The organism is Nocardia spongicola (assembly GCF_047200775.1).
Taxonomy (GTDB): domain Bacteria; phylum Actinomycetota; class Actinomycetes; order Mycobacteriales; family Mycobacteriaceae; genus Nocardia.
This window is the reverse complement of sequence record NZ_JBJZOO010000009.1, coordinates 1-115,343: the sequence shown is the minus strand read 5'-3', so window position 1 is coordinate 115,343 and position 115,343 is coordinate 1. Positions and strand designations below refer to the sequence as shown.

78 protein-coding genes and 1 pseudogene (1 of these 79 running past the window's edge) are annotated in these 115,343 nt (G+C 64.4%); 41 read left to right on the top strand and 38 right to left on the bottom strand.

Annotated elements, in window-relative coordinates:
- The 3 genes from ACL02S_RS17350 to ACL02S_RS17340 form a co-directional block, all read right to left on the bottom strand.
- Positions 1 to 1,961 carry the 5' portion of a thioester reductase domain-containing protein gene (locus ACL02S_RS17350; protein WP_412803475.1) on the bottom strand. The gene continues 301 nt to the left of window position 1, outside the view, so only the first 1,961 of its 2,262 coding nucleotides appear in the window; the start codon lies at positions 1,959 to 1,961; the stop codon falls past the left edge of the window.
- Positions 1,962 to 2,034: 73 nt separating this feature from the next.
- Positions 2,035 to 17,367, bottom strand: a complete 15,333-nt coding sequence (locus ACL02S_RS17345) for an SDR family NAD(P)-dependent oxidoreductase (RefSeq protein WP_412803474.1) — start codon at positions 17,365 to 17,367, stop codon at positions 2,035 to 2,037.
- 717 nt (positions 17,368 to 18,084) lie between these two features.
- The gene (locus ACL02S_RS17340; RefSeq protein WP_412803473.1) at positions 18,085 to 18,225 is read right to left on the bottom strand and encodes a hypothetical protein; all 141 of its coding nucleotides are present in this window, start codon (positions 18,223 to 18,225) and stop codon (positions 18,085 to 18,087) included.
- A 180-nt stretch (positions 18,226 to 18,405) separates the two neighbouring features.
- Here ACL02S_RS17340 and ACL02S_RS17335 point away from each other — a divergent pair, with 180 nt between their 5' ends.
- The gene (locus tag ACL02S_RS17335) at positions 18,406 to 18,747 is read left to right on the top strand and encodes an alpha/beta hydrolase family protein (RefSeq protein WP_412803472.1); all 342 of its coding nucleotides are present in this window, start codon (positions 18,406 to 18,408) and stop codon (positions 18,745 to 18,747) included.
- Positions 18,748 to 19,029: 282 nt separating this feature from the next.
- A complete protein-coding gene (locus ACL02S_RS17330; RefSeq protein ID WP_412803471.1) occupies positions 19,030 to 19,536 on the top strand; it encodes a hypothetical protein in 507 nt (168 codons plus the stop codon).
- A 506-nt stretch (positions 19,537 to 20,042) separates the two neighbouring features.
- Here ACL02S_RS17330 and ACL02S_RS17325 read toward each other — a convergent pair.
- The 4 genes from ACL02S_RS17325 to ACL02S_RS17310 all read right to left on the bottom strand — a co-directional run bounded on the left by ACL02S_RS17325 (position 20,043) and on the right by ACL02S_RS17310 (position 24,328).
- Positions 20,043 to 21,077, bottom strand: a complete 1,035-nt coding sequence (locus ACL02S_RS17325) for an alpha/beta hydrolase (RefSeq protein ID WP_412803470.1) — start codon at positions 21,075 to 21,077, stop codon at positions 20,043 to 20,045.
- A 323-nt stretch (positions 21,078 to 21,400) separates the two neighbouring features.
- Positions 21,401 to 22,480, bottom strand: a complete 1,080-nt coding sequence (locus ACL02S_RS17320) for an alpha/beta hydrolase (protein WP_412803469.1) — start codon at positions 22,478 to 22,480, stop codon at positions 21,401 to 21,403.
- Between the two features lie 172 nt (positions 22,481 to 22,652).
- Positions 22,653 to 23,528: a helix-turn-helix domain-containing protein gene (locus ACL02S_RS17315; RefSeq protein ID WP_412803468.1), complete on the bottom strand. Its 876-nt coding sequence runs from the start codon at positions 23,526 to 23,528 to the stop codon at positions 22,653 to 22,655.
- 203 nt (positions 23,529 to 23,731) lie between these two features.
- Entirely contained in the window at positions 23,732 to 24,328 is a 597-nt protein-coding gene (locus ACL02S_RS17310) for a DUF4282 domain-containing protein (RefSeq protein ID WP_412803467.1), read from the bottom strand.
- A gap of 487 nt (positions 24,329 to 24,815) precedes the next feature.
- On the opposite strand from ACL02S_RS17310, the gene ACL02S_RS17305 reads away from it, so the two are divergent.
- The 4 genes from ACL02S_RS17305 to ACL02S_RS17290 all read left to right on the top strand — a co-directional run bounded on the left by ACL02S_RS17305 (position 24,816) and on the right by ACL02S_RS17290 (position 30,242).
- The gene (locus ACL02S_RS17305) at positions 24,816 to 25,292 is read left to right on the top strand and encodes a hypothetical protein (protein WP_412803466.1); all 477 of its coding nucleotides are present in this window, start codon (positions 24,816 to 24,818) and stop codon (positions 25,290 to 25,292) included.
- 200 nt (positions 25,293 to 25,492) lie between these two features.
- Positions 25,493 to 27,679 (top strand): molybdopterin-dependent oxidoreductase, encoded by a 2,187-nt coding sequence (locus ACL02S_RS17300; protein ID WP_412803465.1) that lies wholly within the window; start codon positions 25,493 to 25,495, stop codon positions 27,677 to 27,679.
- A 617-nt stretch (positions 27,680 to 28,296) separates the two neighbouring features.
- Positions 28,297 to 28,608 carry a hypothetical protein gene (locus ACL02S_RS17295; RefSeq protein WP_412803464.1) on the top strand — a complete coding sequence of 104 codons (312 nt, stop codon included), beginning with the start codon at positions 28,297 to 28,299 and terminating at the stop codon, positions 28,606 to 28,608.
- Positions 28,605 to 30,242 (top strand): superantigen-like protein SSL4, encoded by a 1,638-nt coding sequence (locus ACL02S_RS17290; RefSeq protein ID WP_412803463.1) that lies wholly within the window; start codon positions 28,605 to 28,607, stop codon positions 30,240 to 30,242. The genes ACL02S_RS17295 and ACL02S_RS17290 overlap by 4 nt, the downstream gene beginning before the upstream one ends.
- Positions 30,243 to 30,356: 114 nt before the next feature.
- On the opposite strand, the gene ACL02S_RS17285 is transcribed toward ACL02S_RS17290, so the two are convergent.
- The gene (locus tag ACL02S_RS17285; protein ID WP_412803462.1) at positions 30,357 to 30,554 is read right to left on the bottom strand and encodes a hypothetical protein; all 198 of its coding nucleotides are present in this window, start codon (positions 30,552 to 30,554) and stop codon (positions 30,357 to 30,359) included.
- Positions 30,555 to 30,920: 366 nt separating this feature from the next.
- Between ACL02S_RS17285 and ACL02S_RS17280 the strand changes: the two genes are divergently transcribed.
- Positions 30,921 to 31,214, top strand: coding sequence for a hypothetical protein (locus ACL02S_RS17280; RefSeq protein WP_412803461.1), 294 nt, complete (start codon positions 30,921 to 30,923; stop codon positions 31,212 to 31,214).
- Positions 31,215 to 31,403: 189 nt separating this feature from the next.
- Positions 31,404 to 31,733 carry a DUF4288 domain-containing protein gene (locus tag ACL02S_RS17275; RefSeq protein ID WP_412803460.1) on the top strand — a complete coding sequence of 110 codons (330 nt, stop codon included), beginning with the start codon at positions 31,404 to 31,406 and terminating at the stop codon, positions 31,731 to 31,733.
- A 303-nt stretch (positions 31,734 to 32,036) separates the two neighbouring features.
- On the opposite strand, the gene ACL02S_RS17270 is transcribed toward ACL02S_RS17275, so the two are convergent.
- The gene (locus tag ACL02S_RS17270; RefSeq protein ID WP_412803511.1) at positions 32,037 to 32,492 is read right to left on the bottom strand and encodes a GtrA family protein; all 456 of its coding nucleotides are present in this window, start codon (positions 32,490 to 32,492) and stop codon (positions 32,037 to 32,039) included.
- 130 nt (positions 32,493 to 32,622) lie between these two features.
- Between ACL02S_RS17270 and dprE1 the strand changes: the two genes are divergently transcribed.
- The 11 genes and pseudogenes from dprE1 to ACL02S_RS17215 all read left to right on the top strand — a co-directional run bounded on the left by dprE1 (position 32,623) and on the right by ACL02S_RS17215 (position 46,613).
- Positions 32,623 to 34,104, top strand: a complete 1,482-nt coding sequence (gene dprE1, locus ACL02S_RS17265) for a decaprenylphosphoryl-beta-D-ribose oxidase (RefSeq protein WP_412803510.1) — start codon at positions 32,623 to 32,625, stop codon at positions 34,102 to 34,104.
- A gap of 16 nt (positions 34,105 to 34,120) precedes the next feature.
- Complete coding sequence (gene dprE2, locus ACL02S_RS17260; protein WP_412803459.1) at positions 34,121 to 34,882, top strand: decaprenylphospho-beta-D-erythro-pentofuranosid-2-ulose 2-reductase; 762 nt, start codon at positions 34,121 to 34,123, stop codon at positions 34,880 to 34,882.
- A 219-nt stretch (positions 34,883 to 35,101) separates the two neighbouring features.
- On the top strand, positions 35,102 to 37,096 hold the full coding sequence (locus ACL02S_RS17255) for a galactan 5-O-arabinofuranosyltransferase (protein ID WP_412803509.1): 1,995 nt from the start codon (positions 35,102 to 35,104) through the stop codon (positions 37,094 to 37,096).
- A 131-nt stretch (positions 37,097 to 37,227) separates the two neighbouring features.
- Positions 37,228 to 40,515: an arabinosyltransferase domain-containing protein gene (locus tag ACL02S_RS17250; RefSeq protein ID WP_412803458.1), complete on the top strand. Its 3,288-nt coding sequence runs from the start codon at positions 37,228 to 37,230 to the stop codon at positions 40,513 to 40,515.
- 178 nt (positions 40,516 to 40,693) lie between these two features.
- Complete coding sequence (locus ACL02S_RS17245) at positions 40,694 to 41,038, top strand: hypothetical protein (RefSeq protein WP_412803457.1); 345 nt, start codon at positions 40,694 to 40,696, stop codon at positions 41,036 to 41,038.
- Positions 41,039 to 41,166: 128 nt separating this feature from the next.
- Positions 41,167 to 42,306 carry a hypothetical protein gene (locus tag ACL02S_RS17240; RefSeq protein ID WP_412803456.1) on the top strand — a complete coding sequence of 380 codons (1,140 nt, stop codon included), beginning with the start codon at positions 41,167 to 41,169 and terminating at the stop codon, positions 42,304 to 42,306.
- Positions 42,299 to 42,940, top strand: a complete 642-nt coding sequence (locus ACL02S_RS17235; protein ID WP_412803455.1) for a hypothetical protein — start codon at positions 42,299 to 42,301, stop codon at positions 42,938 to 42,940. The genes ACL02S_RS17240 and ACL02S_RS17235 overlap by 8 nt, the downstream gene beginning before the upstream one ends.
- A 120-nt stretch (positions 42,941 to 43,060) precedes the next feature.
- Positions 43,061 to 43,915 (top strand): RDD family protein, encoded by an 855-nt coding sequence (locus ACL02S_RS17230; RefSeq protein ID WP_412803454.1) that lies wholly within the window; start codon positions 43,061 to 43,063, stop codon positions 43,913 to 43,915.
- A gap of 467 nt (positions 43,916 to 44,382) precedes the next feature.
- A complete protein-coding gene (locus tag ACL02S_RS17225; protein WP_412803453.1) occupies positions 44,383 to 44,778 on the top strand; it encodes a restriction system modified-DNA reader domain-containing protein in 396 nt (131 codons plus the stop codon).
- 160 nt (positions 44,779 to 44,938) lie between these two features.
- A pseudogene (locus tag ACL02S_RS17220) lies at positions 44,939 to 46,360 on the top strand (Abi family protein).
- Between the two features lie 94 nt (positions 46,361 to 46,454).
- Entirely contained in the window at positions 46,455 to 46,613 is a 159-nt protein-coding gene (locus ACL02S_RS17215) for a hypothetical protein (protein WP_412803452.1), read from the top strand.
- Positions 46,614 to 47,012: 399 nt separating this feature from the next.
- Here the strand turns inward: ACL02S_RS17215 and ACL02S_RS17210 are convergent, their stop codons facing one another.
- Positions 47,013 to 50,378 carry an arabinosyltransferase domain-containing protein gene (locus tag ACL02S_RS17210; protein ID WP_412803451.1) on the bottom strand — a complete coding sequence of 1,122 codons (3,366 nt, stop codon included), beginning with the start codon at positions 50,376 to 50,378 and terminating at the stop codon, positions 47,013 to 47,015.
- Between the two features lie 196 nt (positions 50,379 to 50,574).
- Here ACL02S_RS17210 and ACL02S_RS17205 point away from each other — a divergent pair, with 196 nt between their 5' ends.
- The gene (locus ACL02S_RS17205; RefSeq protein WP_412803450.1) at positions 50,575 to 51,072 is read left to right on the top strand and encodes a peptidylprolyl isomerase; all 498 of its coding nucleotides are present in this window, start codon (positions 50,575 to 50,577) and stop codon (positions 51,070 to 51,072) included.
- A 91-nt stretch (positions 51,073 to 51,163) separates the two neighbouring features.
- Here the strand turns inward: ACL02S_RS17205 and ACL02S_RS17200 are convergent, their stop codons facing one another.
- The 15 genes from ACL02S_RS17200 to ACL02S_RS17130 form a co-directional block, all read right to left on the bottom strand.
- Positions 51,164 to 52,708: an acyl-CoA carboxylase subunit beta gene (locus ACL02S_RS17200; protein WP_412803449.1), complete on the bottom strand. Its 1,545-nt coding sequence runs from the start codon at positions 52,706 to 52,708 to the stop codon at positions 51,164 to 51,166.
- Positions 52,705 to 58,044 carry a polyketide synthase Pks13 gene (gene pks13, locus ACL02S_RS17195; RefSeq protein ID WP_412803448.1) on the bottom strand — a complete coding sequence of 1,780 codons (5,340 nt, stop codon included), beginning with the start codon at positions 58,042 to 58,044 and terminating at the stop codon, positions 52,705 to 52,707. Before pks13 ends, ACL02S_RS17200 begins: the two co-directional genes overlap by 4 nt.
- A gap of 108 nt (positions 58,045 to 58,152) precedes the next feature.
- Complete coding sequence (gene fadD32 / locus ACL02S_RS17190) at positions 58,153 to 60,069, bottom strand: long-chain-fatty-acid--AMP ligase FadD32 (RefSeq protein WP_412803447.1); 1,917 nt, start codon at positions 60,067 to 60,069, stop codon at positions 58,153 to 58,155.
- Between the two features lie 188 nt (positions 60,070 to 60,257).
- Positions 60,258 to 61,301 carry an LLM class F420-dependent oxidoreductase gene (locus tag ACL02S_RS17185; protein ID WP_412803446.1) on the bottom strand — a complete coding sequence of 348 codons (1,044 nt, stop codon included), beginning with the start codon at positions 61,299 to 61,301 and terminating at the stop codon, positions 60,258 to 60,260.
- Positions 61,302 to 61,468: 167 nt separating this feature from the next.
- A complete protein-coding gene (locus ACL02S_RS17180; protein ID WP_412803508.1) occupies positions 61,469 to 62,434 on the bottom strand; it encodes a cutinase family protein in 966 nt (321 codons plus the stop codon).
- A gap of 17 nt (positions 62,435 to 62,451) precedes the next feature.
- Positions 62,452 to 62,997 (bottom strand): DUF732 domain-containing protein, encoded by a 546-nt coding sequence (locus tag ACL02S_RS17175; RefSeq protein ID WP_412803445.1) that lies wholly within the window; start codon positions 62,995 to 62,997, stop codon positions 62,452 to 62,454.
- A gap of 177 nt (positions 62,998 to 63,174) precedes the next feature.
- Positions 63,175 to 64,974, bottom strand: a complete 1,800-nt coding sequence (locus ACL02S_RS17170) for an alpha/beta hydrolase-fold protein (protein ID WP_412803507.1) — start codon at positions 64,972 to 64,974, stop codon at positions 63,175 to 63,177.
- Positions 64,975 to 65,265: 291 nt separating this feature from the next.
- A complete protein-coding gene (locus ACL02S_RS17165; RefSeq protein ID WP_412803444.1) occupies positions 65,266 to 66,318 on the bottom strand; it encodes an alpha/beta hydrolase in 1,053 nt (350 codons plus the stop codon).
- Between the two features lie 284 nt (positions 66,319 to 66,602).
- Positions 66,603 to 67,673 carry an alpha/beta hydrolase gene (locus tag ACL02S_RS17160; RefSeq protein ID WP_412803443.1) on the bottom strand — a complete coding sequence of 357 codons (1,071 nt, stop codon included), beginning with the start codon at positions 67,671 to 67,673 and terminating at the stop codon, positions 66,603 to 66,605.
- A gap of 115 nt (positions 67,674 to 67,788) precedes the next feature.
- Positions 67,789 to 69,666 carry an arabinofuranosyltransferase AftB family protein gene (locus ACL02S_RS17155; protein WP_412803506.1) on the bottom strand — a complete coding sequence of 626 codons (1,878 nt, stop codon included), beginning with the start codon at positions 69,664 to 69,666 and terminating at the stop codon, positions 67,789 to 67,791.
- A gap of 67 nt (positions 69,667 to 69,733) precedes the next feature.
- Positions 69,734 to 70,660, bottom strand: a complete 927-nt coding sequence (locus ACL02S_RS17150) for a decaprenyl-phosphate phosphoribosyltransferase (RefSeq protein ID WP_412803442.1) — start codon at positions 70,658 to 70,660, stop codon at positions 69,734 to 69,736.
- 1 nt (position 70,661) lies between these two features.
- Complete coding sequence (locus ACL02S_RS17145; RefSeq protein WP_412803505.1) at positions 70,662 to 71,201, bottom strand: phosphatase PAP2 family protein; 540 nt, start codon at positions 71,199 to 71,201, stop codon at positions 70,662 to 70,664.
- Between the two features lie 104 nt (positions 71,202 to 71,305).
- Positions 71,306 to 73,315 (bottom strand): glycosyltransferase, encoded by a 2,010-nt coding sequence (locus tag ACL02S_RS17140; RefSeq protein ID WP_412803441.1) that lies wholly within the window; start codon positions 73,313 to 73,315, stop codon positions 71,306 to 71,308.
- Positions 73,316 to 73,322: 7 nt separating this feature from the next.
- Positions 73,323 to 74,552, bottom strand: a complete 1,230-nt coding sequence (gene glf, locus ACL02S_RS17135) for a UDP-galactopyranose mutase (RefSeq protein ID WP_412803440.1) — start codon at positions 74,550 to 74,552, stop codon at positions 73,323 to 73,325.
- 162 nt (positions 74,553 to 74,714) lie between these two features.
- A complete protein-coding gene (locus ACL02S_RS17130; protein WP_412803439.1) occupies positions 74,715 to 75,479 on the bottom strand; it encodes a MerR family transcriptional regulator in 765 nt (254 codons plus the stop codon).
- Between the two features lie 299 nt (positions 75,480 to 75,778).
- On the opposite strand from ACL02S_RS17130, the gene ACL02S_RS17125 reads away from it, so the two are divergent.
- The gene (locus ACL02S_RS17125; RefSeq protein WP_412803438.1) at positions 75,779 to 77,866 is read left to right on the top strand and encodes an N-acetylmuramoyl-L-alanine amidase; all 2,088 of its coding nucleotides are present in this window, start codon (positions 75,779 to 75,781) and stop codon (positions 77,864 to 77,866) included.
- Positions 77,867 to 77,926: 60 nt separating this feature from the next.
- Here ACL02S_RS17125 and ACL02S_RS17120 read toward each other — a convergent pair whose 3' ends face one another.
- A complete protein-coding gene (locus tag ACL02S_RS17120; RefSeq protein WP_412803504.1) occupies positions 77,927 to 78,727 on the bottom strand; it encodes an HAD family hydrolase in 801 nt (266 codons plus the stop codon).
- Positions 78,728 to 78,936: 209 nt separating this feature from the next.
- Between ACL02S_RS17120 and ACL02S_RS17115 the strand changes: the two genes are divergently transcribed.
- The 5 genes from ACL02S_RS17115 to ACL02S_RS17095 all read left to right on the top strand — a co-directional run bounded on the left by ACL02S_RS17115 (position 78,937) and on the right by ACL02S_RS17095 (position 85,272).
- Positions 78,937 to 79,914, top strand: a complete 978-nt coding sequence (locus ACL02S_RS17115) for an ABC transporter permease (protein ID WP_412803437.1) — start codon at positions 78,937 to 78,939, stop codon at positions 79,912 to 79,914.
- Between the two features lie 70 nt (positions 79,915 to 79,984).
- On the top strand, positions 79,985 to 80,905 hold the full coding sequence (locus tag ACL02S_RS17110; RefSeq protein WP_412803436.1) for an ABC transporter permease: 921 nt from the start codon (positions 79,985 to 79,987) through the stop codon (positions 80,903 to 80,905).
- Positions 80,902 to 82,779 carry an ABC transporter ATP-binding protein gene (locus ACL02S_RS17105; protein ID WP_412803435.1) on the top strand — a complete coding sequence of 626 codons (1,878 nt, stop codon included), beginning with the start codon at positions 80,902 to 80,904 and terminating at the stop codon, positions 82,777 to 82,779. The genes ACL02S_RS17110 and ACL02S_RS17105 overlap by 4 nt, the downstream gene beginning before the upstream one ends.
- Before the next feature lie 154 nt (positions 82,780 to 82,933).
- Positions 82,934 to 84,613 carry an ABC transporter family substrate-binding protein gene (locus ACL02S_RS17100; protein ID WP_412803434.1) on the top strand — a complete coding sequence of 560 codons (1,680 nt, stop codon included), beginning with the start codon at positions 82,934 to 82,936 and terminating at the stop codon, positions 84,611 to 84,613.
- Positions 84,614 to 84,615: 2 nt separating this feature from the next.
- Positions 84,616 to 85,272 carry a hypothetical protein gene (locus tag ACL02S_RS17095; protein ID WP_412803503.1) on the top strand — a complete coding sequence of 219 codons (657 nt, stop codon included), beginning with the start codon at positions 84,616 to 84,618 and terminating at the stop codon, positions 85,270 to 85,272.
- Between the two features lie 261 nt (positions 85,273 to 85,533).
- Here the strand turns inward: ACL02S_RS17095 and ACL02S_RS17090 are convergent, their stop codons facing one another.
- Positions 85,534 to 86,949: an Ig-like domain-containing protein gene (locus tag ACL02S_RS17090; RefSeq protein WP_412803433.1), complete on the bottom strand. Its 1,416-nt coding sequence runs from the start codon at positions 86,947 to 86,949 to the stop codon at positions 85,534 to 85,536.
- Between the two features lie 599 nt (positions 86,950 to 87,548).
- Between ACL02S_RS17090 and ACL02S_RS17085 the strand changes: the two genes are divergently transcribed.
- The 3 genes from ACL02S_RS17085 to ACL02S_RS17075 all read left to right on the top strand — a co-directional run bounded on the left by ACL02S_RS17085 (position 87,549) and on the right by ACL02S_RS17075 (position 91,065).
- A complete protein-coding gene (locus ACL02S_RS17085) occupies positions 87,549 to 87,758 on the top strand; it encodes a heavy-metal-associated domain-containing protein (RefSeq protein WP_412803432.1) in 210 nt (69 codons plus the stop codon).
- 19 nt (positions 87,759 to 87,777) lie between these two features.
- The gene (locus tag ACL02S_RS17080) at positions 87,778 to 88,716 is read left to right on the top strand and encodes a DUF8832 domain-containing protein (protein ID WP_412803431.1); all 939 of its coding nucleotides are present in this window, start codon (positions 87,778 to 87,780) and stop codon (positions 88,714 to 88,716) included.
- 66 nt (positions 88,717 to 88,782) lie between these two features.
- A complete protein-coding gene (locus ACL02S_RS17075; RefSeq protein WP_412803430.1) occupies positions 88,783 to 91,065 on the top strand; it encodes a heavy metal translocating P-type ATPase in 2,283 nt (760 codons plus the stop codon).
- A gap of 5 nt (positions 91,066 to 91,070) precedes the next feature.
- On the opposite strand, the gene ACL02S_RS17070 is transcribed toward ACL02S_RS17075, so the two are convergent.
- Positions 91,071 to 91,823, bottom strand: a complete 753-nt coding sequence (locus ACL02S_RS17070; protein WP_412803429.1) for a lysophospholipid acyltransferase family protein — start codon at positions 91,821 to 91,823, stop codon at positions 91,071 to 91,073.
- 198 nt (positions 91,824 to 92,021) lie between these two features.
- Between ACL02S_RS17070 and ACL02S_RS17065 the strand changes: the two genes are divergently transcribed.
- On the top strand, positions 92,022 to 93,560 hold the full coding sequence (locus ACL02S_RS17065) for a Rieske 2Fe-2S domain-containing protein (protein WP_412803428.1): 1,539 nt from the start codon (positions 92,022 to 92,024) through the stop codon (positions 93,558 to 93,560).
- An 84-nt stretch (positions 93,561 to 93,644) separates the two neighbouring features.
- Here the strand turns inward: ACL02S_RS17065 and ACL02S_RS17060 are convergent, their stop codons facing one another.
- The 3 genes from ACL02S_RS17060 to serS all read right to left on the bottom strand — a co-directional run bounded on the left by ACL02S_RS17060 (position 93,645) and on the right by serS (position 98,323).
- Complete coding sequence (locus tag ACL02S_RS17060; protein ID WP_412803427.1) at positions 93,645 to 94,979, bottom strand: MFS transporter; 1,335 nt, start codon at positions 94,977 to 94,979, stop codon at positions 93,645 to 93,647.
- A 144-nt stretch (positions 94,980 to 95,123) separates the two neighbouring features.
- Positions 95,124 to 96,887, bottom strand: coding sequence for a putative bifunctional diguanylate cyclase/phosphodiesterase (locus ACL02S_RS17055; RefSeq protein ID WP_412803426.1), 1,764 nt, complete (start codon positions 96,885 to 96,887; stop codon positions 95,124 to 95,126).
- Positions 96,888 to 97,060: 173 nt separating this feature from the next.
- Positions 97,061 to 98,323, bottom strand: coding sequence for a serine--tRNA ligase (gene serS / locus ACL02S_RS17050; protein ID WP_412803425.1), 1,263 nt, complete (start codon positions 98,321 to 98,323; stop codon positions 97,061 to 97,063).
- A 91-nt stretch (positions 98,324 to 98,414) separates the two neighbouring features.
- Here serS and ACL02S_RS17045 point away from each other — a divergent pair, with 91 nt between their 5' ends.
- The 6 genes from ACL02S_RS17045 (at position 98,415) to ACL02S_RS17020 (ending at position 104,209) form a co-directional block, all read left to right on the top strand.
- Positions 98,415 to 100,115, top strand: coding sequence for an aldehyde dehydrogenase family protein (locus tag ACL02S_RS17045; RefSeq protein ID WP_412803424.1), 1,701 nt, complete (start codon positions 98,415 to 98,417; stop codon positions 100,113 to 100,115).
- A 75-nt stretch (positions 100,116 to 100,190) separates the two neighbouring features.
- On the top strand, positions 100,191 to 101,297 hold the full coding sequence (locus tag ACL02S_RS17040) for a septum formation family protein (protein ID WP_412803423.1): 1,107 nt from the start codon (positions 100,191 to 100,193) through the stop codon (positions 101,295 to 101,297).
- Positions 101,298 to 101,307: 10 nt separating this feature from the next.
- Entirely contained in the window at positions 101,308 to 101,658 is a 351-nt protein-coding gene (locus tag ACL02S_RS17035; protein WP_412803422.1) for a metallopeptidase family protein, read from the top strand.
- A gap of 165 nt (positions 101,659 to 101,823) precedes the next feature.
- On the top strand, positions 101,824 to 102,135 hold the full coding sequence (locus ACL02S_RS17030) for a PE domain-containing protein (RefSeq protein ID WP_412803421.1): 312 nt from the start codon (positions 101,824 to 101,826) through the stop codon (positions 102,133 to 102,135).
- 50 nt (positions 102,136 to 102,185) lie between these two features.
- A complete protein-coding gene (locus ACL02S_RS17025) occupies positions 102,186 to 103,385 on the top strand; it encodes a PPE domain-containing protein (protein WP_412803420.1) in 1,200 nt (399 codons plus the stop codon).
- Positions 103,382 to 104,209 (top strand): ESX secretion-associated protein EspG, encoded by an 828-nt coding sequence (locus ACL02S_RS17020; RefSeq protein ID WP_412803419.1) that lies wholly within the window; start codon positions 103,382 to 103,384, stop codon positions 104,207 to 104,209. The genes ACL02S_RS17025 and ACL02S_RS17020 overlap by 4 nt, the downstream gene beginning before the upstream one ends.
- Positions 104,210 to 104,249: 40 nt before the next feature.
- Here the strand turns inward: ACL02S_RS17020 and ACL02S_RS17015 are convergent, their stop codons facing one another.
- From ACL02S_RS17015 to ACL02S_RS17005, 3 genes are all read right to left on the bottom strand, one after another.
- Positions 104,250 to 104,915: a histidine phosphatase family protein gene (locus ACL02S_RS17015; protein WP_412803418.1), complete on the bottom strand. Its 666-nt coding sequence runs from the start codon at positions 104,913 to 104,915 to the stop codon at positions 104,250 to 104,252.
- The gene (gene pheA, locus ACL02S_RS17010; RefSeq protein WP_412803417.1) at positions 104,912 to 105,826 is read right to left on the bottom strand and encodes a prephenate dehydratase; all 915 of its coding nucleotides are present in this window, start codon (positions 105,824 to 105,826) and stop codon (positions 104,912 to 104,914) included. Before pheA ends, ACL02S_RS17015 begins: the two co-directional genes overlap by 4 nt.
- A gap of 94 nt (positions 105,827 to 105,920) precedes the next feature.
- Positions 105,921 to 106,334, bottom strand: a complete 414-nt coding sequence (locus ACL02S_RS17005) for a hypothetical protein (protein ID WP_412803416.1) — start codon at positions 106,332 to 106,334, stop codon at positions 105,921 to 105,923.
- Between the two features lie 138 nt (positions 106,335 to 106,472).
- On the opposite strand from ACL02S_RS17005, the gene ACL02S_RS17000 reads away from it, so the two are divergent.
- From ACL02S_RS17000 to ACL02S_RS16980, 5 genes are all read left to right on the top strand, one after another.
- A complete protein-coding gene (locus tag ACL02S_RS17000; protein ID WP_412803415.1) occupies positions 106,473 to 107,240 on the top strand; it encodes a DUF2470 domain-containing protein in 768 nt (255 codons plus the stop codon).
- Between the two features lie 69 nt (positions 107,241 to 107,309).
- The gene (locus ACL02S_RS16995; RefSeq protein ID WP_412803414.1) at positions 107,310 to 108,104 is read left to right on the top strand and encodes a CPBP family intramembrane glutamic endopeptidase; all 795 of its coding nucleotides are present in this window, start codon (positions 107,310 to 107,312) and stop codon (positions 108,102 to 108,104) included.
- 114 nt (positions 108,105 to 108,218) lie between these two features.
- Complete coding sequence (locus ACL02S_RS16990) at positions 108,219 to 109,574, top strand: LCP family protein (RefSeq protein ID WP_412803413.1); 1,356 nt, start codon at positions 108,219 to 108,221, stop codon at positions 109,572 to 109,574.
- A 10-nt stretch (positions 109,575 to 109,584) separates the two neighbouring features.
- Complete coding sequence (locus tag ACL02S_RS16985; RefSeq protein ID WP_412803412.1) at positions 109,585 to 110,136, top strand: ferritin; 552 nt, start codon at positions 109,585 to 109,587, stop codon at positions 110,134 to 110,136.
- A gap of 127 nt (positions 110,137 to 110,263) precedes the next feature.
- Positions 110,264 to 110,812 carry a ferritin gene (locus ACL02S_RS16980; protein ID WP_412803411.1) on the top strand — a complete coding sequence of 183 codons (549 nt, stop codon included), beginning with the start codon at positions 110,264 to 110,266 and terminating at the stop codon, positions 110,810 to 110,812.
- A gap of 1,187 nt (positions 110,813 to 111,999) precedes the next feature.
- Here the strand turns inward: ACL02S_RS16980 and ACL02S_RS16975 are convergent.
- The 4 genes from ACL02S_RS16975 to ACL02S_RS16960 form a co-directional block, all read right to left on the bottom strand.
- Positions 112,000 to 112,920: a DUF5926 family protein gene (locus tag ACL02S_RS16975; protein ID WP_412803410.1), complete on the bottom strand. Its 921-nt coding sequence runs from the start codon at positions 112,918 to 112,920 to the stop codon at positions 112,000 to 112,002.
- Between the two features lie 109 nt (positions 112,921 to 113,029).
- The gene (locus ACL02S_RS16970) at positions 113,030 to 113,797 is read right to left on the bottom strand and encodes a glycerophosphodiester phosphodiesterase (protein ID WP_412803409.1); all 768 of its coding nucleotides are present in this window, start codon (positions 113,795 to 113,797) and stop codon (positions 113,030 to 113,032) included.
- A complete protein-coding gene (locus ACL02S_RS16965; protein WP_412803408.1) occupies positions 113,794 to 114,852 on the bottom strand; it encodes a DUF4328 domain-containing protein in 1,059 nt (352 codons plus the stop codon). Before ACL02S_RS16965 ends, ACL02S_RS16970 begins: the two co-directional genes overlap by 4 nt.
- Positions 114,853 to 114,872: 20 nt before the next feature.
- On the bottom strand, positions 114,873 to 115,241 hold the full coding sequence (locus tag ACL02S_RS16960; RefSeq protein WP_412803407.1) for a rhodanese-like domain-containing protein: 369 nt from the start codon (positions 115,239 to 115,241) through the stop codon (positions 114,873 to 114,875).
- Positions 115,242 to 115,343 lie beyond the last annotated feature (102 nt).

Here is a 115,343-nt window from a genome sequence, read left to right as displayed (position 1 = left end):
CGCCATAGATTCCAGCGGGCTCGTGCGGTCTTCTGCCCTTCCAGCCACCACGATCCGCCATCGGCGTCACGCAGCCGCAGCCGATACCGCAGCAGCGGGTGACGCAACTCGGCTGACGGCGGAATCCCGTCCTGCGGCCGGATGACGATTTCGCCTGATTCGACAATCAGTGGATCGGGATGCACTCGCACACAGGTCATTTCGCCGGCGACGTCTACTCTGCGTTCATCCAGCAGCTGGTACATGCTTGTGATCGAGAGGGTCAACGACAACGAGCACGGGGTGTCGGCAGCGCCGTCCGGAATGCCGACGGAGCCTTCCATCGTCTCGGCGAACCAGAGGTAGGGCTGATCGGTGCGGTGCGGCAGCTTGGCGATACCGTTCGCGGCCAGTCGTTCCAGGGTCTTCTGCTGCTGCCGCGCATCGTAGCGGCGCGGTGCGGGCAGATTGTGCGCCCGGACGAAGGCTTCGGTGCGCGCACCGGTCGCGGCCGGGCCGAGCAGTGAGGCCTCGGCGAGCAGACTGGCCGTATCGGATTCCATCATCCGCGCCAGGAACTCGAGTTCGGGAACATTCTCGGTCCGGATGCGCCGCACCACATCGGTACGCCACTGCGTCCATGGCTGCACCCGTGCGTGCATGCCCGCGAGTGCCATCTCGCCGAGTACATCGTCCAGAGTGGACGGTACGCCGGTGAGGTTGTAGTTATAGCCCCAGGCGCTGGGGGCGCAGATGATCTCGACAGCGATCCGGCTGACCCAGTCCACCGGAGCGGCGTTGACATGGCGGAAGGCGGGCACAGTACGGAAGCGCGACAGCGCGCCGAGCAGAGCGCTGCTCAAGTCGTGCGGGTTGTGCGCACCGGTCTGGGTGTGTCCGCCGATACCGCCGGGCCGCAGGAACGTCACTGTCAGTCCGTGTTCTCGCGCCCGGCGAAGCGCCGCTTCGGCAGCCCATTTCGTCTTGTCGTAGCCGGCGGAGAGACGATCGATATGGGCGACCGGATCGTCTTCGCCCATCGACGCGATACCAACCTCGTTGAACACCGCGATGGACGAGATGTGGTGCAGTGGTTTGATCCGGCCGGTTACCGCGAGATCCGCCATGGTCAGAGCGCCGAGCACATTGCTGTGCCGCAGCGAGGCATAGCCCCGCAGGAAGTCGACTGTCGCGGCGACATTGACGATCGAGTCGACCTCGAGGGTCAGCCGATCCCACTGCTCGCCCGTCAGGCCGAGCGCGGGTTTACGCAGGTCCCCGGCCAATACCGTGACCCGCCGCTGCACCTCCGGCGACCAGGGCAAGGCGAAACCGGCCAATGCGTCGGCCAGCCGCTGTTGTGCCGCCGTATCGTTCTCGGCCCGGACCAGGCACACCACGTGCGCATCACTGCGGCGCAACAGATCGAGCAGCATATGACTACCGAGAAAGCCGGTCGCGCCGGTCAGCAGCACCCGGCGTGGCGCGGTCTGCTCAGGAGCCGCGACGAACGGCAGCCTGTCGGCCTGCGCGATATCAGCCATGATCTCGCGCAGTTCCTCATCATCGACAGCGAGCTCGATCTGCGTGGGCGCCACGGCCTGTCGCTCGGGTACGGCGGCGGGCGCGACACCGTTGCGGGTCGCCCAGCGCCGGGCCAACCGGCGCGGCCTTGCGTCGACGAATACATCGTCGAGCTCGAGTTCGATATCGTAATCGCGGGCCAGAGTCGCGACGATCTCGACGACGGCTACCGAGGTGGCTCCGCCTTCGAAGATATCGGTATCCGCATCGATCGGATCACCGGAAACGAATCTGTTCGCCACAGTGGTGATGATCTCGGTGACGAATTCGGCGTCCCGGACAGCAGGAGCCGCCGCCGACGCGACGGCCGAGTCGGTACCACCGGCATCGGCCAATAATTGCGCGATATCGAGTCCAGCGCCGTGTTCTATGGCTTCTGCCTGACCCCGCTGATCCACGCCAGGCGACCTGACCGATCCGGAGCCGTTCGTATCAGTAACGGACATAACCTTGTTCAACTCTCTCGATCGCCTACTGCTCCCATGACCGGAACGCGCGAACACGATCCAGCGTGACCTGGATATCCAGATCCTGGTCATGGGAATCGACATCGCCGAGTGCGGCGAGCAACCGTCGCACCGGCACATTTCGGGGGGTGCGCTGCGCGCGGAAACGCACCGTCGCGCAGCCGAGCGCTTCCGCGCGATCGGCCAGCCAGGCCAGCAATCGCTCTTCGACGCCGCGCCCGAGGGCCCGGCAGCTCAACTGCCAGCCGAGCACGTGCAGAACGTCGCCCTCGGCACGTATCGCCAGCACACCGATCAGCCCGTAGTCGCCGAAACGGTCCTTGGCATCGGCGGTCCATACCTCGCCGATCTGCTGCCACTGGTCGAATTCGGCTGGGCTGACCTTCCACAGCGTGAACTGGTTGGTGCGGCGGGTGAGCTGGGTGGCCCGCTCCAGGGTCGCCGCACTCAGCGGCGACACCTCGAGCCGCAGCTCCAGCTGCTCCAGGAATTCTGCGAAATCGCTTTGTTCCCTGACTGATTCGCGATCCCGCTCTTGTTCGTAGAACACCGCGCGTGCGGCGTCCTCCGCCGTGGCCGCCCTAGGTGTCAGCGGCCAGAGCCGGGTCAGGAACTGCGGTAGCTGCGCTTCGGTCGGGCAGGTGACGCTGAGTACCTCCGGAAGCGCCGAGCGGACCTCAGCGACAACGACCGGATTGTCGTCCAGAAAGACGAAGCTGTCCAAGCCGAGCCGCAGCGTGCGGGCCGCGGCCTCGATGCGCTGGGACTTCGGGCCCCAGTCCGCGGAGATCACGCTGAAATGCTCCGGGCCGAGCACGCTATCGGGCCGCTGCAGCACAGCGCGCACGGTCGCTTCGTCATTGTTGCTGACCAACACCAGCAGCGTGCCCGCGGCACGCCATTGCAGCAGCTTGCGCGCCAGCATGGCCCTCGCGCCACCCACTGCGACCTGATCAGGGCCGATTTCGGCAGCTACCCCGCTCCAGAGCGTGTCATCACCGTCGACCACGACGACCTTGGGTGGCGTCGTGACCGCGGCCCTGGTCACCTCGGCCAGCGTCAGCGCGATCACCGCTTGGAACTCTTGCCGGAAGGGCAAATGCGCCAACGCGTCGGTCTGTGGATCGAAGGGGTGCTCGATGTGATGCCGGTAGCTCCAGTCTGCGCCGGAAACAACGGCTACGCCGGGCACCTCCCGGATCTGGTCGATCACCGCTGTTTCCCATCGGCGCAGCCGATCATCCACCTCGGCAGCGGGCAGGAAAGCGACAATAAGCGGGCTCGGGCACCGCTGCACCGCCGCACGCACCGCCGCCGGATATTCGGTGGCCAGCTCCACGAGCAGCTCATCGGACACCGGGCCGAAGCGTTCCAGGTCGGTGGCGCGCACCAAGGCGATCCTGGCGAGCGCGGCATTGTCGGCGAATGCTCCTGCCGGATCACGCAAGCTCGTCAAGACCTGGTGGTACGGCGCCTCGATGAACTCCGTGCCGAGCTCCCCACCGAGCCCGCAGTTGCGGAAGGCGACACGCGCAAGATCCGGCAGCTTGCCCAACGCGAAGGTAGCGGCGAGAGCGAAACGCTGTGGCTGTTGCGGCTGCGCTGGAATTTGCGCCACCACAGGCACTTTCGCTGGTGTCGTGGTGTCGGCGACAGCCGATTCCAGCAGTGTGAGGTACGCGGCGCCGAGATCCGCACACGCTTGTTCGTCGATGATGTCGGAGTTGAAGCTCACCGCGATATGACCGAGATCGGCCATCACCGTGACCATCAGGTCGAGATCGGAATACCCTACTCCCGCCGGTACCAGCTCGACCTGTTCGAATACCGAGCCGGAACGTAGGTAGTTGAAGTAGGCCTCGACCAGTGGCGCGTTCGGGCGGTACAACCCCTCCTTGGCGAGCGTGGCAAGGGTATCGGCGAAACCGACTCCCTTGGTCAGCAACGAACGCATCCTGGTGCTGGTGCGAGCCAAGACGTCAGCGATCGAATCATCTGGTTCGACCGCGACGGGGAACGGCACCGGCACACCGAAGTAGCCCACTGCCCTGGCCGCCTCGACATGCATCCGGGTATCCACCGGCACCGCGAGCACGAACCGTGCTACATCCTGCGTCCGCGCCAACAGCACACTGAGCGTGCCGAGGAAGAACGCCGCCGGGGTGATACTCAGCTCCCGCGCCTGCTGTGCCACCCGGTCCAGCAGACCGTCGGGCAATTCCAGCACCAGCGCGCCCGCGCGGTAGGAACGCGTCGGCGGACGCGGATTCGACAGTGTCAGATCCAATCGTTCGACGCCACGGAACTCACCGCGCCAAGCATCACGCTCCGGTCCGGACGCAGCGGGCACATCCTCCTGTTGCGCCGCGAGCAGCAGGTCGATATCGCGGTTGGTCGGATCGGCCGATAGTTCGGTACCCGCCAGTGCCGCATCGATATCCGCGGCAACGAGCAAGAGCGATTGGAGATCGCAGACACTGTGATGGGCGCCGAAGAGCAGCACCTGATCACCATCCACGCAATCGAGGAGCTCGAAACGCCACAGTGGCGCGGTGTCCAGATCGAAGGACGGTTCCATCAGTGCCGGGAGTCGTTCCCCTGCCAGTGCAACGCTGTCACCATCGGCGCGGTTCCAGCGCAACAACGTACCGGCCGCTCTGTGCACCTCTAGTTGCCGTCCGTGCTCGACGCTCGGGGTGATCGCGGTACGCAGTGCCGCATGCCGATGCGCTACCCCCACGAGGATGGCGGTCAGCTCCGGTTCTGTGGTCCGGCCGCGCAGTCGCAGGGCCAACCCTAAGGTGTGCGCTGCGGTCGGGACCCCTTTGGTAGCGCTGCGGAGCAGGCGAAGGACATCACGCGTCGCGGGTCGTACCTCGACTTCAGGCACGTCAGGGACCTCGACGACCTCGGGGACGCCTGCATGTGCCGCCCGCTCGGTCTGCGCCGCCGCATCGACCAGATAGCGAGCCAGCGCCCGCGGTGTCGGATGCTCGAACACCGCGCTCAAGGCGATCGAGATGCCGGTGGCCTCTCGGATGGCGTTGCGCAGCTCCACCCCCATGAGCGAGTCGAAACCGAGAGCTTGGAAGGACTGCTCCGGCTCGATGCGCTCGACCTCCTTATGCCCGAGCACCGCGGCCACCTGAGCTCGCACCACGTCCAATGCGTAGCTGACCGCCTCCGGTCCTGCTGATCCGGCGATGACCGCGGCGAACTCGGTACGCGCGGCCGGATCGCCTGCGGGAACATCGGCCACCACCCGTCGAGTGCGGCCCGGTACCAGCTGGTCGAACAACGAGGGCAGCAGCGACGCTGACCGTAGCGCATCGATATCGATAGCGACCGGAGCCAGCACTGGCGTCGGCTGGGCGATGGCGGCATCGAAGAGGGTAAGAGCGTGCCGAACCGACATCGGCCGCAAACCCGACCTGGCCATCCTGGCTCGCTCGCCGGAGTTCAGTGTGGTGGCCATACCGGTGTCCCACAGCCCCCAGGCGAGGGAATGCGCGGGCAGGCCCTGCGCGGCTCGGTAGGAGGCGAACGCGTCGAGGAACGCGTTGGCCGCGGCATAGTTCGCCTGGCCCGGTGAGCCGAGCGTGCCCGCGACCGAGGAGAACAGCACGAACAACGACAAGTTCATCTGGGCGGTCAGCTGGTGCAGGTGCAGGGCCGCGTCCACCTTCGGCCGCAGCACCGTGTCCAGCTGCTCCTCGGTCAAGGTGGTCACCGTGCCGTCGTCGAGCACTCCGGCGACATGCACCACGCCGGTCAACGGAACAGAGTTCACCACCTCGGCGAGACTGTCGTAATCGGTGACATCGCAGGATGCCAGGATGACCTCGGCGCCGAGATCGGTGAGTTCCCTGTGCAACTGCGCGGCGCCGGGGGCCGCACTGCCACGACGGCTGACCAGCAGCAGCCGCTTGACCCCGTAGGCACTGACGAGGTGCCTGGCGATCACAGATCCGATCCCCCCCGGAGCGCCGGTGACCAACACCGTGCCGCCCTCCAGCTCACCTGCCACCGCTGCTGTCTGTTGCGCCGGTACCGCTCTGGTCAACCGGGCCGCGTAGCAGGCGCCGTCCCGGACCATGAGCTGAGGTTCGGTACTGTGCAGCAGCGCCGAGACCGGAAGCGATCCGTCGGTATCCACCAAGAGGATGCGGTCAGGGTGCTCGAGCTGCGCCGACCGGACCATACCCCAGACCGCGGCGGCGGCTGGATCGGAAACTCGCTCGTTGTCGCGGGCGAGCGCACCCTCGGTCACTACCATCAGGGTGGTCGAGCCGAAACGTTGCTCGGTGAGTAGCGACTGCAGCACCGCCAGCGTGCGCTGGGTCACGGTATGGACCGCAGCGCGGTCCTCGCCCCCGGAAATCTCCAACAGCACCGCATCGGCAGTGGTGTCGTCCAGATCCGACCAGCGGACCAGCGGTACGGTCTGCTGCCGTGGTGGCACCGCGATCCGAACCCATCGCATCTGGAACAGATCCCGAGGCGGCGCCCCGGCCCCGGCGAGCGCGAGTTGCTCTACCGATACCGGATGAACCAGCACGGAATCTACCGAGACAACAGGTTCTCCGGTGTGATCGGCAGCGGTGATCGAGATCGTGTCCGGTCCGGTCCGGACTATGCGGACCCGCAGCGATCTGGCCGCGTCCGCGGATAGCCGCACGCCGGTCCAGGCTATCGGGACCACCGTCGGATCAGCATCGGTGCCGCATATCAGCATCGCGTGCAATGCGGCATCGGCCAGCGCGGGGTGCAGCACATACCGGCCCGCATCCTGGTGTAGCGATTCCGGAAGCGCGACGTCGGCGAAGATCTCCTCGCCGTGCCGCCAGACGCGACGCAGACCGCGGAATGCCGGGCCATAGACATAACCGCGCTGGTGGAGATCGGCGTAGGCCGCCTCGATATCGGGCATCTGTTCGGCGCCGACCGGCGGCCACTGGATGAGACTCGGGGCCTGCGCCGCGGACGGCTGCGCACTCAGCGTGCCACCGGCATGGCAGACCCATTCGGCGCCCGGCGCACCTGTGCTGGAATGAATCGACACCGCGCGTTCCTGCGCGGCATCGGGCGACCCGACCACAACCTGGATCAGGAGCTGCTCCTCCTCGCGCAACACCAGAGGGGCGTGCAGCACCAGTTCGCGCAGGATCGGGGCAGCCACCTCGTCACCTGCCCGAATAGCCAGCTCGACCAGCCCGGTTCCGGGGAACAGCACCACACCGGCGACAGCGTGGTCGGCCAGCCACGGATGCGTCCGCAGCGATACCCGGCCGGTCAGCAGTACACCACCGGAATCGGCTTGCCGTACCACGGCGCCGAGTAGGCCGTGATCAGTGTCGGCGAGCCCGAAGCTTGTCGCGCTATCGCGGATCTCGGTGGCGTCCAGCCAGTATCTCGTGCGCTGGAACGCGTAGGTCGGCAGCTCCACACGGCGCGCACCGAACGGAGAGAAGTATTCGGCCCACGCGATGTCACCGCCGCATACGTGATAACGCGCCGCCGAGCGCAGGAATTGATCGAGCCCGGCGTCATTGCGCCGCAAGGTTTCCCCGACGAAAACCTCTCTCGCTTCGGCCCCGATGGCGTCCAGGTTCTCCTCGATCACCGCGGTAAGCACCGGATGCGGGCTCAGTTCAACGAAATTCCGGAAACCGTGCTCGTAGGCGGCGCGTATCGCTTGGTCGAAGCGCACCGTCTGCCTGGCATTGCGGTACCAGTAGTCACCGTCCAATGTGCCGGTGTCGAGCACATCGCCCTGCATTGCCGAGAAGTACCTGATGCCGGTGACACTGGTGGCCCGCACATCCAGTGCTGCGGCGAGTTCGGCACGCAGCGTATCGATCTGCGGCGAATGCGATGCGTAGTGAATGGCTACCCGGCGCGCGGCGATCCCTTCCGCTTCCAGCTCGGCAACGAATTCCGCCAGCGCGGCACTCTCTCCTGATACCACAGCAGCGGTCGGGCTGTTCACCACTCCGACCACGAGCAGGCCTCTCCAGCGAGTCAGCCGCTCGGCCAGCTGTTCGGCCTGCATCGGTACCGACACCATGCCGCCATGGCCTGCCAGCGGTGCGAGTGCGCGGGCCCGCGCCGCGATGAGCCCCGCCGCATCCCGCAACGAGAGCGCGCCAGCGGCATAGGCGGCGGCGATCTCACCCTGGGAATGCCCGAGCACAGCGGCAGGCCGCACACCGACCGAATCCCACAGTGCGAGCAGACCGACCTGGATAGCGAACAGCACGGGCTGCACCACATCGAGCCGGTCCACCTCGGGTGCGCCATCGACGCCGCGCAGCACATCGAGCAATGACCAGTCGACGAATTCGCTGAGCACGGCACCGCACTCAGCGATCCGCGCGGCGAACACCGGTGCGGTGTCCAGCAGCTCGACGGCCATCCCGGCCCATTGGGCGCCGTGCCCGGAGAATACGAAAACCGTTTCCCCCGATGTCGCCGCCCGGCCGCGCACCACTGCCACGTCGGGTTGCTCCGCGGCCAGCGCCCGCAGTCCGGACAGCAGCTCGGCCCGATCGGCACCGATGACAACAGCCCGTTCCGCGAAACCGGAACGAGTGGTCACCAGCGAGTAGCCGATATCGACCGGATCCGCGGCGGGGATGCGGCCGATATGCTCGGCGAGCCGTTCGGCTTGTGCGGTCAGCGCCGCGGCGGTAGCGCCGGACAGCACCAACGGCAGCGCACTCGGAGCTGTTCGCGGCAGCTGCTCCACGGCTGCTTCCTGTGCCTCGGCAGGCTGCTCGAGAATGACGTGCGCGTTGGTTCCGCTGATCCCGAACGACGAGACACCGGCGCGGCGGACCCCATGCCGCACCGGCCACTGCCTGGCTTCGGTCAGCACCTCCACCGATCCGGCCGACCAGTCGACATGGCTGCTCGGCGCGTCGACGTGCAAGGTCGCCGGCATGGTGCCGTGCCGCATCGCCGCGATCATCTTGATCACCCCGGCCACCCCGGCAGCCGCCTGAGTATGGCCGATATTGGATTTGATCGACCCGAGCCACAACGGCTGTCCCGCTGTACCTCGCTCGTGACCGTACGTCGCCAGTAGGGCCTGCGCTTCGATCGGGTCACCCAAAGTGGTTCCGGTGCCGTGCGCTTCGACAACATCTACCTCAGCACCCGACAACCCGGCATTCGCCAGCGCGGACTGGATCACCCGCTGCTGCGCAGGCCCGTTCGGTGCGGTGAATCCGTTACTCGCACCGTCCTGGTTCACCGCCGATCCGGCCACCACCGCCAGCACCTGATGGTTGTTGCGCCGCGCATCCGACAGCCGTTCCAGCACCAGTACCCCGGCACCTTCGGCGAAGCCGGTGCCATCGGCGGCATCGGCGAAAGCCTTACAGCGCCCATCCGGCGCCAATCCTTGCTTCCTGGCGAAACTGACCAATACCCCGGGGGAGGCCATCACGGTGACCCCACCGGCCAAAGCCATGGAACATTCGCCTGCCCGCAATGCCTGGGCGGCCATATGCAGCGCTACCAGCGATGAACTGCACGCCGTATCGACAGTGACCGCAGGCCCTTCCACCCCGAGCGCGTACGCGACGCGACCGGACACCACACTTCCCGTGCTGCTCTCACCGAGGTGCAACTCCACCTCGTCGGGCGCCCGGCCGTACAGCCTGGCGGCGTAATCGGTGTAGGTCACACCGCAGAAGACCCCGGTCGCGGCCCCCCGCAATGATGTGGGGGCGATACCAGCGTGTTCCAGTGCCTCCCAGGAAACTTCCAACATCAACCGCTGCTGCGGGTCCATCGCGAGCGCCTCACGCGGACTGATATGGAAGAACGCGGCGTCGAAATCGGCGACATCGTCGAGGAACCCGCCCGCCCTTGCATAGGTGGTTCCTGGACGAGTGGGATCGGGGTTGTACAGCCGCTCCAGATCCCAGCCTCGATCCGAGGGGAAATCCGACAGCACATCGCGACCCTCGCGCACCACCTGCCACAGATCCGCCATAGAACCCACCCCACCCGGATACCGGCACCCCACACCGACGATCACGATGGGGTCGGTATCCGATGCTCGGCGCGTTCCGGCCACCGAAGTGGTGACCGCCGCTGGCACGAGCCGGTCTCGAATATGCGCGGCCAGCGCCGCGGGTGTCGGATAGTCGAAGACCGCGGTAGCCGCGAGCGTGATCCCGGTGGCCTGCTGCATCCGGTTACGGAACTCGACACCACTCAATGAGGTGAATCCGAGTTCGGAGAAGGTCCGTTCGGTATCGATGCGGGTGCCGTGGCCGAGTACGCCTGCGGCATGCTCGGCGATCACCGCGAGCACCAGCCGCTCTTGTTCGGCTCGGCTCGATCCGGCCAGCCGCGCGGCCAATCCGGATGCCGGAGCGCTGCGGACCGTCCCCACAGTGCGCCGCCTCCTAGGCAGCAACCCGGTGAACAACGCGGGCACATCCGGCCGCTGCGCCACTGCGGCGAGGTCCAACCGAACCGGTACCAGCACCGCGTGTTCGCTACCGAGCGCGGCGTCGAACAGAGACAATCCCTCGGCGACGCCGAGCGGAACCACCCCGCCCCGCGCCAGGCGCTTGCGCTCGGACTCATCCAGCTGCGCGGTCATCCCGCTCGGCTGCTCCCACAAACCCCAGGCCAGCGAGGTACCGGGCAGCCCTCGGTGCTGCCGTGACCGCACCAGCGCATCGAGGAAAACGTTCGCGGCGGCGTAGTTCGCTTGCCCCGGCGACCCCACCGTGCCCGCCACCGAGGAGAACACGATGAAGGCAGCCAGATCGAGGTCGGAGGTCAGCTGGTGCAGATGCCACGCGCCGGCCACCTTGGGCCGGAACACCGTATCGAGATGCCCACTGGTCTGTTGCGTGAACAACGCATCATCGAGCACACCCGCCAGATGGACAACCGCCGTCAGCGGATGCTCCGGGGGCACTGCGGCGATCACCTCCGCCACGGCGTCGCGATCAGCCACATCGCACGCCACCGCACTCGCGTGCGCTCCGAGCGCGGCCAGCTCGGCGACCAGCGGCTCAGCGGTAGCTGCCGGGACATGCCGCCCGAGCAACACCAGATGCCTGACCCCGTGTGCCGTTACGAGGTGCCTGGCGACCTGCCCACCGAGTGTCCCGAGCCCACCGGTGAGCAGGACGGTGCCGGACGGATCCAGCGGACGTGGCGCGACAGACCCCTCCGCGCCGAGCTGTGGCGGCTGCCCAGCAGCGCCTGCCCCGCCTGCGGCGACTCGCGCCAGCCGAGGGACATACAGTTCACCCCGGCGCACCGCCAGCTGCGGTTCGCTGCCTTGTGCCGCGAGGCGGACAGCGAACTCCGTATCGGTGTGCTCGTCGAGGTCGAGCAGCACAATGCGTCCGGGGTGCTCGGTCTGCGCGGACCGCAGCAGCCCCCAGATCGGAGCGTGGCACAGATCGGTGATGTCGTCGGCAGCGCCGACCGCGACCGCACCGGTAGTGCGCACGACCAGAACCGACTCATCATGCCCAGCGGCCAGCCACTGCTGCACGCGGTGCAGCACCTCGGCGGTAGCCGCGGCAGCGGCGGCGGGCAGATCATCGGCCTGCTCCTCGGCCGCGGGCACGATCAGTACCGGCTGTTCGGCCGCGGCCCGTTCCAGCGCCGTATCGATATCGAGCGCCGCGAGATCGAACCAGGAGGTTCGGCTTTCCCGGTCGAGCGGACCGAGCGCAGTCCATTCGACCAGAAACAGCGGATCGGATGCCTGCGCGACGGCCGAACGCAACTGCGCGGTATCGATTTCCCGCAGGCGTAATGCGGCGATATCGGCTACCGGCGCGCCAACGCTATCGGACAGTGCCACGTTGAGCCGCGCACCGTCCTCGCCGGCGAGCCGGACCCGCAACACCGCGGCCTGTGTCGCGTACAAAGCGACACCGCTCCAGGCGAACGGCAGCGCGACCGTGCCGGAGTCCGAATGCCCTTCGAGGAAGGCACAGGCGTGCAGGGCCGCGTCGAGGAGTGCGGGATGGATGCCGAATCCTCTGGTATCGAGCTGTTCAGGCAGGGCTACCTCGGCGAAGATCTCCCCATTCAGTGCCCATGCCGCCTGTAGCCCCTGGAACACCGGGCCGTATTCATAGCCCCGCTCGGCAGCGCGATCGTAGTAGTCGTCGACATCGATCGCCACGGCACCTGCAGGCGGCCACTGGTCCGGATCGGTCCGCGCCGGTGGCGCCCCCGCTGCCACCAGCGCACCCTCGGCGTGCAGCGTCCACGGCTCGTCGACGCCTTCCTTACACGAATGAATCGCCACCGAGCGCGCCGCGGAATCGTCCGGCTCGCCCACACTCACCCTGATCCACAGCCCGGTATCGGCGGGGATGATCATCGGAGCCTGCAGCACCAGCTCCCGCACGGTCGAGCAGCCGACCTCATCACCCGCGCGGATCGCAAGCTCCACGAATCCGGTGCCCGGCATCAGTACGGTGCCCCGCACCGCGTGGTCGGCCAGCCATGGATGGGTGCGCAACGATACTCGGCCGGTCAGCTCCACCGCGGTGGAATCGGTCTGCGGCACCACAGCGCCGAGCATGGCGTGGTGCACCGGGGCGATACCGAGTGCCGTAGGCGATGCCGGTTCCGGTGCACTCCAATACGACTGGAGCTCCCAGGCATAGGTCGGCAACTCCATACTGCCGTGGGAAACCACCAACCGGTGCCAGTCCAATGGGTAGCCGCTCACGTACAACTGCGCCCGAGCGTGATCGAGGCAGCGCTGGCCGTCCTCGTCCCGCCGCAAGGACCCGGTGACCACCACCGGATGGGACGTATCGTCGGCGATAGTCTCTATCGCAGTGGTCAACCCGGGATGCGGGCTCAATTCGACAAAGAATCGGTACCCTTCCGCGAGCATGCGTTCGACGGTGCCCGCGAAGCCGACCTGCTCCCGCAGATTGCGATACCAGTAGTCCGCTCCGCTGGATTGCGCGACGATCTCCCCGGAGACCGTCGAATACCAGGGGATCGCTCCCGGCCTCGTCGTGATGTCACCGAGCTCGGCGAGCAGCGAAGTGCGGATCTTCTCGACTTCGCGGCTGTGCGAGGCGTAGTCGACGGCGAGCCTGCGAACGAAGACCTGGTCGGATTCCAGCTCGGCCAGCACATCCGCCACAGCGTCCCGCCTACCCGACAGCACGGTGGAACGACCACTGTTGACCGCCGCGATCGATACCGCACCGCGATAGGCGACCAGACGCGGCTCCAGCTCGGCGACCGACATCGCCACCACTGCCATCGCCCCGCTACCGGCGAGCTCGGCAAGGGCCCTACTCCGAATCGCCACAATGGCCGCCGCATCGGACAGCTCGAGCGCACCCGCGACGTACGCGGCCGCGATCTCACCTTGGCTGTGTCCGATCACCGCGTCGGGCTCCACCCCGGCCGCCCGCCACACTGCGGCCAGCGACACCATCACCGCGAAGAGCATGGGCTGGATCACCGCATCACGATCCAGCGTCGGGCTGCCCTCGGCGCCGCGCAGCACCTCGATCGCCGACCACCCGGTGTGCACCTGCAATGCGGTATCGCAGCGCTCGAATTCCGCACCGAACTCCGCCGAAGTATCCAGCAGATCGCGGGCCATCCCCACCCATTGCGCACCTTGTCCTGGGAAAACGAAGGCCAGCTTCCCCGAAACAAGCCCAGGCGCCGCGTCCGCGCCCGCGTGAATTCGCTCGACCACATCGGCGCAGAGCCGATCACCGGCCAGCGCGCCGAGTCCGTCGAGCAGCTCGTCACGGTCCTGCGCGACAATCACGGCGCGCTGCTCGAAATGCGTCCGGTGCAGCGCCAAGGAGCGGGCCAGCACCGGTAGATCGGTATCCGGCCGCGCTGCCACCACCCGTCTGAGCCGCTCGGCCTGCGCGCGCAGCGACCCCGTGGTCCGGGCCGAGACCGGGAACATATTCGCTGCGCGGTCCTGCTCCGCGCTGTCCGGCAGCGGCTCGGCGGCCTCGCTCGGCGCCTCCTCCAGAATCACATGCGCATTGGTTCCGCTGATCCCGAAGGCACTCACCCCGGCTCGGCGCACGCTGCCATCGGTGCGCCACGGCATCGGGGCACCGGCTATCCGCAGACCACTCGATGCCCAGTCCAGGTGTGGGGTCGGCTCCTGCGCATACAAGGAGGCCGGAAGCAGTTCGTGCCGCAGCGCGAGAACGGTTTTGATCACGCCCGCGATACCCGCAGCCGCCTGCGCGTGGCCGATATTCGATTTGACCGATCCGATAGCCAATGGCCGGTCGGCAGCCCGGTGCGCGCCGAAAACCCTTGCCAAAGCGCGGGCCTCGATCGGGTCACCCAATGTCGTTCCGGTGCCGTGGGCTTCGACATAGTCCAGATCCTCCGGACTCAACTCCGCCGCAGCGAGCGCCTGACGGATCACCTGCTCCTGCGCCAGACCATTGGGAGCGGTCAATCCTTGGCTTCGACCATCTTGATTGACTGCCGATGAACGCAGCACGGCCAGCACTCGGTCGCCGTCACGACGAGCATCGTCGAGCCGTTTGAGCACCACAACTCCGCAGCCCTCTGCCCACACGATGCCGTCCGCGGTAGCCGAGAAGGGCTTACATCCACCGGAAGGCGAGAGCACCCGCAGGCGGCTGAACTCCACATGCGCGCTTGGATCTACCAGGAGACTCGCCCCACCGGCGAGGGCGGCATCGCATTCCCCCGCACGCAACGCCTGCGCCGCCTGGTGCAGGGCGACCAACGAGGATGAACATGCGGTATCGACCGAGACCGCAGGCCCGTGCAACCCAAGCGCATAAGCGATCCGACCGGAAGCCACGCTCGTCGCCGAACCCGTACCGACATACCCGTTCAACTGACCGAGACCGGCACCGGCTAAATAACCGCTGCCATAGAGCCCCAGGTAGACGCCCGTCGAGCTGCCCTGCAAACGGCGCGGATCCCAACCGGCCCGCTCGATGGCTTCCCAGCTCACCTGCAGCAGCAAGCGCTGCTGCGGATCCATCGCCGCGGCTTCTTCAGCACTGATTCCGAAAAAGACGGCATCGAACTTGTCGATACCGTCGAGGAAACCACCCCGCATCGTGTAGGTCTTGCCCGGTGCGTCGGGATCAGCGTCGTAGAGCCCGTTGGTGTCCCACCGGCCGGTGGGAACCTCGGTAATCGCATCGTGCCCCTCGGCCAACAGCTGCCAAAGCTGCTCCGGATCATCAGCTCCGCCGGGAAAGCGACACGCCATCGATACGATCGCGATATCACCGGAGGCCTCCTGGTGTACGCGGGGGGCGGTGACCTGTTCCTCGGTGGCTATGGCGGTGCGGATCGCCCCGATCGATGGGTGTTCGAAGAACAAGCTCGGCTCGATCTGACGTCCGATATGTTCCGAGAGATCCGCCGCCAGCTCCACCACACCGCGAGAGCCGAGCCCGAATTCCGCGAGCGGGCGCTCGATATCGATTCGAACGCTCGCCAAACCGGTCCGGGTAGCTACCGCGTCGACAAGCCAGGCCTCGATTTCCGCCGCGGAGAGCTGAACCGGCTGCCCGGCAACGGGTGATACCGCACTCGCGTTCGTCTCATCCGCACGGTCCGTAACCGGTGCGATGGATTCCGAAGCCGCTGCGGCGATATCGAGTTCGCCGTGCACAAAAGCGGCCCGGCACGCCTGTCGCTGGATCTTGCCGCTGCTGGTCTTGAAGATGCTGCGCGGCTTGATCAGCACAACCTGTCGCAATGCCAAACCGTGCGTCATACTCACCGCACCGCGCACCGCGTCCTCGATCGCGGCCAACTCCGCCGGATCTTCGGTTTTCACCTCGGCCACAACCACCGGCTGCTCACCGGTACTGTCGGCATCGACCGAGAACGCCGCGACGCAGCCCGCGCGAATACCAGGATCGGCGGCCTCCACCGTGAGCTCGATATCTTGCGGATAGTGGTTCTTACCGTCGATAACCAGCAGATCTTTGTGTCGTCCGGTAATGAACAGCTCACCGTCGCGCAGAAAGCCCAGATCACCGGTACGCAGGAAGCCCGTCCGCCCGTCCGCCAGCTCGGCGTGGAAGGTCTCGCGTGACTTCTGTGCATCTCCGAGGTAACCGCCCGCGACACTGTCGCCTGCTACCCAGATCTCGCCGATCTCCTCCGGTGCGCACTCGACGCATGATCGCGGGTCAACGATCAGCACCGTGAGACCATCTCCAGGGGTGCCTGAGCTGACGATCTCGGCGCTCTCTGTCTCCTGCCCGGCCGGGCGTGGGGCGAATGTCGGCTCGGCATCCGTATCCACACCGGTCACGAGCAAAGTCGCTTCCGCCAATCCGTACACCGGCTGGAAGGATTTCGGGCGAAAACCTGTCGGCGCGAAGGCTTCCGCGAAGCGGCGCAATGTGCCCGCGCGTACCGGCTCGGCACCGTTGAATGCCACCCGCCAGCCGCTCAGGTCGATATCCGCCAGCAGATCCGGCGTGGCGGCACGCCGAATGCACAACTCGTAGGCGAAGTTCGGTCCGCCGCTGGTATCGACGCGATACTCCGAGACCGCGCGTAACCATCGCTGCGGCCGCTGCAGGAAATGCAGCGGGGACATCAGTACCGAGCTTCCCCCGGAGTACAGCGTGGCCAGCACCGGGCCGATCAGGCCCATATCGTGGAACATCGGCAACCAGCTCGCCATGAACCAGTCGCCTGCCTGCGCGAGTCGCTCCGGAGTATGCCCCATGACCTCGGCGATTACGCGCTCGTTGTGCAGCAGATTGCCGTGGCTGACCACAACACCACGTGGTGCGCTGGTCGAGCCGGAGGTGTACTGCAGGAAGGCCGTAGTGTCGGGACCGAGAACGGGCTCGCGCCACGATGCGGCCAATTCTCCCGGGATCTCTTCTGTAGCAAGCCAAGTCAACCGAGACAGCTCCGGGATCCGCTCGGTCACCACCTGGAGCATGTCGAGCACCGGCCGAGTGGTCAACACCAAGTCGATCTGCGCGTCGGCGATCATCTGGTGGAGGCGGCGTAGTGCGCGCTCCAACATATGCGGCTCCGGAAGCGGCGCGGGCACGGCCGCCACCTCCGCGGATAAACAGCCGAGGAAACCACTGATGAATTCCAGGCCGGGGGGATAAAGCAACATCGCATTGCGACGCGCGTATCCGTTTTCCTGTAACCAAGCACCGATCGTTCTGGCGTGATACCAGAGATCGTTGTAGGTCAGATCGCGCACCGGGCCGTCGACGTCACCTGTCTCCAGGAATCGATAGGCAATAGAATCCTGCTTTTCCTGCTGCTGCGAGACCAAGACGTCGACAAATGAGTGGAACACTTACAAACCAACCTTTTACCCAGCGCGGTATGAATAGATGCCGAATCTGCATGTACGTGAATTCGGATATTCTTCTCTATATGCCTCGACCATCGGCCTTCGACCCGAAGTCGAATTCATATGGAGCACGATCTCTATAGTATTATTTATGACAATCGCTCGACCGCCACTACAGAAGCAGTCTCGGAAGTCATCCTTCGCGCATACCGCTTCATGAGCCGGATCATTTCGAACACTCGACGAAGACCCTCGGCAAGCGGTCCGAAAGAGGCGGTATGCGGATATTCGCATACCATCGGATCGGAATCAGTCTACCTAATGTCTTCTTTCCCGACCAGGAATGAAATCGCAGGGATCTACGGGCCATCGAATATGTCCGAAACGAACAGACAACCACGTGCCCTCATGCTGATAACGACAGACTCGTGGAGTCACATCCCAATGCAGCAAGACGCCCCCAATGCCAGCCCCATGGGCACCTCCGCGAACTTCATGGAGGATGTCCCGACTACACCCTCTCACGTCATTCTTCAGTGAATCAGCACCACCTCGTACTGTCAAATGCTGCAGACCACATCGGAGGAAAATAATAATTGTGACGATGATCACCCGGCATTGGTTTGCTCGAATTTAATGGGGATGATGTGATCGTATTTTCTACTTTCACCGCGCCGTGACATAAGCCCCAGGTCAACCGCCCAACTGTGGTGCAGTAAATTACTGCACTGCGGTGCAGGAATTACCATCGGCTGCGACCATAGCGTCGCCGAGCAACACCAGGCACCCACGTAGGCCGCGATCCGGCCGCGGCGCGCTGGAATCAGTTATCCAGTCCAGCCGGACGGAGACCTCAGGCAATCGACCAGCCTATGCTCACCGGACGCCAACCTGCCCCATCATGTGGACAGGAAACCCGGCCTCGTGGCCAGGATATCGCCACGACACGCCCCGCGATGCCTTGCCGGCACTGGCGGATGGCTCGGATACGAGGGCATACCCTATCCAGCCGACCCGACCGGCAGGCTCACAATCCTGAGTATGGGCCGGCACCGCCGTGCGATGCCTGCTTTCGTAGTCCAGGGCACCGCGGATACCGTACTGCCACCTGCCATCGGCAGACTGATGCTGGGGCAGTGGCTCGGTGTCGGCGGACTGTCTACCCGGCAACCAAGCGATGTCGTCTCGATCGCGGCCAGCGCGACCGATCCATATCCGACCATCCTGGAAACCTATGGCAGGGAAACAAATACACCGCTGATTTCTTATGCCGAAGTACAAGGCGGGCCCCATGTGCTCGGCAGTGGCGGTATCGCCCCCAATGGTCCAGCACTGGACCGGATGTTCATCAATTTTCTGCTGGAACAACGCCGGGACGAGTAGGCCACCGGCTCCGATCCACCGCATCACTGGATCGGAGCCGATAACGGGAAATGGCCGCCGTTCGGGTTACCCGCAGACAGCGGTCGCGCCCGAACGGCGGATCGACCTGCGCGAATGTGCCGGTAATCACATAATCTTCCGAAAAGACCTGCATCAAGGCTGTTTTCACCACAGTGCGCTACGGTTTCCGACCATGAAGGTCGCGATGCTCACCTACGGATCCCACGACGACCTCAACCGTTGCTCATTATCGCCGACGAATTGCGTACGAGGGGTCACGATGTGGTTTTCGCCGAGAACACCTCTGATCCGGAAGCCGTCCAGCAGCTCGGCTTCACACCTGCGGAAATTTCGGTGGATATTCGAAAGCTTTTGAGATCCAACGCTCCTCAAAAGCATTTGATGCGTGGTAGCACTATCGAGTTCAGCCAGGAACTCACCCGCCTGGAGGTACAATCCGGCGCCGATATAGATGATGCCTTGATTCGAGCGTGCGAAGACGCCGATATCGTCGTGACCGGACCGCTGACATCCTTGCGTGCGCTCTGGATCGTGGAACGCTCCGGTCAGCCACTGACCGGCTGCCTGCCTTATCCGATCGAACACTCCCGGCAATTCCCCTCACCCCATATCGTGGATCGTCCGATCCCCCAAGGAATTCCTTCGACCAGCCACCCACGCCGTATTCGAGCGGTCCTACCTCCACACCAATCGGGAAAGCATCCGGCGCACCGGATGGCGACTCGGCTTACCGGACTCGGTCCCCAATGGAGTCACACGACTGCGTGAGCAACGCGTCCCGATAGATGTTCTGGCCAGCCCGGTCCTATCCACATACCGAAGGACTGGCAGGCGCGGTGCGCTGTCGTCGACGCCCCGTGTTTGTCCCCGGCGCAACGCGCCGCTCGTACCGGATCGGCCCGCGATACCGAGGGCGCGGACCCAGCTGCCTACCGACCACAGAGCCACCACTGCGGCCACGCGCACCCTGAGCTCATATGAGCGGGGATTCGCCCTGATCCACGAGATCTCACCACTCGATGTCGTCGCATGGGTTCGGGTACACGGTTCGATGGACCGGGCACATCTGGCCGGCGCGGCACAGTCGGTTATGCGACGACATCCCCTGCTGCGGCAGCGTATAGCGCCTTCGTGACCCAGCTCATCTCACGGCAACACGCGAATTCGATCGCGGATCATACGGTAGCCGCGTTACGGGCGGCGATAGCCGAATAGCAGGCACATAACTGAAAAGCCGGCCACCCACTCGGGTGGCCGGCTTCAGTTCAGGAATCTCAGCCGTGCAGAGCACTCAGGATATGCGGCCGAGCCTTACCCAGCTGCTCTTCCCAGTACTTCCAGCTGTGCGTACCCCTGGCCGGGAAGTCGTAGACCGCGGGGATACCGAGCTTCTTGAGGCGGGCCTGGAAGGAGCGAGTGGTCACCAGCGAGATAGCCTCGATCCCCATGGCATTGGCCGTATTGAACACGCCCACCGCGGAATTCGGATTGTCGTACTCGCCGGGCAGGCCGCTCGCGGCCGAGATGTAGAGCGGAACGCCACGCAGTTCGGGAGCGAATACATACGGATCCATCCGCAGCCACTCCGAACTCCACGGCGCCGCCATCGCGTCGACATTGAAACGACCCGCGTCCATCATCATGACGCGGATGGCCTCGCGCATACCGGGCGCACCCCAGTTCAGCGGACCGGAGAAAGCCGAAGCGTGCTTGAACTGATCGCGGTGCAGCGCGGCAAGGCGCAGCGCGGCCGGAGCGCTCATCGACAGCCCGACAGCCGCGTTGTTCGTCCGCGAAACGCCGTAACCCTCCAGGAAGCTCGGGAGCTCGCTGGTCAGGAACGTTTCCCACTTATAGGTGTATTTCTGGCCATTGGTGTTACTCGCCCTGACCCAGTCGGCGTACCAGCTGGACTGACCACCGACCGGCATCACCAATGTGACGTCGTCATCGGCGAACATCTGCATCGCGTTGGTCTCGAACGACCACGCGTTGCGATCGTCGCGCGCGCGGAGACCGTCGAGCAGGTAGATCGCCGATGTACCACCATTTTTCGCCCACTGAACCTGGACCTTCACCGGCCCCATGGCCGAAGGAACCATCAGCTCCTCGTAGCCACCCGCGGGCGCGCGAAGGACCGGGCCGTGTATCGGAGCCGCGAGCGTGACAGCCGGGTACGCCGCAGTGGCAGCGATCGGTAACGCGAATGCCGCGGCGCCCAGAGCTAGAACCCGGGTGCGCCAGCCCCGCAGGCTGTTTCGTCGCACCGGTTCCGTTCCTTTAGGCGCAGCCGCCCTGCCGAAACGCATGAATAATGCTCTCTTTCTGCTGCTCGCTCTATCGCGCTGTTGGTGTTGTGCCAGTGCGCTCACCGTCGCACCGGACCCGACTTCCGATACGAACAGGAGCACGCCACTGTCGACAATGCGCTGGCTGGACAGTATTCGATCGCCAATGCCTTAGCAAGATCGAGTCTCGGTGGCCGGTATCCGTCTGTGCACGTTCTGCGGTTGTGCTGTGACTTTATCGTGTCCAGATCACACTGTCCCGCCGAGCCCGGGCCCAGCCACGGCAGCCAGATCCACCGGGCGCCGCCACACCTGCCTATCCGGCCGAACGATTCACCGAACGGCTATCCGATATTCGCCGAGAGCTCCGGGAGCATCCGATATACCTCGTTTTCCCAATTACGCCAGTTGTGCACCCCACCGGGTGGGAACGAGTACACGACATTGTCCGCGCCGAGACGCAGCATCCGTGCCTGGAATGCGCGGGTCTGCGCCAGCACGATCGCTTCGATGCCCATCGCAGTGCCGGTATCGAAGCTCACCGGGTCTCCCGGTGTCGGCAGACCGCTGCCTGCCGCGATCCACAGCCTGGTCTTATTGGCCACCAGCTGGGGCGCGAAGACGAAGGGGTCCAAACGCAACCACTTCGGGCTCCACGGTGGCGCCATCGCGTCCACGTTGTATCCGCCTGCGTCCAGCATGGCGAGGCGAACCGCCTCACGCACAGTGGGAGCCGACAGATTCAAGGCACCGGAGAAGGAACCCGCGAAACTGAACTGCCCAGGGTGATAAGCGGCCAATGCCAACGCTGAGCTTCCGCTCATGGACAACCCGAAGACGCCATTACGTATCGGGCTGAATCCCAATCGATCCCGTAATGCCGCAGGCAAGTTCTGTGTGAGGAAAGTCTCCCATGTGTAGGTATAGCTCTTACCAGGTCCGTCGGCGAAGACCTGCAGGCCGCCGGAGCCGGACGCCGAACCGGAACCCGATCCGGACCCAGCGGGCACCCCCAAGAATGTGCTCGGCGCCTCCCAGTCCGTATAGAAACTGGAACGTCCACCGACCGGCATGACGACGTTGATATTCCACTTCGTCAGTTCCCTGGCGACCTCGGTGTCGATCTCCCATCCGTTGAGATCTTCCCTGGCCCGCATTCCGTCCAGCGCGTACACGACACGCTGGGTATTTCCGTCAGCGGCTCGGAAGACGCGCGACTTGATCGGCCCCATACCGGAGTCGACCCAGAAGTCGAAACCATCCGGGTCGAATGCGGCTCCCGCGTATCCGGCCCCGGCAACCGACACCCCGAACGGCAGCAGTATCGCCAGGACCACACTCACAGCCAACCGTGGCAACCACCCGGTTCGACCTCGGGCGCGCACAACCTGGCGGTTGACATATCTACTGGCTGTCACTCGCATAGCGCCCCCTGACATCACTATCGGCCTTTCGCCCCTCGACCTGTGTGCCTGCGCGGCGTACGGAAACCGCACCGGCACACAGGTACCGGAAATACGAGGGGCAGCTTATCGCTTAGCGGAGGTCCGAGTAGTGGTGAAGCAACCTGCCCCCACAACCGACCTGACCACAGTGTCAGAGCACTCCGAGCGCGCTCTCGATACCGGCGCGCGCGTCGACAGCCACCGCTTCGATACTCGCGAGGGCCGCGTGGAAACGTGCGACCTCGGGCTCTTTGTCGACGTAAAGGGGCCCGGTAAGGGCCTCCACACACACCACCGACGGCTCGGGCGGATTGCCGGAATCCACCTCGGGGAACTCCAACAGCACGAACTGGCCCGAGCTCATCCCATCGTGATAGCCACAATCCATCGGCACCAGTCGAATCCGAACGTTCGGCAGCTCGCACATACGCCGCAACTGATCGAGTTGTTCGGCAACCACCGCCGTAGTACCGATGCGCCTGTGCAACACTGCCTCGCTGATCAACGCGTCCACGCGCAGTGACGTATCGGCGCGGGTGAGCTGCGCCTGCCTCGCCTGGCTCAATTGCACCCTGCGGTCCACCGCATCGGCGGATAGCTCCGGATGCGCCGCCGCGAGCACCGCGCGAAGATAACCCTCGGTCCGCAACAGGCCTGGTACGAGTTCATTCGCATAAACGAACAGTCTGCTCGCCGCTTCCTCCAGCCCGATATAAACTTCCAAGCCTTCCGGGATCGCGTCACTGTAAGCGGTCCACCATCCCCTTGCCTTGGTGTCGCGAGCCAATGCTGTGAGCGGTTCGAGCAGTTCAGACGGTGCGCCGTAGATCTTGCACATCGCCTCGACATCGAGGCCACGCAGCGAAGTCTGCCCTGTCTCGATCCGCCAGATCTTCGCCTCCGACCACTCCAGCCGCCGCGCGGCCACCCGGGTGGTCATACCAGCGCGGTTACGCAGATCGCGTAACCTGCGGCCCAATTGCCGCCGCGGCATCGTCGATCCGGTCGTTCCCTGCGGTAAAGCCATGCTTCCCCCTACCTTGCCGCACCCAGCCTGGCACATTGCGCCCAGTCAGCGGTGCGGTCAATCCTTTCCGGATATCTGTATTGCTATCCGGGTATCCGAACAGCATTGTTCACAGCGAGATCGACACCGGCAACTATGGTTGTCTCATATCAGCCGGTGGCATATTTGCGTCAAACTATATCCTCGCGCCTCTTCTCCACTATCTACCTTCGTGGTCCACGCTTGCGGAAACGCCAGAACTGCACCGCCCGAACATCTTCGGAGAGCTGGTTGACCGGCTCCGCCACATCGGACAGCGCCTGAGACAAGCCGTCGGCCAGTTCACTGATGTGCGCCACCCTTGTCGCCAAACGAGATGCGTTCACCAGGAATTCGAGTGCCAGGCGCACCGCGGCAGCGACGGTCAAACCGAGCGGCACCCCCAGTAACGCAGCGAACACACCGAGTACCACCGAAACTCGCCACAGCACGATGGTCAGCACGATCGGCAGTGTGCAGGCGAACCCGAGGCCGAGCAGATAGGCCAGCGGCAGCAGGGTGCGCGTAGCCGGACGACGGAACTGGACATCCAGCAGAGCGCTCGCGGCCGCCGCACTCCACTGCAGAAAGGCCTGTGGACTCCGAAACGGCTCAGCTACTTTCTCCTCGTCGGAGAGCACCGAGCCCTCGGTTCCGGAACGGGAAAACCGTTTGGCCGCAGATTCTTTCCACGTGATCCACCGCGATTCGGCCTCGTAATCCTCAGTGTTAACGGACTCATGGTCGGTAAGCGCACCGAGGCCGTTGGATTCATCCCTCATGCTGTATCCCTTTCTCGCACGAGCGGAACCCTCCGTGGCCACGCTGCGCTGCCGCCTCCGGGTCCGACCGCTCCTGCTGTATCCCTTTCTCGCACGAGCGGAACCCTCCGTGGCCACACTGCGCTGCCGCCTCCGGGTCCGACCGCTCCTTCGGAGATCTTCCCCGCCCGCGACGATCCGAACCAGCCGGAAACGCACGCAACTGGGAGTTCTTCACTCAGGAAACATCAGTCACATCAGCCACATCAGTCGCACAGTCTCCGTACCGCAACAGGGGTGTGTTCGGATCCGTAGCCGAAAGCAGCTGAGTGGCAACGACTGCGAACTGTCGCCGGACGCATGCCAGGCGCGCTAGAGCGGCATCGAAAATGAGACATAGACGACACTTGGCGAATTGTTTCGTAGATCACGTAACGCTCCCGGCCACTCGCGGCGATACGGCCCATGAACGCAGGACCCAGAGATCTACCGGGGAATGGAGAGAACAGTGCGCACCACGTTTCCGACTTCCGTCTCGGCGGCTGAGAAGACCGCCGCTGCGCAGGTCTACACCCAGCGCGGATGGACGGTCGCCGAAACGGCCAACGGTCTCAGCCTGATCACCGACGACACCGTGTCCGGCATCGAGGTCGCCGGTGAGCTCGCCGACGACGTGCGCCGCTTCTTGCGCGCGAACGACCTGTCCGGCCCCGTGATCGAGATCCCTGGCGTACAGCGCCGGGAGATTCATCTGGTCACCGGTGTCCGCAAGGCGGCGATGGCGCTTCAAGCACTGCGCGACGCCGGCGCCACCGTGTACACCGACGGCATGGGCATTCCACTGCCACCGACCCAGTTGTCGGCCGGATCCGCCTGCTGGGGCATCGCCCCGGACGAAGCTCGCTGGGTACCGCCTGTCGTCGCGATCGCCGCGGCAGTACGCGCCACGACGACAGGCCGGGCGAAGCTGACCATCGCCTGCTGAAGGTCACGCCCCTGAGTTGCGCCGACCTGCCACTCAGCACAGGCGCACACCCTCCGGCCTGCGGAAAACCGGTTTCCAGACGCGGCACGGCGGACCCGGTCGCCACACCGCGGGATACCAGTCGGCCCAGGTCGGACAAAGAGTACGCGTAATATCACGCGTACTCTTTTCAGTTGCCGCCCTGGACGCCAAGATGGGGTATGGCCCCGAACACACCATCGCGCATCCTGCTACGCACCTGCCCGCTCTGCGAGGCGGTCTGCGGGCTCGAACTCACTGTGGACGCCGATAATCACGTCACCTCGGTGCGTGGTGACCGGAACGATCCCTTCAGCAAGGGCTTCCTGTGCCCCAAGGGGGCCAGCTTCGGCAAGCTCGACGAAGACCCGGATCGGGTGACCGAACCACTGATCCGCGACCGCGCGACCGATACCTGGCACGCCACCTCATGGGACGGAGCCTTCGACTACATCGCCGAGCGGTTCCCCGCCATCGTTGCCGAATACGGAAACCAAGCTGCCGGGGTTTATCTGGGTAATCCGAACGCGCACACCGTAGCGGGCACACTGTATGTGCCGATGTTGTTGCGCGCGCTCGGCACCAAGAACATCTACTCGGCCAGCACCGCCGACCAGATGCCCAAGCAGGTGTCCAGCGGACTGATGTTCGGCGACCCGTTGACCGTGCCGGTACCCGATCTGGACCGTACCGACTATCTGCTGATGCTCGGGGCCAATCCCCTGGAATCCAATGGCTCGCTGTGTACCGCACCGGATTTCCCCGGCAGGCTGAAGCAGCTGCGAAACAGGGGCGGTCGCTTCGTCGTCATCGATCCACGGGTAACGCGCACCGCGAAACTGGCCGACGAGCATCTGTTCATCCGCCCTGGCAGCGACGCGTATCTGCTGTTCGGCATAGTGCACACCCTATTCGCCGAGCAACTGACCGATCTCCGTATCGATGTCACCGGGTTGGATGAATTACGCTCGGCAGCAGCAGTATTCGACCCAGAAACCGTAGCTTCTCGTACCGGTGTCCCCGCGGCGACCACAATACGACTGGCCAGGGAACTCGCCACGGCACCGACCGCCGCGGTGTACGCCAGAATCGGCACCTGCACAGCCGAATTCGGCACGATCACCCAGTGGCTCGTGGATGCGATCAATACGTTGACCGGTAACCTCGATTCCCCCGGCGGAGCGATGTTCGCCACCCCTGCCGCAGGCGGTATCTCGCGGAGCAGGCCGTTCCGCACCGGCCGCTGGCACAGTCGGGTCCGCGAACTGCCCGAGGCCATGGGAGAACTTCCCGTCGCGACGCTGGCCGACGAGATCTGCACACCGGGCGAGGGCCAGATCCGGGCCATGGTGACGGTCGCGGGGAACCCGGTGCTGTCCGCACCGAACGGTGCGCGCTTGGACGACGCATTCGCCCAACTGGAATTCATGGTGAGCGTGGACCGGTACGTGAACGAAACCACCAGGCACGCCGATGTGATCCTGCCGCCACCGCGAGCTACCCAATCGCCGCACTACGATGCCGCGCTCCTACGGTTCGCCGTGCGCAACTATGCCCGCTATTCGCGGCCACTGGTGCCGCTGGGCGAGCGCCCGTCGGAACCCGCCGTCCTGATCCGGCTCGCCGCGGCAGCGACCGGCAGACCGCACGACGGCTCCGACGGGATCGACCCGCTGACCGCCGCGGACCAACTCGTCATCGCGGGGCTGCTACAGAAAGCGGGACTGGCCGACCGGCGTGACGAGCTCATCGGCGCCGACAGCATCGAGCAGCGCATCGACCTGATGCTGCGCCTCGGCCCGTACGGCGAATGGAATGGCGGCAACCTCTCGCTGCGCACCCTGCTGGACAACCCGCACGGCATCGACCTAGGACCGCTGCGACCGAGCCTGCCTGGCGTACTGCGGACAGCGAGCGGACTCGTGGACTTGGCACCTCAGCCACTGCTCGACGATGTGGCACGGCTGCGGGAACGACTCACCGCCACAGCACCGGAGCTGGTATTGATCGGACGGCGGCACCTGCGCTCCAACAACAGCTGGATGCACAACATCGCACCGCTGGTAGGCGGATCCAATCGCTGCACCCTGCAGATCAATCCGACCGATATAACCCGCCTCGGCCTCGGCGACCGAGCTGTGGTGAAGTCCGCCGCCGGAACGCTGACAGTAACGCTGGAGCCGACCGAAACCATCATGCCCGGCGTGGTGAGCCTGCCGCACGGCTGGGGCCACACCGACAGCACACAAACCGTCGCCCGCGCCAACGCCGGCGTCAACGCCAATGCGCTCACCGACGATTCGGTGATCGACACCCCTTCCGGCAATGCCGTGTTCAACGGGGTTCCGGTCACCCTGACCCCGGCCTGAGCCACCACGAACCGGCACCCGGGAATCCGCCCGGCCGGGATCATCCCCGTCGCGGCGGATCGTGGCCTGATTCAGTCGACAGCGTGGCGCCCTCGGATACGGAGTCGCCGCGCTCGACGCCTACATCCAATGGTGTAACCAGCACATCGGCCCGGTGTGCTGGTTGCGCTGTCTGCTTCGAAGTCCAACGACCGGAGTATCTACCGAAGATTCATCGACGCGATGCCGGCCGAGTCCGGTCCGACTGCAACCGATCACCCTTGTGTGTTCTGCTGTGACTGTCGCAGGTGGATAGCTGTCCTGATTCTCGGGTGATACCGGCATTATCGCGGTCGAGCCTGCCGCGCTAACCGGGTTCACTTCGCAGGATCGGAGCCGCCGGCACCCGGTAGCGGTGGGAGCCGATGCGGGTTCGGGCTCGGCTGGTTCCGCGGATGGTGCTGAGGTTTCGCCGGGCACCAAAATTTTTGAAGATCGATGGAACCGATCACGGTAGAGGTGCGTCCTATCTTGTGATGGAACAGAACTCGGACCGACCCCGAAGATACCCGGCCCATCCGATGGTGGTGGCCCGGTGAGCGAAGCGGGTTCGGCACGGCTTCGAGGAGAGAACTACCGTGTTGATGGATGTCCCCGCAGTACAGGGGCTTGCCCGTGATCTGAGGGGCTCGGCGATGACGGTCAACGATGCCGCGGTCCGGGTCGCAGGCTGCGTCCGTGAGTTCGACCCGATGGGTGCGGGCCGGGATTACCGAGCCCAGGGTGATCGCCTCGGCCGGGGCCTCGAAGAGGTCCGCCGGTACCTGTTCACCTGGGCCAACTGTGTACATGACTGTGGTGAGGCACTCGAAGCGAGCGCGAACAGCTACCGCGATGTCGATCAATCCGCAGCAAGCAATCTCGGCGCAGTGACCGGGGCATTCGAATGAGGGAGGCCGCCGACGGTGGCGCCGAAGCCATCCTCGGCCCGAGCGCCGAAGCACTGCGATACTTCGAGGTGTTCTTGCCGCGCTACCGGGAATGGACCGGAAAGGTCCCCGCAGGCGCGGACTATCACAGCCTGGCGGAGTTGTACGAGCAGCAACACGGTATGGACATCGAAACCATCCGAGCTTTCGCCGCCGCGCTACGCGATGAGCTCGACAGCCGCATCAACGACGAAGCCGGCGTGCAAGTCGCCCGAGTACGGGAACTGGCGACATCATGGAACGGCTCCCCCGCCGCCGCCCACGCCCAGCAGTTCCTCGCCGGCGTCGAAACCCGCGTCAGCACCGGCCTCGACACATTGTGGTCCATCCACACCACCGCCGCGACCACAGCCGACCGGCTCGAAGACGCACTGCGCCACAAGGCCGAACGCAGCAAAACAGAGTTTTCCGCCGACACCGCCGCAGGCAGAACACCACAACAGATCGACTGGATCATCGACTGTGCCAACGAACCCACCGGCGCCACCACAGAATCGGCCCGGAACCAGCTTCGCACCATACTGCCCGAGCACAGCTCCGGAAACACCGATCCACACAGCGTCTGCCGGGACTGGCTCGACCAGGTCTTCATCCCGGAGATCGACAGCAAAGTCGCCGCATTCACCACACTGTGCACCGACACCCACACCACTGTCGTCGACGCGTACAACCACCTGATCAACACCCTCGATGACCTGGATTCCGGCTACATCTCCCCAGGCGGGCACCCTTCACCCACCTTCGATCTCGCCTACACCAGCCATACACCCCAATACTTGAGTGCTGGCAGCACCTCTACGGCATCCACCGAACCGGAAACACAGGCGGCACCGATAGCAGGCCGAGACCTCGATCAGACCCTCCCGGAACCTCCGGCCACCCCCGAAGACACATACCCCTCGGACACACAACCCAGCTCAACGCTGACCGACACACCTACCTCGGCACCCGAGCCGACCGATCCCCTCTACACCGAGGCCGACACCCCGGCCTCCCCCACTCCGGGCAGCCCAACCACAGCAGAGCCCTCCGCTCCACCACCCGATGTACCCGGATACCCGGATACCAGCGCACCCGGCGAGTGGACACCGAGCGACATCACCAACATGGTGACCGCGATCAGCCAGATCACCGGAACCATCCCCGATCTCATCACTTCTGTCGGCGGACTCGTCGACAACCTCGATGAGATCATCACCGCAACCGGAGAGGCCACCTCCTCCGTGATCAGCGCAATCGGCGAATCCACCGCAGCCGTCATCGACGCCACCGATAACCAACCCGACACACCCCCACTCAGCACTGACAGCACCGACAACCAACCCGGCATGTCCCCACCCACCGACACCGAAGCCACGGACACCGAAGACGTCAACATCGACCACACCGAGAACGGCGACATCACTACCGAGGCACAGCCCCATACCGCGCCGACCCCAGCGACTACACCATCCACTCCCGACACAACGCCGGACCCTGCAGCTATACAGCCCACACCCCTGATAGCCACCGCATTCGGAGCCTCGGCCAAGAACAGTGACCACACGCACCAACCGCTGGACTTACCACCACCACAGTTACAGCACCAAATTTGACTAGAGGCCCGCAGACTCACACCGCCCGAGAGACCACTCCCAGGTCGGAAAAGACCTGGTGGTGAGGAGCTGCAACTCCCCACCACCAGAAGTTGCGCACGTGTGCGCAACTGTTCACAGTTCACAACCCATAGAACAGGAACACTCCATGAACCTTATTCGTAAGGCTGTTGCTGCAACAGCAATTATACTCACCGCAACCGTGGGCGCCGCATCTGTAGCCGAAGCCACACCGATGCCAAAGGCTGAAACAATACCGACGGCAAGAATTTCTGCTACAGAGTTCCATACAGCGAAGAATCCGCTAGCCATCTTCACTACTGTAGTTATCGCAGCATTGGGATCGTGTGTATCCGCGGGATTGTTGAGTGTGCCTACATCTTTCCTGCAGGATATGGTTAACCGAGGGGAGCCTACTGACTATGTATGGAATGCGGTTGCCTCATGCGCAACAGGTGTAGTGATCGGCGGCCCCGCAGCGGCAGCGTGGAGGGTGCTCGCCCCCGAACTTCAGAAGAAGGTGGTCATAGCAGTTATTTCCTGGGTTATAAAATATGGCCGCAGGTAGTATATTCATCTGACCCACCAGTAATTTGAGTGCCCTTCGGCGGGACAGTTCCTGCCGAAGGGCACTCATCTTCCAGATATTTTCATAATATCATAGGAGTGCCGATGTTGATGAATCCTTATCTCATACTTACGCTCTGCACAATATTACTCATAGTGGGCGCCGCAGAGGTCTTTGCCGGTTACATCCGAGATACTTTCAGCGAGAAGGCCAATAAGGTACTCAGGTCCTGGGGAACTGTGACTATCATATTCAGCATACCGCCGATCGTAGCAATGACCCGCATCATCAGCACTGGAGACGATTCCGGCCTTCCAGTGCCATTTCGCATTTTCCTTTCTGTGTATGTGATTGTTCTTGCAATAATTGCTGGATATCCACTAGAAAAGGTCAAACGACTCTAGTTTCGCGAGTCGCTGATTCATCGGCAGTGAATGGCACAGTGTTTCGAAGATTTCTTCGGCGGTCTTGTCCCAGGCGAAGAGTTTCGGTGCGTCGCTGGCGCAGGCAACGGTCCCCGAGCGGACCACAAGAAGGCCTGGAAGTTACTGAAAGACAGTCGCTTCAAGAAGTAGAAGGAAGGAGTCAGCTAGTTGGCCAAGAGCCCGTACATCGCCATCACACTGTTCGAGTTCACCTCCGATGCTCCGGACTATGTACCGCTGTACCGGGAAGATGTGACGCTCCTTTACGCGGAGTCCGAAGAGGAAGCGCGGGAGCTTGCCGAGGAGAACTTCCGGAGCGACGAGGAGACCTACAAGAACGAAGCCGGCTACAACGTCACCGTCACCCCTACCGCAGTGATCGACATTGTGGCGGCGTTGATCGACGACCTGTCCGAGGGCGGTGACCTGTATTCACGCCACTTCCGTGACTTCGAGGCCTACTCGAAGTGGGAGCCGATGCTCAACGGACCCTTATGACGTTGCAGTGAGTGCTCTAACTGAGATTTTAGACACAACACTTTGTCCCGCTTGCGTTTTGACTTACGAAGGTCCAAGACGTGAGAAGGGTGTACGGCGCTGCGCGAAAACAGGGTATCCGGAGAGTCCGCGGGTGGTGACTGCGCGGCTGGCATAGGATCCGCACCTGTGAGCGTAGACCCCTGACGGACGAGCTCGAACCGCTCGGATTCACATCGGCGGCCGACGGTTCCCGTTACCGCGTGTACCTATCGGTGAGCTCTGCGTATAGGAACACATGGGCTGATCGGCGCAAGCCAGCCTTCAGCGGATCTTGAATATCACCGCGCGCTGGATGACGAAGTTGATCACCGTGGCGGTGCCCTGGGCGACGACGAAGGCCAACGGCTGCCGCCACCAGACCTCATCCAAAGCGTGGTAGAGCGCCGCGTTGATGCCGACCTGGACCGCGAAGGTGAGCGCGTAGAGCGCGATCACCGCGAGGAAACGAGTCCGGCTCGGCGGGGCCTGGAAGGTCCAGCGCCGATTGATCAGGTAGGCGGTTGTGGTACCCGCCACAAAACCGATCGACTTGGCGACGCTGACCGGGAGGCCGACCACATTGAGCAGCAGGCTGTAGAGCCCGTAGTCGACGACAGCCGAGAACCCGCCGGTGAGAGTGAACCGGATGATCTGTGTCTTGAGGTCGACGTCGGTGCCGCCTGGCTCGTCGACCAGCGGTAACTCGACCGGCAGCGGCAGATGTGGTTCGGCTTGCACGCGATGAGCGTAGCGTCGCCCTGGCCGGGGCGCGGATTCGATACCGCACTCGCCCGCCGCGCCCGCGGGCGCACTCCTACCGGTGGGTACGGCGAGCGCAACCGGATCCGGCGTAATGCCTGTAGCCTCTATGCCGATGTCCACGAAAGCTCCGACCGCCACCACGACAACCGGTAACGACACCGGCGTCACACACGATGGCCCGGCCGCGGGGTCCGCGTTCGCACTGCCGACGCGCACCCGCACGTTGACCGGGTGGGGTCGCACCGCACCTACCTCGTCCGAAGTGCTCTCGACCGGCGATCCAGAACTGATCGCCAAGGCCGTGGCCATGGTCGCCGAGGACAACGACGGTAAGCCGCCGCATCTGCGCCGCGGCGTGATCGCCCGCGGCCTCGGCCGCTCCTACGGCGACCACGCCCAGAACGCGGGCGGGCTGGTCGTCGATATGACCGCACTGAACAACATCCACCGGATCGATCGTGATACCAGGATCGTGGATGTCGACGGTGGCGTCAGCCTGGATCAGCTCATGAAGGCCGCGCTGCCGTTCGGGCTCTGGGTACCGGTGCTGCCTGGTACCCGCCAGGTGACCATCGGTGGCGCGATCGCCTCCGATATCCACGGCAAGAACCATCACAGCGAGGGCAGCTTCGGCAACCACGTGCGCTCGATGGAGCTGCTCACCGCCGATGGGCAGGTGCAGCACATCACGCCGAGGCGCAATGCCAAACTGTTCTGGGCCACCGTCGGCGGCAACGGCCTCACCGGCATCATCCTGCGCGCGACCATCGAGATGGTGCCGACCGAGACCGCCTATTTCCTCAATGACGGCGTGAAGACCACGACCCTCGACGAGACCATCGCCGCGCACAGCGACGGCAGCGAGGCGAACTACACCTACTCGAGCGCCTGGTTCGATGTGATCAGCCCGCCACCCAAGCTGGGCAGGGCCACGATCACCCGCGGCAGGCTGGCGAAAGTGGACGAGCTGCCGAAACGGCTGCGTAGCAAACCGCTGAAGTTCGACGCCCCGCAGCTGATGACAGTGCCGGATATCTTCCCCAACTGGACGATGAACAAGCTGACGCTGATGTCCATCGGCGAGGCGTACTACCGGATGGGCGGCAACTACACCGGCAAGGTGCAGAACCTGACGCAGTTCTACCACCCGCTGGATATGATCGCGGAGTGGAACCGCGGCTATGGTTCCAACGGATTCCTGCAGTACCAGTTCGTGGTACCGACCGAGGCGGTCGAGGAGTTCAAGCGGATCATCATCGACATCCAGGCCTCTGGGCACTACTCGGCGCTGAATGTGTTCAAGCTGTTCGGCCCGGGTAATCAAGCCCCGCTGAGTTTCCCGATGCCTGGCTGGAACATCTGCGTCGACTTCCCGATCAAACCGGGTCTCAACGAACTCGTCCGTGAACTGGACCGGCGGGTGCTGGAGTTCGGCGGGCGGCTGTACACCGCGAAGGACTCGCGGACCACCGCGGAGACCTTCCACCAGATGTATCCCCGGATCGACGAATGGATCAAGGTCCGTCGAAATGTCGATCCCACAGGCGTTTTCATGTCCGATATGGCGAGAAGGCTGGAACTACAGTGACGGTAGGTTCTACGAAATGATCAATGCCGTTGGTAATCCGCAGTCGATTCTGCTGCTCGGCGGGACCTCGGAGATCGGCTTGGCGATCTGCGCGGAGTACCTGAAGAAGGGGCCCGCGCGCATCGTCCTCGCCACGCTGCCAGGTGATCCGCTGCGCGCGGACGCGGTCGCGCAGATGGAGGCCGCTGGCGCGAGCCAGGTGGAAGTCATCGACTTCGACGCACTCGACACCGGCAGCCACCCCAAGGTGATCGACGCTGCCTGGGACGCCGGTGACGTCGATGTCGCCATCGTCGCGTTCGGTCTGCTCGGCGATGCCGAACAGCTGTGGCGCGATCAGCGCAAGGCGGTGCAGATCGCCGAGATCAACTACACCGCGGCGGTATCGGTCGGGGTGCTGGTCGGCGAGAAGATGAAGGCCCAGGGCTACGGCCGGATCATCGCCATGTCCTCGGTGGCTGGCGAGCGGGTGCGGCGCTCGAACTTCGTCTACGGCTCGACCAAGGCCGGTCTGGACGGCTTCTACCTCGGTCTCGGTGAGGCACTGCGGCCACACGGTCCGCGCGTACTGGTGATCCGCCCCGGTCAGGTGCGCACCCGGATGTCCGCACACGTCAAAGAGGCGCCGCTCACCGTCGACAAGGAAGATATCGCGGCGCTGGCGGTTTCCGCCTCGCAGAAGGGCAAGGAACTGGTCTGGGCGCCGGGCGCGTTCCGCTACGTGATGATGGTCCTGCGGCATATCCCGCGCGCGATCTTCCGCAGGCTGCCCATCTGAATCCGGTGCTCCAGCTCGGACCGAAGTGCCCGCGTGATCGGCGATCACGCGGGCACCTATCGTCTGACGGAGTCGACCTGAGTGAACCTTCGACGGAATCGACCCGAGTGAACCCGGAGGCGTCATGCGAGTAACCGAGTGCGGCGAGCACGGAGCGATCCGTTGCGTACAGTGACCGCGACCAGCGACGCACCGGCACAGGTCCCCGGTCCGGCACGGATGCCAGGGCGGGCGGCGCTGCTGGTACGACAGGTCGCGGGCGGGATCGCCGAGGCCGCACTCGCGGCCACCGTGGCCGTGGTTGTTGCCGCCGTCGGGCTCATCGCGTTCTCCATGGTGCAGTGGCCCGCCTTCAACTCGTCGAATGTGACGCGGACGCTGACCACGCTCGGGCAGGTCGGCGCGGCGGCACTACTCGTTGCCTCGATCACGTTGCTCCGGCGGCACAAATGGCGATGGATCGCGAAACTGCTTTCCTGGGTGGGAATTTCGTCGTTCGTCACGGTCACGCTCGGCATGCCGTTGGCGGCGACCAAACTGTATCTGTTCGGCATCTCGGTGGACCAGGAGTTCCGCACCGAGTTCCTCACCCGGCTCACCGACTCCCCCGCCCTACGCGATATGACCTACGCGGATCTGCCGCCGTACTACCCGGCAGGATGGTTCTGGCTCGGCGGGCGGGTAGCGAATCTGCTCGGTATGGACGGCTGGGAAGTATTCAAGCCGTACGCGATCGGCTTCCTTGCGGTAACGGCAGTGGTCGCACTGGTGCTGTGGTCCGAGTTGATCCGCGCGGACTGGGCCGTGGCCGTCACAGCCGCGGGCACCGCGGTCACGCTGGCCTATGCCGCACCAGAGGCCTATGGCGCCATCATCGTGCTGTTGCTGCCGCCCGCGCTGGTGCTCGCCTGGGGGGCGCTGCACCGGCCGAGGGAGAATCACGAGCCGGGCACTACGGCGCAGAAAGCCATCGAAGGGCACACCGCGGGTGGTTGGGGCGCGGTCATCGGCACCGGGCTGTTTCTCGGCATGGCTGCCACGTTCTACACCCTTTACTTCCTGCTGGCCGTCTTCGCGATCGGCCTGATGGGTCTGCTGGCGGCCTGGCTCGCGGTACGCGAGCAACGTGTGGCGGCCCTGGCACACCGCACCCGCACCGCCACGGACGGCAACCGTCCGCCCTGGCGCGCGGCAGTGCCGCCGTTGCTGCGGCTGGTCGTGATCGGCGCGCTCGCCGGCCTGATCGCACTCCTCGTGTGGGCGCCGTACCTGGTACGGGCACTGCGCGACGCGACAGCGAGTTCCGGCACCGCACTGCACTACCTACCGGAGTCCGGATCGCGACTGCCACTGCCGATGTTCGAGTTCTCGCTGCTCGGCGCGTTGTGTCTGCTCGGCACCGGGTGGCTGGTGCTGCGCGTCACGTCGTCCCGGCGGGCTCAGGCACTGGCGATCGGTGTGGCGGCGATCTACCTGTGGGCGCTGCTGTCCATGATGCTGACCGCGGCGGGCACCACTCTGCTGTCCTTCCGGCTGGAGCCGGTCCTGCAGGTGCTGCTCGCGGTCGCGGGAGCATTCGGGTTCGTCGAGGGCGCGCGGGCGATCTATCAGGCGCTGAACGAACCCTCCCGGTTCCGCTGGATGGCGCTCGTCGTCGCGACCGCGGGGGCACTGGCATTCACCCAGGACATCCCGCACATCCTGGCGGCGGAGATCACCACCGCCTACACCGACACCGACGGCGACGGCAACCGGGCCGACCAGCGAGCGCCCTCAGCGGTATCGCATTACGAGGAGGTGGACGCGGCACTCATCGCACAGACCGGCCGCCCCCGCTCGGACACGGTAGTGCTCACCGCGGACACCAGCTTCCTGGCGTACTACCCGTACTTCGGCTTCCAGGCACTCACCTCGCACTACGCCAACCCGCTCGCCGATTTCGCCGGGCGGGCCGCGACGATCGAGGAGTGGAGTGAACTGAGCACACCGCGGCAACTGCTCGACGCGCTGGCGGCGAGCCCGTGGCGTGCACCGGACGCATTCCTGTTCCGGCGCAGCGGTGATGCCTACACGCTGCGCCTGGCCGAGGATGTCTATCCGAACGATCCGAACGTGAAGCGCTATACCGTGAGCTTCCCGAAAGAGCTGTTCGACGACCCGCGTTTCACCATAACGGACATCGGCCCGTTCACTCTGGTCACCGTGCGTCGCTGACCGATTCCCGACCCGCCACGCCTGCGAGATATTGTGGGTCGGCGGGCAAGGCCGGATTCCGATCGACAGTGTGGTTACCGGCAGCACTAGCATCAACCACCGTGCGACCGGACCGATCTTCTCGAGCGTTCATGCGTTACCGCGCCATCGCCCTCATCGCCGGGCTGCTCGGATTCGTCTTGGCGCTATCGACTCCGCTGCTGCCGGTGCGGCAGGACAGAGCGAGCATGGACTGGCCCCAGCCCGGCACAGCGAGCGTCGCGGCGCCGCTGGTGTCCTACGAGCCGTTGCGGCTACGGGCGACCCTGCCGTGCTCGTTGCTCGGCGAGGTCGACACGGGCACGGTGTTGTCCACAGTTCCCGCTGCCGCCGAGCAGGCGACCAGCAAAGGGATGGTGGTCTCGGTCGCCGATGGCACGCTCTCGGTGCTGCTCCGGGACATTCCCCTGCTATCTGCGCCGCTGCGGGAGATCGGGTCTTGTACGGCGCTGACCATCGAATCCACTGCTACGGCCACCACCGCGGAACTCAGCGGAGCATCCAGGCAGGACGGCACGCCGTTCCGGTCCACTGTGAACCGAGATGTCCGGCCGCAGCTGGTCGGCCTGTTCACCGATCTGGACGCCGAACAGCTCACCGGCGCGCAGGTGCGGGTCGATATCGACTCGCGCTTCTCCACCACGCCGACGCCGTTGAAACTGGCCGTGATGATCGCCGCCGCGCTGTGCACGCTGCTCGCGCTGCTGGCACTGCATCAGCTCGATACCGCGGACGGCCGCAGGCCACGACGATTCCTGCCAGCCAACTGGTGGCGGATCACCCCGACCGACAGCGTCGTGCTCAGCACCTTGGTGCTGTGGCATGTCATCGGGGCCAATACTTCCGACGACGGTTACATCCTGACCATGGCGCGCGTCTCCGAGCACGCCGGTTACCTGGCCAACTACTACCGGTGGTTCGCGGTACCGGAGGCGCCCTTCGGCTGGTCCTACGAGGTGCTGGCCTGGATGACCAGGATCTCCGACGCCAGCCTGTGGATGCGCCTGCCCACCCTGGCGGCGGGCATCATCTGCTGGCTGGTGATCAGCCGGGAGGTACTGCCGCGCCTCGGCGCCCGCGTCCGGCGCAACAAGATCGCACTGTGGACCGCCGGCTTGGTCTTCCTCGCCTTCTGGCTGCCCTACGACAACGGCCTGCGCCCAGAGCCGTTGATTGCGACGGGCGCGCTGCTCACCTGGTGTTCGATCGAACGCGCCATCGCGACCGGCCGGTTGCTGCCCGCCGCGGTGGCGGTCCTGATCGCGGCGTTCTCCCTCGCGGCCGGCCCCACCGGCCTTATCTGCATCGCGGCGCTGATCGCTGGCTCGCGGCCGGTACTGCTGATCCTCATCAAACGGGCGCGCGGCGTTATTCCGGCCGGCACCGGGCCCGGTGCCGACATGACCACGATGAACGCTCCTGCGGTCGAACGCGGACCGTCCCTGGCGAACACGGTGTTCCGGTTCGCGGCGCTGCTCGCGCCCGGTGTGGCCGCGGGCACGCTGATACTCGTGGTGATCTTCGCCGACCAGACGCTGGCGACGGTATTGGAGGCCACCAGGGTACGCCGGATCGTCGGCCCGAATGTGGCTTGGTTCGACGAACGCGCCCGCTGGGACTCGCTGCTGATGCTGTCGCCGGACGGTTCATTGGCACGGCGATTCGCCGTGCTGGTGATGCTGCTGTGCCTGCTGGTCTGTGTGCTGCAGGTACTGCGTAAGGGACGCATTCCCGGCACATCCCGCGGTCCGTCGGTACGCATTCTCGGCATCGTTTTCGCGTCGTTGTTCCTGATGATGTTCACCCCGACCAAATGGACACATCACTTCGGGGTGTACGCCGGGCTGGCCGGGGCGCTCGCGGCGCTCGCGGCGGTCGCGGTGGGTACCAACGGTATTCGCTCACCACGAAACCGCACGCTGTTCGCCGCCGCGGTGCTTTTCCTGCTCGCGGTCACCTTCACCGGCTCCAATGGCTGGTGGTATGTGTCCAGCTACGGCGTGCCGTGGTGGGACAAAGCGCCACTGATCGCGGGCAAGGGGCTGTCCACGCTGTTCCTCGGGCTCAGTGGTCTCGCATTGCTGGTGGCCGTCTGGCAGCACTACCGAGCGCCCTACCGGCCCGCGATCAGCTCCCCACCCGGGCGTTTCGATCGGTGGGCCTCGGCTCCGCTCACCATCGCCGCCGCTCTGTTGGTCCTGTTCGAGGTCGCCTCCCTGACCAAGGCCGCGGCCACCCAGTACCCCGCGTACTCGATCGGCAAATCCAATCTGGAATCGCTGCTCGGAGATTCGTGCGCGCTGGCCAATGAGGTACTGGTGGAAACCGATACCGCGGACTCGGTGTTGCTTCCGTATACCGGCACGCCCGCGACCGGACTCGCCGCGCAGAACACCGGATTCACGCCGAACGGGGTCGCCCGCGATCTCACCGCTGACGTCGAAGAAACTGTTACCGGCGGTGCGAACTCGGTCGACACCGATACCGAGGACCGGGCCAGCACAACCACCGGAACGGGCACCGAGGGCGGAACGACCGAGTCGGCCGGCGTCAACGGCAGCCGAGTGGCGCTGCCCTTCGGTCTCGACCCGACCAAAACACCGGTACTCGGCAGTTACCGCGAAGGCGAACAACAGCAAGCGAAGTTGACCACCCAGTGGTACCGGCTCGACCTGACCGACAGTATGCGCGATGATCCCGCCTATCGAGTGCTCGCGATCACCGCGGCAGGCCGAATCCAGTCGGTCGATACCGACGGGGTGCGCACCTACGGTCAGCAACTACATTTGGAGTACGGAGTCCGCGGTACAGACGGCGAAGTCCGTACACTCGGCTCGATCGATCCGCTGGATATCGGACCGGCACCTTCGTGGCGCACCCTGCGAGTCCCCCTGGACCAACTGCCCACCGAGGTGAACGCGGTGCGGCTGGTCGCGATCGACAACGACATCACACCCGAACAATGGCTGGCCATCACCCCACCCCGGCTGCCCAAGCTGGCCACACTGAATTCGTTAGTCGGCGAACAGGATCCGGTACTGCTCGACTGGCACGTCGGCCTGGCCTTCCCGTGTCAGCGTCCGTTCGATCATCTCGACGGCGTCGCCGAGATCCCGAAATGGCGCATCCTGCCCGACCGGGTCGGCTCCGAGGCATCCAACGCCTGGCAGGACGATCTCGGCGGCGGACCGCTCGGCTGGACCGACCTGCTGCTGCAGGCGCAGATCGTGCCGAGTTACCTCGACAACGACTGGGCCAGGGACTGGGGTTCACTGGAGAAATTCACCCCCTACGATCCGAACGCCAGACCTGCCGATATCGACCTCACCGTCGAGACCCGCGACGGACTGGCCGACGACGCTCCGATCCGCATCCGCTGACACCGAGGTGGGGTACCCGAAACACTCGCTACCGGGCACGGATAACAGCAAGGACGATCACCAACATCATTGCTTCCCTGCTCCATACCGGCCGCTCGGTGTTGTTCGTCGACGAGAAGGCCGCGGTGCCGCATGTGGTTCAATGATCGGTGTCATATCGAAGTGAAGGGGGAAAGCGATGGCCACTGTCCTCAGCGTGGACATCGAGGTACTGCGTAGTGCCGTGCAGTCACTGAACACTGCCGAAGATGTACTCACTGACGCGATGAAGGCGATGTCCAAGGACCGGCATATGGACATCGGCACCAAAGCATTGAACGATGCCGCGGACAGCTTTCAAACCCGCTGGAAGTACGGCATCGAACGCATCGGTGAGGCAGCGACAGCCACAGCGGAAGGCATCTCGAAATGCCTCGTGGCCTATACCGAGATGGACAGGGCGTTCGCACAGGCACTCGGACAAGCCGAATCCGCTGTCGATGCGACAGCCGCGCGGTCACCGATCGCGGCGGAGAGAGTGTGAGCCAGAACCCGTACCCGAATCTCGGATTCAACCCGGTACCCGGTGCGGTCGGCGATGTCGCGGGCCTGCAAGGTCAGATCAGCGGAGCATACGAGGCGGTCCGGGAAACCAACAGGCTGCTCGGCCGCTTGCGCAACGGTAACGACGACGTATGGAAAGGGTACGCGGGCAACGCCTTTCGCACCAACTTCGATGCTACCCTTGCCCAGGACCTCGACTACGCGCAGAGCTCACTCGAAAAGGCCGTCTCGCTGATCCAGGAGTGGCACAGCAACCTGGTCAGTTTCCAAGAAACTGCCAGAGGGCTGGAAACCGAAGCGGCCGAAGCGAGGGGGCAGCATGCCAAGGCCACCGCGAAATTGGCACAGGCCAAGTCCAACCCGGACCTAGCACTGGCGAACACCAGCTATTCGGACGCTGAGAGCCTGGCAGCGGCACAATCACGACTGGACACCGCCATAGCGGCAGTCCGCACCGCGACCGCAGCGGTCGACGAGTGGCAAGCGACGATCAATGCCATTGTCAGACGCGCGCACGATCTAGAATCCATCCACGACAGCCTCGCCCGCCGGATCGCCGCAGAGCTGGATGCCTCCGCAAAAGCCTTCGCTCCCAGCCCACCGGACCAGAGTATCTGGGACCGGATCACCGACGCGATCAAAGGCATCGGCGAGTACATCAGTGACCACAAGGACCAGATCCACGACGTTCTTGCAGGTATCTCAGCGGTGACGGGCCTTCTGGCCCTAGTGACTCCGCCACCCGCGAGCGCGGTCTTGGCGGTGATCGCACTGGCATCCGGAGCCGGTGCACTGGCGATCGACTTCATGAAGCCCGAAGTACAGCAAGCTATCGGCGACTTCACCTCAGATGCCTTCGACGGCCAGTTCAACGGGGATGCTCTCAAGACGATCGGTGCCACGGTCGGCATGGACTCGCTCGCCGTTATCCCTGGTATCGGTGGGCTGGTCAAAGGTGGTAAGGCGCTCTGGCAAGGGGCCGAATTCAGCACGGCGATCACTGCCTTCACCGAAGGCGCTCAAGCGCCGAGCATCCTCGCAAAGAACCTCGACCATGGCCTCGGCTTCCTGCAGTCCATGCCAGTCGTCGGAAATGTCGCGGACAGCGCAGTGGTAGGCCTGCAGGATCTCAGCCAGGTGAGCAAATTGAACCCGGGCAGCGCTCTTGCCGGCATGGAGGTGTTCCTACGATCGGCGAAGGCCGGTTCCGGGCTGGTCGAAATGGGGAATGTGGTCTTCGGTGATTGAGGCAAGACTCGATATCTGGATCCCTGACGGCTACATGGAGATGCCACTGACCGAGATCTCCGAACGAATAGATGTAGCCGAATCCCTGCTCACCACAGTCGGGACACCAGAAGTACGCGCACTTACGCGAACGATCCTGCCGACCGTCGAACTACTCTTCGGCCAGTTGTCCGCGAGAGGAACCCGGTATTGCGGGATCGGTCAGCATCTGTCCACCGAGGGAAATCCGGTGACTTCCTGCCTGACGGTGTCCGTCTACGAGACCGGCGGCGACGAACTCAATCCCCGCTTGGTCTTGGCCGACCTCGTGGACTCGAGAACGAAATCGGGCGAGCTTGGGGACACGCTGGTTCGGCATGTCGATGATCGGCCGATGTTGTTCTCCGAGCGCATCACCGAACTCCCCACACCTGAGATACCTGGTCGGCCATACACCAGCGACACGACTGCTACCTATCAACTGGAGGCTGTCGTCCCTGCGGACGATGGATCCGCGCTCGCGATCGTCGAGTTGTCGACCGTCGATATCAGCTCCGGTCCCGAATTTCGGAAAATGCTGGTCGATATGGCGAGGTCTGTCAGCCTGCAGCCAAGCCTGAACCAGGTTGCGCGCCCCTCCTCTCTGGACTTGTGAGGTACCGACATCGACGCGCTATCATCGGCCATCACCAACCCCACCACCCGGTCCATCCTCCGTACCGGAGCCATCTGGTCATGGGCGCTGCTGATCGGCGGAGTTATCAGTGTTCCAGGCATGCTTGCCTACATCGAGCTCAGCGATTCGAAGTACGGACAGACAGTACAGAACATCGCCGGACTCGGAGGTATAGTTTCCGTCATCCTGTTTTGCACCGGCATCATCGGCGCTTGCGCTGTCTGGTCCAATAACAGGATTCGTCGCGTCCTCCGAAGTTATCCGTGGATACCGTGGCAGATGAGCTACGAGGCGGTCGGCCGAGAAGAATACGTCGAATTGCGTGATAATTGGAATCGTCCTGTCACGCGATTGATGGTCAGCAAGTGGCGCCGTTCGGGCTTCGACGAGAAGTCGCCAGTCGTCTGGTTCGCCGGCGATCCATACACACGTGGTGTGCTCTCGGCGCCGGGGGGAGGCAGTCCCCGCTACGCGGAATACGCAGATCCAGCACAGAGTCCCCCTCCGCCTGCGAAACCGGCTACCGATGGAGCGTCCCGGCGTCACGGCGCGAACTCCGATGATCGCTATCCATCACCGCGCCGTCTGCGACGAATCATCGCGTTCGTTATAGATTGGTCGATTCACTTCGGTGGTGGTGCTGCCGTTGTCGTTCTGGGAGAAGGGCATATACCAGCCGTCGGCGCGTGGGCGCTCGGCACCTGGATTATCCTGTCGTTCACAGATAGAGTCGTGATCCAAGGATATTTTCACACGACGATCGGAAAATCTGTTTTCGACTTGTACGCGATCAGGCCGGACAACGGAGAACTTCCGTCATATGGGCGCCTCACCAAAATCTGGTTCACAAATCTCTTCTATTGTTTACTGCCCGTAGCATTAGACGCTGCCCCGGATAACCTCGGCGACTACTTCCTCACCGCAGTTCGGAAACGAGATCTCCGAAGAGAGTAGACAAGCCTGGTGCCACACATACGAGAATGAGCCTTTTCATCACCTCTGATGACGGCTATATCCTCACCATAACGCGCATCCCGGAGTACGCGGTACCTTACGTCCTGAGCCGTTGAACACGACGGGCGCGCTGGTGCTCATGGTGAGATCACCGACCGGACGCCGGCGACAGTACTGGAAGCCACCGAGTGCGAAGGGGCGCCGGCCCGAATATGCCCCCTTCGACTTCACCGGCTCCGTTGCTGCCGAATACCGGCACATCCGTGACCAGGCTCGCCGCGCAGAACACCGGATTCACACCGAACGGGGTCACCCGCGATCTCACCACTGGCCGCCGACACTCCGATCCCCCTCCGCACCCGCTGACGCGAGGTGCTTGACTACTCTTCGCCATACTTCTAATCTTGAAAAGCTGTCAATCTTGGAAGATTGAAGATTTCAAAGTGAGATCGAACGGGGAGATGCTGGTGAAGCACCGGATCGATATCGATGACGAAGTGTACGACGCACTTGCAGAGCGTAGACGTGGCTTCGAACAACCCAATGACGTCCTTCGAAGATTACTGTTCCTCGGCGACACCAGCACCAGCCAACCGAGTCAGTTACACGTCGGACGGCTTGCACCATTGATGAATGCCGGACTGGTGAAGAGCGGCGACGTACTTCGCCACGAACGTGTCCGTAAGGGACAAGTCTTCACCGCAGCAGTGACCGATGACGGATTGCTACGCACCAACCTGGGCACCTACAGCGCCCCGTCCCCAGCACTGAAGGATCTGGTCGGAACTGAGATCGACGGATGGCGCAACTGGATCCACGTCGATTCCGGCAAGACACTGGACGAACTTCGGAAATCGCTCTGATCAACCGCCCCCGGCAGACAGCAGTGGCCTGAAAGAGAGAACCGACCGCCCCTCCCTGATGCGGGAGTGGACGGTCGGCCATGTCCGTACATCCTATCAAAGGTGCTTCGATGAGTAACCACTTGTCAGCGCGTCCTCGAACCGGTCATGGACACCGACCATGACGGCCTACGACAAGCCGTTCCTGACTCTCGCGGAACAGGTGCGCCTACTCCGTGACCGTGGAATGACCATTGACGACGAAGCAGCGGCTATTCGAATACTCAGTAAAATCGACTACTACAGGTTGAGGGATTACTGGCACATCTACCGTATGCGAATCCAGGCTCCAGAGACACACCCAGAGGAAATCGCGAGCGTCACTATAGGTGAGGGGTTCGTACCTGGGACAACATTCAACCGCGTCGTGGAGCTCTATGAGTTCGATCGTCTTCTGCGACTGCATATCCTGGACGCGATCGAGCGCGTCGAAGTCGCGCTACAGGCCCGACTCGGTTACACGTTAGGTGCCGGGCATCCCTTCGCCCACCTCGACCCAGCTTCTTTGGATCGGACATTCACCGAGTTCGATGACCAGAACCCTATTGTGAGCAGGGCGCAGTGGCTGAGCAGCGAACATGCGCAATGGCTGACGAATGTACGACGGATCGAGGACCGGTCGAAAGAAGATTTCGTCAAATACTTCAAGTCCAAATAAGGTATGCCACTTCCAGTCTGGGTCGTTACCGAACTGCTCACCTTCGGTGCCCTTTCCACCTTGCTCGGCGGCTTGAAAACTCCACATAAAAACCTGATCGCCGCAAGCTTCGGAATTTTCGATAAGAACCATGATGGCGACGGCGCGACCCTGACGAAGTGGATCACGAATCTGACATACGTGCGCAACATATGCGCCCATCAACGGCGTTTGTGGAACGCGAATATAGTCGAGCAAGCCGGTCGCCTCGAAGGGGTACCGGATCTCGCTCATGCGGCTGATGTCCACTCGCGCTCGAGGGTATATGCGTCGCTGGCGATACTCGCCTATCTCACAAGCCAACTCGACCCGGAATCGACGTGGCGGCTCGAGACCGTGGACTTGATCAAGACCGGACTGGCTACGGTACAGCAACCGGACAGTCGTATCGGATGCCCGGCGGGATGGGAGCACCAGCCGATCTGGTCGACAGCCTACCAACCTCCTCCGGATCCGCTTCCAGCCGAATACCGCCTGGTACTACAGCGATTCGAGTGCATAGGGACATCCGAGGTCGGTGCGATCATCGATACCAGCACCACGCCAAGTCGCAGAGCCAGTGCCGTACGGTACCACCGTGCTCATTCCAGGCTTCTGGGATTTCCCGTCGGAAATACCTACCGGTTCCCTGTTTTTCAGCTCGATACCGCCGGACAACGTATAGACCCGATAGCGGAGGAAGCCAACGTGGCGCTTGGCGCCAAGCAGCGTCCATGGGAAGTAGGAATGTGGTGGAGCACCCCCGACAAGGAGCTCGGCGGCGCTGTCCCGATGGATTTGCTACGCACCGGAAATCTGACCAGTCAACTGATCGCCGCAGCAGTTGAAGGCCGCCGCGATGGTTGAGCGCACGAAACCGGTTGTACGGTATGAAAATATGCTCTCACCAGTGGCGATGTATCGCAGGACGAATCGGGCTATTGGCCTTAATCTGGGAACTATGACAACGGCATTCGATGGTATGGATCTGCGCGATCTTGTCGGACTGCTCAACGAGGAGGAACAGCGGGAGCTGCGCCCCGCGGTGCTGCGGATGCTCGGCCGCCTTCCCGCGCAAGAGGTGCTCCGGCGCGAGCTCGGTCTTCGGCTGAAGGTCTGAGCAGCCGGTTACGCACCGGAACCGAACGGCAGGGCCGCCACGCAGGATAGTCTGTGCGGCGACTCTGCCGTTCGGTTCTGTGCGCTCTGCCGTTCTGCGATGGACGCCTAACCTGTACACAACTCGCCGAAAGCGACGTCGACGGGTATCGGCACATCCACAGTCAATCGCCGAGTGTGCAGGCACACCAAGTGGTATCGGCCTTCGGAAAGGCGGTACTCCTCGATCTGCTCGATTCCATCGCCCGGATCGGTGAGAAACACTATGAGGTACATCGGGATACCGGCGGAGGCTGAGCGGGATATCCCCTGGATGTGTATATCCAGGGGCAGGACAATGGCAGGCCGCCGCGCGGGATCGCTTGCGCGGCGGCCTTGGTCCGGGGTGGCCAGGAACGGGTCAGAACACTCGTAACCTGCCTGGTGACCACAGGCCCGACCTGGTCACCGTGCCGGTGTCCAGGGTGGCCTCGACCGCATTGCGGTCGTACCGGCTGTAGCGTTCCAGTGAACCCCAGTCGCGTGCCCAGTCGTCCTTCAGATAGGTAGGCACTGTGGTCGATTTCGCCAACATCTGGGTGAAGCCGAGCGGACCGCCGAACTCCTCGGCCTGCCAGGTGTTGGTCGAGCTGATGGCCAGCGGACGATCGGGCAGGATTCGGTAATTCGGCATTTCGGCCACGCCGTTGCGGTGGTCGAACGGGCGCTGGCACGGGAACTGCAGGCCAACCGCCCAGTCGAGCAGGATCGGCTGCTCGGAGCCGAGGAAACTGTTGAGCGACTGCAGCTTCGGCATACGCGGCGGTGTGAACGCCAGCCATTGGTCACCGATCAAGGACGGATCCCGCGCGACGATACGCACCGCATCGGCATCCGGCGCGATCTCATCCAGCGGTACCCGCAGATTGCGCCAGGACGGGGACGGGCCGATATCCCGCGGCTGGTAGGTGCCGAGCTGTTCCACACTGCCGTCCGGCTGACGCTTACCGTAGTCGACGGTCAGCCACTGGCCGTACTGCATCGCACCGGTGTCGTCGTAGGAGAGGATTCGTCCGGCGGCCGAGATCACTACCAGCGGTTTGTCCGCCGAACGTGGCTCGAGCTGATACCAGCTGGAGGTGAGTTCCGCCGGCTGCTGCATACCGGTCTGATAGCTGCCGAGAACCGGTGTGGTCGCCGGGTCGAGGCCGAACGGCAGGGCAACGGTACTGCCGTTGACGCCCCGCGCACCCTGACCACCGCCGGTACCCGCGTTCTGCCCTTCGGCGAAAGCGGCGCCGATCGACTGATTGGAGGTGTTTCCGGTCCCCGGTTTCACCGGCACACTGTCGGCGGACAGATCGTCGGGCACCCCGTTCGGATCGAAACCGACCGGATCGGCGCCTGCCAGCGGATCAGCAGGATCGGTCGGCGGATTCGCCGGATCGATGATCGGCTCCAGCCTGCCGTTGTTCGGGTCCGGTTCCACCAGAACATCATTGGCCAGGCCGCAGGTATCGCCACCGAGCGCGGCGAAGTTCGCACGGGCCAGCGAATACGCCGGATACTGTGAGACCGCGCCTTTGAGCAGCGAAAGCACTTCCAGCGCCACGACTATCGCGGTGACCACGGTCAGCGGAATCGCGGCGAACCGGCGAATCCGCCTGCCTCGCGGCGTCTTCGCCGACGGCTGTGGCCCGGTGTACTCCTCCCGCAACGCGTACCAGCCGATCAGCGCGAGCGCCAGACCGAACAGAATGAGTATCACGGTGCTGGACTGGTAACCCTGCAACGAGACCGGCTTATCGAACCACGGCACCCCGTAACTGGACACATACCAGTAGCCGTTGATGCCGGAGAACGAGATCGCGAGCACGAACAGCAGCCCGGCCAGGAAGATCACCCGGTTCTTGCGGGCCCGCAGTGCGCTCGCCGAGACCGCGACCGCGGTGACCGCGGCCAGTGAGCCCGCGATGCCCGCGTACGCGCCGAAATGATGGGTCCACTTGGTCGGGTTGAACATCATGAAGAAGATGGTTCCGAACACCACGCCCATCAACCGCCAGGTCGGCCCGCTCGCGATACCGGGAACCCGCCTGCGCCGTAGTAGCACCAGCATGGTGGTGAACAGACACAGCAACATCACCAAGAAGGCGAAACGACGCGATAGCGAACCATCCACCGTTTCCACGAACAGGTAGTAGTACCGCAGGTAGTCCTCGTTCCAGCGGAGGTTGGGACCGGTCGCCTGGCGTACCCGGTTGGCCTCCTGGATACCCGCGAAGGTCTGATCGCTGTAGACCACCGTCAATACGAGCAGACCGGCCGCCGCGAACGGCGCCAGCAGGGGCAACGTCGAACCCCACCGCCCGACCCCCTCGGCGGCGAACTGCCGATGCTTGCGCACCACGATGCGCACCATCGGCCGGATGCCCGCGAGCAGCGCTGCCACACACATGAGCCCGGTCGGCGCGGCGGCCAGGGTCAACGCCGCGATCAATACAGCGACCGCGGCGGGCAGCAGACGGCTGGTCGCGATCGCCCGTTCGATCGACACCCAGGTCAGCAGCGCGCCGAGCGCGACGATCGGCTCGGAGCGCAGGCCGTTGTCGAAGGGCAGCCAGAAGGCCAGGAACACCAGACCGCCGGTCCACAGCGCCACCTTGCTGGTCCGCACACCGCGCCCGAGCCGAGGTACGACCTCACGGCTGATGACCATCCAACACAACAGCGCGCAAGCCAGCGCGGGCAGTCGCACCCACGGGCTGGCCGTCGAGATCTGCGCGAAGAGCCCGATCACGTCGTAGTACCAGCCGAACGGGGCCTCCGGCACGCCGTACCAGCGGAAGTAGTTGGCCATATACCCCGCGTGCGGGGCCACCCGCACCATGCTGAGGATGTAACCGTCATCGGAGGTGTTCGCGCCGACGAAATGCCACAGCAGCAGGATGCCGACCACCGCGCCATCCGCCCCGGTCGGCTTCAGCCAGTTCGCCGGGAAGAACCTTCGGTGCCCGCGCCCGTCACTGCCGTCGAGCCGAGCCAGCGCCGTCAGCGCCAGCAGTGTGCACAACACCGCCGCGAACATCGCGATCAGCTTGATCGCGGTCGGGCTGGTCGAGAAGCGGGTGTCCAGTGTCATGTGCACATCGAGGCCGGCGGGAACCGCGCCCTTCAGATCGGAGAACACCCCGACCACCTGCGGCCGGTGATCGCCGAGCAGCTGCCCTTCCACCGGCACCGCGACCTTCTCGACCGCACCGGGTCGACCGCCCTCTACCGGCCGCTCGATCTGCTCGGTGAGTCCGTCGAACACCGCGTAGGTGCGGTCGCTGTCGGAGTGGATACTCAGCGAGGTGCACTCGTTCATCCGCGCACGGTCGGCCGAGACCACGACCACGTTGCGGTCCACCACATCCACCGAGTCCGGCGAAACCCGTACGAACATGGCCTCCAGAGCGGCCCGGTCGCCCTGCGGTGGCGCGGTAGCCAGCAACATGCCGCCCCGCCCTGGCAACTGCGCGACGACATCGCACGGGATCGTGGCGTCCAGTTCGATCGGCACCTGCGACATCAGCGGCGCCTGCACAGTGCCGAGTGTCCCGTTCTGCGGCCAGCTCAGTACCGCGGTCGTCTGCGTGACCGGCAAGAACGGAGTCGCCAGCGCGAATAACGCGCCGAGCACCCCGGCGATCAAGGCGATTATCCGCGCGGTACGGAAATCGCGCGCGGCCGCCGCCGGAGCGGTGGGCGGTTTTGTCAAGACAGCGGTAGCGGCGTCGTGCACGATTGGCAATGGTATCTTCCCGCATACGCACGCGAGCGCAGGCGCAGGCCGAACAGACTCGTGGCTCTCAGAATGTTCGGAGCCGACGGCCGGAATGTTGTGCCGATAAGCGAGAAAATTACCCCGAAATCCGCCACGGCGAAGGAACGGACCCCCATGCCGCTGACCGATAGCGACACGATGGGAAGGTAGGGGTATGACCAAGGTGAATATCTCGACCAACCACGGCCCGATCGTCCTGGAACTGGACGAGCAGAAGGCACCGGATACGGTGCGTAATTTTGTGGACTACGTGAACGCGGGCCACTACAACGGAACGATTTTCCATCGTGTCATTCCCGGCTTCATGATCCAGGGTGGTGGCTTCGAGCCCGGGATGCGTCAGAAGGGGACCAAGGCCCCGATTCAGAACGAGGCGAACAACGGCCTGAAGAACGCCAAGTACACCGTCGCGATGGCGCGTACCAACGATCCGCATTCGGCCACCGCGCAGTTCTTCATCAATGTCTCCGATAACGACTTCCTCAACCACTCCGCCCCTACCCCTTCCGGATGGGGCTACGCGGTCTTCGGCGCGGTGACCGAGGGCACCGACGTGGTCGACAAGATCGCCGCTGTCTCCACGTCCTCGGCGGGCATGCACCAGGATGTGCCGGTCGACGACGTGGTCATCGAATCCGCGAGCATCGTGTGATCCTCCGCTAGGACCGACGCGCATCGGGCCGCACCCACAGGGTGCGGCCCTGATCGCGCGGTACCGTTCCGCTACTGTCGTCCGAGCGCCGCTACAACGGAAACAGATGGTGCTTACGTGGGTTGCGGGCAAGGTCTTTGTCCCGCAGCAGATGCAGAGCGCGACGGATCTCCAGCCGGGTAGCCGACGGTTCGATGACCGCGTCGATATATCCGCGCTCGGCGGCCACCCAGGGTGTAGCCATGGTGGCGTTGTAGAAGTCGATCAGCTGCTGCCGGATCGCCGCCCGCTGCTCCTCCGGAGCCGACTCGATCTGCTTGCCGCTCATCAGGCTGACCGCGCTTTCCGCACCCATCACCGCGATACGCGCGGTGGGCCAGGCCAGGTTCACATCGGCGCCGAGTTGCTTGGACCCCATCACGGCGTAACCGCCGCCGTAGGACTTGCGGATCACCACGGTCACCTTCGGCACCGTGGCCTCGACGTAGGAGAACAGGAAGCGGCCACCACGTTTGATGACGCCGATCTTCTCCTGCTCCACTCCGGGCAGGAACCCGGGCGTATCCACGACGAACACCAGCGGAATCTCGAACGCGTCGCACAGCCGCACGAAATGCGCCGCCTTATCCGAGGCCCGTGCGTCCAGCGCGCCCGCGGACACCATCGGCTGATTGGCGACCACACCGACGCTGCGCCCGTCCACACGGGCGAAACCGGTGATGATATTGCGGCCAGAGGCCGCGCCGACCTCATGGAACGCCCCGTCGTCGAAAATGCGCAACAGGATCTCGTGCATGTCATAGCCGGAGTTGTCGGCGTCCGGCACGATCGAGTTCAGCTCCAGGTCGCTGTCGGTGGTCTCCGGCTCCAGCCCCGGGTTCACGATCGGCGGCTGCTCCTGGCAGCTGGTGGGCAGGTAGCTCAGGTACTCGCGCACCCACTCGAATGCCGCGGCCTCGTTCTCGGCGATATGGTGGATATTGCCGTATTCGGCCTGGCTGCGCGCGCCGCCGAGTTCCTCCAGACTCACATCCTCCCCGGTGACCTCACGGATCACTTTCGGACCGGTGACGAACATGTACGCCGCATCGGTCGCGACCACCACATCGGTGTTGATCGGGGCATACACGGCACCACCAGCACATTTGCCGAGAATCATCGAGATCTGCGGGACCAGCCCCGATAACGGCTCCTGGCGCCTGCCCAACTCCGCGTACCAGGCCAGCGAGGTGACCGCCTCCTGCACCCGCGCGCCGCCGGAATCGTTGATGCCGACCACCGGGCAGCCGACCTTGGCCGCGTACTCCAGGATCCCGGCCACCTTACGGCCGAACATCTCGCCGACCGAACCGCCGTAGACGGTCTGGTCGTGCGAGAACACCGCTACCGGCCTGCCCTCGACCGTGCCGTACCCGGTGACCACACCGTCGCCGTAGAGCGCGGTGGGATTACCTGGTGTGCGCACCAATGCACCGATTTCCACGAAGGTGCCTGGATCGAGCAACATCTCGATTCGAGCGCGCGCGCTGGGGATTCCCTTCTTCGCACGCTTGGCCACCCCCGCTTCACCCGCGGGTTCCTGCGCTGACTCCAGTCGAGTGCGCAGTTCGGCGAGTTTCTCGGCAGTAGTGCTCACTCGTCCCCTTTCGCCTCTATCGCGGCGAGTTTCGCGGTCAAGTCGGCCCCGATCTTCCCGATCCGCGGCTCATCGATGATCTGCAGATGATCGCCGGGGATATGGACGATTTCCAGGTTAGCGAGATATTCGTCCCAGCCGCCGTTCGGTAGTCGCTCGGCATAGCGGGGCTCCAGCTCGATCGCGCCATCGTGATAGCGATCGGCGAGGTAGAGCACCACATCACCGTCGTAGCGGACTGGCTGGACCTGCTGCAAGGCCCGGCTCTCGACCCATGAGGTGCGCTGATGTTCGAGCACTCCGCCCGGGATCTTGGCACCGGTCAGCTTGATGAGTTCGCTGATCATCTCGAACTGTTCCTCGTCCGATGCGGCGGCCAGCTCCCGCAGCTGCTCGGGCGGAAGTTCACCCTGGACGTTGTAGGTCTTCCGCGCGAAGGCCTGGTACCGCTCGATGCGTCGTACCCGCTCTTCGGGACTGTTGTCCTCCGGCTGGCTCGGGATCGCGAGATCGATGAGACCGACCACCCGGACGTCCGCGCCTTCCGCACGCAGGATCTGCGCGGACGCCATGGCCAGCACGGCGCCGAGCGACCAGCCGTAGAGCACGAAAGGTCCGTCACCCTGCAACTTGCGCAATTCCGGCACATACTGCCGTGCCCGCTCCTCGATGGAACCGGCCACCCGCTCGAAGCCGTACATCGGTGTGTCGGCGGGCAATCGCTTGAGCAACGGTTCGTAGACCAGTGTGTTGCCCCCCGCGGGATGGAACACGAACACCGGCACCGCGGTCGAGCCCTCCGGCCGCGCCCGCAGCGGACGGATGAAACCATCCACATCGGCGCCGCTGTCCTGCAGCGTGCGGACGATCTCGGCGAGCTGCTCGATGGTCTCGCAATCGAGCACATCGTCGACGCTGACCTCGGCCCCGACCCGCTCGGTCAGACGCGCGGCCAGCTTCTCCGCGGTGTCCTCGTCGAGGATCGGCAGCGTGTTGAAAATGCCTTTCGCGGACTGCCCGGTGACCACCGCCCAGGTAGCGAAGGTGAGGCGCTCAGCGGCATCACGTGGCGGAACATCGTCCTCGCCTGTCGTGGTCTGCTGCCCGCCGCCGAAGGTCGCGGCCGCCTCGACCGGTGCGGGCTCAGCGGCGGGAACCGTATCGGACGCAACGGTATCCGGTGTCTCGGCAGCGTGGCCCGCGGGCGCGCTATCGATATCCGGCGCGGCATCGGCGCCGGGTACCGCGGCCATGGGGTCGGCGCCGGTGGCCAGCGCCTCCCTGGCCGCGGCGATGAAATCGGTGTCGACGGCCAGCTCACCCGATCCGCCATCGGCCTTATCGGCGGCCTGCTGATCGGCCAGCGCCTGTACCTCGTCGCGGTGTTCGATGGCGTAGCGCAGCACCTTGCCGACCTCGTGCAGGCTCGCATCACGTACGGCCTGGATCTGCAGCTGCGGGATATCGAACTCGTACTCGACCCGGTTCTTGATGCGCATGGCCATCAGCGAATCCAGACCGAGTTCCATCAGCGGAATCTCCATCGGGAGGTCTTCGACGGCATAGCCCATGGATTCCGCGACGATCAACGCCAGCCGGGCCTCCACGGTCTGCGTACCGTTGGGGTCCCAGCGATCGCCGAAGGTCTCCACGATCTCGAAATCCGCTTCGCCCTTGGCCGGTTCGACTTCGGCAGCCGGGATCGGCTCGGCCACAGTCGGTTCCGGCAGTGGGGCGCCCGAGGTGACCACGGCATCGAGCAGCAACCGGAAGTCACTGCCCGCCTTGGCATGGACCTGCACCGAGGCGCCGCCGGGGTGCGGGGTGAGTGTGGTGGTGAGCGTTCCCGTGGCCGGAATCGAGCCGTGCGGAATCGATGCGCCCAGCGATACCTCACGCAGCACCTGCGCCGCCGACGCGGTCACCAGTGCGGTGAGATCGGTGACGGACGCGGCCTGCACCTCCCAGACATGCCTGCCGTCCGGCAGCGCGACATGCGCTCCAGGCACCCGGTTGTTGCCGCCAGCGGCGATCTTCGCCTTGGGCCAGTACGGCTTGCGCACGAACGTGGTGCGCGGGATATCCGCGTAATCACCGGCACTCAGCAATGAGGGCAGATCCACCCGGTGGCCGTGCACGTAGAGCTGGGCGAAAGCGGCGATAACACCGGCGGATTCGTCCTCCTTACGCTTGAGCGTCGGGATGAGCTGTGCGTCCGGTACGCCCTCGGCGAAGGTGGTGCCCAGAATCTGCATCAGCGCAACGGAATTCGGCGCCAGCTCCAGGAATGTGGTGTGCCCGGCGTGCACCGCGAGTTTCACCGCGTTGGTGAAGTACACGCTGTGGCGCATGTTCTTGACCCAGTAGTTCTCGTCGTGGATCGGGTCGTGTCCTGGCCGGAAGAACTCTTCCTTGTGCACCGTCGAGTACAGGCCGGTTTTCAACCGGGTCGGCTCGATACCGGCCAGTTCCGCGGCCAGCTCGCCGAGCAGCGGATCCATCTGCGAGGTGTGCCCGGCGCCACGGGTCGGCAGTACCCGTGCGAACTTGCCCGCGGCCTCCACCTGCGCCACGATCGCCGCGACCTGCTCCTGTGGGCCGCCGATCACCGTGTTGGTCGGCGCCGCGTACACCGCTACCTCGACATCCGGATAGTCCGACAGCAGATTCGCGATATCCTCGGCGCTGTACTCGACCAGCGCCATATTGCGTACATCGTCATCGCTGACCATCTCCTCGCCCTCGCCCATAAGGCGGGAGCGAGCACAGATCACCCGGACAGCGTCCTCCAGCGCGAGGCCACCGGCGATATACGCGCCGGCCACCTCACCCATGGAATGGCCGACCACCGCCTCCGGTTCCGCGCCGTGTGCGCGCAGCACCGCGGCCAGACCGATCTGGATGGTGAAGATACCGACCTGCGAGGTACCGACGGTGTAGTCCTGAGTGTCGTCGAGGAACATCTCGCGCACCGAGTATCCGGCCTCGTCCTGCACCAGCTCGTCGACCTGGTCGACGGTTTTCGCGAAGATCGAGTTCTCCAGATAGAGCTGCTTACCCATCTTGCGGTGCTGCGCGCCGAAACCGGAGAGCACCCACATCGGGCCCATGGCAGCGGGCGCGTCGGCGGTGAATACCCCGGAACCCGGCTTACCCGCCGCGATGGCGCGCAGCCCGGCGACCGCCTCCTCGTGCGTCTTCGCGAGCACGACGCCGCGTGAGCGCCAGTGACTGCGCTTGGCCAGCGACCGCGCCACATCGGCGAGCGGGGTGCGTGCGCCCGTTTCGGACTCCAACCAGTCGGCCAGCTCGGCGGCGGCACGGCGGCGGCGCGATGGCAGATACCCCGATATCGGCAGGATGAGCGGCAGCGGTTCGGTGCGCGCGTCGGTCCATTCGGTGACCGATGCGGTGGTCTCAGCCGTTTCGGTCGCCGGATCGTCCGTATGGACTTCGGCGGCGGAGAGGACGGCATCGGCTTCCGCGATCACGCCGGTGTTCTCGTTGTCCAAGACGGCTGCGTCCGGCGCCACCACATCCGGCACCGCCGCTGCCCGCACTGTCTCGTGGTCCGTACCGGACGACTGCTCCTCGACAGGCGCGGAGGAGCCCGACGCATACTCCTGAATGACGATGTGCGCGTTGGTGCCACCGAAACCGAAACCGGAGACACCGATGGTGGCCGTACCGCTGTAGCGCGGGAACGCGGTCGGCTCGTCGACGACCTTCAGATGCGCCTGGTCCCACGGAATGTACGGGTTCGGGCCCGCGTAGTTGATGTTCGGCGGGATGACATCGTGCTGCAGCGCCATGACCACCTTGGCCAGGCTGGCCGCACCCGCGCCGGACTCGAGATGACCGAAGTTGGTTTTCGCCGAGCCGAGCAGCGCCGGTTTATCGGCTTCCCGCCCACGGCCGACGACGCGGGCGAGCGCATCGGCCTCGATCGGATCGCCGAGCAGGGTGCCGGTACCGTGCGCCTCGATGTAATCGACGGTGCCAGGCACGATGCCCGCGTCCCGGTAGGCACGCCGCAGCACATCGGCCTGGGCATCAGGGTTCGGCGCGAGCAGGCCATTGGAGCGGCCGTCGTTGTTGACCGCGGAGCCCTTGATGACGGCGAGAATCCGGTCACCGTCCCGCTCGGCGTCGACGAGCCGCTTGAGCACGACCAGACCCGCGCCCTCGGAACGCGCGATACCGTCGGCATCGGAGGAGAAGGCCTTGATCCGGCCGTCCGGCGCGAGCGTGCCCACCGAATCGAAACCGAGCGTGGCCACCGGGGCCAGCAGCATATTCACCCCGCCGGCCAGCGCGAGATCGGCATCACCGGCGCGCAGCGCGCGCACCGCTTGGTGCACTGCGACCAACGTGGACGAACACGCCGTATCGACCGCGACCGACGGACCACGGAAATCGTAGAAGTAGGAGACGCGATTGGAGATGATGCCGGTGGAACTGCCGGTGATGCCATAGGCCGCGGCCGAGGCGGGTGCCGACGGATCGTCTTCGCCGAGCCCGAGCGCGGAGATCAGCATGAAGTCGTTGGTCGAGGTGCCGATGAAGACGCCGACCGGCTCACCACGCAGCTCACTCGCCGGAATCCTGGCGTGCTCCAGCGCTTCCCAGGTCAGCTCCATCATCAGGCGTTGCTGCGGATCGACCCGCTCCACCTCGATCGGCGACATCGCGAAGAACTCCGCGTCGAAGCCTTTGATGACATCCTGGTCGAGATAGCCACCGCGGGTGTTGCCCGAGGCGATCGCCTCGGCCGCCCTCGGATCCTCGGCGAACTCGATCCACCTGCCCTCGGGCAACTCACGGATACCGTCCCCGCCCCCGATGAGGAACTCCCAGGTCGACTCGGGGGTATCGCCCGCACCGGGCAGCCGGGTCGACAGGCCGACGATGGCGATATCGTGCGCTTCACCCTGGGTATGGCCGACGGTATAGAAGGCCTCGTCAGCCGATTCCGCAGGCATATCAGGCTCGCCGTTGACGATCCGCTCGGCCAACGCGGCGATGGTCGGATGCTGGTACACGATCGTCGCGTTCAGTATGACGCCGGTCAGTTCCTCGATATCACCGCCGAGAGCGAGGGCATCACGCGAGGCGAGCCCGAACTCCTCCATCGGCCGATCCACGGTGATCTGCTCGATCGGCTGTCCGGTCGCATCCGCGACCCAACGCCGCAACCACTCGCGCAGCTCGGCCACCGACATATCGGTCCGCGCGCCGGACACGGACTCGGCCGAGCCCGCGGCCGCCGTATCGGCGACGGCTGATGCGGACTCGGTACCGGTCGTCTGGGTGGGCGTGCCTTCGTTGTCAGCCATCAATTCTCAAGCTACCTGTCTGCGTAACCGGGCGTACCGTAAATCGACGCTCGGCATGGGAAGGTCGGCGCCGAGCGCCGATGGTCGGTTCGAGGCCGCCGTTGGCGATTACTCTTCTGGTGCATCGGGGAACGCTTGCTGGGTGTAACCACCCCGCAGCGTTCCCTCCAGATAAGCGGCCCGGCAGGCCCGCCGCGCGATCTTGCCGCTGGAGGTCCGCGGAATCGAACCCGCCGGTACCAGCAGGACATCGCGTGCGGTCACCCCGTGGCGCTGCGAGATCGCCGCGCGCACCGCGTCGGCGATCGGCAGTGGATCGGCCTTGCCCGCGCCTGGACCACGCTCACCGACGATGACCAGCTGCTCTGAGGCGTCGTCGGCGTCGAACTTCAGGCCGGAATGGCTGTTCTGCGCGAAGACCTCGGCCGGGAGCTGATTGGCAGGTACCGAGAACGCGGCGACGAAGCCGGGGCGTAACGCCTTGCTCGCTTCCTGGGCGGAGTACTCCAGGTCCTGCGGGTAATGATTACGGCCATCCACGATCACCAAGTCCTTGACCCGACCGGTGATGTAGAGCTCACCCTCGAAGTACACGCCGTAGTCACCGGTGCGCATCCAGTTCGCGTCCAGTTCGGTGCCTTCGGCGTGGCTGCCCTCCAGCAGCCGGTTGGTGACCTTGTTGTGGAACGTCGTCGAGGTCTCCTCGGGACGACCCCAGTAGCCGATGCCCATATTGTTGCCGTGCAGCCAGATCTCACCGACCTGACCGTCGGGCAATTCGCGACCGCCGCCAGCGGAGTCGACCGACTCCGGATCGATGATGGTCGCCCACTGCGAGAGCGCGACATAACCACAGGAAACCTGCGCGATGGCATCCTCATGGCCCGGCTCGACCCGCACCATGCGGCCCGCGTTGAGTTCCTTACGGTCGACGTAGGTGACCTTGGCCTCGTCCTCGGACTTGGTTGCGGAGACGAACAGCGTCGCCTCGGCCATGCCGTAGCACGGCTTGATGGCGGTCTTGGGCAGACCGTAGGGCGCGAATGCCTCGTTGAACTTCTTCATCGACGAGGTCGTGACCGGCTCACTACCGTTGATCAAGCCGATGACATTCGACAGATCGAGCGACTCGCCACTCTTGGGCAAACCACGCGCCGCGGCGTGTTCGAAAGCGAAGTTCGGCGCGGCGGCGAAGGTGCCCGCACCATCGGAGACCGCGGCCAGCTCCTTGATCCAGCGGTAGGGGCGGCGCACGAACGCGCTCGGCGACATGATGGTGATGTATTTACCGCCCACTGCGGGCAGGATCACCGTCAACAGCCCCATATCGTGGAACAACGGCAACCAGGTGACACCACGGGAATTCCAGTTCAGGTTGATCGCTTCCACCATCTGCAGCAGATTGGTGGCTACCGCGCGGTGGGTGATCTCGACACCGGCGGGCACCCGGGTGGAGCCCGAGGTGTACTGCAGATAGGCGATGTCATCGATCACGATATCCGGACGCACCCAGTTCTCGCCGACGCTGTCGGGGATCGCGTCCACCGCGATGATGCGCGGACGCTGGGCGGCGGGCAGCGAACGGAAGAACTGCCTGACCCCGGCCGCGGAGGAACTCGCGGTCAGGATGGCCGTCGGTTCGCAGTCGCCGAGCACCGCGTGCAGGCGATCGGTATGGCCCGGCTCATCCGGGTCGAACAACGGGACCGAAATGGTGCCCGCGTAGATCGCGGCGAAAAAGGAGATCACATAATCCAAGCCCTGGGGCGCCAAGATCGCGACCCGGTCACCCGGGTTGGTCACCTGCTGCAGTCGAGCGGCTACCGCGCGCAGCCGGGTACCGAACTCACGCCACGTCAACTCCTGCACTTCGCCGTCGCGCTCACGCGAGTAATCGATGTAGCGGTACGCGAGAGTATTCGCGTCGTTCCGGGTGTGCTTCTCGACGTGGTCAACCAGGGTGTGATCCTCGGGAATACGGATGTTCCCGGTTTCGTCCAGGTAGTCGTCGAAAATCTCTTCCATTCCTTCTCCTCCGAGGCACACACAGGCAATACGGCCAGATTGCCGCTGTTATCCGTGAAACCCCGACTCGCTTTCGCCCGCGGGTGCTCCAAGCACAGAGCAAGCCTGCAGATTTTGTGCGGTCTGCGCGGTGACCGCCTATCGGCTAGATGTATTCAAACCAGGGTTATGTTACAGAGAAGACCTGCTCACTCTTCCCGCAGCAGGGGGATGATGGGAGCGAACGCGTCCATCTGCGTGGGGAACACACCGACGTAGGACATCGAAGTGAGCTGGCGCACACGTCGAATCTGTTCGGCGATCTCCTCGAATGTACCTATCGCCACATAGGGCGAATTCAAGATGTCTTCGACCGATAGTTGTACGTCGACCTCGAGGTTCGGGTGCAGTCCCCGATCCAATGCCGACAGCGCCATCTCCGCGGTCTTCTCGCGATCGTCGGTGATCACGATAGCGGTGATGGCCCAGTTCAGCTCGATGTCGGCGAACCGGTCACCGGCTGCCTCCTTGATCAGATTCACCTTTTCGATGGCCTTCTCCAGGGTTATGCCGGAGAGGAGGCCCTTGCCGTTCTTGGTGGTCACCGGAACGACGGAGATTATGTCGGCGTGTTCGGCCGCCAAACGCAGCATCTTGGGGCCACCGCCACCGGTGCAGATCGGCGGGCGCGGACCTTGCCGCGGCCGCGGCGTCCCCTTGATCCCACGCACCTGGTAGTGCTTGCCTTCGAAGGTGCACTCCTGCCCACGCAGCAGTACATCGAGAATGGTCAGCGCTTCGTCCAGCTTCTCCAGCCGCACCCCTGGCGATTCGTAGGGAATGCCCGCATTCTCGAATTCTTCCTTGATCCAGCCCGCGCCGAGGCCGACCTCCAGCCTGCCCTTGGACAGCACATCGATCGTGGCAAGGTCCTTGGCCAGCACCACAGGGTGGCGGAAGCCGTTCGCGAGCACCGATGTACCGAGCCGGATCTTCTCGGTGGCCTGGGTCAGCGCGCCGAGCGCCGCGATCGGCCCGATCTGGTCACCGAGGTGGTCGGGCACGAAGAAGGTGTCGAAGCCGTACTCCTCGGCCTGCACGGCGGTCTGGACGAACTTGCGCGCACCACCCTCTTGCTTGTTCCCCTCACCGGAAGCACCGAAGCGGAATGGGCGCAGCGGGGTGCCCAGCGCGGTCGTCGCAGCATCCGCGGCACGGCTGACCGTGGTGGCCGGGGCGGCGGCTTCTGTCATGAACTCATGCTCCTGGCTGTACGGAAATATCGGCGCGGCGCCCGTCGGTAACCGGTGTCGGAACGTGGTCTGGCGTCGCGATCACCAGCGCACTTTACAGCGTGCTCCCGATTCGAGTTGTGCTTGTCACGCAACTGGATGCGGGTTATCGCGGGATCTGCGCGTTCTCACGAATGAGCCGGGTGCGGCGCGGCCTCGATGAGGCCCTCCGCCCACGTGACCGCCCACTGGGTCGCGGTAGCGCCACCTGGGTCGACGACGAAACTGTTGTAGAGGCTGTGCACTGGGTTACCCATCGCACGGACCAGGGTATTCAGGCTACCGAGAATATTCCACGGACGCAGCGCCTCGCGGGGAGCGTCGCAGACCAAGTCGCCGGGCGCGCAGATGGTGTAGGTGCGGTCGGCCAGCGCGCCGAAGCCTCCAGGACGTGGACCGGTCATCGTGATACCGGGCACATCCAACCCCTGCAAGGCGACCTCGGCGCCGACCCCGGGCGGGGGCGTGCCGATCTGGACGGGTTGGCCGGGGCCGGTCTCACCGGTACGCCGCCCGTCGGCTATCAGCGTTACACCGAGCACCAGTTCCGCGGGCACCGGGCCCTGGCCGGCGCCGATCCGCGCGGCGACATCACCGGCGATGACCGCGCCCTGGGAGAACCCCGCGAGCACGTAGGTGGTCAACGGGCATTCGGCGTGCCGGTCGGCCATGACATCGATCGTCCGCTGCACACCTTCGGATCGGCTGTTGTTGTAGGACTGCTGACCATCCGGTGGAATCGCGATCGGATTGGAGAACTGCGCGACGTACGGAATGGTGTACACATCCACGCGATCGGCAGGGAAACGCTGAGCGATCGGCTCGGAGACGCTGAGCATCAGCGACGCGGGATTGGCCGTTGGATGGTGCGGATCATCGAAGCTGTTGGACTCCCAGGTGCCTGGCACCGAGATCATCTGCACATCGGGGCAGCTCGCGGGCTGCGAAGCAGGCGGCCGCGGTGGCGTCGGACCGGGACCGGGCGGACGCACCCGCCCGGCGAGCAGATACCACAGCAGCAGGACGACCAGAACGATCAGCACGAAGACACCGATCGCGATCAGGCACCCCACCGGCTTACGCCGGCGGGGCACCGAACGGGACAGCGCACTCACTGGCAGTAGATAGCGCGCGCGGTCGAGATGTAGATCTGCCCGGCTTTCTCGACCGACATCTTCTCCTGATCGAAGGCGGGATCAGAACCGGCCATGGCGTTCACGAAGGTGGTCAGGTCCTCATCGGAGGCGCCCGCGGCAGTGCCCTGACAGACATACGCACCGACGCTCAGCGCGATGTCCGGGGTAGACGGTTCGATGCCCTGCGCGGCCAGCTCATCGAGGAACCGCCTGTCCTTATCGGAGTACTTCGAGGTGTCCACAGAGGGAGCGGCCTCGTTGGGTACCGGCTGTGGCCGCTCTGGCGGCACCTGCGCCGACTGCTCCGGCTCCGGCTCCGGTGCTGGTGCCGGTGCGGGCTGATCGGCAGCCTGCCCTGGCTCGGCAGGCGCAGCCGCGGCAGACGATGTGGTCGCCGTCGCGGTGTGGGTAGGAGTCGGCGTGCTCGTCGCGGTCGAATCATTGTCGCCGCACGCGGCGAGCAGGCTGATCGCGGCAATCGCCGCGGCCATGCCGAATACCTTTCCACGGGTCCGATGCATGAATTCTCGTCCTCGATCTGTCGCGAAGCGGGTCGGGTCGCCCACCAGGCTAGCCGCGTCCGATTCGCTGTGCCCGCGGCACGGGGTGTTCCCTGCCACGGTAAGAGCCGACCACGCCTGCGACCGACTCGAAACCGATCCGGCGCTATCCGATCAGTCCGACCGGATCAGCGGATATCACAGGCTGTGAACTTCCGATTCACCGTCATGGACGGTGATGAAACCGGCTTGGAAGTTCTGCTGCACACCGCCGGGAATAGGGAACTCATCGCTGATCGGGTACCCGAGCTTGCCGTTCTCGTAGCCGAGTTCACGCCAGGTATCCAGTACCGGCCCGTTACGCACCGCCCACGCTCCCGATAGCGGGCTCCAATAGATATTGCCGCCCTCGAAACCGCTGAATCGGCCGAAGTGCGCGAGCGGTTGCTCCTCGGTGACCGGAAACCCGAGTGCGCTGTTCTCATAGCCCAATTCGGCGTACTTGCCGAGGATCAAACCGTGGACATGGTGGGCTCCCGCGTTCCGGCTGTAATAGAACGGGCCGTTCTCGAATGCTTGCACCACACCGTCTCGATGCGGCGTCTTGGCCTCTGCCCCGGTCGGGTAGCCCGCAGGACCGCGTTCGAACCCCTGCCTACCCCACTCCTCTCCGATCGCGCCGTGGATCACCTGTGCGCCGGTCTGCGGCGTCCAGTAGAGCGCGCCGTGCTGGAAAGTCTGAAATCTGCCGCGATCGTCGGGCAGGGCGCGTTCGATACTCGTCGGCAGTCCGAGCGGCCCGGCCGGGCCGACGGCGGCCTGGTAACCGCCGCCGATCGCGCCACCGACCGGATACGCGCCGCTGTCCGGTGTGGAGAACACTCTGCCGCCGGTGAAATCCTGAGCAACACCGTTCGCCACTCGGTACTCGCCGGTAACGCAAGCGCCGAGCCAACCGTTCGCCGCGACCACCGCATCGATCGGACCGCCGCTATGGCATTCGGGCCGGTCCGGATCTACCCCGAGCGCGGCCGCTGCTTGGCGCCAGGACTGACGCATCTCGAAATCCCAGTACGGCCAGGAGTGGGTACCGGAAGGGCGATAGTTCACCTGCACCGGAATCGCCAGTTCGGACAATTTCGTCACGAAGTTCTGCGAGGTGATCCTGGAGAGGATCTCCAGGCCCATACCCGCGACATTAGTGCTCACACCTGGGATGTTCGCGGCGTGGTCGAAGGGACCGGTCACACCGCTTCCGCTGGAAACGTAGAGACTGACCCCGCGTAGTTTGTCGGCCAGCGCGTACGGATCGTGGGCTGCCCATTCCGGGCCCGTCGGCGATCCCCACATCGCCGAGACGTCGAAACCGCCCGCATCTCTGACGGCGAACTCGATGGCCTCTGGCATGCCGAGTGTTGTCGTGGTGAGAAAGCCGGAGTAGGAACCGGCGTAGCGCACGAAACCAGGATTCCGTGCGGCGAGGAGCATCGCGGCGGTGCCACCCATCGACAGCCCCTCGATACCCCGTACATCCGTTGCTCGCCAATAGTTCTCCAGCAGCGGAGGAAGCTCCTTGGTGAGGAAGGTTTCCCACTTGTAATTGTGTCCGTTGTTCGGCTCCAGCCAGTCGGTGTAGAAACTGGACTGCCCGCCGACCGGAAGCACGACGGTGACATTCTTATCGGCGAAGAAGTCGACCGCACCGGCCTCTTTCGTCCAGCCGCTCTCGTCATCGGTGGCACGCAGGCCGTCGAGCAGGAACAAAACGGGGAATCTGGCCTCAGGGCTGGCATTCCAATCCTTGGCCAGCAATAGCTGCACCTGGATCGGCACACCCATGGATGGCGAGTTCACCCATAACGCGACGCGCCGGTCGCTGAGCCACACCACCTTCTCCATAGCCGGTGCCACCATCGCCGCCTCTGGCTGCGCGACGGCGGGTACACCGCTGGACATGCTCGCGGCCAGCGGAATGGTTATGGCGATGGTGAGCAGCATGAGCCAACGTTTGCTCCGGCTACTACGGATAGTCCCTGCCACAAGAGTTTTGTACTCCGGATACGCCCGAGTTCACGGGCGACACGCGCTACATAGCAAACACTATTCTTCGCCGCATCACTCTCCGTCTGCCCAGCAACAGGGTCGGCCACAACCATGAGGCGACCACAAGCGCCCCTAGGTGGCAATTTCTCAGCTAATAATTGCGTCCGCACTCGGCCCCACAGGTCCCGCCCAACCCACGGGCTATGCCCCACCGTGCCGAGAACTCGGCACGGTGGGGCATCCGGCTCAACCGATATGGGCCGACATATCCGGAATCATCCGCCTGGCCTCGTCGGCCCAGTTGTTCCAGGCGTGAATGCCATAAGGCGGGAAGGAGTAGACAACGTTACTGCCGCCGAGCGAATCCATCCGAGCCTGGAAGGACCTCGTATTGGTCAAGGCCAGCGCTTCCAACTCCATACCGTTGAGGGTGTCGATAGTCGGTGGATCCGCCTCGGTCGGCCTGCCGCTGGCCGCGGCGATCCACAGGCGTGTCTGATTGCTGATCAAATTGGGCGCGAAGACGAGTGGGTCCATCCGAAACCATTGCGGGCTCCACGGCGGTGCCATCGAGTCGACGTTGTAACCGCCCGCTTCCAACATGGCGGTGCGAATCGCCTCACGCATACCCGGCGCGGAATTGTTCAGGTAGCCGGAGAACGACCCGGCGAAGCTGAACTGATCCGGATGATAGGCCGCGAGAGCCAACGCGGCGCTGCCACCCATCGACAGGCCGAATACCCCATTACGGTTCGGATTGAAGCCCAGCCGATCACGCAGCGCCCACCGCAGATTCTCGGTCAGGAAGGTCTCCCATTGGTACCGATAGCTCTTGCCCGGCCCACCGGAGAGGGCGTTCAATGCCCCTGAACCGGAGTTGCCTCCGGTACCAGCGGGAATGCCGAAGAACTCACTCGGCGCAGTCCAATCGGCGTAGAAACTGGATTGGCCGCCGACCGGCATGACCACATTGATGTTCGCACCGGCCAGGGCTGCCGGGATATCGGTCTCCAATTCCCAGCCGTTCAGGGTCTCCTGTGCTCGCAAACCGTCCAATGCGTAGACCACCCGATGGGTATTACCGTCCGCGGCACGGAGAACCCGGGTCTTGATCGGTCCCATACCGGAATCGACCCAGAAATCGAAAGCTGCTGGATCGAACGCCGCGGCGGCCGGTGCGCCGGTGCCTGCGATGGTTGTTCCGAACGGTAACAGCATTGCCGCGGCGATACCGAGAACCCATCGCCGCAACGACGCGCCGGTCGATCGGGAACTGCCGGGCTTGCACGCACTTCGCATCACATCGACCTTCCGCTCGGATTACCAGGTCAGCAAATGTTCCGCGATATTCACTACCTCGCCATCGAGCTCCGAGGCCCACCCCGCCGCGAAACCGGCAAAACAACCTCGCGATATGTTCTACGGCTATCAATCGAGGGGAATCTCTTCATAGTGCTGGATCGTCCGCTGCGGCACAACTACTGAACCATCTCATCTTCATATTTCTGACAGCGCTACCCGGACCGGAAAACGTGCGGTTGCCCTGCGCTACCGGCGCAGGGCAACCGCACGTCCGGCCGGAACTACCCGATATTCGCCGAGAGGTCAGGGAGCATCCGGTAGACCTCCGCTTCCCAGTTACGCCAATTGTGCAGGCCGACAGGCGGAAAACTGTAGGTGACATTGGTGGCGCCCAGCGACATCATCCGTACCTGAAAAGCCCTGGTATTGACCAATGCCAAGGTCTCCAACGGCACGCCTTGAACCACATCGAGCACCGATTGCACATCACCTTCGGACGGAAACCCGCTACCCGCCGCAATCCATAGCCGAGTGTTATTGGCCTTGAGCTGCGGCGCGAAGACGAAGGGATCCATCCGTAGCCATTGCGAGCCCCACGGCGGCGCCATCGCATCGATGTTGTAGCCACCCGCACTCAGCATCGCTACACGCATCGCCTCACGCATACCCGGCGCGGAAATGTTCAGGTAGCCGGAGAACGACCCGGCGAAGCTGAACTGATCCGGATGATAGGCCGCGAGAGCCAACGCGGCGCTGCCACCCATCGACAGGCCGAATACCCCATTACGGTTCGGATTGAAGCCCAGCCGATCACGCAGCGCCCACCGCAGATTCTCGGTCAGGAAGGTCTCCCACTTGTAGGTATTGACCTTGCCGAGAGTCTCCCCCCAACCGGAGGAACCGGTCAACGCGGAGCCCGAAGCCGAAGCAGACGACGCCGAACCGGTTGAAGCACCGAAGAAATCACTCGGCGCGTTCCAGTCAGCGTAGAAACTCGACGGGCCGCCGACCGGCATGACCACGTTGATATTCCACCTGGTCAGTTCCCGCGTGACCTCGGTGTCGATCTCCCAGCCGTTCAGGTCGTTACGCGCCCGCATACCGTCCAGCGCGTACACCACACGCTGGGTGTTGCCGTCGGCGGCGCGGAAGACGCGCGACTTGATCGGCCCCATCTCGGAATCGACCCAGAAGTCGAGGCCGTCCGGGTTGAACGCCGCTGACGCCGGGCCGATCGGCCCGGCTAGCGATAGCCCGAGCGGTAGTAGCACTGCCAGCGATACCAACACCGATCGCTGGAACCAAGAGCCTGCACTTCGAGTCTTACGATCACGCCCGACCACGCCTCGCATCCCGTTCAACCTTTCGTCTCACAGCGACAGCGGCAAGCCGTGCACACCATACCCGCCGATGCGTGCCGACGGGGGACATCACGGCCGGAGGCCGGGTCGAAACGTGAGTCCGCGCTCAGCGCGGCGCATCTGGGCGCGGGAACGGATCGACCAGCCCGCACCGCTGGATTTCGTACTTCGGCACCCGCTCGATGCGATATTCGGCGAATCGCAGCGCATTACGCAGGTTGTGCCGGAAACGCTCGAAAGTGAGCGGGCCACGGGAGGACAGCAGCAGAGCCTGAGTGTCGGGGCAGGACAACGCCGTACGTGCCTGGGCCACCCACTGCTCATCCAGGTACCAGGGCAACCACGGCTTCTCTTCCACCATGCCGACATCCGCGATAACCCAATCCGGATACAGGCTTTTATCGTGCCCGATCCGGCCGTCGACGAGCCGATCTGTGTGTGCGGCCAGTGGATAAGCCAAGCCCATCGGATCGATCACCCGCACGTCCAACGGGACGTTCATACTGGTCATTCCGAGATTCAGGAAGAAGACGGTATGCCCGACACCCTCGGGCGGGATAGGTGCGGGCGGCGGAACGATATACCAGAACGTGTACGACGGCGAGTTGAGCAGCAGACCACCCTCCGGGGTGGCCGCGATGTCTTCGACCATCGCACGCATCCGTGGATAGTCCAGATAGTCCTCGGCGCGGATCGGATGATCGTGCCCGGTATTGAGCACGTAGTAGATGCGCTCGTCGACGATACCGGTCGAGGAGATCTCGGTCCCGGTCGTGATCCCGGTGGTATCGGCAGCGAACAATGCCCAGCCCGCGGTACCAGCCAGCGCGATGACCAGCATCGCGAACGACCGGTTACCCGCGAGCACCGCGCGTACGCCTCCGGCGGGCGCGCGCAGCGGGAGCACCGCCACCGGAAGCAAGAGCAGAAACAGCTGTGGCAGCAGCATCCGGCCGTGCATGAAATCGCCACCGACCCGCAGCGCGTACACCGTGAGGAGGAAACCACTGACCAGGATCACAGTGACCACCGCGCCCGGCGAGCGCAACCGCTGCCGTACCCGGTCGAGGGACCACCCCTGCCCGGCGGCACGGTCGATCCGCGGCGTCAGCTCGGCCTGTGTGCGGGCGGCGAGCACACCCGCGATCAGCAACAGCAGCAGCGGCAGCCACAGGTAGTACGGACCGACCAGGTCCAAGAGATAGGTGAACCCTTGCCCCCATTTGGCCCCGCCCGCGTCCTTCGCCACCGCGGTGTTCGGATACGGCAGTCCGTAGTAGCCCATCCGCCAGACCTGATAACCGAGTGGAACCAGGCCTGCCACCGCGACGATCATCGCGCGCAGCGCCATCGGATGCACGCTGCTCTCCGGCATGGGCGCGATGAAGATCATCAACAGCGCGAGCGCGCCGACCAAGGTCAGCTCAGGACGAATCAGCGGGGCCAGCCCGGCGAGGAAGACCAAGCCGAACAGGCCTGGCAGCCGAGGCGATGCGGCTTGGCTCCAGCGCATCAGCTGCCACCACAGCAGACCGATCCAGCAGATCACCAGACCGCTCTCCAGGCCGGAGGTGGCGTAGTCGCGGGCCGGGGACAACGCGATATAGACCAGCACACCCGCTGGCAGCAGCAGCACTGATCCGCTACCACCCCACAGCCGGGCCGCTCCGAGCATGGCGAATACCACTGCGGCCAGCGATAGCGTGAGCGCCAGCCCGAGCACCACGTACTCGAGGCGAGCCTCGGTCAGCCAGCTGAAGAACCAGACCAGGTAGGTCCAGGCGGTGCTGGTATTGGTTTCGACGCGCTCACCCTGGTTGAAGACGGGACCGTTACCCGCGAGCAAGTTCCGCACCGTGCGCAACACGATGAGGCCGTCATCAGCGATCCAGCGTCGCTGCCAGCCACCGATCGCGAAGAGAACGACAGTGAGCGCGATCCCACCGACGAACGTGGCTTTGGATAGAACTGTAAAACGCGACATCGAACGCGCCGACCCATCGGCCTGCTGTCCTGCCACGTATTCTGTTCGCTCCGCTACCAGCATCTCGTCAGGTGAGATAGACAGCGACACCTACCGCTCCGATCCAGGCGACTGCGAGGCATTGCAGGACACGATCCCCCAATGCGATCTCTTCCGGTTCACCGGCCTCGCCGCCATCGACGTCGACCGCGTAACGCAGGATTGCGATGGTAAACGGGATCATCGAGATGGCGAACCAGGTGGTCTCGTTCAACCGGTCCTGCTCGAAGGCCCATAGTCCATAGAACACCACCACTGCCGTCGCGGCGAGGGTCCAGGTGAAGCGTAGATAGGTGGGGGTGTAGTACTCCAGCGATTTGCGGATCTTCGCGCCGGTACCCAATGCGATCTGCAGTTCCGCGTAGCGCTTACCCGCGGCCATGAACAGCGAGCCGAACGCCATGATCAGCAGGAACCACTGGGAAAGCGGGATATCCGAGGCCGCGCCGCCCGCGACAGCGCGCAGCAGGAAGCCGGAGGACACGATGCAGATGTCCAGCACCGCCTGATGCTTGAGCCCGAAGCAGTAGGCCAGCTGGATACCGATGTAGACCGCCATCACCACGGCCAGCTGCCACGACGCGAGGAACGATGCGGCAATCGAGCCGGTCAAGAGCACGGCCGAAAGCGCATAGGCCAGATTCACCGGGACGACACCCGCGGCGATCGGCCGGAACCGCTTGGTCGGATGTGCGCGATCGGCCTCTACGTCGAGGGCATCGTTGACCAGGTAGATGCCAGAAGCCGCCATACAGAACACCACGAAGGCCATGCCGACATGCGCTAGGACATCCGCATCGGTGACCGTGCCAGCGGCCAGCGGCGCGGCGAGCACGAGCACATTCTTGACCCACTGCCGCGGACGGACGGCCTTGAACAGCCCACTGGCCAGTGTCTTGGGTGGGCCCTTGACAACGGCCTCGGCCAGGTCGGCGCCGGTCGGCTCTTCACTCATGTCAACCAAGGCTCTTTCTTGTGCGGTCACTATCGAGTCTCTTTTCGGCAGCGAGCAGGGCAGCGGCGGACGCGGCGCCGAGTGCGGAACCGGCGAGCACGTCGGAGGGATAGTGCACCCCCAGAACCACTCGGGACAACAGCATCGGGGGAACGAGCACCGCAGGCAAGGGTAGCCCGGTCACTCTGCCGAGCAACACGGCCGCCGCGGTAGTCGAGGTCGCGTGCGAGGACGGGAAACTGAGCTTGCTCGGCGTCCCGACGTTGACCTGCACCGATGGATCATGCGGGCGGGGCCGTCGGACAATGCGCTTGATCGCGATCGAGGCGGCGTGCGCACCGACCGCGCCGACCGCGACGCCGGCCCACTGCCTGCGGCGCGGCTTGTCCAGCAACCAGCCCGTGGCGGCGATACCCACCCAGCCGAGCGCGTGCTCCCCGAAATGCGACATACCACGCGCCGCGGATACCACGGCGGGCTTATTGCCCAGGGTGGCCTGTACTGCGGTGATGATCGCTACCTCCGAAAGCGCCGCGGGCACTGCCCGCGCCTGCCCGGCCGCCGATCGCATCGGGCCGCCGTGGCCGTTCGCGCTGTGCAACGGCGGCTCTAGCGCCGCGCCGTCAGCCCCGTTCGATGCGAGACTCACTGCTTGCCATCCTTCGTGTTGTCTGTGTTGTCGCTGATGCCGAAAACTTGTTCCCAGGCCGCGGTACTGGTCAGCTTGGGGTGGGCGCTACGGTAGCGCTGCCGCATTTCGGGGAAGCGAGCGGCCAGCTCCTTACGCAGGCGCATGGCCTCCTTCAACAGGCTCAACGCCTGGCGCGGATCCCGCTTGCGATAGACCACACCTCTGCCGTCGGCCGTGGTGACGGTGACCCCATCCACCTGGGAGAGCAGGAACCAGCGAGCATCCAGCGTCGGCACATTCAGCTGCGGGGTCTCATGATGTGCGGCGCGCGCGGGACGCACATTGTGCAGCAGGCCCTTGACCAGCCGCGTCACCTTGGCGATCGGATTGGCGGGCTCACCGACCGCACCGATATCGATATGGCTGGCCAAAGGTAGTTCGGTAGACGAAGGCAGGATGACCGCATCCGGATACTGCCTACGCAGCGCATGCACCGCACCCAGTGCGCTGGGCAATAGCTGGAACAACCGCTCTGGGCCTGCGAGGAAATCGCGGATAGCCAGATTCTGGATCGCGACCGTCGAATATTCCAGACAGAGCAGGTGTTTCAGGGTCGCCTTGATCGTATCGGCCACCATGGCTCGGCCATTTCCCGGCAGATGCAATGCGGCCACGACCAAGCGATTACGCAGGTGGAAGTACGCCTGCCAGTCGATAGCGTCGTCTTTATCGCTCCAGGCCATATGCCAGACCGCGGCGCCGGGCAAGGTGACGGTGGGGTATCCGGCGGCCCGAGCGCGCAGGCCGTACTCCACGTCGTCCCATTTCAGGAACAGCGGAAGGGGCTGGCCGAGCTCCTCGGCGACCCGACGCGGGATGACGCAGGTCCACCAACCGTTGAAATCGACATCGATGCGCCGATGCAGCAGCTTCGAATTATCCCGGTCGGTGAGCGGGTATCTGGAGAAATCGTGGTCGTATTCGACATTCGGCGCCGCGCTCCACATGAAGACGTTCCGGTCGACGACCTCGCCCATAACATGCAGATGCGAGCGCTCCTGCAAATTGAGCATCTGACCGCCGACCAGCACGGGCGATTTCGCGAAGCGAGCGAACGCCAGCGCGCGCAGAATCGAATCCGGCTCGATCTGGATATCGTCGTCCATATAGACGATGTATTCGGCATCGGTAGTCCGCAATGCCTCGTACATCACGCGGCTGTAGCCACCCGAACCGCCGAGATTGGGCTGATCGTGAATAGCCAGCCTGCCACCGAGCGCCGCGGCCGCCTCCATGAAGCCCGGCTCGTCGACCACCTTTTTCGTGCCCTGGTCCGGGATGATGACGGTTTCGATCTGCTCCAGCACCAAGGGGTCAGAGCCGAGCGCTGTCAGCGTCTGTACCGCATCGCCAGGGCGGTTGAAAGTGGGCATGCCCACCGCGATGCTGCCGATGCCAGGCGCCTCGACCGGCGCGTACCAGCCACCGGACAGCACGGTGACCGCGGTATCGGTGGTGATGTCGAACCAGATCCAGCCACCGTCCTCGAACGGGCCGAGATCGGTCTCGAATTCCACGACCACCGAGTCGATACCCGGTGCGGTGATGTCCTCCGGATCCACGGTATCCGGATCCGCGTGCTTATCCGCGAGGCCGGATCCCCCGGTGAACTCCTTGCCCTGGATGTGGATCCGGGAACCATCGGCCTTGGACCGGTACATGTCCACCCGGCCGTGGCCGATCAATTCCAGCCGGAGCACCACCGAGGACACGATGGTCCAGCGCCGCCAGTAGCTCGCGGGCAAGGCGTTGAAGTAGGTACAGAACGAGACCTCGGATTCCGCGCCGATCGCCAGCGAGGTACGGGTGACGGCATGCGCGCGCTTGGCGTTGCTCGCCGACTCCTCGAGGTAGAGGGTGCGCACATCCAGCGGTTCGCCCGGCCGGGGCAGGATGATGCGCTGCAATAACGCCGCGGCCCTTGTCTCGACGGCGCTGTCTTCCACAACAGTTTGGGTGGTCATTACGCTCCTACCCCTCGTGATCGGCAGCCAGCGGGGCGCCGTCGCGCAGATGCGGGTGCAGCACATTGTCGAATGTGCTCAGCGCACTGCCGATCGCCATGTGCATATCCAGGTATTGATACGTGCCGAGACGACCACCGAAGATCACTCCCGCCGTCGCGGTCTCTTCTTTGGCCAGCGCGCGATAGGCAAGTAGCTTCGCCCGGTCTTCCGGGGTATTGATCGGGTAGTACGGCTCGTCGCCGGTCTGCGCGAACCGCGAGTATTCCCGCATGATCACGGTCTTATCGGCGGGGTATTCCCGTTCCGGATGGAAGTGGCGCGGCTCGATGATGCGGGTGTAAGGCACATCCGCGTCGTTGTAGTTCATCACCGAGGTGCCCTGGTAATCGCCGAGCGGCAGCACCTCGGTCTCGAAATCGATGGTGCGCCAGCCCAGCTCACCCTCGCGGTAGTCGAAGTAACGGTCCAGCGGGCCGGTGTAGACGACCGGTGCGTCCTGGCTCTCGGCGCGCAGCTGTTCACGCACCTCGAACCAGTCGGTATTCAGCCGCACCTCGATCAGATCGGAAGCGGCCATATTCTCCAGCCACTTCGTGTATCCCTCGCGGGGCAACCCCTCGTAGGTGTCGTTGAAGTAGCGGTTGTCGAAGGTATAGCGGACCGGGAGCCGGGTGATATTACCCGCGGGCAGTTCCTTCGGATCGGTCTGCCATTGCTTGGCGGTGTAATCGCGCACGAACGCCTCGTAGAGCGGACGGCCGATGAGCGAGATGGCCTTCTCCTCGAGATTCTGCGCATTCTCGGTCTCGATCTCCGCGGCCTGTTCCGCGATCAGTGCGCGCGCCTCCTGCGGCGAGAAGTAGCGACCGAAGAACTGGGAGACCAGACCGAGGCCCATCGGGAACTGGTAGGCCTGCCCTTTGTGCATCGCGAAGACGCGGTGCTGGTATCCGGTGAACTCGGTGAACTGTGTGACGTAGTCCCACACTCGTTTGTTCGAGGTGTGGAAAAGGTGCGCGCCGTACTTGTGGATCTCGATTCCGGTTTCCGGGTCCGGTTCCGAATAGGCATTACCACCGATGTGGTGGCGGCGTTCGACCACAAGAACCCGCTTACCAAGCACCGTAGCGGCACGTTCGGCAACGGTCAGTCCGAAGAATCCGGAGCCGACGACGATCAGATCGAACTGTGAGGCGGATTTGACGGAGTTATCCGGGGACGATGCGACGGTCACGGGAGCCCAGCGTATCGGAAGTCCTCGCCCTATCCAGGGGGAGCCGGGGGCTGTGCTGGAAGGCACAGCCCCCGGCTCCGGTTCCACCCCGGCAATCGCTCCTCAACCAGCGGCTACGACAACCGCGCCAGCGGTCCGTTCCATGCGCTGTAGGCCAGTGCGCTATAGGCGCCGCTCGGCGTAGATCTTCATCGCCGCGCAGACGAACTCGGCGGTACCGACGCCGTGTTTATCGTAATTCGCCGTAAAGCGCGGATCCGCGACGTACATCTCCCCCAAGCCGATGAAGGCTTCCCGTACCACCGGCCGCCCTCGCCAGCCGAGGCCGATCCAGTCGTAATGGCGCTGGACGATGGCTTGCACCTCCTCGCTGTCCGGCGTGAGCCCGCGGGCATGCGCCCGGCCGTAGTCCGCGGTGATATCCAGGTGGGTCTGCTGGAAGGCATTCTTGTCCGCCTCGGAGATCGACCGCCACCAGCGGTCACTCTGCTCATAGGCGTCCTTACCCCAGCGCTCGATGACCTCGTCTTTGTACTTCGTGTGGTCGAAACCGTCGAAAACTTCTGCCGCCACGAGTCGTTCACCTCTTTCCGTTTTCCGCAGTGTTGTTCGCACCGACTCGATCTGGCGCCGGATCCGGTCCTGTTCCTGCTGGAGCAGTCCCAAATGCGTGCGCAGCGCGGCAGCGGGCTCCTGCGCACCGGCCAGAATTTCGGCGATGACCGGTAAGCCGAGGCCGAGTTCACGCAGGAGCAGAATGCGTTGCAGCCGCACCAAGGAGTTCTGGTCGTAATAGCGATAACCGTTGGCGCCGATCCGGCTCGGCGGTAGTAGCCCGAGCTGTCCGTAGTGGCGCAATGTCCGGCTGGTGGTACCGGCCGCCTTCGCCAGTTCCTGGATAGACCATTCCCCGGTAGCCCTCGGCATCACCGTTCTCCCTTATTGCTCTCGTCGGTGCTTGTTCTCGTCGACACAATGAGCATGCACATTGACGTAGCGTCAAAGTCAACTGTGCCGCGACCGCATCGCTTCCACGGTTTTCCGGGAATGTTCGGATCGCTAGCGGCATGTCATCGCATTAATTTGCTATCCGATAGCTACCTTCACGCAAGGACATCATTCTCAGCACCCGGTCCCGCGCTGTCACTGCTGTGGACATTTCGACTGTTGATATGCCGAAAAGTGACCCCGAACAGCTCATGATCACTGGTTCGACCTGATTGGAGATGCTCGTGCGGTACCGCAAACCGAAACGCTCCTATGCGCTCCCGATGGTCACGGCCCTCGCGGTAGCTGCTCCGCTCGCGACGCTCATGTTCGGCGACTCGAACAACTACCATGCGGCAAGCGACAGCGAACCGGTCTCCGTCCCGACCCAGCTCACCGAGATAGCGCTCACCCAGGCGCCGGATACGGTGCTCCCGCTGCGTGAACTCAACGGATTGGATCTCCCCGACCTGCGTCTTTCCGATCTACGCATGCTCGAGACGCCGGAGTCCGTTCCGGCTCCTGCCGGACTACCACTACCGACAGAGCCGCGACTACCTGAAGAATTCCCCCTACCCAGCGATAATTCCGGACAGCCCGCCGCTCCGGAGACAACCCCGGTTCCGGCGCCCCATCGCCCGCAGCCGCCCGCGGCGCGGATTCTCGCCGCCAACCCGCGCGACACACGTCTGCTCGCCGACCCCGTCCGGCTCCAACCCGGTACCACCGCCGATACTCCCGCATTGTCTCCCGGCGCCATACCCCCAGAACTGATGGATCAGGTAGGGGCGCAGGTCAAAGAGCTTTCCAGCGAAAAACCCTTCAGCATGGTCGCCCTCACCGCCGATGAGCTGGCGAATACCAGAGCGGCGATCCGCGCCAAACAACCCGACGGCGCCTGGGGAGCGTGGTACGACGCCGAACCGGTGGGAACCAACCACTCCGGCGCGAGCACCGACGGCACCGAACCGATCTACGTCGGCACGACGAACGCGGTGCAAGTGCTGGTCACCCGCACACCAACACCGCAGGCAACAGCGATAACGCCACAGGTGACGACGATGACACCGCCGGCACTCGGTGCCGACCACACAGCTCGGCGACCCGTCGAGCACACCAGCGACCCGGCCGAGCACATCGCCGGCCTGACCGCTGTACTCATCGATCCCGGCCGCGGCCCGGCCGACGGCGCACTGCACGCAGCGGCAGTAGCGCTCCCCGCAGGCGGACCGGGCGTGATCACCCGCGCCCAGTGGGGTGCCGACGAATCCCTCCGCTGCGCCGGACCCGTCTTCGACAATGGTCTCGGCGGTGTCACCGTGCACCACACCGCGGGCAGCAATAACTACGGCAGGTCCGAATCAGCGGGGATAGTCCGCGCGATCTACGCCTATCATGCGAGAACATTGGGTTGGTGCGATATCGGCTATCACGCCTTGGTCGACCGGTACGGCCAGATCTTCGAGGGGCGCTTCGGCGGCCTCACCCTCCCGGTGCAGGGTGCGCACGCGGGCGGATTCAATGAGAACACCTCGGGTATCGCGCTGATGGGCAACTACGAGTCCCAGCAACCAACGAACGAGGCGATCAACGCGCTCGGCACGATCGCGGGCTGGCGTGCCAAAGTCGCGGCCCTCGATCCCAAGGGCTACACCACGATGTACTCCGAGGGCACCTCGTACACCCCGTATGCCAGGGGCACAGCCGTGCAATTGCCGATCATCTTCGCGCACCGTGATGTGGGCAATACCGACTGCCCCGGTGATGCGGCCTACGCGCTGATGGATCGGATCCGCGATATCGCCGCGGGCGCACCGGGCAGCCCCCTGCTCGCGATCCCTCCGATCCCAGGACTTCCCGCGCTTCCCGCACTTCCCGCGATCTCACAGGACGACCTGACAGCTCTCGCCGAGTTCACGATCAAACTGCTGAACTTGGTGCACGACAACATCATCGCGAAATACTGGGCACAATCGGGCGGACCGACCGGACCACTCGGCATCGCCCTATCGGACGTACTACCCGCCGCACAGGGGCAGCAGTACGCGAAGTTCACCAACGGCTACGTCTACACCACTCCGGAAGGACAAACCGTAGAAGTACTCGGCGCCATCAGAGATCGCTTCGTGCAACTCGGGGCCGACGCAGGTGCGCTCGGACTTCCACTGCGCAACGCCTACCCGGTCCACGACGGTTTGCGTGCCGAATTCCAGCACGGCGCACTGATTCTAGAGCGGAACACGGGAATCGTCACGACGGTATGGGAGACCTCCGGTGCGAGCCACCCGGTTCAGCCGCAGCAGAGCAATCCTCCCGCTGGTCGGTGAGTTCGGCTACGAATCACGGCTACCGGCACTTTCCGCCGCGACACCCGCCGAACGGCTCGCTCAGCCCCACCAGCGTTCCAAGATCCTGGCCACCCCGTCCGCGGAATTGGATTCGGTGATCTCGTCGGCGGCGGCGAGCGCTTCGGGGTGGGCGTTGCGCATCGCGACGCCGTGGCCTGCCATGGTCAACATCGGGACATCATTGGGCATATCACCGAACGCGACGACGGTTTCCGCGGCCACCCCGAGCCGCTGGGCCACCGCCGCCAACCCCGAAGCCTTGGTGACACCGGGCGCGGACAGTTCGATGAGTCCGTGTTCGGTGGAGTAGGTGATATCGGCGCGCTCCCCGACTATCGGAGCGAGCGCCGCGCGCATATCGGAGCTGCGCGCACCCGGTAGCCGGACGAGCATCTTGATAGCGGGCGCGTCGATGACCTCCTCACGGGCCACCGCGGTGTCGTCCGGGTTGAGCCAGGCGTGCACATACAGCGGTGAGCTGACGAACTGCGGTGTGACCGCATCGTGCGCACTCGCACCGACCCGCTCGGCCGCGAGACCACAGCCAGGCAACGCCCGCTCGGCGACCTCGGCGAGCCAGGAAAGCGTCGCCACATCCAATGTCACGCTGTCCAGCACCCGATCGGTAGCGCTGTCGTAGAGCACCGCACCGTTACCGCATACACATAACGGCGCGTATCCCAGTCCCTCCACCACCGGAGCGATCCAGCGCGGCGGACGCCCCGTGGCCAGTACGAACGACACACCGTCCGCGAGGAGCGCACCCACCGCGGCCTTGGTCCGGTCGGTAACTCGCTCCTCATGATCGATGAGCGTGCCATCCACATCGGTGGCGACCATCTTCGGCTTCGGCAGGTGCAACTTCGGCAAGTGCAAAGACGTCACTTCTCCTATCCTGCCGGACCGCCCTTCACCGTCGCCCGGCCCGTCTGCTGATCGGATCGGACATGCCCGATCCCCACTCATGACACGCGCCGAAGCGACTACATCCTTATGATCGGGGGCTAATCGACGACGCTGGCCCCGCCAGCCGAAAGACCAGAGGACTGATGACCGGCTTCCTGCTACGACGTGCGTTCAACTATGTCGTGCTGTTGCTGCTGGCCTCGTTCCTGACGTTCAGCGTGGCATCCCTGACGTTCCACCCCCTGGACAGTCTGGAGCAGCGGAACCCGCGGCCACCGCAATCAGTGATCGACGCCAAGGCCTCGGAGCTGCACCTCGACGACCCGATCCCACAGCGATATCTCACCTGGCTGGCGGGCATTCCGCAAGGTGATTTCGGCACCACACTCGCAGGGCAGCCGGTGAGCGAAGAACTGCCGCGACGGGTCGCGGTGAGTCTGCGGCTGCTGATCATCGGTTCACTGGTCGGCACCGTACTCGGGGTGTTGATCGGCGCGGCGGGCGCGATCAGGCAGTACAAGATCAGTGACTACTTCACCACCGTGGTATCACTGCTGATCTTGAGCACTCCGATCTTCTTGCTCGCGACCTTGCTCAAATATGGTGCTCTGGAGATCAATACGCTCGCCGGATCGCAAATATTCCTCTATACCGGCGAGACCTCGGCGAACGCGATCGAGGGATTCTGGCCGCAATTGCTAGACCGGCTCCAGCACCTGGTTCTGCCCACAACCGCCCTCGCCCTCGGCGCTATGGCCGGCTACAGCCGCTATCAACGCAATGCCATGCTCGACGTACTACAGGCCGATTTCATCCGCACCGCCCGCGCCAAGGGGCTCACCAGGAGTAAGGCGCTCTACAAGCACGGCCTGCGCACCGCGCTGATCCCGATGGCCACGCTGTTCGCCTACAGCCTCGGTGGCCTGATCACCGGCGCGACGTTCACCGAGAAGATCTTCGGCTGGCACGGCGTCGGTGAATGGCTGGTCGATGCGATCAACGCCCAGGATCTGTACGTGGTAGTGACAGTGACAGCGTTCGCGGGCCTGGTCATATTGATCTCGGGTCTGCTGTCCGACATCGTCTACGCGATACTCGACCCACGGGTGCGTGTGCGGTGAGCGACCGACTCGGAGCAGGTAGCCTGCGTAACCACCAAGAGCCCGGCAATTCCACCTCGAGGGCAGCAGCATGACCGAAACCGAAGTCATCGTCCAAGGCGCCCCCGATGTCGCCTCGGTCGGGCGACGAAAGCTGGTCTTGCGGCGCTTCCTGCGCAACAAGCCCGCTGTCGCGGGTGGGGTGATCCTGATCGTGCTGTTCGCCGCGAGCTTCCTGCTTCCTCCGCTGCTACCCTACGACTACCAGCAGCTGGACTACACCGCGCTACTCCAACCGCCGAGCTTCGAGCATCCGTTCGGTACCACCCAGATCGGCCAGGATGTGCTCGCACAGACCCTGCGCGGTTTGCAGAAATCCTTGGTCATCGGCTTGTCGGTCGCAGTGTTCTCCACCCTGATCGCGGCGACCGCCGGGACACTCGCCGGGTTGCTCGGCGGCTGGACCGATCGCGCGATCATGTGGCTGGTCGACCTGCTGTTGGTGATTCCGAGCTTCATCATCGTCGCGCTGTTCGCACCGCGCACCAAGGGCAGTGGATCCATTCTGCTGTTGATCGTCCTGCTGTCCTGTTTCGGCTGGATGATCTCCGCGCGTATCGTGCGCGGCCTGACCATGAGCCTGCGCGATCGCGAATTCATCCGGGCCGCTCGGTATATGGGCGCACCGACCCGCACAGTGATCATCAGCCACATCATCCCGAATATCGCCTCCATCCTGATCATCGACACCACCCTCGCTGTCGGGGCGGCGATCATGGCCGAAACCGGTTTGAGTTTCCTCGGTTTCGGCGTGCAGCCACCAGATGTATCGCTGGGATCGTTGATCGCTATGGGCACCAAGTCGGCGCTGACCTACCCCTGGCTGTTCATGTTCGCAGGTGGTTTGCTGATCATCACCGTACTGAGCGCGAACCTGGTCGGTGACGGGCTACGAGACGCATTCGATCCCGGTGCCAAGCGGGCTCGGTCGAAGAAGAAGGCACAAGCATGACGGGTTCCGGCGCAACCACGACACCAGTCGAGCGACACTCGACCACACCGCTGCTGGATATCACCGATCTGCGTGTCTCGTTCCCCAGCGAGGAAGGCCGGATCGACGCGGTCCGCGGTGTCACCTACACGGTGTCCGACGGCGAAGTGCTCGCCATCGTCGGCGAGTCCGGTTCTGGCAAGTCGGTGTCCGCGCTGGCGGTGATGGGGTTGCTGCCGGAACAGGCGCGCATCAACGGCTCCATCCGATTCCGCGGCCGCGAGCTGCTCGGGCTCAACGATCGCCAAGTGTCCACACTGCGCGGCAGTTCCATCAGCATGGTGTTCCAGGACCCGCTGTCCGCACTTACCCCGGTCTACCGGGTGGGTGAACAGATCGCCGAAGCCCTGCTAGCGCACGGCACCATGAGCAAGACGGCGGCTGCGAAACGGGCGGTGGAACTCCTCGATCTGGTCGGTATCCCCGATGCTGAAGTGCGGGCCAGGGCGTTCCCACACGAATTCTCCGGCGGCCAGCGCCAACGCGTCGTCATCGCGATGGCGATCGCCAACGATCCGGCGCTGATCATCTGCGATGAGCCTACGACCGCGCTCGACGTGACAGTGCAGCAACAGATCTTGAATCTGCTACGCGAAGCACGGGATATCACCGGCGCGGGCGTCATCATGATCACCCACGACATGGGCATCGCCGCCACGCTGGCTGACCGGGTCGCCGTGATGTACGCGGGCAAGATCGTCGAGACAGCTACCACCGCAGCGCTGTTCGGCGCACCGCGCATGCCCTACACCGTTGGGCTGCTCGGCTCGATTCCGCGTATGGACGGTCAAGCGCGCGGGCGGCTTATCCCGATCGTCGGCGCACCGCCAGCCATGCACGCGCTGCCGCCTGGCTGCTCGTTCGCACCACGCTGCCCGGTCGCGATCGAGGAATGTAAGGCCGCCGAGCCGCCGCTGGAGCTGATCGCTCCGGAGCACGCCGCCGCCTGTATTCGCACCACAGAGGTCGATACGGACCAGTTGTTCGAGGCATACCGTGGTGAGGCAGGCGAGCCGAAGCTGGAAGCCGAGGTGGAAGCCGAGGTGGTGTTACGGGTTTCGGACCTGGTGAAGATCTTCCCGATCACCTCCGGCGTGATATTGCGCCGCCGCAAAGGCGAGATCCGAGCGGTCGATGGCGTCAGCTTCGAGGTGCGGGCCGGACGTACCTTGGCATTGGTCGGCGAGTCGGGCTCAGGCAAGTCCACCACGCTCACCCAAATTCTCGATCTGGTCCGCCCGCAGGCGGGCACCATCGAGGTGATGGGCAGCGACGTCGCAACACTGAGCAAGGCACGCAGGCGAGAGATCCGCAGGAAGATGCAGATCGTCTTCCAGGACCCCACCGCCTCGCTCGACCCGCGCCTGCCGATCTTCGATGCACTCGCCGAACCGTTGCGCATCGACGGGCGGCCACGGTCCGAGATCGTCCGCCGGATACCGGAATTGCTCGAACAGGTGGGGCTGCGTCCGGAACATGCCGACCGCTACCCCGCCGATTTCTCCGGTGGTCAGAAGCAGCGCATCAGTATCGCCCGCGCACTCGCGCTGGATCCGGAGTTGCTCGTGCTGGACGAGCCGGTGTCCTCACTGGACGTCTCGATCCAGGCGGGTGTGCTGAACCTGCTGCGCGATCTGCAGGCCGAGCGCGGGTTGTCCTATCTATTCGTCTCGCACGACCTGTCGGTGGTGCGCAATCTGGCTCATGACATCGCGGTCATGTATCAGGGAAAGATCGTGGAGTACGGCGCTGCCGAGCAGATCTTCACCGCTCCCGCGCACGAATACACGCGAGCACTGATCGATGCCGTGCCGGTACCGGCCGTCAGGTATTAGGAAAGCGACCGATGCGGGTGGATTCGATGGAACAACGGCCGCGATCGGCATCCGCAGCGCGGACTACCGGTCCAGGGAGCGCACCCCGTAGGGACTGCGTCATGATCAGTTCCCCGATGTAGATACGCAGCAGCGCTGCGGAAAGGAGCGAACCATGCGGATTCGTTCATCGACGACACGACTGGCGATCGCCGCTGTCACCATCGCTGTGGTGGCCGCTGGGTGTAGTTCGGACAACGGGAACGCGCCCGCGGGTTCAGCCGCCGAAATCGGCACCACGAACGACATCAACCCCCACGATGTCAGCGAGCTGCGCGACGGCGGCAATCTGCGGCTGGCGATCTCGTCCTATCCCGAGAACTGGAACACCTTGTCCAACGACGGGAACAACGCCCAAACCGCCTCCATCGAACGGCCGATGATGCCGCGCGCCTTCAATACCGATGCGGCGGGCGAGCTGTCGATCAATACCGATTACTTCACCGATATCCAGCTGACCAACACTGATCCTCAACAGGTCACTTACACGATCAATCCGAAGGCCGTTTGGTCCGACGGCACTCCGATCACCTGGGAGGACCTCCGCTCCCAGGCGAACGCGCTCAGCGGCGCCGACAAGACCTTCCTGATCGCCAATAGCACCGGCTTCGACCGGGTCGACAAGGTCGAGCGCGGTATCGACGACCGGCAGGCGATCATCACGTTCAAACAGCACTATGCCGAATGGCGAGGGCAGTTCGCCGGCAATTCCTTCTTGTTCCCCAAGTCCGTCACCGCGACCCCCGAGTCGTTCAACAAGAGCCTCGTCGACGCCATCGGTCCGACAGCGGGCCCATTCCTCGTACAATCCACCGACCGCGCACAGGGGCGCATCGTATTAGGCCATAACCCCAAGTGGTGGGGTGATACCCCCAAGCTCGACACGATCACCTTCAGCGTGCTCGACTCCTCCGCGTGGTTGCCCGCGTTGCAGAACAATGAGATCGACGCGGTCGGCATCGGCACCCGCGACGAGCTGGTGACCGCGAGCAATACCCCTGGTGTCGCCGTCCGGCGGGCGCCGGGCAATGCCTGGAACCACCTCACGTTCAACGGTGCGCCCGGATCCATCCTCGCCGATCCGAAGCTGCGCGTAGCCATCTCGAAGGCCATCGACCGGCAGGGCATTGTCACCGCTATCCAGAACGGTCTGGTCGAGAACCCGACACCGCTGAACAATCACATCTACCTCCAGGGCCAGGCGGGCTATCAAGACAACAGCCTCGGCTTCGACCCTGCGGCTGCGGCAAAAGAGCTGGATGAGCTGGGCTGGAAGCTCAACGGTGACTTTCGGGAAAAGGATGGTCGCAGACTGGAGATCCGCGATGTCATGTACCAGCAGGACACCTGGGTGCAGATCGCGCAGATCATCCAGCAGAACCTCGCTGCGGTCGGCGTCAAGCTGAATATCGAGACCAAACCGGGTCCTGGCTTCTTCACCGAGGAGATCCAGCCGGGCAACTTCGATGTGGCTCAGTGGTCCTGGGTGGGTGACCCGTTCCCGCTCGGCAGCCTCAACCAGATCTACGGGTACAACCCGAACGACCTCCAGGGCAACTACGGCCGGATCGGCTCGCCGGAACTGAACGCGCTGATCGAGCAGACCGTGTCCGAGCTCGATCCGAAGAAGGCGATGGAACTCGCGAACCAAGTGGACCGCAAGGTATTCGAAGAGGGCCATTCGCTGCCGCTGATGCAGTCCGCGGGCAATGTCGCGGTGCGCGCCGACCTGGCCAACTTCGGAGCTGCGGGCCTCGCCTCCCTGGACTACACGAAAATCGGTTTCTTGAAGTGAGTATCGGATCGGGCCACCCCCTGGCCTATCCACTCACCGTGACGATCGGCGCCCTCGCGGTCTGTGCCGCTTGGGCGCCGTTCGGCACCCTGGACCAGCTCGCGGCCATCACCGCTGTCGCCATCGGGATCATCGGATACACCGGATACCGGCTCGGCATCGCCTACGGCGTACTGCCCTTCTGGCGTTCGGGCCAGGCCCGCACGGTGCGGGTCACCCGCATCCGCCAGCAGCACCGCCTGACCAGCCGATCGTGGTTGCAGATCGGTGGGACTGGGCGCCCACGCTGGCTGCCCGTGTACTTCGACCCGATACTGACCACCCACACCGAAACCGAGGCCGAACTCACCGACCGCACGGTGCACAGTGCCGGACAGCGCCTGTACCCCTCCGGCCGTATCCGCGATACCGAACCGCAAGGGCGCCTGATCGATAACCCGAGTCGCCCTGACCCCGACGCCATCGCCCGCACCGCCGAAGCGACCCGCGTACGCCACCGACTCCTGCTCGACGCACAATCCACTGTCGCCGCCCCCATCGCCGCTCTCCTGTGGGTCTATCTCGACGGCGGCGGCCTGCCCGCCTTCCTCGCCGCGACCACCATCGCCGCGGCGGCGGCGATCTGGCTGGCGGCCATTCGCGGCTCCGACCCCACCTGAATTCCGGTGTGCGACGCGTGCCGCATGCGGTGCGGGAGAACCGATCGGCGCCGCCCGCAGCGTGCACTCCGCCTGATCTGGTCCGCAGGCCGCGCTGCCGAGCAGCGAGTGGCAGTCGGCCGATGAGCCCGGCCGCCCGAATTCCCGGTGCCTGCATCATGGAATGCGGTGTACATCTGACCAAACACCGAAGTGCGCCGCCGGTCGAAGACCTGCGGCGCACCCAGCGTCGAGCTCGGGACTACGAACTTCCCGAGGAACCTACCTCCTGGAGCTGCCAGATCCGAGGCCACCGCTGCCGGATCCGACGCCATCGCGCGGAACGGTCACCGTCTGCGGCGGCGCGGCCGAGGAGAGGAACCCTGGCGCGCCGGTGAACTCGGCGGTCACGCTGTAGGTACCTGGATTGGTGAACGTGGTCGAGAACGTCGCCACTCCGTTCTCCACGGTAACCGGCGCACCGATCGGGGTGTCACCGAGCTTGAACTGCACCGTGCCCTGCGCGTTGTCCGGAGCGACCGTGGCCTCGAGCACTACCGGGGCGTTCTTCTGGACCGTGCCCACCGGATCCAGCGTGGTGGTGGTCTCGATGTCCACCGGCACCGGATCGGTCACGCTCACCGGGAAGGCCGGCGATGTGGACGGCGAAAATCCCGTTGTGCCCGTGAACTTCGCGACCACCATATGGGTGCCGGCACTGGTGAAGGTGTACGGCGCGACCGCGACACCGTCGGTACCGACCATCCCCTGAATCGGGGCACCGTCGTCGACGACGAATTCCACCGTGCCGCCGCTACCTGCGGGCTCGACCTTCGCGGTGAGGTTGACATCCTGGCCGACCTTGGCCTCGGTCGGCGCCGTCACCGTGGTCGTGGTCACCTTGTCTGCCTCGACGATCCTCGTTGTGGACAATGGCCCGGCACCGGTGTTGAGCGGTGCGGTCTTGTTGTCGCGCGGGGTGCACTGGGTCGGTGCCCACGCGGTGATGAACAGTGTCGCCTTCGGCAGGAACGTGAGATAGTTCTTATCGTTGCCGAACGTACCGGCCTCACCGCCGGTGCGAAGCTTGACGTTCACCTCTCCCGAAGCACCCGCCCGCAGGCGCGCGCGCACATGGGGAAGCTGGAAGGTGGTTTTCGAACCCGACGAAGCCTTCGCGACAATGCCGCCCTCGGAGTTCTTGCTCGAGGACGGGCCGTTGCCGATCGTCTGGTTGTTGCCAGAAAGGCGCAGGATCGTCCCGTTCGGATCGACAACGCCGGACTCGTTGACCCGCAGCACGTTCGGAGCGACACCGCTGAGCCCGGAACTAGTTCCCGCCACGGCCTCGGCACTGAGGAACTCGGCATTCTGCGGAATATCGATGTCGACCTTGAGCCGCGAGACGTTCTTCACCGACGCACCGGAGGCCGAGTTCGGGTAGGTGATCGGCGAGTACGCGATGACGACCTCGAAGATGTCACCTGGGGCGACCTGTTCCGGGGCGTCGACGGTAGCGAACGCGTCCTCTGTCTGAACGGTCGGGTCCGCGATAGCGGACGGCGTCGCCAGGCAGGAGGCTTTGAAGTTAGTAGTGGCTGGAGCGGCGTAGGCGGGTACACCGCTCAGCAGAGTGAGGCCGACGACGGCACCGACGGTGATCGGCGTTGCCAGTCGGCGAATTCTCTTGTTCTGCATGAATTGTCCTATATATAAGGGAATTTCGTGATCCCCCGGCTCTGGGTGTGAACCGCTCACACCCAGAGACCGGTCAGGGGGTGCGGATCGGTCAGTGGCCGAACGAACCGGCGCCTGCGCTGCAGGCCCTATGCCGCCGACGCACTCGAGGTGCCGGCGATCATCGCGTCGATCGCCGATACGGCGACTGAAACAGCTCCCGCCGCAACATTTCGGCTCTTCATGGAGTTCCTTCCAGCGGTGCCATCAGCACCTTCTGCCAGTCGGCCTGGGCGGCCGTCCAGTAATCCCGAAGGAACAGTAATTCGGGTCACAAATCTGGAAGTATCTTTTTCGGAAAAATGTGAAACGTCACTAATTCATATTATCCGGCCGTGGCTATGCGGCGATCTCGAATGCCGATGAACAGGCACGACCCGGCCGCCCACGATCTCGGCACTTATCCCGATCCCGCCTCCCACCCCGGCAGAACCCGGTCCGCACGAACCCTTCGTCGTGGACCGGGCTCAGTCGCGCGCAGGACCAGCTTGACGAATAGATACCATAGGGGGGTATGGTAAAAAGATCGGACAGTGGCCGGCGGAACGAGGAGAACAACCATGAGCACCACTACCACCGTGACCGTCACCGGTATGACCTGCGGCGGTTGCGCCACATCGGTCCGCGACCAGATCGGCCGCATTCCCGGCGTCATCTCCGTCGCCGTCGATCCCGCCGACGGCCGAGTAACTGTCGACAGCGCGAGTCCGATCGATGATGACGAACTCACCGCCGCGATCGCCCGAGCGGGCTACACAGCCGCCAACTGAGTCCCGAACGGAGCATCAGATGAACACCGCCACCAAGTTCGCCGGTTTCGCCCTCGGGCTTGCCGGGGTTTTCACAATCGCACTGGCAACCGGTGCGCTACTCGGCCCGGACCCTGCCGAACCCACCGCGCACGATACGGCAGGCCACAAGGACACGGACGGGCATGGCGAACCACTCGGCGGCATGCTCGCCACCGATCGCGGCTACACCCTGCAACTCGACACCACGCAGGTCACAGCGGCGGCGAACGTCCCGTTACGCTTGCGCATCCTCGACCGGCACGGCGCTCCTGTCACCGGCTACGTGCGCAATCACGATAAGGATCTGCATCTGATCGTGGTCCGTGGGGATATGGTCGCCTATCAGCATGTCCACCCCGTTCTCGACAGCGAGGGAACCTGGAGCGTTCCGGTGGACCTCACCCGCGCGGGCGAGTATCGGGTGTTCGCCGACTTCGTTCCAGAAGGCGGAGAGAAGCTGACCCTCGGCGCCCACCTGCGGGTCGCGGGTGATTACGATCCGCAACCACTACCGCAGGCCACCACGACCAGCACAGTCGAGGATTACACCGTCACCATGGATGGCAAGGTGGCCCCGGGACAATCCACTCGAGTCATGTTCTCGGTGAACCGAGGCGGTGCGCCGGTCACCGACCTGCAGCCCTACCTCGGGGCCTATGGCCATCTGGTGGCTTTGCGCGCCGCCGACCTGGGCTACCTGCATGTCCACCCGGAGGGCCACCCTGGCGACGGGGTGACCGCGGCAGGCCCTGGCATCACTTTCACCCTTACCGCGCCGAGTGCGGGCGACTATCGCCTGTTCCTCGATTTCCAGCACGAAGGCGTGGTTCGTACCGCCGAATTCACCCTGACCGTCGCGCCGGGTACCCCGGCTGCCGGCGCGGCAACGCAGAACGAACACACTGGTCAGTACGGACCAGCCGGACACAGCCACTGATCCACCTCGGTGTGTCGGGCTGGACCACACGCCTCGACGCACTGGGCCGCACAGAACGGAGCACTCATGGTGACCACCGCGACACAACAACCCGCGTCCGATCAGGTCGAACTGGTGATCGGTGGTATGACCTGCGCGTCCTGCGCCGCTCGTATCGAAAAGAAGCTGAACAAGCTCGACGGTGTGCACGCGACGGTGAACTACGCCACCGAGAAGGCACGGGTCGACGTCACCGGGGACATCTCCCCTGCCGATCTGATCGCCACTGTCGAGCAGGCCGGCTATACCGCGACGCTGCCTGCCCCACCGCGAGCACCACAGCGCCAGGCCACCGAGAACAGCCCAGCCGATCCAGCCGCCGAGCTGCGCACCCGCCTGCTGGTCTCGCTCACCCTATCGGTGCCGGTGATCGCTATGGCGATGATTCCGGCCTTGCAATTCACCAACTGGCAGTGGCTTTCCCTGACCCTCGCCGCACCGGTGGTGGTCTGGGGTGCGCTGCCGTTCCACCGGGCGGCGTGGACCAACCTGCGGCACGGCACCGCGACCATGGACACCTTGGTGTCCATGGGAACGCTCGCGGCATTGGGTTGGTCGGTGTACGCGCTGTTCTTGGGCACCGCGGGGACCCCTGGGATGACCCACCCGTTCGAGTTCACCATCGCCAGAACGGACGGCACCGGCAGTATCTACCTGGAGGCCGCGGCTGGCGTGACCACGTTCATCCTGGCCGGGCGCTTCTTCGAAGCACGCGCCAAACGCCGGGCGGGTGCGGCACTGCGTGCCCTGCTCGAAATGGGCGCCAAAGAAGTCTCCGTGCTCCGCACGGTGAACGAGCGCGAAGTGAATGAGCGCGAACAGCGGAGTCCGGTGGAACAGCTGATCGTCGGTGATCGATTCGTCGTTCGACCGGGCGAGAAGATCGCCACCGACGGCATTGTGGTTGAGGGATCATCGGCGGTGGATGCCTCGATGCTCACCGGCGAATCGGTGCCGGTTGAGGTCGGCCCTGAGGACGCCGTGGTCGGTGCGACGGTGAACGTCGGCGGCCGGATCGTGGTACGTGCCACCAGGGTCGGATCCGATACCCAGCTGGCGCAGATGGCAGAGCTGGTCGAAGCCGCGCAGAACGGCAAAGCGCGGGCGCAGCGACTGGCCGACAAGATCTCCGGCATCTTCGTACCGATCGTGATCGCGCTGTCGGTCGCGACGCTCGGCTTCTGGCTCGGCACCGGCGGATCTGTGGCCGCGGCGTTCACCGCCGCGGTGGCCGTGCTGATCATCGCCTGCCCATGCGCGCTCGGACTGGCCACACCGACCGCGCTGATGGTCGGTACCGGACGTGGCGCGCAACTCGGCATCCTGATCAAGGGTCCCGAGGTGCTGGAATCGACCCGTCGGGTGGACACCGTGGTGCTGGACAAAACCGGCACCATCACCGCGGGCCGGATGTCGCTGATCGACGTTATCGCGGCCACCGGCGAGGAGATCCCGCGGATTCTGGAACTGGCGGGTGCGTTGGAGGATTCCTCGGAGCACCCGATCGCGCAGGCCATCGCCAAGGGCGCCAGGGCACGTGTCGGTGAGCTGAAGCCGGTCGAAGACTTCACGAATATCGCGGGCCTCGGGGTGCAGGGTCTGGTGGATGGACACGCGGTGCTGGTCGGCCGGGCCCGGCTGCTGGCCGATTGGTCGCACCATCTCGACGAGGACCTGACGCAGGCGATGCGTGCCGCCGAGGCCGAGGGTAAGACCGCTGTCGCGGTGGGCTGGGACGGTAAGGCCCGCGGCGTGCTCGTGGTCGCCGATACCGTGAAACCGACCTCTGCCGCGGCGATCACCCAGCTGCGCGCGCTCGGCCTCACCCCGATCATGCTGACCGGCGACAACCGGGAAGCCGCCGAAGCGATCGCCGCTCAGGTCGGCATCGATGAGGTAATCCCCGAGGTGTTACCGCAGGACAAAGTGGACACCGTCACACGGTTACAGGCCGAAGGAAAAGTGGTCGCCATGGTGGGCGACGGGGTGAACGATGCCGCGGCGCTGGCCCAAGCCGACCTGGGGCTGGCCATGGGCACCGGCACCGACGTGGCCATCGAGGCGAGCGATCTGACCCTGGTCCGCGGCGATCTGCGGGCTGCGGCGGATGCGATCCGGCTGTCGCGCCGGACCCTCGCGACCATCAAGGGCAATCTGTTCTGGGCCTTCGCCTACAACGTGGCCGCGATACCGCTGGCCATGGCGGGCCTGCTGAATCCGATGCTCGCCGGTGCGGCGATGGCGTTCTCCTCGGTCTTCGTGGTCAGCAACAGCCTGCGACTGCGCGGCTTCCGCTCCACGGCACAATAGCCGCGTTACCGGCCGGATGCGTTCTTACGCGCGGCGGCCTTGGCCTCCGCTTCAGCGACATCCATCGCGTCCGCCTCCTCCAAGGTGGGGGCGCTACCGCCGAGCCGAGCGGGAACCCAGTAGGCGCCGGGCTCGTGCGCGTAGCTCTTCTGCAGCTCGAGCAGCATGCTCTGCATCCGCGAGCGGAGCTCGGCAGTGAGCTCGGCAGCGGATGCCACCGGCTGGATAGGTGCGCCGACCGCGATGGAGATCGGCGTATTGGTGCGGCCGAGCCGCTTCGGGAAACCCTTGGTCCAGACCCGCTGCGCACCCCAGATGACGATCGGGATGATGGGCACATCGGCCTCGATGGCCATCCGCGCCGCGCCGGACTTGAAATCCTTGATCTCGAAGCTTCGGCTGATCGTCGCCTCGGGATACACCCCGACCAGCTCACCACGGCGCAGATACTCCACCGCGGCCTGATAGGAATCGGCGCCCGCCGAACGATCCACCGGGATGTGTTTGAGCGCTCGCATGATCGGACCGGAGATCTTGTTGTCGAAGACCTCCTTCTTGGCCATGAACCGGATATAGCGTTTCGGCGTGCGCACCGGCAGGCCCGCGTAGGTGAAATCCAGGTAGCCGGTGTGGTTCACCGCCAGCACGGCACCACCCCGCGCCGGGATGTGCTCAGCGCCTGCGACAGTGAACTTCAGACCTTGAACGAAGAAGACGGTACGGGCTAGGCCGACAATCGTCCGATAGACGGGTTCCACAAGTTCGCTAGCCTAGTCGCTGCCCGCCCCGCTAGCAGTATGCCGCCCACATTCACCGCGCCGGAACAAGAACGCACGGGCGGCCCAGCCGCACGGCCACTGAGCAACAGCGGCAGAATCAGAACGCGGCTACTGCATCGGCGCGGCCTCGCCGCGACTACTACCCTTGGTAGCTGATATCGGCAGGAGGAGCAGCTAGTGCAGATCACCAGCGTCGGACACGCCGGATTCCACATCCGCACCGCGGCCGGGTCGATCCTTTGTGATCCGTGGGTGAACCCGGCGTACTTCGGTTCCTGGGTCCCCTTTCCGGACAATACCCAGCTGAACTGGGAAGAGCTGGGCGCATGCGACTTCCTGTACGTCTCGCATCTGCATCGCGACCACTTCGACGCCAAACTGCTGGCGCAGTACGTCGATAAGGACGCGACGGTACTTCTGCCCGACTATCCCGTGCCCGACCTGCGGCGGGAGCTGGAGGAACTGGGTTTCCACACGTTCTTCGAGACCACGGACTCGGTCAAGCACACGGTGAGCGGCCCCGGCGGCGAGCTGGACATCATGATCATCGCCCTGCGCGCACCAGCCGACGGTCCGATCGGCGACTCCGGACTGGTCGTCTCCGACGGCGAGACCACCTGCTTCAACATGAACGACGCCCGTCCGGTGGAGATGGACGTACTGCACGAGCAATTCGGCCACATAGATATCCATCTGCTGCAGTACTCCGGCGCGATCTGGTATCCGATGGTCTACGACATCCCGGCACGCACCAAGACCAACTTCGGTAAGCAGAAGCGGCAGCGCGGCATGGACCGGGCCCGCAGCTATATCGAACAGGTCGGCGCGACCTGGGTGGTCCCCTCGGCGGGGCCGCCGGTGTTCCTTGACGACGAGTTGCGCCACCTCAATGACGATCACGGCGATGAGGGCAATATCTTCCCCGATCAGCAGGTGTTCCTGGAGCAGATGGACCGCCACGGCAACAAGGGCGGGATCCTGATGATTCCCGGCTCGGTCGCCGAGGTGCGCGGATCCGAGCTGACGCTGACCCACCCGATCGATCCCGCCGAGATCTACGACGACAAGGCAGGCTATATCGAGCGGATGGCCCAACGGCTCGCACCGGTACTCGCTGCGGAGAAGGCGACCTGGGCCACCGGTACCGGCACGCTGCTGGAGCCGCTGCAGAAGCTGTTCGAACCGATCATGGCGCAGAGCGATCTCATCTGCGATGGCATCGGCTACCCGGTCGCCCTGGTGATCGGCGAGGAAACCGTGGTGCTCGACTTCCCCAAGCGCACAGTGCGCGAACCCATCGCCGGTGAGGGCCGATACCGCTATGGTTTCCGCATCGCGCCGGAACTGGTGCGCACGGTACTGCGCGACCAGGAGCCGGACTGGGTGAACACCATCTTCCTGTCCACCCGCTTCGAAGCCTGGCGGATCGGCGGGTACAACGAATTCCTCTACACATTCTTCAAATGCCTCACCGATGAACGGATCGCCTATGCGGACGGCTGGTTCGCCGAAGCGCACGACGATTCCGCGTCCACCGAACTCGACGGCTGGGAAGTGCAGCGGCGCTGCCCGCATCTGAAGGCGGATCTGTCGAAGTTCGGCGTCGTGGAAGGAAACACGCTCACCTGTAACCTGCACGGCTGGCAGTGGGATCTGGAGTCCGGCCGGTGTAAGACCTCCAAGGGACACGAACTGCGTTCCCGCAAGCTGAGCTGAGCCGCGGGCGAGCCGCGCGCGACGAAAGCCCGTAGCGGACACCGTGAGCGAATGCCCCGCAGGCACGAAACCAGCGGGCCGTGGTTACGCATCGGAATGACGACCGGCGGGTAGCCAACGGGATGTGGGCGCGGCCAGCATGAGCACGGCGACCCCGAGCAGGGCCAGGAGTGTGGATATCGGCCACCATATGGTCACCAGCGCGGCGAATCCGAAGACCACCAACGAGACCAACTCGCTGAGCAGTCCGGATACCGAGGTAACCGTGGCTCGTGCCGGGCCGGTGATGGCGTCCTGGAGACGAGCTTCGGCAACCACCAAGGTGTTGTGGACGATCCCATAGGAAATACCGATCGCCGTGAAACCGAGGCATACCAGCAGATACCCGACATGCGGACGATGCGCCGCACTGCCGGAGATCAGCGCGCCCACGAGGAAAAGGACGCCGGCCACCGCTATCGCGATCGCCATTGTCCGGCCCGACATGCTCTCCGTCCGCCCGGCCGATACCGAACCGATGAGTGAACCGAGGACGGTGAGACCGACCAGTAATGGCACCACTGCGGTCGATATTCTCGCCTCCAACGCCAGCAGCGCGAAGTACTCGTCGAACGCGGTGATGCCGAACAACAGGGACGTCAGTAACACGCCGTAACGCACCGTCCGGATCCGGATCGCCTCTGCCACACCGGCTCGCAACATGCCGAGGTATCGCATGACCGGTCGCTGTTGCACGATAAGCCTTTCCGGCTGCACCATGATCGGTGATCCGGCGTGTTCCAGAGGCAGAACGGCGATAATGCCGTGCTGTTTCTCGTCTTCGGTATCTTCCGGCAGCGGCGCCACGGTCTCCGCCTCCGGGAGATCTGCCACCGCCTCAGCGGATAACGCCTTCGGCGCGGTGGGCAAGGACAGAGCCAACGCCGCGTGCAGGGCGGCGATCGCGACACTGGACCAGCAGACCAAGGCGTAGCCGCCGAAGAGATACAACGGGGTCGCGACGACGATAGCGATGACGACAGCCGCTTCCGCTCCCGCCCTGGTGTAGCCGAGAATCCGCGGGTAGGCGGCGGACTCGCCGCGCACCACGAGCGTGTCATAGAGCAGCGCCTCGAACGTACCCGAAGCCAAAGCACCTGCCGCGCCCCACAGCACGAAACCGGCGGCGAACCCGCCGAAAGAAGGCGCCACTGTCCACAGCGTGAAGCCAAGGGTCAACAGCACACCACTCAGCACAAGCAGTCCGCGCCGAGATACTGTGTCGGCCCATGCGCCGGAGGGCACCTCTAGCAGGAACGAGGTTGTCGACCAGATCGCGAACAGCGCAGAGATCTGCCCCATGCCCATACCGTGTTCGGCGAACAACAGGGCATACAGCGCGTAGAGGGGAATCAGTTCACCGACACTCTTGAAGAGCACGGCCCGAACCGTCAGTGCACGCAGACCCAGCGGAGCGGCGCTATCCGTCCCCCGCGCGCGCAGTGCTGCGCCGAGTCAATGACCGTAACTGAGCATACGCATGGTGCTCATCATGGATATCGGCACTCCGTATCGTCAAGCGAATTATGTCAACGGCACCCAGCCGTTGGCGGCCACCGAATCCTCGTCCCCCAGTTTCTTGTCCGCGGCCCTGTCCTGATCGCCGAGCAGCTCGGAGACCGGACGCGAGTCGCTGTAGTGGTACCCCTGCGCGAGTGCGAAGCCCAGCTCGGTGAGCACGGCGGCTTGATACTCGGTCTCCACCCCCTCGGCGATCACCTGCAGGTCGAGCGCACTGGACAAAGCGGCGATCACGCCGAGCAGCGGCGGGGCAGGCGAGTCGGAGCGGATCGCGGCGACGAAGGAGTGATCGACCTTGATGATGTCGCTGGGGAGGGTAGCCAGCCTGCTCAATGAAGAGTAACCGGTACCGAAGTCGTCTATGGCTATGCGTACTCCACGGGCCCGCAGGGTACGCAGATTGGTGATCGCCGTCTGTGACTCCGCGGCCAGCTCGCTCTCGGTTACTTCGAGCACGAGCTGATCGGCGGGCCATCCGGTATCGACGAGGATGCCCGCCACCCGGTCGGCATAGCCCACTTCGGCCAATTCGAGTCCGCTCACATTCACATTCAGGGTCAGATCGAGCCGGGCGAAGGTCTCTTGCAGCTGGACTGCGTCCGTACAGGCCCGGCGAAGCACCAGTTCGTCCAAGTCGGCGATGAGGTCGTATTCCTCGGCGACGCGGATCAGGCCCTCGGTGGTGACATCCGGCTGTGTGCTGGACGACCAGCGCAGCAGCGCCTCCACGCCAACCGCCTCACCGCCACCTGCGGTCAAGCTGACTATCGGCTGATAGTGCACATCGAGCGCGCCGCGGTCGATCGCCTCGCGCAGCTCCACCGCCAGCGGCAGCTGCCGGGAGGATTCCAGCACCGTCCGGTTACGTCCGGCCTGTTTAGCCCGGTACAGGCCAACATCGGCCCGACTGACCAGCAACGAACCGGATTCGCCCTGCTGCCAGGAAGTCACTCCAGCGGAGCAGCCGGTCGTCACCGCCGCGCGCAGCTGCTCAGTGAACAAGATCGCAGCCTGTTCCGTGGTATCCGGCAGCAGTAAGGCGAACGTGTCACCCCCGTAGCGGGCCAAGTCCTGTTCGGCGGCCAGGAGTTTCGACCAGGTGTCGGCCACCCGCTGCAGGACGGCATCGCCTGCCCGGTGGCCGAGATGGTCGTTGATCTTCTGAAACCGGTCCAGATCCACCAGTACCAGCGCGAGTCCCTGCCCGGTCTTGGTCGCCCGCTTGATCGCGGTGTCGAGTACCCGATCGAAACCGCGGCGATTGAGCAGACCGGTGAGTACATCGACATCGGCCTTGGCCGCCATCCGGGTCAATATGCCGATGACAACACCGACGCAAACGATCACACCCGCTGGAATCAGGCCCGACCACCACGGCAACCCCGGTGTCACCGGCCGCGCGGGCAGCACCGATAAGCAGAGCAGCACCGCGGCCCCGATCTGCGCCGCCGCCTGCGGCCATACGAGGAACAGTGCCGCATCACACGCGATGAATACGTAGAACGCCACGAAACCGACCGCCCCCACCGTATCGGGGAACGCGTACACCGCGATGGTCACCAATACCGTCGCGGTCACGAGGTAGAGGTGATGAATCGAATGCGGTAGGCGCGGCCCCCACACCAGCAGCGTGAGACCGAGTACCAGCACCATGGCTGCCACCCCGCCGACCAACAGTCGATTCCCCTCCGCACCAGGGGCGATCGCAGTGATCAGTAAGCCGAGAACCCCGCCTATGACGTAGAACGCCCCGGTTGTCCGAGCCATGACCATAGCTGTCGCCAGTGCAGACACGGCCGATACCCGGGTTCGGGTATCGCCGCGAGACCCGATTCCTCGCACGGGGACAGCCTAGACACAGAAAAGCCCGCTGGTTGCCACATCACCGGAATCCGGTATGGCGAACCAGTGCCGGTGTGCCGGAAATCCGCCGCGGACAATCAGTTCGGCGGTCGCAACACATCGGTTCCGACGAACGGGACCAGCGCCTGTGGAACTCGAACCGACCCGTCGGCTTGCTGATGATTCTCCAGAATCGCCACAATCCAACGCGTAGTCGCCAACGTGCCGTTCAAGGTAGCGGCGATCTGAGGCTTTCCGTTCTCGTCGCGGTAGCGCACGGCGAGACGACGCGCCTGGAAAGTAGTGCAGTTGGAGGTAGAGGTGAGTTCCCGATAAGCCCGCTGTGTAGGCACCCAGGCCTCGCAATCGAATTTGCGCGCGGCCGAGCTGCCCAGATCGCCGGTCGCGACATCGATCACCCGGTAGGGCACCTCGATGGCGGCGAGCATGTCCTGCTCCCAACCGAGTAACCGCTGGTGCTCAGCGTCGGCCTGGTCCGGGGTGGTGAAGACGAACATCTCCACCTTGTCGAACTGGTGCACCCGGATGATGCCGCGGGTGTCCTTGCCGTAACTGCCCGCCTCCCTGCGGAAACACGATGACCAACCCACATACCGCTTGGGACCGGCGGCGAGATCGATGATCTCGTCCGAGTGGTAGCCCGCCAGCGGAACCTCCGAGGTGCCGACCAGGTAGAGATCGTCTTCGGCGAGGCGGTAGACCTCGGCAGCGTGCTTGCCGAGAAACCCGGTACCCGCCATGATCTCCGGGCGTACCAACACCGGCGGGATCATCATGGTGAACCCACTCGCCACAGCCCGCTGCGCGGCCAGCTGCAACAGCCCGAGCTGCAGTAGCGCGCCGTAGCCGGTGAGAAAGTAGAACCGGGAGCCGGAGACCTTCGCACCGCGCTCCATATCGATCAGGCCGAGCGACTCACCGAGCTCCAGATGGTCCTTCGGCTCGAAGTCGAATTCCCTCGGGGTGCCGACAGTGCGCAGGAGGGTGTAATCGTCCTCACCACCGATGGGCGCGCCCTCCTGCACCACATTCGAGAGCGCACGGTGCGCGGCATCCAGATCGGCGTCGGCGGCGTGCTGCGCGGTTTCGGCTTCCTTCACCTTGACCGACATCTCGGACGCCTGCGCGAGCAGTGCGGACCGCTCCTCCTTACTCGCTTTCCCGATCAGTTTGCCCATCGCCTTGTGCTCGGCACGCAATGTGTCGGCGGTGGCCACCGCGGCACGCCGCGCCGCATCCGCCTCTAGCAGCGCGTCGACGAGAGCGGGATCTTCGCCGCGAGCACGCTGCGAGGCGCGGACCGCGTCGGGGTGGTCCCGCAGGAATCGGAGGTCGATCATGGGCAACCAGCCTAGTGGTCGACGAATCGCCCTTCACGCCGATATCCCAGGAAGGGACCTATCGGCGGCGATTTGCGCGCATAGTGATTTTATGCACACTCCTTTTGATGAGACAGCCATCGACAATGCGCTGGCCGACCTCACTGCGGGCGAGAAGGCGTGGGCGGCCACACCACTGCGGCGGCGCCGCGATCTACTCGACGAGATCCATGCCCGCACCGGCCGCTTCGCCGAGGATTGGGTACGGACCGCATGCGCCGTCAAAGGCCTTCCTGCGGACTCGCCGTTGGCAGGCGAAGAATGGATGTCGGGCCCGTTCGCCCTGCTGCAGGCCACAGCCGCGCTCTCGGCGACCCTGACCGCGCTGGACAGTGGCCACAGTCCGCTGGCGGGCCACACACTGACAGAAGCGCCGGGTGGGCGGATCGCGGTGCCGATCCTTCCGTTCGACGTCTACGACCGGCTGCTGCTGCACGGCTTCCGCGGCGAAGTATGGCTGCGCCCAGGTATCGACGCAGGCACAGCGCACGAACGGGCCGGGCTCGCCCAGCGGGACCCGGCCAGTACCGGCGGTATCGGCGCCGTGCTCGGCGCAGGCAACATCACCTCGATTCCGCTGCTGGACACGCTCTACGAGCTGTACGCGCACAACCGGGTGGTCGCGCTGAAACTCAATCCGATCACCGATCCGCTGTTCACCGTGTTCGAGATGGTGTTCGAGCCGTTGCTCGCACTCGGCGTGCTTCGCATCCTCACCGGCGATGCCGACCAGGGCGGCTACCTGGTGCACCAGCACAATGTCGCGCATGTGCACATGACCGGTAGCGCGCAGACCCACGACGCGATCGTGTGGGGGTCCGGACCGGAGGGAGCGACACGAAAGAAAGACGACCGGCCACTGCTGGACAAGCCGATCACCAGCGAGCTCGGCGGTGTCTCACCGACCATTGTGGTGCCAGGCGCCTGGTCGGACGCCGATCTGCGCTATCAGGCCGAGCACGTGGCGACTCACCGGCTGCACAACGGCGGCTACAACTGCGTGGCCGCCCAGGTAGTGGTGCTCAGCGCCGGCTGGGAGCGCAAACACGAATTCTGCACCGAACTGCGGCTGGCCATGGCACGGGCACCCCATCGTAAGGCGTATTACCCGGGCAGCGACTCGAGGGTCGCCGCCGCACTGGCGGCATATCCGCAGGCCGAGCGCCTCGGCGCGGGCCGAGTGCTGGTCGAGCAACTACCACACACCGAAACCCCGCTGCTGCGCACAGAATATTTCGCACCGGTACTCGGCGTGGTGGAGCTACCCGGCACCGGTGGCGAGTTCCTGCAGCGCGCGGTGGACTTCGCGAACACCGAACTGGCCGGAACGCTCGGCGCCAACATCATCGCGCCGCCTGCGACTATCCGCAGGCTCGGCATCGCCTTCGACCGCGCGATCGAGCGGCTGCGCTATGGCACGATCGCCGTGAACACCTGGACCGGGGCAGGCTTCCTCACACCGCGCGCTGTCTGGGGCGCTTTCCCCGGGCACACCCTGGACGACGTACAGAGTGGAATCGGTGTAGTGCACAATGCCCTCCTGCTGGACGATGTGGAGCGCACGGTAGTACGCGGCCCCTTCCGGCCCGCACCTCGATCGCTGCTCCACGGTGAATTCGCCCTCACCCCGAAACCGCCATGGTTCGTCGACAATCCCACCGCCGCGAACACCGCACGCAAACTGACCGAGTTCTACGCCGACCCCAACCCAGCCGAACTGCCAGGCATCTTCCTGTCGGCCCTGCGTGGCTGAGCCGACGCGCGCGGATTGCCGCCCGATCGGTCAGATCGTGGCACCGGGACACAGTCACTGCCATGATGGACCGCGATGCCCACCGAACAACCATCTCCGTTTCCCCGCGCGCCAAGGCGCGGGGCATCGTCACGCGCGGTGCTACGCCGCTCGGTCGATCTGCACCTATCGGCGCCCACCGTACGCTGGGGCCTGATCGCGGTGGCTACCGGTGCGGTGATCGCGGCCATGGTGACCTTGTTTCTGACCGGGTTCGACAGCAAGAAGAACCTGGAAGCACACCCGCCCGGCGCACCGGTACAGACCATGCTCGACAAAGAACTCAGCGCTGCGGCCATGGGCGACTGTCTGAGCTGGAGCAAGCCCGACCGATCCGATCTGTTCGAGGTGAACTGCTCCAACGAACACAAGTTCGAGGTCGCGGCCGAGATCGACCTGAGCAGATATCCGGGCAAGGAATTCGGCCCTGGATCACGGGCACCGGATGTACTGCGGGCCACCGAGTTGAAAGAAGAGCACTGCGTGCCCGCCGTACAGAAATACCTGGGCGGTCGCTTCGATCCGCAGGGCAAGTACCTTGTCCAGCTGATGTACCCCAGCCAGGAAGCCTGGAAACACGGCGACCGCACATTACATTGCGGGCTGCAGGGCGCGACTAAAACGGGCACCACCCCCCTCACGACAGGCAGCGCCACCGAACAGGACCAGTCCAAGGTGTACGAACCAGGTGTCTGCCTCGGCATCAATCAGAACCTGCCCACCGATCCGGTGGACTGCGCACAGCCGCACGCCGTTGAGATCGTCTCCACCATCGACCTCGGCACCCGCTTCGACAGCACTCCACCGCCGAAAGAGGAACAAGACAAGTTCATGAACGAGGAGTGCACCCGCACCGCGCCGGACTATCTCGGCGGCCCGGATGTGATCCGCGACAAAACGCTGACCATGTTCTTCGACTACATCGACGCCCGCAGCTGGATGGCAGGCAGCCACAAGCTGAACTGCATGATCGGTAAGGGCACCGACCGGGAAGGTTTCGCACCGATCGTCGGTTCGGCCAAGGGCGATATCCTGATCAACGGCCAGGCGCCGATACCACCCCCGAAGAACGGGCGCTCCACGCCCGCGCCGCTTCCCGGTGCCGCGCCATTGCCCCCTCAGCCCGAGCCGCGACCGAGGTAATCGAACAGCGATGTCCGTCTCGATGTCCGCCGACCGATTCGAGGAATTGGTCGGCGATGCACTGGATCTCATCCCGCCGGAGCTGGCTCGCGCGATCGATAACGTCGTCGTGCTGATCGAGCCGCGCAATCCGGAAGATCCGCACCTGCTCGGGCTCTATCACGGTATCGCGCTCACCGAACGCGACAGCCATTACGGCGGAGCGCTTCCCGATACCGTGACGATCTACCGCGACGCGATCCTCGATATCTGCACCGAAGAGGCCGAGGTCGTCGAGGAAGTGGCGATCACCGTAATCCACGAGATCGCACACCATTTCGGAATCGACGACGAGCGCCTGCACCAATTGGGTTGGGGCTAGCACCGGCTGGACCGTATTGCGTATACCACGCTGTCAGTGTGTAATCGGCAGAGAGATCGAAGAAGTTGGGGATTCGATGGAACCGATCGCGTTGCTATCGCGTCCTATCACTCGAAGGGGGAATTCTCGTGGTTCCGCCGCAACGCCACTAGAAGGAGTCGAGTCATGGTCGGACATGTACTGATCGCACCGGAAACCATCCTCGCCGCCGCGGCCGAGCTGGACCTCGTCGCCGAACGGCTGGCCGCCGCCGCGGCGATAACCGCGCCTGCGACCCATGTGCTTCCCTCCGGCTCGGAGGAGGTCTCGCTGCTCGCCGCGAATCATTTCAACCAGGGGGCGATGTCACACGACCGCGCCATCGCGCAGGCCATCGCGGAGTGCCACCACGCCGCGGCGACGCTGCGCTCGCAGCTGGCCCAGCATGTCGCCGGCGATGTGGTGCGCGCCGCCGGCATCGGCGCCATTCAGGTGTAGCTCCGGCACCGAGAACTGTCAGCAGCACTTATTCAGGGGAGAAGACGAACATGGTTGCAGGAATCACCGGGGTCATCTGGGCCGCCAGGCCATCGGAGGTCAATTCGGCCACCCTTCACGCTGGCGCGCACGCGATTCCGATCTCGGCCGCCGCCACCGCATGGGGTGGGCTCACCGCCACCTGGGTCGACGCGACAGCGACCATCGCCAGGGTGATGGCCGAGCTCGGCATCGGTATGCAGGGCGTCAACGGTATCGCCGCGCTGAGCAAGCTCACGGGCTTCCTCGGCTGGTCCGAACAGCAAGGCGTCCAAGCCGCGGCGATGAGCGCGAAGGCATCGGCGAATGCCACCGCGTACAACGTCGCCGCGTTGGCTATGCCGAGCCCGCCCGAGATAGCGGCCGTCAACGCCGCCCTGGCCGCATCGGCCAACCCGCCGGGGGTGATGTCCGGCGCCTTCGAGGCAGCGGAGGTGGCGAGGCATCTCATGGATATGCGCGCCGCGATGGTCATGGAGACCTACGAGGCGGCCACGAGCGCTATGGTCGCGACCCCGGCCGAGTTCATGACGCCGCCATCGATCGCCGAAGGCGCGGGAACAGCCGAGCCCGCGCAAACAGCGGAAGCAAGGACCGGAGTCCCGGTCGACCCGATCCGGACCGCCATCGCCGCCACACAGGCGTTCTTGAACAACCCCGGTGTCGCCACCGCCGCCACTCAGGCCGCCCAAGCGGTCGGCTCGATCGCCACCACAGGCGTGTCCACAGTCGGAAATGTCGCTGGTGGCGCGATCGCAGCGGTGACGAGTACCCCCGCCGCTCCCACAATGTCCGGTATGCCGCCGATGGCTACGGGTGCAGGCACGGCCGCCGTCGGTGGCGCCACCACCGGTGGTAGCACCTCGACCCGCACAGTGTCGTTCTCCGGTACCGGATCTTCGGCTGGTATGAGCAGCGGCTCCCTCAAGCTCCCGGAAGGCTGGGGCATGGGCGGCATCATCGGCGCCGGTTCCGCACCGATGCAGGAGACCGCGATGGTCGGCCGGTCCGACACCACACCGGCCAGAGTGGCACATGCGGGTAGTGGAAATCCCCTGCTGGGCAGGCAGGCGCGCAGTGCTGGGGAGGATGAGACCGAGCACACCGGCCTGGACTACCTGCGGTCGAACGAACATTTCAGCGATGGCAGGCTCATCGCCGAGGGAGTTATCGGCGGGGACGGCGGGGATCGCAACGGGGTAGCCGAGTGACCGTACTCGGTGCGGGCCGCGGCCCATCGACGCTGGAATCGATCGTCCTTTCGCTCGACGAGATGCAGTATCTCGTGGAGAAACTGGAGATCGAGGTCCCGGTGGTACTGAACGCCAGGAGTCGCTATGACAACCCGGCCGATCACCGTACCGCGATGGCCGCGGCCGCCGAATCTTTGACGCAGCGAGAGTTACTCGATGACGATGTAGTGCACCGCGATCTGGAGAATCGGCTACGCGCGCTGAACCGGCCACACTGGGTCATCGCGCTGCGATTGATAGTCGATGGCTACGTAAGCCGATTCTGCCTGGCGAAAGGTGTCGACCTCGCGGTCGTCGCTCTTCGCGGGCAGGATTCCTACGTCATCGATGAAGCGGGAATCGATCTGCCCGGCACAGTGATCGCGGCACTCGGCTCTACCGAACCGCTCGAGCTCTACGGTTTGAACGCCCCGACCGAACAGCTCGCCGTGATCTTCGGCGACACCGGCGATGCCGCGGCCACCGCGGAACGGCTGGCACGGGTCGGCAACCCGGCACATGATGCGAAGACGCTGGCTTCTGCCTTGGTAGAGATTCACTCGTATGCCGAGATCATCGGCGTGATGTACGGCGACGGCACCAGAGACACAACCGATAACCACATCGCCGTATTCAATACGCGCGCAGGTAGATTCCTGGCAACCGCGAGTAAATCCGACGACGGCACGAAGTGGACCTCACTGAGCAGCGGAACCCCGGCACGCCTGCGGACAGCGCTGCAGGACCTCATCGCCGCACTACCGGAACGCGAGGATTTTCCCCAGAATCCGAAACTCTCCTGAGCACGGCTGCCGAGCTTGCCGACCTCATCCGGTCGCTTGCTCACCCCATCGGGTCATCCGAGGTCGGCGCGACCTCGTATCCGAACGGCGGTGTGAATCTGCCCCAGCGAATGCACTGCCAGCCATCGCCTGATGTCGGGACCAGCTCGATGGTCTCGGTGTTGTCCAGATGGTTGTTGGTCGTGAACGGTGGTTGCACATCGGTGAGTTGCCGTCCGATCAGGCGCATGGCGGCGCCGTGACTGACCAGCACGACGTCGCCCTCAGCGCCGTCCGGCGACAGATAGGTCTCCCGTAACTCCGCGATCGCGGGGAGAAAGCGGTCCAGAACATCTCGGGCGGATTCCCCACCCGGCACTCGCATTGTGAGATCACCTTCGTGCCAAGCTCGATAGATCCGCTGGAAGGTCTGATGCGCTTCTTCGGTATGCGCGCCTTCCAGATCACCGGCTTGCACCTCGTGCAGGCCCGCAAGCACCATGGCAGCCACACCGGTCGCCGCCTCGATGTAGCGGGCCGTCTGCCGCGCACGTAAGGCTTCCGAGGAGAACAGTGCTCTCGGTGGCCGGAGCAGGCTCTCGCCGAATACTTTCGCCTGTGCCGCACCGCGTTCGGTCAGCGGCAACCCCGGCACCCTGGTATCCAGCAGTTTGGCGACATTGCCTTGGGTCTCCCCATGCCGGACCAGAATCAACCTGCCGGTCATAGGTCCGCCATCCCCTTTCTCAGCTGAAGCAGCCACTCCGCTGCCTCTTCGTCCGATGGTGGCGGCGTACCGGACGCCGCGGTAGCAGGCCAGGATCCGAGGAAACGAATCCGTGCGGTGCGGTGCAGCGCCTTGAGCGCCTCGGCCACCGCCGTATCGTCGATATGGCCGACACAGTCGATATAGAAACGGTAAGTGCCCTTGACGATTCGGGTAGGTCGGGACTCGATCCTGGTCAGATCGATACCCCTGGTGGCGAACTCCGCGAACGCGCGCATCAACGAACCCGGCTCATTGGGCAGTTCCAGCACGATCGAGGTGCGATCGGCTCCGGTCGCCCGCGGTGCCACCACCGGGCGGGTGCACAGTACGAAACGCGTGATCGCCTGTTCATGGTCGGCCACGCCGGAAGCCAGTGCGATCAGCCCGAGACGCTCCCCCGCCAGTGCGGTCGAGACAGCGGCATCGGCACGACCAGCCACCACATCTTCGGCCGCGGCGGCATTGGATGCCGCCGGGTAGGGTCGCGCTTGCGGCACATGCCGCGCTACCCACAACTGCACCTGGGCAGCGGCTACCGGGTATGCGGCGAGGGTACGCACATCCGGCAGTGTCGTTCCCGGCCTGCCGAGGATAGTGAAGCTCACCTCGAGTTCGGTCTCGGCAATGATCTGCAGACGCGGACCGATCGCCAGCGAGTCGAGCGTCGCCGAGATCGACCCCTCGACGGAACTCTCGATGGGCACCACCGCCCCATCCACCTCGCCGGAACGAATCAAATCCAATGCGGCCCCTTGGCTGGGCGCGGCGACCCGCTCGACGGGCCCGTGGAAAGCTCCCGAGGATTCGAACTGAGCGAGGGCCATCTCAGTGAAGGTTCCGGATGGCCCGAAGTACGCGATTCGCGGCACGGTTACGAGATTACTTGCGCGCATACCGGCGCTGTGCGCGGATTGCCACGGCAGGCTCATCCTCCGGCATGTTCGGCGTTCGCCTGGCGTGGGTTCAGGTGGCGCTCAGCGGGCGCAGCGCGGCGATCACCTGGTCGATGTCCTCGGTCTCGATGGCGAGCAGTACCGACCGAACCGCTTCGACAGCCGGTGGTTTCAGTGAACTCAGAAAAGGAATATCGGGGTTGTGCAGGGCCGCGCGAATATCGTCACCGCACAGCGCGGCTGCCGTGGCCGCGATGATGGCCACGGCACGCGTACCGGACGACGTACGCGCGATGAAACCGGTATCGGTATGTGCCACATATGCGAGAAATTCGGCGATCCCCGGGTCCGGTACGTCCAGTTCCACGATCGGCACCGCAGTACTCGGCCCGAGAGCACGGACCAATCCATCGACCAGACTCCGTCGTGGTGGCGTCGACAACATCACCATTACCGGTTCCCCGGTTTCCACCTTTTCCGACACATCCCCACGGTAACAACCTTGCTCGCCCCGCCTCGTAGTCGTTCATTTCGAACAAGAGGCTTGCACAGCCTCATCCAGGTGCCTTAGGTTAGGTTAACCTAATTATTTGAACACATCATTCACCTCACGGAGGTTCGTATGCCGCGTCCGGCCCCGCCTGCCGCACCATCCACCGCCGAACGGGTGCGCAACGCATGCGCCCATGCGGAACACGCGGTGCTGGCGGTACCTGGCATGGACCCGACGCCGGTCTCGGTACACCACATGCGACAGTGCGGCGACGCCGTCATCGCAGTGCCTGCCACTTCGGCCGCAAAGATTCTGACGGGCGATTCCGACGAACACGGAGCGCACGGGGTACTCGAACTCACCGACCACGCGCCCTTACCGCTGCGCGAACCGGTGCGCACACTGGTCTGGTTACGCGGCCGGGTGCACGCAGTGCCAGGACCGGAGCAACGCACGCTGGCCGACGAAGTGGCCGCGGAGCACCCGCATCCCGAACTACTCGATGTCGGCTTCGGCGCCACATTGCTACGACTGGTGATCAGCTCCGCCGTGGTCGCCGACTCGACCGGAGCGGAATCGGTGCACAACGACGAATTGCGGCGAGCGCTGCCGGACCCGTTCTGTGGCATGGAATCCGCATGGCTGCAGCATATGCACGCCGACCACGCCGATATCATGGCGCGGCTGGCCCGCCATCTACCCGCGCGCCTTCGCCACGGCATCGTGTACCCATTGGCCATCGACCGCTACGGCCTCACTCTTCGCATCGAAGGGCCGCACAGCGACCACGACTTCCGTCTGCCGTTCGGCGCACCGGCCGACAGTATCGAAACACTCAGCCGCGCCGTACTCATCCTGGCAGGCTGCCCGCTCCGGAGCGGTCTACGCGGCGGTTGATCCGGCACAACAGTTGATCTGCCGTAGGCCCGCTGCGCACCCATACCGCGAACGCAATAGATTCGACCCATGCGTGTGGAGTCCGGTGCCGCGGGAGACGCGGCCGAGCCGGCAGATCGAGAGCGACTCAGGAACACGCTCGAGATTCTCGTGGTGCTACTCGTCACGTTCGGGCTCAGCGGGCTCAGCGCCGTGCTCTCTCTGGTGGAAAGCGCGCTCGCACCGGGAGGAGTCGGGGGACGGACCGTCGCACTGAACCCGTCACGCTCCGCCCAGTCAACCATCGATCTGCTCTATCAGCTGCTCGGAGTGCTGCGACTGACCGGATGGGCGGCACTCGGGCTCTACCTGCTGTGGCGCGGCGGCATCGCACCACGAGTGATCGGACTGGCGAATCGGATCCGCTGGCGTACAGACGTACTGCCAGGCATTGCGCTCGCCGCTGTCATCGGCGTACCGGGCCTGGCCCTATATCTCGGCGCGCACGCCATGGGAATCAGTGTGACGATCGTGCCCGCCTCACTCGGTGACTATTGGTGGCGATTACCGGCATTGATCCTGTCTGCCTGCGCGAACTCACTAGCCGAGGAGATCATCGTGGTGGCGTTCCTGCTCACCCGGCTACGCGGGCTCGGCTGGTCGGCGAACACCGCACTACTGACCTCGGCACTGCTACGTGGCAGCTATCACCTATACCAGGGGCTCGGCGGCGGATTCGGTAACCTTGTCATGGGCCTGATCTTCGGTCGCTATTGGCAGCGGACGAACCGGCTGTGGCCATTGATCTTCGCCCACGCGGCGATCGACGCGATCGCCTACATCGGCTACACGGTATTGCACGATCATGTTTCGTGGCTGCCGTAATGCGACTGTGCCATGGCGGCCGGTAACGTCCCGGTCCGCTCGGCGAATCAGATAACAGGCCGCGGCCGCTCCGGCGCACGGCATCGACAACACCCGATAAGTAGAGTCTTGGTGATGAACGGCGACAACCCCCAGCGCAACGCACAGCCGCGCCGGATGCCGCCACCTCGCAGGCCCGGCGAACCCCCGATGCGGCGCCGCATGCCCGGCCAAGGCGGTCCGCCACCCGCCGAGCCCACTCAGGTACTGCGCCGGGACGGAGCACCCGACCCTTACGCACCACCACTGGCGTACTCACAGGCTCCACCACAACAGCCACTGCGCCCACCGCCACCGGCGGGCACGCACGCCCCCATCCAACGTGCGGCACCGCACCGAGCGGGGCCACCCCACGCGCCCGCCCAGCGTCCGGTCCGCTACGACAGCGGTCCACCACGCGCGCCGCGGCAACAACCGCGGCCGTATCGCGAAGGGCCGTCACGACCATCCCGGCGCGGTAAACGAGCGTCCCCGGCACCGCGACCACGCCGCAAACGCCACCCTTTCCGCTGGCTGTCGGTGATCCTGCTGATACTGGTACTTGCCGCCGCCTACGCTGTCATTCAGCTGGACCGCTCCCTCGACCGCGTCCCCGCGTTGGCGAACTACACCCAGCGAATCGGCGACACACCAGGGACGAACTGGCTGCTGGTCGGCTCCGATGGGCGCGACGGGCTGACCTCGGCACAGGAACAGGAACTCGCTACCGGCGGTGATATGGGCCCCGAGCGCACCGACACGATCATGCTGGTGCACATCCCCGCGTCGGGCCAGAGCACCCTGGTCAGTTTGCCGCGCGATTCCTATGTCAGCGTCCCCGGTTACGGCAGGGACAAACTCAACGCCGCATTCGCCTTCGGTGGTCCCGCGCTGCTCGTCCAGACCGTGGAGATCGCCACCGGTCTGCGCATCGACCATTACGCACAGATCGGTTTCGGCGGATTCGCCGATGTGGTCGACACCCTCGGCGGCATCGATGTCTGTCTACCGGAACCGATCGACGACCCACTCGCCGGCATCGACCTGCCCGCAGGTTGTCAGCGCTTGACCGGACCTCAAGCACTCGGTTTCGTGCGCAGCCGAGCTACTCCGCGCGCTGACCTGGACCGAATGAACAACCAGCGGATTTTCCTGACCGCCCTGCTGCAGAAAGCGACCAGCAGTGCCACCCTGGCCAATCCGTTCAAACTATGGCCGATGGCTTCGGACACCGCGCGATCGTTGAAGGTCGACAACGGCGACCACATCTGGGACCTCGCGAGACTGGCTTGGGCACTGAAAGGTGGCACCATCACCACAACGGTGCCGATCAGTGGTTCCACCGACACCGAAAGCGGCAATGTCCTGTTGTGGGACAAAACCCAGGCGAGCCGATTCTTCGACGCGCTGGCCCAAGACCAACCCGTCCCGGAAGACCTACTGACCAGGTAGCGTCGAGGCTATGCCGGACACCGATGTGGCCCAGTCCTTCCCTGACTTGCTGCGCACCCAGATCGGTCATTGGTTCACTACCGCCCAGCAATATCTCGCCGCCGCCGTGTACTTCGATTCGAATCGCTTACCGCAACTGGCCGGACACACCTATGTCCGCTCGCGCGAACAGTACGCGAACGCCTTGCGTATGACGCAGTACCTGCTCGATCGGGATATCGAGGTGCGCATCGGCGGACTGGGCGATATTCGGTCGACCTTCGACAACCCACACGCCGCGACAGCATTCCTGGTACAGACCGAGCAGACCTGCAGCACCCGGATCGGCGACCTGACCCGCTCAGCCCGCCTATCCGGTGACTATCTGGGTGAACGATTCATCCAATGGTTCGCCGAAGAACAGATGAAGAACGTCGCCGAGATGAACCGGCTACTGGCCGTGCTCGACCGCGCCGACGGAAGGCTGTTCGAGGTCGAAGAATTCGTCGCGCGCGAGCTACGGACGCAAGTGCGCAGCGATATCACTGCGCCCAAGATGGCGGGCGCTATGCAGAATAATTAGGCTGCACTACCCTCGATAAGGTAATACTAGCCTTGATAAGGTTGCACTATCCTTAGTCAGGAAACACTACCCTCAATAAGGCTGCACTTGGATGACAGGCGGCTCTGTCGAGGCTAATGTAATTCCTATGTCAAGCCATCCGGAATCCTCTCGCAGCAAATTCCATAGTCTGTTGCACGACCAGATCCGGCAGGAATTCAACGCCGAGCATCAGTACATAGCCATCGCGGTATGGTTCGACAATGCGGACCTGCCGCAGCTGGCCAAGCGGTTCTACGCGCAAGCGGTCGAAGAACGTAATCACGCCATGATGATCGTGCAGTACTTCCTGGACCGAGATCTCAGCATCGAAATCTCCGGGGTCGACGCAGCCAAGTCTCGATTCGAGAACGCCCGCGAACCGATCGCGCTGGCACTCGCCCAGGAGAAAACTGTCACCGAGCAAATCATCCGACTGGCGAGCACCGCCCGCGAAGAAGGCGATTACCTCGGCGAGCAGTTCATGCAATGGTTCCTCAAGGAACAAGTCGAAGAAGTCGCCAATATGACCACCCTGCTCACCATCGCCGACCGTGCCGGATCGAATCTGTTCGACCTGGAAGAATTCATCGCCAGGGAGATGAGCGCCCCCCGCGATACCTCCGGTGCCCCCAGCACAGCAGGCGGCACCCTCTGACGGTGTCACTACCGACAGAAAACAAAAGAAAGCGCGAGTCCAGCTCTTCAGATGAAGAGCTGGACTCGTCAACGCATGTGAGTAGCGCTCTTATTTTCCTATGAAGCGAACAGTGAACCGAACAGCGACTCGAAGAGATTGCCGAACAGCGAATCGAAAAATGTCCCGGAAAGACTAGAGCTCATGCGATTTCCTACTTCCTCGTTAGTTAGGTAAAGCCGTCCTTACATACCACCGGCTCCGCACCATCAGATGCGGTGGTAATAAGAACCTAACCCGGCCGAACTATGATTCTGCGCAGAGTTCCCTGAGAATCTTCTGGGCGCAGCGCCGAGAGCTACCCCAGCCGCAGGGCGGTACCCGAAAACGACCCCCTGGTCACCGACGATGCAGCACCGGCAGACACCTCGACCCACATCCGGCGACCATCCCGAGACGAACACCGCATCCAGCGCCTCGACCAACCGAACGAAACGGGACCAGCTCTTCATGTGAAGAGCTGGTCCCGTCGCCGCATCCGAGTAGTGGAATTATTTTCTCATGAAGCGAATAGTGAACCGAACAGCGCATCAAAAAAATTGCCGAACAGCGAATCGAAAATTCATATAGCCCAGATCAGAAATCATGCGATTTCCTACTTCCCCATCAGTTCGGTAGATACGTCCTCACATAACACCGGTCACATACCACTTTATTGCGGTGGCAATAAGAACCCAACCCGGCCGAACTATGATTCCGCACAGAGTTCCCTGAGAATCTTCTGGGTGCGCGAGCGGTCAGGATGGACCCGAGGCAACCACGCTCATCGTTCGAACACCGCTCAACAACCGTGAGCACAGCAGTGCCGAACGGCACCTCAACCGCATCTCCGGTACCCACCACAGCGGGTGAAAACCTCCGACCACAACCACCAACCGACCACAAACCACCAAAAAAGAAGCGGGCCCAGTTCGGCACCTGACGAACCGGACCCGCCACCGCGTGCGGGGGGGCTACCCTATCCGCTCATGGAGCTGAGCAATTGCTTGAGCAACAGCTTGAGCAGGATGTTTTCCATGATTCCCTACTTCCTCATCAATCTGGTAAGGATGCCCTCACCTCCCGCCTGCTGTGGCGGTAACTGAGAATCTAACCCAGATATCGATGAGAAACTATGGTTTTTCACAAATTCTCGGAGAAACCTGTGCTCAGCGCAGCGTGATCTGCCGCGACCGCAAGCCGTCGCGCGAACGCCGCTCGTCAGCCGTCAACGGCTCAGCACTGGCCAACGCCTCGCCCAGTCGAGCGCCGAATTCCACGGCCGGTTTCACCCATTCGTCAGGATGCCGCTCGCGGTCCAAGTCGAACACTGGAACGAGCACACCGTGGGTGCGGAACGAGCCGGCAAACCGGGAGCCCTCACCGAGGTGCAGGCCGCCGCTGGCGTGCAGACGGGCCAGGGCGAGCATCAGCTCGTCCTCGTCCTCGGGCCGGACCCAGCGAATATGCGCCTTCTCACCTGCGTCCACCCACCAGGCCGCGCCGATCGCCTCCGCGTCCAGACCGAGCCGCGCCGAAGGCATGATCGCCTGCTTTGCCTGTTCGATAGTCGCCGCGACCTGCGGATCTGGCTCGACACCTGCCGGAACCCACCAGTCGAAGTCCTGGTGGACAGTCAGATCCAAGGTAGCGGTGGGATCGATGACCTCGGCCAGCTTCGGGCCGCCTGCCGCACTCTCCGTAGAAGTCAGCGAATCGCCGGGCTCGGCGGACTGTGTCCACAGAATCGCGGCAGCCAGATCGGTGGCCGGATCAGCACTCTGGAACTGCACCTGCGCGCCGACGTAACCACTCGGCTCAGCACCGGCACGCACCAGCGCGGCCACCGCACCGGGCAGCACGGTGGCCAGCACAACCGGACGCTCGGGTGCGACCGCGGGCGATAACGTCAGCTGCGCAGTGGCCGAAGGAACGAACTCGCGGAGTGCGACCAGGTCGCACTCCGCGGCCAAGCCCTGAAACGGACGTGTGACGGCCTGCGCCGCCTGCTCCAGCGCTGCCCGCCGCTCGGCCAGACGCTGCGCCCGATTCCCGCCGGGCTTAGGACTATTGCGCTTGCTCTTACCCACGAAGAGCCAACCTACAGGGTGCGATTCACTACGGAGCGCGCGCCACGGCCGCTCCGAAAAGAATTCCCAGGAGTATCCGAATACAACAGGTTCAGCGGGCCTGGATCGATCAGGCCGCGCTGAGCAGCGATTTTGTGCGCCCGGGGTGATTGGTGGCGATCCAGCTGACGCCTAGATCAGCACATAGCCGCACATCGTCGGATTCATCGACGGTCCAGCAGTAGGTGGCCCGTCCCGCCGCGGCGGCTTTGTCGACCAGCTCGGGATGTTCGCGCAGCGTCTTCACCGAGGGGCCGACCGCTGTGGCGCCGACCGTCGTCGCGGCGGAACCGCCGAGGTAGCGCGACGACTCGCCGAGCAGAACGGTAGGCAATAGCGGCGCGGCGCGACGGATACGCCAGACCGCCGTCGCCGCGAAGGACATCACTACGGCGCGGGAATGGTCGGCCGAGGCTGGGGTGGCGATACCGAATCGCTGGAGCTCGGCGAGCAGCTTGTTCTCCACCAATGCGCCGTAGCGGACCGGATGCTTGGTCTCGATGAACAGCTTGGTCGGCCTGCTTCGCCAATCCAGCACCAAGGTGATGAGTTCACTGAGGGTCAGCACCTGGGCAGGCGAGCCATCGGCGCCGAAATCGAGTGCCCGCAGTTCCTCCAGTGTCATCTCACTGACCAGCCCACTGCCCGAGGATGTCCGGTCGACTGTGCGGTCGTGCAGGCAGACCAGATGTCCGTCCCTGGTCAACCGGACATCGCATTCCACCCCATCAGCACCTTCTCGGAGTGCCAGTTCGTAGGCAGCGAGCGTGTGTTCTGGTTGCGCCGCCGATGCGCCTCGGTGCGCGACGACGAACGGCGCGCGACTGCCCTGACTCACTTGGCCATAACCTCCTCCTGCTCACGGTTCTCGACACCGGTTTCTGTCGCGGGGGTAGCGGGCGCCTCGGCGAGCACAGGGCCTGCGGTGCGGTCGTGGTCACCGGGATGGACCGGTTCGATCACCGGCACGATGGGGTCGACCGCGATCAGCCAGCGGTGTTCGATCCGGCGCCTGCCGCGCAGATCACGCCCTTCGATCGTCCGCAACGTCCAGAGGGTGGACAGCGCGACGGTGGCGGCCACCACGTCGATGAGCGCGGTGAACAACACCCCATCCGCCTCGGCCTGCAACGAATCCGCGGTCCGCCACAAGAGCCCTGCCACCGCCATACCACCACCGAACAGCCAGGCCGCCCACCAGATCCGGATCGCACGCCGCGATCGGGGATCATCCCGCAATGCGGCGACCTCGCTCAAGAAAACCATCGGCCACAGCAGGTTGACCACTGGTACCAGGCAGCCGAACGCGAGCGCTCGCGGCGAACGCGGATCGCGGCGTCCTGCCTCGGCATACGCCGCCCTCCTGATCTCGATCAGCTTTCCGAGTACAGCCACGGCCGCCACCAGCGCGAACACGAGCGCGAGTACTCCGGCGCCGATAACGAACGCATCCGAGGTGTACAGCACCGCGGAAGGGATCAGGCGCGTCCGATTGCGCAACAGAACCAGATAACGTCCTACTTCGGCGAGTGCCGCGAGCGCGAAGAGCACCGCGGTCGTTACCAACAGTCCAGTCACGGAACCGGTCAATGCGCTGAGTGGCTGGCGCGGGGCCACCGCGGCCTGCGGCCGTGGATCGTGCAATCCCCAACGAGGAATACTGGTGTAGCGGGGCGGCCGCGCCCCGGTAGCCGGACGAACGGGTACCCGCGCATGGTGGGTGCGATGCTCCGGAACACGTGCCACCCAACGGTAGTTACGGCGTTCGGCAGGGGCATCGATCGGCGCGGGCGAAAGGAGCACACCGCGGCAGCGCGGACACCAGTGCATCGGCGCCCCCTGCACGCTCCAGCGCGCACCGCAGCGCGCACACGGCTGCACTACTGTACTCACCCGCGCACCTCGTTCTCTCGTCAATAGATCTTCGCCTCGTGGTCACCCTCGGCGGCCAATGGACGTCCTGCCCGCTGCCACGCCACCATGCCGCCACTGACCTGGATGGCTTCGTAGCCGATATGCGTGAGGTATTCGACCACCCGCAGGGAACGGCCACCCTGCCTGCAGACGACATAGAGATCCGCGTCGTAGTCCAGTTCCTCGATTCGCGCGGGGACCTCGACCATCGGGATATGGACCGCACCAGGGGCATGCCCGAGCTGCCACTCTTCGATCTCACGGATATCCAGCAGAATCGGTCGCAGCGCGGCGGCAGGCACCGGTACGTTGTCGAATTCAGCAGGCACGTGCTCCACAGTGACCGACGGAATGTGAGGGCTCGTCACAGACTCGATCCTGCCATGGGTGCGGGCTGACGCGCGTTCGATACTCTTGACGTCCTCCTCGGCATCCTCCGGCTTCTCGCGGGTACGCGCCCTACAGCTAGT

Bases quoted from the DNA above. Each gene is read 5' to 3' on its own strand.
- ACL02S_RS17335 (WP_412803472.1), top strand. From the start codon at position 18,406: ATGGGCCGGCACCGCCGTGCGATGCCTGCTTTCGTAGTCCAGGGCACC.
- ACL02S_RS17325 (WP_412803470.1), bottom strand. From the start codon at position 21,077: ATGCGTTTCGGCAGGGCGGCTGCGCCTAAAGGAACGGAACCGGTGCGA.
- ACL02S_RS17320 (WP_412803469.1), bottom strand. From the start codon at position 22,480: ATGCGAGTGACAGCCAGTAGATATGTCAACCGCCAGGTTGTGCGCGCC.
- ACL02S_RS17315 (WP_412803468.1), bottom strand. From the start codon at position 23,528: ATGGCTTTACCGCAGGGAACGACCGGATCGACGATGCCGCGGCGGCAA.
- ACL02S_RS17310 (WP_412803467.1), bottom strand. From the start codon at position 24,328: ATGAGGGATGAATCCAACGGCCTCGGTGCGCTTACCGACCATGAGTCC.
- ACL02S_RS17300 (WP_412803465.1), top strand. From the start codon at position 25,493: ATGGCCCCGAACACACCATCGCGCATCCTGCTACGCACCTGCCCGCTC.
- ACL02S_RS17290 (WP_412803463.1), top strand. From the start codon at position 28,605: ATGAGGGAGGCCGCCGACGGTGGCGCCGAAGCCATCCTCGGCCCGAGC.
- ACL02S_RS17285 (WP_412803462.1), bottom strand. From the start codon at position 30,554: ATGGCTAGCGGATTCTTCGCTGTATGGAACTCTGTAGCAGAAATTCTT.
- ACL02S_RS17280 (WP_412803461.1), top strand. From the start codon at position 30,921: ATGAATCCTTATCTCATACTTACGCTCTGCACAATATTACTCATAGTG.
- dprE1 (WP_412803510.1), top strand. From the start codon at position 32,623: ATGCCGATGTCCACGAAAGCTCCGACCGCCACCACGACAACCGGTAAC.
- dprE2 (WP_412803459.1), top strand. From the start codon at position 34,121: ATGATCAATGCCGTTGGTAATCCGCAGTCGATTCTGCTGCTCGGCGGG.
- ACL02S_RS17255 (WP_412803509.1), top strand. From the start codon at position 35,102: ATGCCAGGGCGGGCGGCGCTGCTGGTACGACAGGTCGCGGGCGGGATC.
- ACL02S_RS17250 (WP_412803458.1), top strand. From the start codon at position 37,228: ATGCGTTACCGCGCCATCGCCCTCATCGCCGGGCTGCTCGGATTCGTC.
- ACL02S_RS17245 (WP_412803457.1), top strand. From the start codon at position 40,694: ATGGCCACTGTCCTCAGCGTGGACATCGAGGTACTGCGTAGTGCCGTG.
- ACL02S_RS17230 (WP_412803454.1), top strand. From the start codon at position 43,061: ATGCTTGCCTACATCGAGCTCAGCGATTCGAAGTACGGACAGACAGTA.
- ACL02S_RS17215 (WP_412803452.1), top strand. From the start codon at position 46,455: ATGACAACGGCATTCGATGGTATGGATCTGCGCGATCTTGTCGGACTG.
- ACL02S_RS17205 (WP_412803450.1), top strand. From the start codon at position 50,575: ATGACCAAGGTGAATATCTCGACCAACCACGGCCCGATCGTCCTGGAA.
- pks13 (WP_412803448.1), bottom strand. From the start codon at position 58,044: ATGGCTGACAACGAAGGCACGCCCACCCAGACGACCGGTACCGAGTCC.
- fadD32 (WP_412803447.1), bottom strand. From the start codon at position 60,069: ATGGAAGAGATTTTCGACGACTACCTGGACGAAACCGGGAACATCCGT.
- ACL02S_RS17185 (WP_412803446.1), bottom strand. From the start codon at position 61,301: ATGACAGAAGCCGCCGCCCCGGCCACCACGGTCAGCCGTGCCGCGGAT.
- ACL02S_RS17175 (WP_412803445.1), bottom strand. From the start codon at position 62,997: ATGCATCGGACCCGTGGAAAGGTATTCGGCATGGCCGCGGCGATTGCC.
- ACL02S_RS17170 (WP_412803507.1), bottom strand. From the start codon at position 64,974: ATGCTGCTCACCATCGCCATAACCATTCCGCTGGCCGCGAGCATGTCC.
- ACL02S_RS17165 (WP_412803444.1), bottom strand. From the start codon at position 66,318: ATGCGAAGTGCGTGCAAGCCCGGCAGTTCCCGATCGACCGGCGCGTCG.
- ACL02S_RS17160 (WP_412803443.1), bottom strand. From the start codon at position 67,673: ATGCGAGGCGTGGTCGGGCGTGATCGTAAGACTCGAAGTGCAGGCTCT.
- ACL02S_RS17155 (WP_412803506.1), bottom strand. From the start codon at position 69,666: ATGTCGCGTTTTACAGTTCTATCCAAAGCCACGTTCGTCGGTGGGATC.
- ACL02S_RS17150 (WP_412803442.1), bottom strand. From the start codon at position 70,660: ATGAGTGAAGAGCCGACCGGCGCCGACCTGGCCGAGGCCGTTGTCAAG.
- ACL02S_RS17140 (WP_412803441.1), bottom strand. From the start codon at position 73,315: ATGACCACCCAAACTGTTGTGGAAGACAGCGCCGTCGAGACAAGGGCC.
- ACL02S_RS17130 (WP_412803439.1), bottom strand. From the start codon at position 75,479: ATGCCGAGGGCTACCGGGGAATGGTCTATCCAGGAACTGGCGAAGGCG.
- ACL02S_RS17125 (WP_412803438.1), top strand. From the start codon at position 75,779: ATGCTCGTGCGGTACCGCAAACCGAAACGCTCCTATGCGCTCCCGATG.
- ACL02S_RS17120 (WP_412803504.1), bottom strand. From the start codon at position 78,727: ATGGTCGCCACCGATGTGGATGGCACGCTCATCGATCATGAGGAGCGA.
- ACL02S_RS17115 (WP_412803437.1), top strand. From the start codon at position 78,937: ATGACCGGCTTCCTGCTACGACGTGCGTTCAACTATGTCGTGCTGTTG.
- ACL02S_RS17110 (WP_412803436.1), top strand. From the start codon at position 79,985: ATGACCGAAACCGAAGTCATCGTCCAAGGCGCCCCCGATGTCGCCTCG.
- ACL02S_RS17105 (WP_412803435.1), top strand. From the start codon at position 80,902: ATGACGGGTTCCGGCGCAACCACGACACCAGTCGAGCGACACTCGACC.
- ACL02S_RS17100 (WP_412803434.1), top strand. From the start codon at position 82,934: ATGCGGATTCGTTCATCGACGACACGACTGGCGATCGCCGCTGTCACC.
- ACL02S_RS17090 (WP_412803433.1), bottom strand. From the start codon at position 86,949: ATGCAGAACAAGAGAATTCGCCGACTGGCAACGCCGATCACCGTCGGT.
- ACL02S_RS17085 (WP_412803432.1), top strand. From the start codon at position 87,549: ATGAGCACCACTACCACCGTGACCGTCACCGGTATGACCTGCGGCGGT.
- ACL02S_RS17080 (WP_412803431.1), top strand. From the start codon at position 87,778: ATGAACACCGCCACCAAGTTCGCCGGTTTCGCCCTCGGGCTTGCCGGG.
- ACL02S_RS17075 (WP_412803430.1), top strand. From the start codon at position 88,783: ATGGTGACCACCGCGACACAACAACCCGCGTCCGATCAGGTCGAACTG.
- ACL02S_RS17055 (WP_412803426.1), bottom strand. From the start codon at position 96,887: ATGGCTCGGACAACCGGGGCGTTCTACGTCATAGGCGGGGTTCTCGGC.
- serS (WP_412803425.1), bottom strand. From the start codon at position 98,323: ATGATCGACCTCCGATTCCTGCGGGACCACCCCGACGCGGTCCGCGCC.
- ACL02S_RS17045 (WP_412803424.1), top strand. From the start codon at position 98,415: ATGCACACTCCTTTTGATGAGACAGCCATCGACAATGCGCTGGCCGAC.
- ACL02S_RS17040 (WP_412803423.1), top strand. From the start codon at position 100,191: ATGCCCACCGAACAACCATCTCCGTTTCCCCGCGCGCCAAGGCGCGGG.
- ACL02S_RS17035 (WP_412803422.1), top strand. From the start codon at position 101,308: ATGTCCGTCTCGATGTCCGCCGACCGATTCGAGGAATTGGTCGGCGAT.
- ACL02S_RS17030 (WP_412803421.1), top strand. From the start codon at position 101,824: ATGGTCGGACATGTACTGATCGCACCGGAAACCATCCTCGCCGCCGCG.
- ACL02S_RS17025 (WP_412803420.1), top strand. From the start codon at position 102,186: ATGGTTGCAGGAATCACCGGGGTCATCTGGGCCGCCAGGCCATCGGAG.
- ACL02S_RS17015 (WP_412803418.1), bottom strand. From the start codon at position 104,915: ATGACCGGCAGGTTGATTCTGGTCCGGCATGGGGAGACCCAAGGCAAT.
- ACL02S_RS17000 (WP_412803415.1), top strand. From the start codon at position 106,473: ATGCCGCGTCCGGCCCCGCCTGCCGCACCATCCACCGCCGAACGGGTG.
- ACL02S_RS16995 (WP_412803414.1), top strand. From the start codon at position 107,310: ATGCGTGTGGAGTCCGGTGCCGCGGGAGACGCGGCCGAGCCGGCAGAT.
- ACL02S_RS16990 (WP_412803413.1), top strand. From the start codon at position 108,219: ATGAACGGCGACAACCCCCAGCGCAACGCACAGCCGCGCCGGATGCCG.
- ACL02S_RS16985 (WP_412803412.1), top strand. From the start codon at position 109,585: ATGCCGGACACCGATGTGGCCCAGTCCTTCCCTGACTTGCTGCGCACC.
- ACL02S_RS16980 (WP_412803411.1), top strand. From the start codon at position 110,264: ATGTCAAGCCATCCGGAATCCTCTCGCAGCAAATTCCATAGTCTGTTG.